The 90147-nt window shown below is 71.6% G+C and carries 75 protein-coding genes and 2 pseudogenes; 52 read left to right on the forward strand and 25 right to left on the reverse strand.

What is annotated here, in order from left to right:
• Both IEY93_RS38140 and IEY93_RS14805 read right to left on the reverse strand, forming a co-directional pair.
• Window positions 1-573: alpha-amylase family glycosyl hydrolase (locus tag IEY93_RS38140; protein WP_268241555.1), on the reverse strand; the 573-nt coding region annotated here is incomplete at its 3' end.
• A 307-nt stretch (window positions 574-880) separates the two neighbouring features.
• Window positions 881-2713: an asparagine synthetase B family protein gene (locus tag IEY93_RS14805; protein ID WP_229691138.1), complete on the reverse strand. Its 1833-nt coding sequence runs from the start codon at window positions 2711-2713 to the stop codon at window positions 881-883.
• Window positions 2714-2807: 94 nt separating this feature from the next.
• On the opposite strand from IEY93_RS14805, the gene IEY93_RS14810 reads away from it, so the two are divergent.
• Window positions 2808-4958: a glycosyltransferase family protein gene (locus IEY93_RS14810; RefSeq protein ID WP_189163636.1), complete on the forward strand. Its 2151-nt coding sequence runs from the start codon at window positions 2808-2810 to the stop codon at window positions 4956-4958.
• 179 nt (window positions 4959-5137) lie between these two features.
• Here the strand turns inward: IEY93_RS14810 and IEY93_RS14815 are convergent, their stop codons facing one another.
• The 3 genes from IEY93_RS14815 to IEY93_RS14825 all read right to left on the reverse strand — a co-directional run bounded on the left by IEY93_RS14815 (window position 5138) and on the right by IEY93_RS14825 (window position 6906).
• On the reverse strand, window positions 5138-5443 hold the full coding sequence (locus tag IEY93_RS14815) for a helix-turn-helix domain-containing protein (RefSeq protein WP_189163637.1): 306 nt from the start codon (window positions 5441-5443) through the stop codon (window positions 5138-5140).
• A gap of 71 nt (window positions 5444-5514) precedes the next feature.
• The gene (locus IEY93_RS14820; RefSeq protein ID WP_189163638.1) at window positions 5515-6147 is read right to left on the reverse strand and encodes a Uma2 family endonuclease; all 633 of its coding nucleotides are present in this window, start codon (window positions 6145-6147) and stop codon (window positions 5515-5517) included.
• A gap of 255 nt (window positions 6148-6402) precedes the next feature.
• A complete protein-coding gene (locus IEY93_RS14825; protein ID WP_189163639.1) occupies window positions 6403-6906 on the reverse strand; it encodes an ATP-binding protein in 504 nt (167 codons plus the stop codon).
• A gap of 199 nt (window positions 6907-7105) precedes the next feature.
• On the opposite strand from IEY93_RS14825, the gene IEY93_RS14830 reads away from it, so the two are divergent.
• Window positions 7106-7966, forward strand: a complete 861-nt coding sequence (locus IEY93_RS14830) for a helix-turn-helix domain-containing protein (protein ID WP_229691139.1) — start codon at window positions 7106-7108, stop codon at window positions 7964-7966.
• Between the two features lie 24 nt (window positions 7967-7990).
• Window positions 7991-8263, forward strand: a complete 273-nt coding sequence (locus IEY93_RS14835) for a DUF397 domain-containing protein (protein WP_189163641.1) — start codon at window positions 7991-7993, stop codon at window positions 8261-8263.
• A gap of 171 nt (window positions 8264-8434) precedes the next feature.
• Here IEY93_RS14835 and IEY93_RS14840 read toward each other — a convergent pair whose 3' ends face one another.
• Window positions 8435-12166 carry a S8 family serine peptidase gene (locus IEY93_RS14840; protein ID WP_203968500.1) on the reverse strand — a complete coding sequence of 1244 codons (3732 nt, stop codon included), beginning with the start codon at window positions 12164-12166 and terminating at the stop codon, window positions 8435-8437.
• A 153-nt stretch (window positions 12167-12319) separates the two neighbouring features.
• Window positions 12320-13087 (reverse strand): hypothetical protein, encoded by a 768-nt coding sequence (locus IEY93_RS14845; RefSeq protein ID WP_189163642.1) that lies wholly within the window; start codon window positions 13085-13087, stop codon window positions 12320-12322.
• A gap of 198 nt (window positions 13088-13285) precedes the next feature.
• On the opposite strand from IEY93_RS14845, the gene IEY93_RS14850 reads away from it, so the two are divergent.
• Both IEY93_RS14850 and IEY93_RS14855 read left to right on the forward strand, forming a co-directional pair.
• Entirely contained in the window at window positions 13286-13606 is a 321-nt protein-coding gene (locus IEY93_RS14850) for an ArsR/SmtB family transcription factor (protein WP_189163643.1), read from the forward strand.
• Window positions 13603-14127 carry an SRPBCC domain-containing protein gene (locus IEY93_RS14855; RefSeq protein WP_189163644.1) on the forward strand — a complete coding sequence of 175 codons (525 nt, stop codon included), beginning with the start codon at window positions 13603-13605 and terminating at the stop codon, window positions 14125-14127. Before IEY93_RS14850 ends, IEY93_RS14855 begins: the two co-directional genes overlap by 4 nt.
• Window positions 14128-14303: 176 nt before the next feature.
• On the opposite strand, the gene IEY93_RS14860 is transcribed toward IEY93_RS14855, so the two are convergent.
• A complete protein-coding gene (locus tag IEY93_RS14860; protein ID WP_229691156.1) occupies window positions 14304-17747 on the reverse strand; it encodes a glycosyl hydrolase 115 family protein in 3444 nt (1147 codons plus the stop codon).
• Between the two features lie 501 nt (window positions 17748-18248).
• Between IEY93_RS14860 and IEY93_RS14865 the strand changes: the two genes are divergently transcribed.
• The 6 genes from IEY93_RS14865 (at window position 18249) to IEY93_RS14890 (ending at window position 27748) form a co-directional block, all read left to right on the forward strand.
• A complete protein-coding gene (locus IEY93_RS14865) occupies window positions 18249-19130 on the forward strand; it encodes a DALR anticodon-binding domain-containing protein (protein ID WP_229691140.1) in 882 nt (293 codons plus the stop codon).
• A gap of 128 nt (window positions 19131-19258) precedes the next feature.
• The gene (lysA, locus tag IEY93_RS14870) at window positions 19259-20641 is read left to right on the forward strand and encodes a diaminopimelate decarboxylase (protein ID WP_189163647.1); all 1383 of its coding nucleotides are present in this window, start codon (window positions 19259-19261) and stop codon (window positions 20639-20641) included.
• Window positions 20638-22050: a homoserine dehydrogenase gene (locus tag IEY93_RS14875; RefSeq protein ID WP_268241556.1), complete on the forward strand. Its 1413-nt coding sequence runs from the start codon at window positions 20638-20640 to the stop codon at window positions 22048-22050. Before lysA ends, IEY93_RS14875 begins: the two co-directional genes overlap by 4 nt.
• Before the next feature lie 336 nt (window positions 22051-22386).
• Window positions 22387-23607, forward strand: a complete 1221-nt coding sequence (locus IEY93_RS14880) for a family 2 glycosyl transferase (RefSeq protein WP_189163648.1) — start codon at window positions 22387-22389, stop codon at window positions 23605-23607.
• Between the two features lie 155 nt (window positions 23608-23762).
• Complete coding sequence (locus tag IEY93_RS14885) at window positions 23763-25607, forward strand: glycosyltransferase family 2 protein (protein ID WP_229691141.1); 1845 nt, start codon at window positions 23763-23765, stop codon at window positions 25605-25607.
• A gap of 530 nt (window positions 25608-26137) precedes the next feature.
• The gene (locus tag IEY93_RS14890; RefSeq protein WP_229691142.1) at window positions 26138-27748 is read left to right on the forward strand and encodes a glycosyltransferase; all 1611 of its coding nucleotides are present in this window, start codon (window positions 26138-26140) and stop codon (window positions 27746-27748) included.
• 70 nt (window positions 27749-27818) lie between these two features.
• On the opposite strand, the gene IEY93_RS14895 is transcribed toward IEY93_RS14890, so the two are convergent.
• Complete coding sequence (locus IEY93_RS14895) at window positions 27819-28985, reverse strand: TetR/AcrR family transcriptional regulator (protein WP_189163649.1); 1167 nt, start codon at window positions 28983-28985, stop codon at window positions 27819-27821.
• Window positions 28986-29124: 139 nt separating this feature from the next.
• Window positions 29125-30342, reverse strand: a complete 1218-nt coding sequence (locus IEY93_RS14900) for a class I SAM-dependent methyltransferase (RefSeq protein ID WP_189163650.1) — start codon at window positions 30340-30342, stop codon at window positions 29125-29127.
• Between the two features lie 295 nt (window positions 30343-30637).
• On the opposite strand from IEY93_RS14900, the gene thrC reads away from it, so the two are divergent.
• The 11 genes from thrC (at window position 30638) to IEY93_RS14955 (ending at window position 44690) form a co-directional block, all read left to right on the forward strand.
• Entirely contained in the window at window positions 30638-31696 is a 1059-nt protein-coding gene (gene thrC / locus IEY93_RS14905) for a threonine synthase (RefSeq protein ID WP_189163651.1), read from the forward strand.
• Window positions 31697-32063: 367 nt separating this feature from the next.
• Window positions 32064-33002: a homoserine kinase gene (gene thrB, locus IEY93_RS14910; RefSeq protein ID WP_189163652.1), complete on the forward strand. Its 939-nt coding sequence runs from the start codon at window positions 32064-32066 to the stop codon at window positions 33000-33002.
• A gap of 451 nt (window positions 33003-33453) precedes the next feature.
• Complete coding sequence (gene rho / locus IEY93_RS14915; protein ID WP_189163653.1) at window positions 33454-35460, forward strand: transcription termination factor Rho; 2007 nt, start codon at window positions 33454-33456, stop codon at window positions 35458-35460.
• A 495-nt stretch (window positions 35461-35955) separates the two neighbouring features.
• Window positions 35956-37248: a sensor histidine kinase gene (locus IEY93_RS14920; RefSeq protein WP_189163654.1), complete on the forward strand. Its 1293-nt coding sequence runs from the start codon at window positions 35956-35958 to the stop codon at window positions 37246-37248.
• A gap of 92 nt (window positions 37249-37340) precedes the next feature.
• Window positions 37341-37988 carry a response regulator transcription factor gene (locus tag IEY93_RS14925; protein WP_189163655.1) on the forward strand — a complete coding sequence of 216 codons (648 nt, stop codon included), beginning with the start codon at window positions 37341-37343 and terminating at the stop codon, window positions 37986-37988.
• A gap of 208 nt (window positions 37989-38196) precedes the next feature.
• Entirely contained in the window at window positions 38197-38415 is a 219-nt protein-coding gene (rpmE, locus tag IEY93_RS14930) for a 50S ribosomal protein L31 (RefSeq protein WP_189163656.1), read from the forward strand.
• Between the two features lie 114 nt (window positions 38416-38529).
• Window positions 38530-39582, forward strand: a complete 1053-nt coding sequence (gene prfA / locus IEY93_RS14935; RefSeq protein ID WP_203968502.1) for a peptide chain release factor 1 — start codon at window positions 38530-38532, stop codon at window positions 39580-39582.
• Window positions 39583-39660: 78 nt separating this feature from the next.
• The gene (gene prmC, locus IEY93_RS14940) at window positions 39661-40515 is read left to right on the forward strand and encodes a peptide chain release factor N(5)-glutamine methyltransferase (protein ID WP_189163658.1); all 855 of its coding nucleotides are present in this window, start codon (window positions 39661-39663) and stop codon (window positions 40513-40515) included.
• A 56-nt stretch (window positions 40516-40571) separates the two neighbouring features.
• A complete protein-coding gene (locus tag IEY93_RS39750) occupies window positions 40572-41684 on the forward strand; it encodes an L-threonylcarbamoyladenylate synthase (protein ID WP_372444492.1) in 1113 nt (370 codons plus the stop codon).
• A gap of 304 nt (window positions 41685-41988) precedes the next feature.
• The gene (locus IEY93_RS14950; RefSeq protein WP_189163659.1) at window positions 41989-44295 is read left to right on the forward strand and encodes a hypothetical protein; all 2307 of its coding nucleotides are present in this window, start codon (window positions 41989-41991) and stop codon (window positions 44293-44295) included.
• A 14-nt stretch (window positions 44296-44309) separates the two neighbouring features.
• A complete protein-coding gene (locus tag IEY93_RS14955) occupies window positions 44310-44690 on the forward strand; it encodes a hypothetical protein (RefSeq protein WP_189163660.1) in 381 nt (126 codons plus the stop codon).
• A 120-nt stretch (window positions 44691-44810) separates the two neighbouring features.
• On the opposite strand, the gene IEY93_RS14960 is transcribed toward IEY93_RS14955, so the two are convergent.
• A complete protein-coding gene (locus tag IEY93_RS14960; RefSeq protein ID WP_189163661.1) occupies window positions 44811-45116 on the reverse strand; it encodes a hypothetical protein in 306 nt (101 codons plus the stop codon).
• A 381-nt stretch (window positions 45117-45497) separates the two neighbouring features.
• On the opposite strand from IEY93_RS14960, the gene glyA reads away from it, so the two are divergent.
• The 12 genes from glyA (at window position 45498) to IEY93_RS15020 (ending at window position 56379) form a co-directional block, all read left to right on the forward strand.
• Window positions 45498-46724: a serine hydroxymethyltransferase gene (gene glyA / locus IEY93_RS14965; RefSeq protein ID WP_189163758.1), complete on the forward strand. Its 1227-nt coding sequence runs from the start codon at window positions 45498-45500 to the stop codon at window positions 46722-46724.
• 60 nt (window positions 46725-46784) lie between these two features.
• Window positions 46785-48068 carry a glycosyltransferase family 4 protein gene (locus IEY93_RS14970; protein WP_189163662.1) on the forward strand — a complete coding sequence of 428 codons (1284 nt, stop codon included), beginning with the start codon at window positions 46785-46787 and terminating at the stop codon, window positions 48066-48068.
• Window positions 48069-48234: 166 nt separating this feature from the next.
• Window positions 48235-48690: a Cg1360 family ATP-synthase-associated protein gene (locus IEY93_RS14975; RefSeq protein WP_229691143.1), complete on the forward strand. Its 456-nt coding sequence runs from the start codon at window positions 48235-48237 to the stop codon at window positions 48688-48690.
• A gap of 289 nt (window positions 48691-48979) precedes the next feature.
• The gene (gene atpB, locus IEY93_RS14980; RefSeq protein ID WP_189163663.1) at window positions 48980-49771 is read left to right on the forward strand and encodes a F0F1 ATP synthase subunit A; all 792 of its coding nucleotides are present in this window, start codon (window positions 48980-48982) and stop codon (window positions 49769-49771) included.
• A 91-nt stretch (window positions 49772-49862) separates the two neighbouring features.
• Window positions 49863-50093, forward strand: a complete 231-nt coding sequence (atpE, locus tag IEY93_RS14985) for an ATP synthase F0 subunit C (protein ID WP_189163664.1) — start codon at window positions 49863-49865, stop codon at window positions 50091-50093.
• A gap of 32 nt (window positions 50094-50125) precedes the next feature.
• Window positions 50126-50665 carry a F0F1 ATP synthase subunit B gene (locus IEY93_RS14990; protein WP_189163665.1) on the forward strand — a complete coding sequence of 180 codons (540 nt, stop codon included), beginning with the start codon at window positions 50126-50128 and terminating at the stop codon, window positions 50663-50665.
• Entirely contained in the window at window positions 50665-51474 is an 810-nt protein-coding gene (locus IEY93_RS14995; protein WP_189163666.1) for a F0F1 ATP synthase subunit delta, read from the forward strand. The genes IEY93_RS14990 and IEY93_RS14995 overlap by 1 nt, the downstream gene beginning before the upstream one ends.
• Window positions 51475-51514: 40 nt before the next feature.
• Window positions 51515-53164: a F0F1 ATP synthase subunit alpha gene (gene atpA / locus IEY93_RS15000; RefSeq protein ID WP_189163667.1), complete on the forward strand. Its 1650-nt coding sequence runs from the start codon at window positions 51515-51517 to the stop codon at window positions 53162-53164.
• Window positions 53165-53167: 3 nt separating this feature from the next.
• A complete protein-coding gene (locus IEY93_RS15005; protein ID WP_189163668.1) occupies window positions 53168-54070 on the forward strand; it encodes a F0F1 ATP synthase subunit gamma in 903 nt (300 codons plus the stop codon).
• A 9-nt stretch (window positions 54071-54079) separates the two neighbouring features.
• Entirely contained in the window at window positions 54080-55507 is a 1428-nt protein-coding gene (gene atpD, locus IEY93_RS15010; protein ID WP_189163669.1) for a F0F1 ATP synthase subunit beta, read from the forward strand.
• A 52-nt stretch (window positions 55508-55559) separates the two neighbouring features.
• Window positions 55560-55961, forward strand: a complete 402-nt coding sequence (locus IEY93_RS15015; RefSeq protein ID WP_189163670.1) for a F0F1 ATP synthase subunit epsilon — start codon at window positions 55560-55562, stop codon at window positions 55959-55961.
• A gap of 31 nt (window positions 55962-55992) precedes the next feature.
• Window positions 55993-56379, forward strand: coding sequence for a DUF2550 domain-containing protein (locus tag IEY93_RS15020; protein ID WP_189163671.1), 387 nt, complete (start codon window positions 55993-55995; stop codon window positions 56377-56379).
• A gap of 60 nt (window positions 56380-56439) precedes the next feature.
• On the opposite strand, the gene IEY93_RS15025 is transcribed toward IEY93_RS15020, so the two are convergent.
• Window positions 56440-57030 (reverse strand): cob(I)yrinic acid a,c-diamide adenosyltransferase, encoded by a 591-nt coding sequence (locus tag IEY93_RS15025; RefSeq protein WP_189163672.1) that lies wholly within the window; start codon window positions 57028-57030, stop codon window positions 56440-56442.
• Window positions 57031-57284: 254 nt separating this feature from the next.
• Between IEY93_RS15025 and IEY93_RS15030 the strand changes: the two genes are divergently transcribed.
• On the forward strand, window positions 57285-57602 hold the full coding sequence (locus IEY93_RS15030; protein WP_229691144.1) for an STAS domain-containing protein: 318 nt from the start codon (window positions 57285-57287) through the stop codon (window positions 57600-57602).
• 131 nt (window positions 57603-57733) lie between these two features.
• Here the strand turns inward: IEY93_RS15030 and IEY93_RS15035 are convergent, their stop codons facing one another.
• From IEY93_RS15035 to nucS, 4 genes are all read right to left on the reverse strand, one after another.
• A complete protein-coding gene (locus IEY93_RS15035; protein WP_229691145.1) occupies window positions 57734-58342 on the reverse strand; it encodes a TetR/AcrR family transcriptional regulator in 609 nt (202 codons plus the stop codon).
• A 79-nt stretch (window positions 58343-58421) separates the two neighbouring features.
• Window positions 58422-59918 (reverse strand): aldehyde dehydrogenase family protein, encoded by a 1497-nt coding sequence (locus IEY93_RS15040; RefSeq protein WP_189163673.1) that lies wholly within the window; start codon window positions 59916-59918, stop codon window positions 58422-58424.
• A 312-nt stretch (window positions 59919-60230) separates the two neighbouring features.
• Window positions 60231-61481, reverse strand: a complete 1251-nt coding sequence (locus IEY93_RS15045; protein ID WP_189163674.1) for a glycosyltransferase family 4 protein — start codon at window positions 61479-61481, stop codon at window positions 60231-60233.
• A 503-nt stretch (window positions 61482-61984) separates the two neighbouring features.
• Window positions 61985-62644, reverse strand: coding sequence for an endonuclease NucS (gene nucS / locus IEY93_RS15050; RefSeq protein ID WP_189163675.1), 660 nt, complete (start codon window positions 62642-62644; stop codon window positions 61985-61987).
• Between the two features lie 66 nt (window positions 62645-62710).
• Here nucS and IEY93_RS15055 point away from each other — a divergent pair, with 66 nt between their 5' ends.
• Genes IEY93_RS15055 through IEY93_RS15070 form a run of 4 tightly spaced genes read left to right on the forward strand, consistent with a single transcriptional unit; the run spans window position 62711 to window position 66260 of the window.
• Window positions 62711-64321, forward strand: coding sequence for a 3-hydroxyacyl-CoA dehydrogenase family protein (locus IEY93_RS15055; RefSeq protein WP_229691146.1), 1611 nt, complete (start codon window positions 62711-62713; stop codon window positions 64319-64321).
• A 36-nt stretch (window positions 64322-64357) separates the two neighbouring features.
• Entirely contained in the window at window positions 64358-64693 is a 336-nt protein-coding gene (locus IEY93_RS15060; protein ID WP_189163676.1) for an Rv1322 family protein, read from the forward strand.
• 46 nt (window positions 64694-64739) lie between these two features.
• A complete protein-coding gene (locus IEY93_RS15065; protein ID WP_189163677.1) occupies window positions 64740-65444 on the forward strand; it encodes an alpha/beta hydrolase in 705 nt (234 codons plus the stop codon).
• A gap of 54 nt (window positions 65445-65498) precedes the next feature.
• Window positions 65499-66260 (forward strand): SDR family NAD(P)-dependent oxidoreductase, encoded by a 762-nt coding sequence (locus IEY93_RS15070; protein WP_189163678.1) that lies wholly within the window; start codon window positions 65499-65501, stop codon window positions 66258-66260.
• Window positions 66261-66300: 40 nt separating this feature from the next.
• Here the strand turns inward: IEY93_RS15070 and IEY93_RS15075 are convergent, their stop codons facing one another.
• The 3 genes from IEY93_RS15075 to mce all read right to left on the reverse strand — a co-directional run bounded on the left by IEY93_RS15075 (window position 66301) and on the right by mce (window position 69979).
• Window positions 66301-67620, reverse strand: coding sequence for an AI-2E family transporter (locus IEY93_RS15075; protein ID WP_203968504.1), 1320 nt, complete (start codon window positions 67618-67620; stop codon window positions 66301-66303).
• 360 nt (window positions 67621-67980) lie between these two features.
• Window positions 67981-69276, reverse strand: a complete 1296-nt coding sequence (locus IEY93_RS15080) for a DivIVA domain-containing protein (protein WP_189163679.1) — start codon at window positions 69274-69276, stop codon at window positions 67981-67983.
• Between the two features lie 274 nt (window positions 69277-69550).
• Entirely contained in the window at window positions 69551-69979 is a 429-nt protein-coding gene (gene mce / locus IEY93_RS15085; RefSeq protein WP_189163680.1) for a methylmalonyl-CoA epimerase, read from the reverse strand.
• A 196-nt stretch (window positions 69980-70175) separates the two neighbouring features.
• Between mce and IEY93_RS15090 the strand changes: the two genes are divergently transcribed.
• The gene (locus IEY93_RS15090; protein ID WP_189163764.1) at window positions 70176-71363 is read left to right on the forward strand and encodes an acetyl-CoA C-acetyltransferase; all 1188 of its coding nucleotides are present in this window, start codon (window positions 70176-70178) and stop codon (window positions 71361-71363) included.
• A 65-nt stretch (window positions 71364-71428) separates the two neighbouring features.
• Here IEY93_RS15090 and IEY93_RS15095 read toward each other — a convergent pair whose 3' ends face one another.
• The gene (locus IEY93_RS15095) at window positions 71429-71656 is read right to left on the reverse strand and encodes a hypothetical protein (protein WP_189163681.1); all 228 of its coding nucleotides are present in this window, start codon (window positions 71654-71656) and stop codon (window positions 71429-71431) included.
• A gap of 225 nt (window positions 71657-71881) precedes the next feature.
• Between IEY93_RS15095 and IEY93_RS15100 the strand changes: the two genes are divergently transcribed.
• Both IEY93_RS15100 and IEY93_RS15105 read left to right on the forward strand, forming a co-directional pair.
• A complete protein-coding gene (locus tag IEY93_RS15100; RefSeq protein WP_189163682.1) occupies window positions 71882-73063 on the forward strand; it encodes a sensor histidine kinase in 1182 nt (393 codons plus the stop codon).
• Complete coding sequence (locus IEY93_RS15105; RefSeq protein ID WP_189163683.1) at window positions 73060-73743, forward strand: response regulator transcription factor; 684 nt, start codon at window positions 73060-73062, stop codon at window positions 73741-73743. Before IEY93_RS15100 ends, IEY93_RS15105 begins: the two co-directional genes overlap by 4 nt.
• A gap of 14 nt (window positions 73744-73757) precedes the next feature.
• On the opposite strand, the gene IEY93_RS15110 is transcribed toward IEY93_RS15105, so the two are convergent.
• Both IEY93_RS15110 and IEY93_RS15115 read right to left on the reverse strand, forming a co-directional pair.
• The gene (locus IEY93_RS15110) at window positions 73758-74447 is read right to left on the reverse strand and encodes a DUF4230 domain-containing protein (protein ID WP_189163684.1); all 690 of its coding nucleotides are present in this window, start codon (window positions 74445-74447) and stop codon (window positions 73758-73760) included.
• Window positions 74448-74478: 31 nt separating this feature from the next.
• Window positions 74479-75975: a hypothetical protein gene (locus IEY93_RS15115; RefSeq protein ID WP_189163685.1), complete on the reverse strand. Its 1497-nt coding sequence runs from the start codon at window positions 75973-75975 to the stop codon at window positions 74479-74481.
• A 349-nt stretch (window positions 75976-76324) separates the two neighbouring features.
• On the opposite strand from IEY93_RS15115, the pseudogene IEY93_RS15120 reads away from it, so the two are divergent.
• A pseudogene (locus IEY93_RS15120) lies at window positions 76325-76828 on the forward strand (MarR family winged helix-turn-helix transcriptional regulator); the annotation flags it as partial.
• 217 nt (window positions 76829-77045) lie between these two features.
• Here IEY93_RS15120 and IEY93_RS15125 read toward each other — a convergent pair.
• A complete protein-coding gene (locus IEY93_RS15125; protein ID WP_203968505.1) occupies window positions 77046-78776 on the reverse strand; it encodes a S8 family serine peptidase in 1731 nt (576 codons plus the stop codon).
• 170 nt (window positions 78777-78946) lie between these two features.
• Between IEY93_RS15125 and IEY93_RS15130 the strand changes: the two genes are divergently transcribed.
• Complete coding sequence (locus IEY93_RS15130) at window positions 78947-79906, forward strand: tetratricopeptide repeat protein (RefSeq protein WP_189163687.1); 960 nt, start codon at window positions 78947-78949, stop codon at window positions 79904-79906.
• A gap of 375 nt (window positions 79907-80281) precedes the next feature.
• Window positions 80282-81691 (forward strand): NAD-dependent malic enzyme, encoded by a 1410-nt coding sequence (locus IEY93_RS15135; protein ID WP_189163688.1) that lies wholly within the window; start codon window positions 80282-80284, stop codon window positions 81689-81691.
• A gap of 66 nt (window positions 81692-81757) precedes the next feature.
• Here IEY93_RS15135 and IEY93_RS15140 read toward each other — a convergent pair whose 3' ends face one another.
• On the reverse strand, window positions 81758-82507 hold the full coding sequence (locus tag IEY93_RS15140) for a hypothetical protein (protein ID WP_189163689.1): 750 nt from the start codon (window positions 82505-82507) through the stop codon (window positions 81758-81760).
• Between the two features lie 177 nt (window positions 82508-82684).
• On the opposite strand from IEY93_RS15140, the gene IEY93_RS15145 reads away from it, so the two are divergent.
• A complete protein-coding gene (locus IEY93_RS15145; RefSeq protein WP_189163690.1) occupies window positions 82685-83263 on the forward strand; it encodes a YqgE/AlgH family protein in 579 nt (192 codons plus the stop codon).
• Here the strand turns inward: IEY93_RS15145 and IEY93_RS15150 are convergent.
• A complete protein-coding gene (locus IEY93_RS15150) occupies window positions 83206-83868 on the reverse strand; it encodes a TetR/AcrR family transcriptional regulator (RefSeq protein WP_189163691.1) in 663 nt (220 codons plus the stop codon). The two genes, IEY93_RS15145 and IEY93_RS15150, sit on opposite strands and share 58 nt — an antisense overlap.
• A gap of 138 nt (window positions 83869-84006) precedes the next feature.
• Between IEY93_RS15150 and IEY93_RS15155 the strand changes: the two genes are divergently transcribed.
• The 6 genes and pseudogenes from IEY93_RS15155 to IEY93_RS38145 form a co-directional block, all read left to right on the forward strand.
• Window positions 84007-85578, forward strand: coding sequence for a DHA2 family efflux MFS transporter permease subunit (locus tag IEY93_RS15155; RefSeq protein WP_189163692.1), 1572 nt, complete (start codon window positions 84007-84009; stop codon window positions 85576-85578).
• Between the two features lie 121 nt (window positions 85579-85699).
• Complete coding sequence (locus IEY93_RS15160; RefSeq protein WP_189163693.1) at window positions 85700-85948, forward strand: DUF3039 domain-containing protein; 249 nt, start codon at window positions 85700-85702, stop codon at window positions 85946-85948.
• Between the two features lie 557 nt (window positions 85949-86505).
• Window positions 86506-87255 carry a zinc metalloprotease gene (locus IEY93_RS15165; protein ID WP_229691147.1) on the forward strand — a complete coding sequence of 250 codons (750 nt, stop codon included), beginning with the start codon at window positions 86506-86508 and terminating at the stop codon, window positions 87253-87255.
• A gap of 153 nt (window positions 87256-87408) precedes the next feature.
• Window positions 87409-88665 carry an SGNH/GDSL hydrolase family protein gene (locus IEY93_RS15170; RefSeq protein WP_203968506.1) on the forward strand — a complete coding sequence of 419 codons (1257 nt, stop codon included), beginning with the start codon at window positions 87409-87411 and terminating at the stop codon, window positions 88663-88665.
• A 136-nt stretch (window positions 88666-88801) separates the two neighbouring features.
• On the forward strand, window positions 88802-89482 hold the full coding sequence (locus tag IEY93_RS15175) for a hypothetical protein (RefSeq protein ID WP_189163696.1): 681 nt from the start codon (window positions 88802-88804) through the stop codon (window positions 89480-89482).
• A gap of 228 nt (window positions 89483-89710) precedes the next feature.
• Window positions 89711-90147 (forward strand): annotated as a pseudogene (locus IEY93_RS38145) (DEAD/DEAH box helicase); the annotation flags it as partial.

Below are 90147 nucleotides of genomic sequence, written 5' to 3' on the forward strand. Positions count from 1 at the left end.
GTTCTCGTAGTTCAGGTCCGGCTGGTGATGGAAGAACCGGTGCCAGTAGTACTGGCCGCGCACCGGGTCGTAGGTCCAGTTGGACTCCTCGGCGCCGACGAAGATGATCGGCGCGTCCGCGTAGCGCGTGGGGTCGTCGGACCAGACGTAGAAGTCGCCGTAGGGGCCGGTCGGGTCGTGCCGGGACGCCTGGAACCACGGGTGCTTGTCGCTGGTGTGGTTCATCACCAGGTCGGTGATGATCCGGATGCCCCGCTTGTGCGCCTCCTCGATCAGCTCCACGAAGTCGGCCAGGTCGCCGAACTCCCGGAGGATCTTCATGTAGTCGGCGATGTCGTACCCGCCGTCTTTGAGGGGCGACTCGTACAGCGGCAGTAGCCAAAGACAGTCGACGCCGAGCCACTGCAGGTAGTCGAGCTTCTCGATCAGACCGCGCAGGTCGCCGGTGCCGTCACCGTTGGAATCGCGGAAGCCGCGGACCAGCACCTCGTAGAAGACCGCCCGCTTGTACCACCGGGGGTCGGATGAGATGAAGTCCTCGGAAACCGATTCCGGGCAGGGTGAAGCGCTCATAGGTATCGCTCGCATCAAGGGAAGTAGGGCAATACGAACAAAGGGGGGTCGACGCCGACGGTGCCGTCATCCCCCGGCTCCCGCCCGACGCCGTCACCGAAGGGGTGGCTCGGTGTTCAGCGTGTTTCGGCGCTGTTTCGCGGAAGACTAGCAGGCGGTTAGGGTCCGCTGGAGACGATCAGTGAACGTCACACAGCGTGCTAACCACGTAATCGGCCGCACTCTCCGCAATGTACGCGTATTCCACCCGGCATCGCGGGTGTCTCCGCTGGTGGCACGCGGTTTTCGCCGGACTTGGTGAATCGGTTCACAATGTCCCGGCCCAGGGAGGTGTGATGTCGTTCAGTTTATCGGCGTAGTCGGTCAGCCAGGAACCGAAAAGCACCAATCCGCGCAGCCAGAACCGGGAGTTCCACGTCCCGAATCCGGTCAGCGCGTCCGGACCCGCGGCGACCACGTCGAGCATCCGCTCCGACAGCAGGCCCGGCACCGTCGCGGTCTTCACCAGCATGCGGTGGTTCCACTCCCGCGCGGCCGGCCCGTTCGAGCGCAACGGCACCCGCCGGTGCGGCAGCGCGCCGTTGGTGGACGGCAGCGCCGCGACACGCGGGTCGGCCGCGCGCAGGATCTCCCGGTAGAACCGCCCGCCCTCCTTGCGGTCCACCGGCACCGACAGCGCGGCGTCGAAGAACTCCGGGTGCAGGAAGGGGAAGACCGGGGTGGCCTCCGGGCCGACCAGGTTCACCGGGGAACGGGCGATGCCGCGCGCCGTACGGGTGTGCAGCACGCTGAGCGGCAGCTCCGAACGGTGGCCGCGCAGCATGGACGTCGCCTGGGTGAAGGCCGTCTCCACCCGGTCGTCCACGAAGGCGAGCGCCCGCTCCGACAGCACGGGCAGGTGCGGCTCGCCGGTCGCCAGCGCGGCCAGCAGCGCGGCCCGCCGATCGGTGGTGGTCCCCGCGCCCACGGCGTCCGCGGTGATCAGGAAGTTCTTCATCAGCGGGCCGCCCGCCAGCCCGTCCACCACGGCGCGGCCCGCCCCGTGCACCTCCCGCGCGAAGGGGGAGTACCACGCGTGGTGGCTGGTCAGGTACTCCAGCCTGCGGGCCGCCCAGCGCGCCTCCTCGGGATAGGCCGCCGCGTCTTGGCCGACGATGCGGTGCGGGATGCCGAGCGCGCGGGTGATGTACCGGGCGAAGTCGATGTCGTTGTCCAGCCCGTCGTCCGGGCTGGTCGTCCAGGACACCACGTCCATCTTGCGGGCCACCGCCACCGAGGCGAGCAGCCGCGAGTCGTACCCGCCGCTCACCGGCACCAGCAGCGGCCGGTCGTCGTACGGCTTGAGCGCCTCGTGCAGCAGCGCCACCATGTCCCGCCCGGTGACGCCCCGGTCGAACGGCTCCTCGCGCACCCAGCGCGGGGCCCGCCGGTCCACCGAGATCCGCCGGGTGGCGCGGGACCACACCAGCGCCGTCGAGCCGGGCAGCCGCTTGACCTGCCGGTAGGGGGTGTCCTCCAGCAGCGGATAGGTCAGCTTGAGTATCGCCGCCCAGGCGTCCCAGTTGACCTCGTACGGAGACCGGGCCAGCGCCAGCAGCGGCTCGATGTTCCCCGCGAAGTAGACCGCCTCGCCCTCCGGGCCGGTCTCGCTCAGGTAGTAGACGTCGATCAGCCCGAAGGCCCCGGTGTGCAGGCTCACCGCGGCCGGCTCGTCGATCAGGCCGGGCGCCTCGCAGGTCTCGGCCACCGCCCACCACGGCATGGCCCCCGCGGGCCGTGCCTCCGCCCACGCGAACCGCGCCTCGGCACCGGCCGGCCGGCCCTCGCCCTCGCTTCCGGGGGAGGAATCGGCGATTGCGGGCGGATTCTGACCGTCGGCCGGGGACCAGAACCCCGGGGAGGCGGCGTACGGAGCCAGCGGGGCCGAGCTCAGCAGCGCCGCGCCCGGCGCCCGGTACGCCTCGCGCACCTGCGGCCCCGCGCCGGCGAGCGCCGCCAGCCGCGCCGGATCGTAGGCTCCGATGGCACCGCAGACGTACGGCCGCGCGGCGTACCGCGGCCATGTTCCGTCGCGCACCCGACGTCCCCCCTCGACGATCTCGACGTCCTTGCCGGCACGTACGCGGTCGCCCGCCAGCACGTACGTGCCGAGTGTACGGACTTGTGGCGGTTCGAGAGGGCGGAGCGCGGTCTGCGACTATTCTTGGCTCGACCTCTGGGGACACGGTGATGGCATGAATGAAGAGTTGGAGAGCACCCGTCGGGCCCTCGAAGCGGCCGTGGCGGCGGCTTCGGGTGCGGCCGAGCTCACCCGTCTGCTGGCCGACTACCAGGAGCGGCTCGCCAGGGCCGCCGCCTCAGAGGCCGAGGCACTGACCCGCCTGCGCGAGGCCGAGGCGAAGCTCAAGACCACCGAGAGGCAGGTCACCCAGCTCGCCAAGAACCTCGCCGAACAGCGCTACCAGACCGAGGCCGCCCAGTGGCGGCTGGAGTCGGTGCAGGCCAGCCGGTGGTCCAAGCTCGGGGACGCCATCCACACCAAGAACCCCGGCCAGGTCGCCCGCACCCTGCGCGCCCCGATCAGCAAGCGCCCCGCCCCCAAGCGGTCCGACTTCAAGCCCGCCCCGCCGGCCGTCGAGGCGCCGCCGGTCCAGCCGGTCACGCCCCAGACGGCCGGGCCCGAGGTCTCCACCGCCATGGCCGAGGGCTTCGTCGTGCCCAAGGGCCCGCTGACCCGGCCGTACCTCACCGTCGCCGCCATCGTCGACCGGCAGTCGGAGGCCCTGTTCCGCTACGAGTGGCGGCAGGTCACCAACTTCGGCCCGGACAACTGGCAGGCCATGCTCGACCAGCACCGGCCCCACCTGCTGTTCGTCGAGTCGGTCCGCCCCGGGCCACGCCAGGGCAACGGCGGCCGGTGGCTGGAGGAACTGGCCGGCAACGCGCGCGGCCTGCGCGACCTGGTCGAGGAGTGCTCCCGCCGCGGCATCCGCACCGTCTTCTGGCACTCCGGCGGCCCGCTCTCCGCCGCCGTCCCGATGGCCTCCTACTTCGACCACGTCCTGGCCACCTCCGAGGCCAGGGCCCGTGAATGGCGGGCCGCGCTACGCCACGACCGCGTCGGCATCCTGCCGCACGCCGTGCAGCCGCGCGTCCACAACCGGATCCGCGCCGCCGGCGACCGGCACGGCGTGGGCCTGCTCGGCACCGCCCTGCAGGGCGACCTGCCCGCCGACGCCGGCTGGCGGCCGCTGATCACCGACGCGGCGACGTACGACGACCTGCTGACCACCTACCGCGAGGTCGAGATGGTGCTCGCCGGGCCGGACGCCGACGCGCGCACCGTCGAGGAGATCTCCGCCTGCGGCACGCCGATCATGCAGCTCACCGGCCCCGTCGACCAGGCGTCGCTGCCCCGGACGATGCAGGCCGTCCGCGACAACCTCGCCGCGGACGCCGAGTGCGCCGCCGAGGCCCACCTGGCCTGGCGGTCCACCGCATCGGTGACTCCGCTCCTGGACCCGCTCCTGGACACCGTGGGGCTGCCCTCGGTACGCAACGCCGGCACGATCACCGCCATCGCCGCCGTCACCGGCCCGGCCGAACTGGACCACCTGCTCGCCCAGCTCGCCGGGCAGTCCCGGCTCCCCGGCCAGCTCGTCATCGTCGCCGACGGCCTGGACGCGGCCGTCGTGGCCAAGGCCGCCCGCGACCGCCTGGCCGAAGTCCGCTCCAAGACCCCCGGAACCCTGCCCGCCGACCACCCGGCCCCCGGCACCATGACCGGCGGCCATCAGGCGCCCGAAACCAGGGCCGGCGGCCACGACCCGGCACCCGGCACTGTGGCGGACGGCCCGGCGGCGCCCGTCGCCGGCTCACCGTTCTTCGAGGACCTGATCGTTCGCCAGGCCGGGACCCCCCTGACCCGCGGCGCGGCCCTCGACCGCGCGCTGCGCCTGGCCGACGGCGACCTGGTCGCCGTCCTCGACCCCCGCGACCTGTACGGCGAGCACTACCTGGCCGACCTGGCCCGGTACTTCACCGCCGTGGACGCCGAGATCGTCGGCAAGGCGTCGTTCTACGCCCACATCACCGACACCGGCGCCACCGTGCTGCGCCAGCCGGGCGCCGACCACCGCTTCCTCCCCGAGGTCGCCGGCGGCACCCTGCTCGCCCGCCGCCCGGCTCTGGTGGAGCTCGGCATCGCGGACGTCTCAGAAGAGTGGGACGAGGTCCTGATGCGCCAGTGCCGCACCGACGGCGTCCGCGTCTACTCGGCCGACCGCTACTCCTACGTCTGCCGCCGCCCCGCCACCGAAGGCCGCCTCCTAGCCTCCGCCCACTTCGAAGGCTACGTCCACCCAACCCCCCTGGCCCTCATCTGAAGGGCCTCGCCTCCGCGCCCCGGGGGCGCTCCGGCTCGGACTGTATCCCCCAGGGGGCTTCCGCCCCCTTCGACCCCCGAAACCTCGGCAAGTCGTCCTTCAAGCGGTGAACTGGGACAGCCAGGCCGGCTCCGCCGCCGGTGAGTTGGCCTGGTTCTGGGATGACAGCCAAATACGGCTCAGGCAGCGTGCGCCTCGAACGCCACCGACCCCACGTCATGGCCGGCAGTGAGCCGCACGTCGGCGTTCAGTGCCGCTGCCAGGCGTCTCAGTAGCGCGATCGTCGGGGGCGTCCCACCCTCTTCGATGCACTCGATCGCGTCCTGGCTCATGCCTGCCCGCTGGGCCAACTGCTCCGTGCTGAGGCCCAGTTCAGTACGCCGGTCGTACAAGGCCTTGCCGAAGGCAAGTGCCTCACGGATCGCAACCCGTTCAGGATCTTCGGCCAGAGCCTCAGGACGCCCCCAGCGGGCGTGGTGACCCATCAGACCGGTCCTCCCCGCGTCTCAAGACCGCTGGCCTTAGGTGATCGAATCATCTCGCAGCGTAGTGGAAGTCAGAACGCGAGTTCAGCCCAGTCGATGACCATGGGGATGGGATTGGTGACTCTGGGAGCCTCGCCGAACTCGGACTCGTCCTTCATGAAGGTGCCGATGTGCTTGTAGAGCATCGCCGCTCGGTCCAGCCGGTAGCGCTCGATGATGGAGACGCCGGTCCGATCCAAGCGGACGATCCAATAATGCGGGATGCCGGCCTTGGCGTACTCGCCCAGCTTGTCGGTCGTGTCCTGCGTCTCGGACCCGGGGGACACGATCTCGACCACCAGCAGGGTGTTCTCGGCACGCAAGCGCTCACCCCGTTCCCGATCAAGACACCGGTAGAGGGCGATGTCGGGCCGCCGGTTCAGCAACGGCAGATCACGGAGGCGCAGGTCCACGTCGGTGTTCACGGTCAGGCATTCGTGCCCCGCGCCCATCGCCGCCTTCGCGTGACGTTCCAGCAGGTTCGCCAGCCTTCTGGCAGCCGTCTGATGGTCGGGTGTCGGTGCCGCGCAGTAGACCACGTAGCCGTCGACGATCTCGATGGCTCTGGCGATCTCTTCAGGGAGTGCGTCGTATTCCTCGCCGGTGACCCGCGCCGGTTGCGGGCGGATCGTGAGAAGCCAGCTCTCGTCTGGCAGGGCTGTCATCCGGCGTCTCCTCGTCACTGTCCGCACTTACGCTCCAAGCCTACGGGCCGGCGCCGAGGCCGCTGCGGTATGCGACCACTTCGGCGGCGTCGAATGTGCCGCGGCTGCTGTAGAGAAGCCACGGTGGCAGAGGGGATGTCCGGTGCTGGCGAACCGGCGCCGGGCACGGTGTGCCAGCGGAGGCCGGTGGCTCTGTGATGGTTCCGGTGCTGGTGATGCCGGTGGAGTCGCTCGCGGTCGCGCGCAGCGCTGATCTCAGCGGTCGTTGCTCTCATGATCGTTTGCAGTCGGCATGACGCCTTCTGGTGCAGGCCTGGAACGAGGGATGGAAATCTGGGCTGCGACTGTGGTCCTGGGCGGCCCGTCGGTCAGGGGCCATCGGGCCCAGATGGTCTTGCCTGGTCCGGTGGAGTGGGGGACGACGCCGAAGTCGTGGGCGAGGGCGGCGATGATCGGCAGCCCTCGGCCGTGTACCGCTTCCGTATTTGTAGGCAGCTGACGCGGCCGTCCCTCGCCGTGGTCGGTGACCCGTACGCAGAGATCTTCCGCCGCACCCCACAAGGACAGCCGGATCGGCGGGGCGCCGTGCCTGATCGCGTTGCTCAGCAGTTCTGCGACCACAAGGACGACATCGTCCGCGAGGTCGTCGAGTCCCCATGTGGTCAGCACCTCCTTCACCTGTTCCCGAGCTCCGCTCACTGCCGCCGGATCGTGCGCCACATCCCAACAGGCGGTACGAATACCGGACTTATCGCTCATGAAGTCTCCTTCAAGGGGGGGCGGGACGCGGACTGCCGCGCCGTGGCCAAGCGGATCGTGACGATCCGAATGCGGATCGTAATGACAGCTGTCAGGATGGCAGCATCGCGCGGACAGAAAAGCTTGGCAAGCCAAGCCAGACAGTTTGTCAAAACTAGTTGGTGACCCAACTGGGACGACCATGTATAGGAGGCGAAAGGTGCGCAACTCCAGTCCGCTTGCACAGCGCCGCAGGCTCGCGCAAGAGTTGCGTCGGCTACGAAGTGGTCATGGCATCAGCCTGGAGGAGGTCGCCCGGGAGTTGGAGTGCGACTCCTCTTGGTTGAGCCGTGTCGAAAGAGCTGAACGTGGCATCAGGCCCAAAGACGTCAAAAGCCTGCTCGACCTGTACCGGGTCACGGACAGTGCCCAGCGGGAGGAACTGCTCGAACTGTCTCGGCGGGCCGGCACCCGAGACTGGTGGCATCGTTTCCGCAAGGGGCTGAAACCGAAGTTCGAGGTCTATCTGGGCCTTGAAGCGGAAGCCTCGACGATCAGGAGTTACCAGACGCAGGTGGTGCCCGGGATACTGCAGACTCCCGATTACGCTCAGGCGGTGATCGCGGCCACCGACGTGGACGGAGTGGTCGACACCGAGCAGACGATCAAAGTTCGGCAGACGCGGCAGGAGATGCTCACCAAAGAGGGGCGTTCCGTCCAGCTCTTCGTGGTGCTGGACGAGGCCGTGCTCCTGCGCCAGGTCGGCAGCGAGCGTACGATGCGCGGCCAGCTTCGGCATCTGCTGGAGATGGCGCGGCTCCCGAACGTGGTCGTACAGGTGCTGCCGTTCGCGGCGGGAGCGCATGCGGCGATGGCTGGAGCATTCGACCTGCTGGAGTTCCCCGAGTCCGCAGAGTTGGGGGTGGCCTATGTCGAGCAAGCAACAAGTGGCCTTGTCCTCCAGTCTGAACGTGAGGTTCGCCGATATACCCTCATGTGGGGAAACATAGCGGGCAGGGCCTTGAGTCCACAGGACTCGGCGGACCTGATCGAGTCCTTGTCCTGTACGCAGACCTCGTGACCGGTCCCGGAGAGGAGGCGTGGGATGCCCCCGACATCGGACTCCCGTGCTGGGAGAAAGTCCACCTTCAGCACCGAGAACGGCAATTGTGTCGTAGTCGCCATGCAGCACGATCACGTGCTCGTATGGGATTCCAAGGACCCCGGCGGTCCGGCGTTACGCTTCACGCCGGGCGAATACGTGGCCTTCTGGCGGGGGGTGCTCAATCGCGAGTTCGATCCGCCTGCCGACTGGCTCGATGGGGCTCCTTCCCATGACGCCTCCGGCCGCGATGGTGAGCATCAACCCCTGCGCTGATCTAGGTGGGACGACGGAGAAACGCCGGGAGAGAGCAGCGTCTTGCGTACGGCGGGGCGAGCGTCGGCCCAAGGTTCACCAGTTGCTGAACAGCCGGTTGAACCGAAGGGCGCGAGCGACTGTGGTCAAGGGGGTGGCCGGCGCCGGCGAACCGGCGCCGGCCACAGTGGGTCAGCGGAGGCCGGTGGCTCGGGTGATGGTTTGGGTGATGGTGTTGCCGGCCGAGTCGGCCGCGGTCGCTCTCAGGGAGAGGAACGAGGCCTTCTTCGGGGCGGACAGGCGGTAGCGGCCGTCGTGGTCGCAGGTGGACCGGTGCCAGGTCTTGCCGTCGTCGTAGGACAGCTCCAGCGTGATCGGGCCGATGCGGCCCGCCCCGGCGGCGCGGGGTAGCGACGTGGCCGAGACGGTCAGGGTGGCGTTGCGTGCCGCCTTGCCCGCGTCGTCGGTCGCGATCCGGTAGTCGAGCTGGATCAGCGGGAGGACCGCCTGGGCGTCCTGCTCGGGCTCCTGTGAGGTGAACGTCCAGTCGGTGCGGGTGGTGGAGGAGTACGGGCTGAACGCCGCCTCCCGGGCGGTCTCCACGACCAGGCGGTAGGGCAGCCGGCCCGCGCCGGGGGCCGTCGCCCCGACGTTGGTGCCGGTGCTCTGTGCCAGCATCGTCTCGCCCTGGTAGAGGGTGGTGGTCTGGTGGGTGAGCTGGTAGTCCATCGACATGCCGACGTGGTCGGCGCCGCCGTGGCCGGGGACGTCCAGGCTCAGCCAGCTCCCGCTACGCGTCGGGAGCTTGAAGTTGTCGTTCAGGTGGGGGCGCTCGATCGGCTTGAACCACTCCTGTGACTGGGTGCTGCCGGGCCGGTAGGTCATGCGCGGCTCGATCTCGTAGATCAGCCCGTCCACGTAGGCCTCCTGCCCCCACGTGTTCTCGCCGATGGTGGAGACCCAGTCGACGCGCCGCCCGTTCACCGGTTCGCGCATGGTGAGGCCGATGCCCCAGTTGGAGTAGGCAGGCCAGTCGAAGCGGTACTCGCCGCCGCCCCGCGCGGGGTCCGGGCTGGCGAAGGTGACGTCCACGCGGGCGAGGTTCTTCGGGCCGCCCTGGACGACCAGGTCGGACGGGATCTTGTTGTGCCAGGTCCGCATGAGGTCGTAGACGTACGGGCTGACCGGCTGCGACTCGACGGTGAGCGTGCTCCGGCCGCCGCGCACCCGCTGGATGAGCTTCTCGCCCTCGTCGGTGCTGAGCAGCGCGACGTCGAGCGGAGCGGGGGTGGACCAGTCGATCCGGTAGGAGCGGAACCGCCGCCCCGGCTCGTCGTTCTGGACCAGCAGCAGTTTCGCGCCGGCCTGCGCCGCCGCGATCGCCTGGTCCACGTCGCTCACCGTGCCGTTGCGGCGGACGACGACGGCCTTGCCGCGCGCGTCGAGCCCGGCGTAGTCGGTGCTCGCGCCGTCGCCGGCGAAGACGGCGGGCAGCTTGTAGCGGCCCGCGGGCAGCGGGGTGATCCCGTCCTGCCGCAGCACGTCGGTGAAGTCGGTGTTGCCCGTGGAGACGCTCAGCTCGGGGAGTTCCTTGCGCCAGCGCGCGGCGAGGTAGAAGTCGCCGTGGGTGACCTTGTCCGTCGTGGGCTCGGCCCAGAGGCTGTCGTAGCTGGTCTGGACCTCCATGTAGTCGCGCCAGGACCGGCCGCCCATCGAGCGGAAGTACTCCAGGCGCTGGTAGGTCACCTCGGACTTCTGCGGGGTCGTCATGTCCACCCGGCGGAGCTTCGCCGGGTCAAGGGTGACCGTGGTGTCGCGGTCCATGGTGACCTCGGGGTCGCCGAGCAGTGCCATGCCCTGCGAGTTCGGGCCGTGTACGCCTTCCACCATGCGCCAGGACAGCACCGAGTACACGTCGCGGGGCAGGTATCCCGCACCGGTGCCGGAGTCGTCGATGAGCCAGAACTCGGGGAAGTCCTCGCCGGACCTGAGGACCTGGACGACACCGTGCGCCGGCCTGCCCTGCGCGTCCTTGAGGACCACGGTCAGCTTGTGCGCCACGTCACCCAGCGACACGGCGGTGTGCGCCGCGGCGTTCCCGTCCGGGCCGGTCGCCACGATCTGCCCGCTGTAGCGGCCCTGACCGTTCACCCGGGACCCGTCGATCGTGACGGTGACCTCGGCGGTGCCGTGCGCGGGCACGTCGATCCGGCCGGCCGACAGCCGGAACGTGCCTTCGGGGGCGTCCGGCGCCTCGACGGCCAGGGTGAGGGTGACCGGGGAGCCGGTGGTGTTGGTGTAGGTCACCGGGCGCTGGACGGCGCCGCCCGCCTCGACCTGCCCGGCGGAGGCGGTCGCCGTGGCGAAGACGCCCGCGCGCGCGGCGGCGGCCACGTCGAGTCTGCCGCTGCCGCCCTGGAAGGCGTCGTACGACGGGGTGCGCAGGGAGGTGCTGGTCAGCAGGTCCTTGAGCCGGTCACCGGTCAGTTCCGGGTGGGCGGCGGCCAGCAGGGCCGCCGCGCCCGCCACGTGCGGGGTGGCCATGGAGGTGCCGCTGAGCGTCTGGTACGCGCCCTCGCCCTCGGGGGCGTACTGCGAGCGCGCCGCGAGGACGTCCACGCCGGGCGCGGTGATCTCGGGCTTGAGGGCGCCGTCGCCGACCCGCGGGCCCTGGCTGGAGAAGTACGCCAGCGAGTCGGTGGAGTCGACCGCGCCCACGGTGAGCGCCGCGTCCGCCGCTCCGGGGCCGCTGATGCTGTTGGGGGCGCCGGTGTTGCCCGCGGCGACGACGAAGAGCGCGCCGGTCTGGGCGCTGAGGCGGTCCACCGCCGCGCTCAGCGGGTCGCTGCCGTCGGACGGTACGCCCGAGCCGAGGCTCATGTTGATCACCTTGGCGTGCTGGTCGACCGCGGCCCATTCCATGCCGGCGAGCACCCAGGAGTCCATCCCGCTGCCGCCGTCGGACAGCACCTTGCCGATGTGCAGTTCGGCGCCGGGCGCCACGCCCTTCTCCCGGCCCGCCGAGGCGGCGCCGGTGCCGGCGATGGTGGAGGCGACGTGGGTGCCGTGCCCGTTGCGGTCGGTCACGTCCTGCTCGGGCACGAAGCTGCGGGTGGCGGCGATGCGGCCGGCCAGGTCCGGGTGCTCGGTGTCCGCGCCGGTGTCCAGCACGGCGACGTCCACGCCCTGCCCGGTGTCGCCGCCCGCCCACACCTCGGGGGCGCCGATCTGGGCGGTGGTGTCGGCGAGGTCGGCCCGCACGGTGCCGTCCAGCCAGATGCGCGCGATGCCGCCGCCGAACGCGGGTGCCGCGCCGGCGCCGGACCGGCCGGTGGGGGCGGGGGCGCCGGCGGTGACGGCGTTCCAGAAGTCGGCAGGCCGGGCGCGGTCCTGGGAGATCGCGGCGCCCTGGACGCTCGGCAGGTCGCGTACGCGGGTGGTGCCCGGCGGCGGGCCGCTCGGGCGCAGTCCGGAGGCCTTGTCGGTGTAGGAGACGATCAGCGGCAGCCGGTCGCGGCGCGTGTCGTCGTACCCGTCGGCGACCAGGTCGCTGATGTCGAACAGCCGCCGGTCCAGGATGCCCTTGGCCACGTAGGGGAGGACGGACTCGGGGTAGACGTACAGGTCGCCGCCCGCCTCCATGATGCGTGCCTGGGCGGGCGCGCCGCCGGGGCCGTGGACGGCGACCGTGCCGCCGGTCCGTCCCGAGCCGGTGGTCTGGCGGGTGGTGACGACGTCCCCGGTGATCAGCGTGACCGAGTGGGTGCCCGGCGGCACGCCGACCGGCGTGGCCTGGGCCTGACCGGAAGAAGCGGAGGCGGGGGAACGCGGGGTGTCCGGCGAAGCGGTGGCCGGGCTCGCCAGGGCGAGGACCACGGCGCCGGCGATCACCGGCACGCTCCAGCGGGTAGGTGCTTGTCTCAAGGGAGTCCCTGCAATTGATCAACAGTGCAGGGGTAATTGTTGCTTCAAGTGGCGCAACGCAACATATGTGATTAATGCCGGGTTTATCTCGTTTTGGCGTCTCGTCTCACCTGAAGGCATCCCTCTCAGAAGGGGGAACGAGGTGTCGGCCGATCACTCGGAAGGCAGGAGGTAGCGCCAGGAGAGGGCGTAGGTGCGGGCGTGACGGTCCCGATGCAGAGGCCAGGCGCCGCCCTGGCCCGAGGTGGGCCGGATGAGACGGACCGCAGCGTCGGCCTGGGCGCCGGAGAGGTCCTCGGTCACGATGGGCCCGGTGGCCGTGGCCGGGGGCTCCGGGACGGAGGCGGGCCAGGGGCGTCCCTCCTGACCGGGCCGGACCTGGGCGATCAGGCGCACGCGGTGGGCGGTGTACGGCGTGCCGGCGCGGGTGGCGCGGTCGGCGAGGGCGGTCATCGCGTCGAGCGCGTGGTACAGGGGACTGGGGTAGGCGTGCTCCGACCGGGTCTCCTGGAGGGCGTACGCGGTGACCGATCGCATGGCGCCGCCGGTGGAGCGGACGCTGAGCACGGTGGTGGTGGCGTCGAAGACGCGCGGGCCGGCGGTGGGGGAGGGTGTCGCGGGCCCGTCGGCCAGGTCGCGGCGCAGGGTGCCTACCAGGGTCGTCACCTCGGCTCGGGGCAGGGTGAGCCGGCGCGCCGCGTCGGCCACCACCAGCCCGTCCTCGTAGACCGCCAGGCGCGGTGGCCTGATCCCCTTGCGCGACGTGGCGGCCAGCCCGCCGTACGACTCCCACTGCGCCACCAGACGGGTGGGAGGCGGGGTGCCGTCCGTGGTGGCGGTGCCCTCGGCGCTGCCGCCCAGGCAGCCCGCGAGGGCCATGACCAGCGACGCGATGGTCAGCGTGTGGGGCGGACGTCTCATCGTGACTCCTCCTTCACTGCTCCGGCCCGGCGGATGGCACAGGGGACCGACCTCCCAGGTGAATGTTCTCGCGCCGGACGCGGAGGCGGGTGCCGACGCGCCGTCGCCGTGACCGGACATCCCCCGTGCCCCGCCGTCCAACCGGAACGCGGATGCCGTCCGTTGACATGTGACCAATGGGTCACATAAGTTGAAGTCGTGACGGACGACGACCGCGTGTTCAAGGCGCTCGCCGACCCGACCCGTCGCTTCCTGCTCGACCTGCTCTTCGCGCGTGACGGCCGCACGCTCACCGAGCTGGAGTCCGAGCTGGAGATGACCCGCTTCGGCGTGATGAAGCACCTGAAGGTGCTCGAAGAGGCAGGGCTCGTCGTCACGCGGCGGTCGGGCCGGGAGAAGCTCCACTTCCTCAACCCGGTGCCGATCCGGTTGATCCACGACCGGTGGATCGACAAGTACACCGAGCGTCAGGTGACGGCGCTCGTGGACCTCAAGGCAGAGTTGGAGAGCGAATCATGACCGTTGCGCAGCTGGCCACCACGGTGACCACCCAGGTCTACCGCGTCTATATCAAGGCGACTCCCGAGCGCATCTGGGACGCGATCACCAAGCCCGAATGGACCGCCCGGTACGGCTACACCGGTCTGGCCGACTATGACCTGCGCCCGGGCGGCGCGTACAAGGTCCGGCCCACCGACCAGTTCAGGGCGGAGGCCGCCGCCAAGGGGCACGAACTGCCGGACGTGGTCATCGAGGGCGAGGTGCTGGAGGCCGACCCGCCGCGCAAGCTCGTCACGACCTTCCACATGCTCATGGACCCGCAGATCGCCGCCGAAGGCACCACCGTGATCACTCACGAGATCAAGGAGCTTCCGGACGGGGTCTGCTCCCTGACCCTCACCCATGAGCTGGAGGGTGCGCCCACGCTCGCCCTGATCGTGGGCGGCCGGCTGGAGGACCAGGGCGCGGGCGGGGGCCACGCCTGGGTGCTCAGCGACCTCAAGACCCTCCTGGAGACCGGCAAGACCTTCGCGGAGTAACGGCCCGGAGCGCCGGGCCGCCCCGATCGCTCCCGGAGAGCCGACTTGCCGCCGTGGGTCCCGTACCGGTACGGGACCCACGGCGGGCGGTGCCGGAACTTCCGTGCACGGCCCGTGGTCGCTGAGGAGCGAACACCGGCCGGCCCTGATCACGTGCACCCCTCAGGCGCGCCCGGTCATGGACTGGAGCAGGTGAGGGCCGGGGTGGCCTGGGTGCCGTTGGCGGTGAAGCCGAAGTCGGTGCTGCCGCCGGCCGCGATGGAGCCGTTGTAGCTCTCGTTGCCGACGATCACCTGGGCGCCGGAGCCGGAACGGACGCCGTTCCACAGGCTCGTGACGCTCTGCGAGCCCGGCCATGTCCAGCGGACCGTCCAGCCGCTCACCGGCGCGCCGGTGGAGCGGACGGTGACCGACGCCTGGAAGCCGCCGCTCCATGAGTTGGTCACCTGCATCGTCGCCGCGCACACTCCGTTCGGTGTCGGTGTCGGTGTCGGTGTCGGTGTCGGCGTGGGCGTGGGCGTGGGCGTCGGCGTCGGCGTCGGTGTCGGCGTGGGCGTGGGCGTCGGGGTGGGCGTGGGTGTGGGTGTCGGAGTGGGAGTGGAGTCGGACACGAAGTGGCTCTCCGGGGGGCCGAGATAGCTCTCGGCCAGGCCACCGGTGTTGACCACCAGCTTCTGCACCACCACGGTGGGGTCGACCATCCAGAACTTCACCGTGTGCACGCCGGGCGTGGACACCGTGAAGGTGGTGGACGTCCGGTTCACCGCGTCCGCGGTGTTGAGCGACCAGCCCGCGTTCATGGCGATGTCGTCCGAGCCGGTGGCCGTGGTGATGTTCACCGTCTTCGGCGCCTGGTCGTCGATGGACACCGCGTACCGCACGCCGCTGCCGGGCAGGACGTTGTTCCTCGGCGACAGGTAGGCCCAGACCGTGTACGTGCCCGTCGAGGTGGTGTTGATCCGGTACTCCAGCCGCGGGGCGCTCCCGCCCGGTGTCTGGCTCGCCGACGTGGGCGGCCAGGGGGTCATGCCGGAGCCGGTGCGGCCGATGCCGGGGATGCGCAGCCACGAGACGGCGCCGGTGCCGGCGGCCGCGGTGTGGTGGTCGGCCTCCATCGACACGTAGCCGTTGGCCTCCACGAATCCGCGCAGCGGGGACGGCAGGCCGGTCGGGTTCTGCACCGGAGCCTGGACGGTGACGGTGCGGCCGGCCCCGGTGACGGTGATCGGCACCTGGGTCGTGCCCTGGGGTGCCCGCGACCAGTCGACGCGGACGGTGGCGCGTACCTGCTTGGCCACCGTGCCGCTGGACGGGGTCACCGTCATCCAGGGCACCGACGGGCTGATCTGGTAGGTGAACGAGGTCGCGCCCCGGTTGAAGAGCTCGATGTACTGCGCCGGTTGGGTCTGGTACGGGCTGAAGGCCGGCAGCACCGCCTGGGCGGTGGAGTTCGGCCACCAACTGGACGACCCGGAGATGGCGACCCCCATCTGGGCGGCGCTCGGCACGGTGACGCGTTGCACCGGCGGGTAGATCTGGTCGGGCGCCGGTGGCTCCTGCCAGCTCGCGTCAGCGTACCGAGCACTGTCGCCGTAGCCGAACTTGGTCTGGGTCTGCCAGCCCCGCCACTTACCGCCGGCGAGGGTGTTGTTGTAGTAGTTCGACATCGCCACGTCGTCGGCCAGCCGTGCCTCGGCCGCCGCGGCCTGGTCGTTGGCGGCCGCCCGTCCCTGCGACGCGTAGCGCCGGCTGAGGAACTCCGCCTGCCGCAGGGCGTACAGGTTCGCGGTCGCCTTCACCGGATACAGCACGAGCTGGTAGTAGGCGTCCTGGTCGGCGGCGGGAAGGGTGGCCCGGACCTGTTCGGCCCGCGTCGCCAGTTGCTGCCACTCGGTGGTGACCCCTTCGAGTTCGGCGTAGTTGTCGAGGCTGAAGGGGCTGCTGGTGTTGTCGGTGCTGATCGCCCCATTGGCGGCGCGGGTGAACTTGCGGTTGGTCGACTCGGGCTTGCGGCGCGACTGGAGCACGCTGTAGGTGTGTAGTACCTCGGCGACCGCGGGCGCGGCCGTGGTGCCGAAGTTCTGCTCCGCGTACCGCCGCGTCCATTCGTCGATGCCGTCCGCCGTGATCGCGTCCGGGTTCCAGGCGTAGTCGAGGAAGAACTGCGTCGGCGCCTCCTCGTTCTTCAGGTCGCCGACGTTGACCACCCACAGCCGGTCCACGCCGTAGCGGTAGGCGGTGCTCAGCTGCTCCCAGGTGTTGGCCAGATTGACGGTGTCGGCCCACTTGTAGTTGCGGCTCGCGCCCACGTAGTCGAAGTGGTAGTACATGCCGTAGCCGCCGCTGCGCGGGGGCAGCGCCCGGTCCGGCAGCTTGCGCATGTTGCCCCAGTTGTCGTCGGCGAACACGACGGTGACGTCGTCCGGCGCCCGCAGACCCTGGTCCCAGTAGCGCTGGACCTCCTTGTACAGCGTCCACACCTGCGGGATCTGGGTGATCGGCTTGCCACCCTCCTCGGTGAGGATCTGCCGCTGCGCGGAGATGATCTGTTGCATCAACTGGACGCCGTCGCCGTCGGGCAGGCTGGTGTCCCCGTTGCCGCGCATACCCAGGGTGACCACGCCCTCGAAGTCCTGCTGCCGCATGCGCCGGATGCCGTCGCGCCAGTACGCTCGGACGGCGGCGCCGTTGCGGACGTAGCTCCACTCGCCCGTGCCGCCGTAGGCGGTCGTGTGCCTGTTCCACTCCTCGATGCCGCGCATCATCGGCGCCTCGTGCGAGGTGCCCATCACCACGCCGTATCGCTTGGCGGTGGCATGGTTGTCCGGGTCGTCCTCGGCGAAGGCGCGGCCCCACACCGCCGGCCACAGGTAGTTGGCCTTGAGCCGCAGCATGACCTCGAAGACCTTCGCGTAGTACGCGGAGGTCAGGCCCCCGGGGTAACCGGAGGCCTTGCCGGGCCCGAACTGGTTGCGGGCCCAGGTGCCGGTCGCGGGGTTCTCGTCGTTGATGAAGAAGCCGCGGTACTTCACCGCCGGAGTGCCCTGGGTGTGCGCGCCGGGCCGGACGTACACGGCGCTGTGCCGGCGGGCGGGGACGTCGTCCCACCAGTACCAGGGGGAGACGCCGATCCGGCGGGACACGTCGTATATCCCATAGATGGTCCCGCGCTGGTCGCTGCCGGCGATCACCAGCGCCCTGCCGATTCCCGGCGCGGGGTTGTCGACCACCTGCTGCAGAGAGGTCTCCCATTTGCCGCGGATGCCGGTGACATCCAGCTTGCCGGTGGAGACCAGCCCGTCGATGAGCGCGCTGTGGCCGATGGTGCCGATCAGTACGGCGTCGCCGGACGACGGGACGGTACCGGAGACGGCCGGCTGGACGCCGGTGACCCGCTGGACGTCGTCGCGGAAGTCGTTGACGGTCCGGGTGACGCCCGGGAAGTCATCGCCGCCTACCACCAGCGGGGCCGCCCGGCCTGCCGCGGCGAGGGTGAACCCGCCGTCGACCGGTTCGAACGAGATGTACTCCCCGGCATCGGCTGCGGAAGCCGGCCGGACGGGTAGGGCGACAGCGGCCGGCGGTGCCGCGACCGAGAGGAGCGCGATGACCAGGACCACGGATCGCAAGCGCGTCACCGCGTGCCATGGGCGGCGGCCGGGCGGTCGGCCGCCGCTGCGCATGTGAGCGCTAACAACAGCAGGCATGTGAACGCTCCTCAGGGCGCACCGTCTTGCTGGGACGTCGCATCGACCTCTCCTGGGGTGGGGCGGGCGGGCGTCCAGAAGTTATCCGCGGCCATCGCGCCTCACAATATTTTTCCGGCCTCGGTCCTTTCCGCCGCCACGACCAGGCGAATCGCTTCTCCACAAGCGATCCCACCCTGAAATTTTCAGTTCTCTCACGACCCAAAGTGCGAAAAACGATGATCCGGCCGTTGTTCTCGTTCCGCGCGGGCCCGGCCGATCGCGAGTCTCCGAAAGAAGGGGGGTTCTCGGTCATCGAGATCAACTCCGCGCCGCACGTGGAGCACGAGGTCCCGGCGTGGCCCACGCCTCGGTCTGAAGGTGATGCGAGCGCCGTAGCCTGAGGCCTGACGACCACTCGGGCAGGAGGTGACGGTGAAGGCGTTGCGGGACGTTCTCGGGGCGCCGCCGGTGCCCGATGGGTCGTGGGAGCGCGAGGCGGTGTACGTGTCGCCGGCGGCGCTGCGGCTCGGGCGGCTGAAGGGACGAGAGGGCGCGCCGGTCCTGGAGGTGGCCGAGGGGCTGGCGGCGCGGGTGCGTGCCGTCCCGGGCGTGCGGGCGGTGCGCGTACGGCCGCCCGGCTTCCTGGTGATCGAGGTGGCCGTCCCCGGTGAGATCGTCCGGGAGATCCTCGCCGAGACCGCCGTCGGCCCGCGGCCCGCCCTGCCTTCCGAGCGGGTGGCGATCGGTCCGGACGACGCCGGACCGGCCGTCCGGGGGAGCTCCGTGTGGGCGGACGCGCCGCGGACGTGGGGTAATCCCGGGTTCGTGGTGCGGTACGCCTATGTGCGGGCCGGGTGGGTCCAGCGGTGGGCGCGCGATCTCGGTATGACCGCGGTCTCCGGGGATGGGAGCGGCGCGCGGGCGACCAGGGTGTCGAGGGATCAGTGGGGCGACCCGGGAGGGCCGGGGGAAGGCGGGGGGTTCCGGCCCGAGTTGCTCGGCGACCCGCGTGACCGAGCCGTGCTGCGGGTGCTGGCCGAGCTGCCGAGCAGGCGGGCGGAGCGGGACCCCGCGCGGGGGCGGCGACCGGGAGGCGGCCGCGAAGAGCCGGGGCGGGGCGCCGGCTGGGTGGCGTACCTGGAGCGGCTGGCCGAGACGTACCACGACGCCTTCGAGCACGCACCGGCCCTGCCGAAAGGGGGCGAGGAGCCCACCGCCACTCATGTCGCCCGCCTGTGGATGGCACAGGCGGTGCGGAAGGTCCTAGGGGAGGGCTTGACGGGACTCGGGGTGGCCCCTCCCGCGAAAATCTGACCAAATGCGGCGAATGTCGGGAAGTGGTACGCCGCGCCGGGGTCCTGTGGAGAATATCTTCCTTATCGCCGTCTCGCCAGGTGGGCACAGGGCGCGGGCGGATCACAGGGTCGGATAGCCTCGTTCGGGTGAGTCGATTCGCCCATCCCGCCGGTGACCGGCACGCCGAAGTGCTGCCCGAGGAGCGCCCTCCTCACGCGCCCACCGACCTCAACACGCTCCTTCCCACCATCTGGCCGCGAACGTCCGGCCGGGTGGACGGCGCCGTCACCATCGCCGGCGTGGACGTTCGCGACCTGGCCCGCGAGTACGGCACGCCGCTGTACGTCGTGGACGAGGACGACTTCCGCTCGCGGTGCCGCGACTACAAGGCGGCCTTCCAGGGCGACGAGGTCTACTACGCGGGCAAGGCGTTCCTGTGCAAGGAGGTCGCCCGCTGGGTCGACCAGGAGGGCCTGGGGCTGGACGTCTGCAGCGGCGGCGAGCTGGCCGTGGCGCTCAGCGTCGGTTTCCCGCCCGAGCGCATCGCCCTGCACGGCAACAACAAGTCCTACGCCGAGCTCGAGCGGGCGATGCGCGCCGGGGTGGGGCACATCGTGGTCGACTCCTTCGAGGAGATCGCCCGGGTCGGCTACCTCGCCGAGCGGCTCGGCGTGCGGCCCAAGATCCAGATCCGGGTCACCACCGGCGTCGAGGCGCACACCCACGAGTTCATCGCCACCGCCCACGACGACCAGAAGTTCGGCCTGTCGCTGAACAGCGGGGCCGCGGCCGAGGCCGTGCGCCGGGTGCTGGCGCTGCCGCAGCTGGAGCTGGTCGGCCTGCACTCCCACATCGGCTCGCAGATCTTCGACACCGCCGGCTTCGAGGTGGCCGCCCGGCGGCTCGCCGTGCTGCTGACCCAGATCAAGGAGGAGCACGGCATCGTGCTCCCCGAGCTCGACCTCGGCGGCGGGTACGGCATCGCGTACGTGGACGGCGACGACGCGCCCGACATCAAGGTCATCGCCGACAGCCTCCGCATGATCGTCAGCCGGGTCTGCGAGGACGCCGGCCTGCCCGTCCCCCGGCTGACCGTCGAGCCCGGCCGCGCCATCGCCGGGCCGGGCGGCGTGACGATCTACGAGGTCGGCACGGTCAAGGACGTCGAAGGGCTGCGGTCCTACGTCAGCGTCGACGGCGGCATGAGCGACAACCTGCGCACGGCGCTGTACGGCGCGGAGTACACCTGCGTGCTGGCCTCGCGGTCCAGCGACGCGCGGCCCGCGCTGTCGCGCGTGGTCGGCAAGCACTGCGAGAGCGGCGACATCGTCGTGCGCGACGTGTGGCTGCCGGAGGACCTCACCGCGGGCGACCTGCTCGCCGTGCCCGCGACCGGGGCGTACTGCCGGTCGCTCGCGCACAACTACAACTACCTTCTCAAGCCCGCGGTGGTGGCGGTCAAGAACGGCGCGGCACGGGTGATCATGCACAGGGAGACCGAGGAAGACCTGCTGAGGGGGCAAGTATGAATCCGGTCGGGCCCGAAGGGCAGCGGGAGCCGCACGCCGCGGCCGGTGGCGGCGAAGCGCAGGAGGGCGAGGGCAGGCGGGGCAGGCACGAGCGGCCCGGCGAGGCGCCGGCGTCCGCGCCGCTGAAGGTCGCCCTGCTCGGCTGCGGCGTCGTCGGCTCCCAGGTCGTGCGGCTGATGCACGAGCAGGCGGACGACCTCGCCGCCCGGGTCGGCGCCCCGCTGCGGCTCGCCGGGGTCGCCGTCCGGCGCCCGGGGCGCAAACGCGACGGAGACGTCGACCCCGCCCTGATCACCACCGACGCCGAGGCCCTGGTCACCCGGGACGACATCGACATCGTCATCGAGGTGATCGGCGGCATCGAGCCGGCCCGCTCGCTCATGCTGGCCGCCATGGCCGGCGGCAAGTCCGTCGTCACGGCCAACAAGGCCCTGCTCGCCGAGGACGGCGCCACCGTCCACGGCGCCGCCAAGGCGGGCGGCGTCGACCTGTACTACGAGGCCAGCGTGGCCGGGGCCATCCCGCTGCTGCGCCCGCTGCGCGAGTCGCTGGCCGGCGACCGGGTGCACCGCGTGCTCGGCATCGTCAACGGCACCACCAACTACATCCTCGACAAGATGGACTCCACCGGAGCCTCGTTCACCGACGCGCTGGAGGAGGCCCAGGCGCTCGGGTACGCCGAGGCCGACCCGACGGCCGACGTCGAGGGCTTCGACGCCGCCGCCAAGGCCGCCATCCTCGCCGAGCTGGCCTTCCACAGCCGGGTGACCGCCGCGGACGTCCACCGCCAGGGCATCACCGAGATCACCGCGACCGACGTGGCCAGCGCGAAGGCCATGGGGTACGTCATCAAACTGCTGGCGATCTGCGCCCGCTCCGAGGACGGCCGCTCGGTCGGCGTCCGCGTGCACCCCGCGATGATCCCGCGCAGCCACCCGCTGGCCGGGGTCCGCGAGGCGTACAACGCGGTCTTCGTCGAGGCCGAGTCCGCCGGGCAGCTCATGTTCTACGGCAAGGGCGCGGGCGGGGCCCCGACGGCCTCGGCGGTGCTCGGCGACCTGGTCGCCGTCGCGCGCAACCGCCTCGCCGGCACCCGCGGCCCCCAGGCGTCCACCTACGCCGACCTGGCCGTCCACCCGATGGGCGAGACGGTCACCCGCTACCACGTCTCGCTGGACGTCGCCGACAAGCCGGGCGTGCTCGCCACCGTCGCCGAGATGTTCGCCAAGCATGACGTCTCCATCCAGACCGTGCGCCAGGAGGGCCATGGGGACGACGCCCAGCTCGTCCTGGTCTCGCACCGGGCGAGCGACGCCGCGCTCTCCGCAACCATCGAGGGGCTGCGCGAGCTCGACATCGTCAGAGGCGTGACGAGCGTGATGCGCGTCGAGGGCGACGACATCCGCTGACCTCGCCGGGCCCCTTTCGCGACGTCCGCCCGCGCTCGCGGACCCCGGGACGACCCGGCCTGGCCTTCCGGGGCCGGCCGGGTGTCCGTCCCCGGCCGCGCCATGTCGAGGCGAGCCCCGGCCCGGCAGACCGAGGAGCGTCCGGAGCGGGCAAGCCTGGCGCCCGGCCTGAGCTTCGGAGGCCAGGGGGTCCGAGCCGCGATGGCTGAGGCGGGTCCGTCCGGCCCTGCGCCGCCGGGGTGCCTCAGCCTGGTGTCCCGCGGTACGTTCCGCTCTCGTGAGTCACGAAGTGTTCCCCGCGCCACCCCGGCGGGGCCGGTGATGAAAGGTGAGGCGTTGGCAGAGGGCGACCCGACACCGCTCGGCTACGTGCGCACTCCGTCGGCCGGCGCGGCCGAGCTGTCCTTCCAGGACGGCCGGCCGCTGCCGGCCGGGCAGGAGGCACGGCTCCCGCTCACCGCGGCCGACATCGTGCCCCTGCGCGGGTACGCCGGGCTGCGCGTCCGCTGGCCGGCCGGCCCCGAGGGCGTGCTGGAGACGATCCTCGCCCTGGCCGCGGCCGGGGTGCCCGTTCACGGCGGCGACGCCCCGGGCTGGCTCCAGGACGCCGATCCCGGCCTCGCCCGGCTGCTCGCCTCCTGGGAGCCCGGTCCTGGCGACCCGTCCGTGCGCTCGGTGAGCGACCTGCGCAGGGAGGAGCACAGCGTACGGCTGCGCCGCCACGCCTTCCGCCGCGCCACGGCCACTGCGCCGGTCCTTACCGGGAACGGCGGAGCCCTCGGCGCCGGCACGACCGCGGGCTCCGCGCTGAGGGACACCGGAGCCGGAGGACTCGGCGCCACGGCGAGCGGTGCCGCCCCGACGCCCAAGGTGAGCGTCGTGATGTCCAGCAGGCGCCCCACTCTGCTCGGGTCGGCGCTCGCCCAGATCGCCCGCCAGCGCCACGTCGAGGTGGAGGTCCTGCTCGGCCTGCACGGTGTCCCCGCCGCCCACCCGGACGTGCGCCGCGCCGTCGAGGCGTTCCCGCTGCCGCTCACCGTGGTCGAGGCGGACGCCGCCACGCCGTTCGGCCGGGTCCTGCACGACGTGGCGGCCCGGGCGAGCGGCGACGACATCGCCAAATGGGACGACGACGACTGGTACTCCCCCGAGCACCTCGCCGATCTGCTGATGGCCCGCGCCTACAGCGGGGCCGACATCGTGGGCACCGCCGCGGAGTTCTTCTACCTGGAGCCGCTGAACACGACGGTCCGCCGCACCGACTACACCAGCGAGGTCTGGTCCGACCACGTGGCCGGCGGTACGATCCTGCTCGCTCGGGAGACATACCAGCACATCGGCGGCTTCGAGGGGGTGGAGCGGGGGGTGGACGCCCAGCTCCTCAAGACCGCCCACACCGCCGGAGCCCGCATCTACCGCACCCACGGCCTCGGCTACGTCCTGCGCCGCACGCTCGCCGCCGGTCACACCTGGCAACTGCCCCTGGCGCACTTCCTGCGCGTCTCGGCGAACCAATGGCGAGGTTTCCGGCCGAGTCGCATTCTGGAGACCGCGTGATCCAGCACACCCCACCCCACGGCTCCCCGCCGCCGGACCCCGCCACGCCCGGCCCTACGGGCTCCGGCTCCGCGACGTCCGGGACCGTGCCTGCCTCTGCGGAGGCCGCGCTGTCGACCATGTCCGCGGGGCGTGCAGAAGGCGAGGAAGATCCGTTGCGTTCCACGGGCGGTGGCGGGGTGGCGCGTCCAGGAGCGGCGCGGGTGCGCGGCAACGACCACACCGTGCTCGACCCGCCCGCCCTCGGCGCGTGGACGCCCAGGCTGCGGGTGAGCATCGTCGTGCCGGCCTACAACGGTCAGGACAAGCTCGACCTGGTCCTCGCCGGGCTGGCCGCCCAGACCTACCCCGCCGGCCTGACCGAGGTCATCGTGGTGGACAACGGCAGCGTCCCGCCGCTGCGGCTGCCCGAGATCCGCCCGCCCGCCACCCGCCTGATCGTCTGTGACACGCCGGGGCGGGCGGACGCCCGCAACGCCGGCCTGGCCGCCGCCACCGGCGACGTCGTCCACTGGCTGGACTCCGACGTCGTCCCCGACCGGCACGAGGTCGAGGCGCACATGCGGTGGCACCACCTGGCCCCATACCTGGTCGTGACCAGCTACCTGCGGTTCACCACCGCCCCGCTGCCCACGCCCGGGGCCGTCGCCGCCACCGGCGACCTGGCGGCGATCTTCGAGCCGGCCGAGCCGCACGAGTGGCTGGTCGACCTCGTCCAACGGAGCAACGGGCTCACCGACGCGCCGAGCCGCGCCTTCAGCCTGCACGTCGGCGGAGCCACCTCGGTCGGCCGCCGGCTGTTCGATGAGGCCGGCCCGATGGACGATGAGCTGGTCCTCGGGCAGGACACCGAGATGGGGTACCGCCTGGCGCAGGCCGGCGCGGTGTTCGTCCCCGAGCCGCTCGCCCGCGGCTACCACCTCGGCCCGTCCATGCGGATGCGCGACAAGCAGCCGATCGACCGGGTCAGCCACGCGCTCATCGGCGACCGCATCCCGCAGTACCGCTGGCTCCGCACCCACCCCGCCCGGCAGTGGAAGGTCCCCTACCTGGAGGTCGTGATCGAGGCCGCCGGGTACGAGGACACCCGCGCCACCGTCGACGCCGTCCTGGCCGGCACGCTTCCGGACCTGTCGGTGCTGCTCACCGGCCCGTGGGACACCCTCGTGCCCGAACGGCGCGCCCCGCTCACCGATCCCTTCCTGGACCTCGTGCTGATCCGGGGACACTACGCGCACGAGAGCCGCGTCCGCTTCGCCGCGCCCTCGGCGCCCGCCGCCGAGCGGGTGGCGCCGTTCCGGCTGCGCCTCCCCGCCGGATGGGTGCCGGGGGAGGACACCCTGGCCGCACTGCTCGACCTGGCGGTCGAAGGCGGGCACGGGCTGGTGGGGGTCCTGCTCGATGAGACGCCCGAGGGCTTGGTCGCCGCCCGCCTGGAGCGCCGGGCGGCGTTCGCCCGCGCCGCTCTCCTGCTCGAAGGGGAACGGCAGGCGGACCTTGTGGACGACCTTGTGGACGAGGTCTACGGCGCGCTCTGGACGGACGGCGAGACGCTCGGCTTCGTGCCCGCGGCTCAGGCGGTCCCCGTGAAGGGACGGCGAACGGCCTACCGTGCCCGGGTCGAGACCGAGGCCGAGCTCGCCAAGCTGACCAAGGAGGTCGAGCGGCTGCGCGGCCAGGTCGGCAAGTGGCGCGAGGAGGCGGGACGCTGGCGCAAGAGCGCTGTCGACCTGCGGCGGGAGGTCGGCGAGCTGCGCCGCGAGGCCGGCGGCCTGCGGCGGGAGCTGACCCGGCTCAAGGCCGGACGCCTGCGCACCATGATCAAGCGGATCTCCGTCCGGCGCACCGCGCCCGCTCCCAGCGAGCCGCTGACCGCCGCGCCGCAGGCCGCTTCCGGTGATCCGGCGAGCTCCACGCCACCGGGTCCGGCCGGCCACGCGGCCAGTGCCGTCCCGCCGAGCGGCGAGCCTCCGGCCGGCACCACGACCGGTCCCCGGTAGAACCGGCGGCGTCCCAGGGCCGTCCCTGCCTCGGCCGGCCGGTGCCGTGGTGCGCCCGCCGGCCGGTGGCGGCGGAGCATGCGCCGACGGGGAGGCGGGTGCGGAGGGACGCGATGGGCGCGCTCACGGAATCGGTGCGGGCCCGAAGGCGGCGGTCTCGGGCCCGGTGTCGTACGGTCTCAGGTCCGGTGCGTGGTGGTCGCCCTGCGGCTCCGTGTCCGGTGTGGTGCGGAGCGGTATCAGGGTCCGGTGTGGCGGTCGGGTGGTGCGGTTCCCGGGCCGCGCGACGCGGGGCGTGGCGGCTTTCGTATGGCTCGGGCCGGGACCATCGGTTGTGGTCGGTGATCTGGGCGCGGACCGGGCGCCGGTCGATCGGGTAAAGGCCCATGTCAGGATCAGGGCGCCAGGAGATCTCCGGCACCGGGGGAAGATCGGCAGGTGGTGGCGGCCGGAGGCTCTCATGAAGCTCACAGTTTCCTTGAGTAGAGTCGGCTCCGGCGGCGAACGGAACCGACGAAGGAGCGATCATCTTGACCGCCTCCCCAGGGATGATTCCGGAGGCCGAAGGCCCGGCGCGCGACCGCGACGAGGGCCGGGCCGCTGTCGGCCGGCCGGTGATCCGCCACAACGACTACTCGCCGCTCACCCCGCCCCCGCTCGGCCAGTGGGTCCCCTCCCTGCCCGTGAGCGTGGTCATCCCCGCGTACGGCGGGCAGCATCGGCTCGACCTGGCCCTCGCGGCCCTGGCCGCGCAGACCTACCCCGCGGGCCTGATGGAGGTCATCGTCGTCGACGACGGCAGTGAGCCGCCGCTGCGCCTCCCCGAGATCCGCCCCGCCGACACCCGCCTGGTCCCGGCCGGGCCCGGTGGCTGGGGCATCGCGCACGCCCTCAACACCGGCGTGCGCCAGGCCACCGGAGAGGTCGTCCAACGCCTGGACTCCGACATGGTGGTCTGCCGGGAGCACATCGAGGCGCTCATGCGGTGGCACCATCTCACCGACTACGTCGTCACCATCGGCGGCAAGGTCTTCCTCGAAGAGCCCGAGCGCACCGCCGAGCAGGTGTACGCCGCCGTGCGTGACGACGGCCTCGACGGCCTCTTCGACATGACGGGCGCGGTGCCGAGCTCGACCGACGAGACGATCCGGCGGCTGGACGGGCTCCGCACGAGCAAGAACCCCTACCACGTCTGCACCGGCCCGACCGTCTCCTTCCGCCGCGAGCTCTTCGAACGGGTCGGCGGCCTCGACCCCGCGGTGGTCAGGGGCGAGGACACCGAGTTCGCCTACCGGATGGCGATGACCGGCGCGGTGTTCGTGCCCGACGCGCAGGCGAGGGCCGTCCACCTCGGGCTTCCCGCGCAGCGGCGCGACACCGGCACCGCCGTCCGTGTCGTGGCGCCGTACCTCGCCCACCGCATCCCGCTGCGCCGCGATCTGCGCAAGGAGAACGGCCGGCGCTGGCTGGTGCCGTACGTCGAGGTGGTCCTGGACGCGGCCGGCCACGACGAGCCGCAGGTGCGCGAGGCGGTGGCCGCGGCGCTCGGTGGCAGCCTGCCCGACGTCCGGGTGACGCTCGCCGGGCCGTGGGACCGGCTGGCGCCGGGGCGTCGCCGCGTCCTGGACGACCCCGACTTCGAGCTGCGGCTGATCCAGGAGCAGTTCCGGCACGACGATGGTGTGCTGCTCGCCTCGGCGCCGGTTCCCGATCCGGCTCCGGTGCCCTTCCGCTACACCGGCCCGGTGGACGTGCCGCTGCACCGCCGTTCGCTGGAAGTGATGATCAGGATGCTCAACGAGACACGCGCCGGGCTGCTCGTGGTCGAGTTCCCCGACGGCCGTAGGGCCCGCCTCGAACGCACCGACGCCGTCAACCGCGCCCGCCTGCTCGCCGCGCCCGGCGAAGCCCTCGACCAGGTGATCGAACGCACCCACGGCGTGCGGCGCGCTCCCGCCGCCAAGTTCTGGCCCGCCGCCTCATCCCGTTCCCGCGCTCCGGAGCCGTCATCGGCCGGCGCGAACGAGCCCGAGCCGGAGCCCCGTGCCGCAGGCGGTGGCCGCGCGACTTCGGTGCCCAAGCCCCGCCTGGCGTCCGAGAAGCTCGTCCGGCGCCTGCGCACCGCCCTCCGCGGACGCTGAAGGGTTTTCGGCTGGCGGTTCGTGGAGCTGTGACCGGGGCTTGGTCGGGCCGGGGCGGGGGCCCGAGGTGCTACGGCGAGGAGGTGGTGCGGCTCCTGCCGTGGTCGATGATCGGGGCGACGGCGGCCGCGTGACAGGCGCCGCGCCCGTCCGCTCGTGCGCGGACGCGTCCGTCCGCGACGCGGACGGCGGTCTCGGTCGTGTCGCCGACGGCGGGCACGCCGGCCGCCGCCGCGAGGGCACCCGTTTCGTCGAGGACCACCCGCAGGCCGGGCCACGCCGTGGCCGGAAATGCCCGGCACAGGCAGGTGCGCAGCTCGGCGATGGTCAGCCGGGCCAGCGGGCCCAGCTCGCCGGGGTCCGCGGTGACCAGGACGGCGGTGACCATGGCGCCGGGCGGCGCCGCCCGCACGGCCTCCTCGACCGCCTCCAGCCGGTGCAGCCCGACGATCGCCACCACGCCGTCCTCGGTGAGCGGCGCGGGCTCGCGGCGGATGACGTCGTGGGCGGGCGGCGGCGTCCACGGCTCGTCGGTGAGGCGCGCCTGCGGAGTGTAGTGGAGGTACAAGGGCCCCCACTGGTCGTCCAGGTCGAGGCCGGCGAGCCGCTCGCACACTCTGACCACGTCGAAGGGCTCGACGAAGCCGGGCGCCGCGGTGGCGAGCTGGGTGGCGCCGTGCAGGGTGGTGAGCACGGACTCCGCCAGCCGCACCTGACGCCCGGCCGGTGTCCGCAGTCCTTCCAGGGCGAGCCCGAGCAAGATCGCATTGAGCTTCATCAACTGGGCGAACGGACGGCGGGTGTGCTCGTCGGCATGGATCTCCGACATCAGATCCATGCCGAGCCGGTCCATGGCGGGCGGCTCGGCGCCGGCCAGCGGGAGCCGGGCCAGCCAGGCACGCGCGAAGGCGCCGAGCGCCTCCCTGACATCGGGCCGGGCGCCGGAGCGGTTGCCGGGCTGAGCGTGTCGCAGGTGCGCCGGCCGCTCGCCGTCCTGGCCGGCGGCAGCGAAGGACGGGTCGGGGACGTGTTCGGACAGGTCGGCGAGGACGGCGAAGTAGAGGGCACGCTTGCCCGGAAAGTTGGAGTAGACGGCGCCCCGGGTGAGCTCGGCTCGCTCGGCGATCATGTCGATCTTCGCGTCGCGGAAGCCGCGCTCGGCGAACTCGTCCCTGGCCGCGGCGAGCACCTTGGCCCGGTTGCGCTCCTGTGCCTGCGCCCTGGTCAGCCGCCCCATCTCGCTCCCCGTTCCGCGCCGCCGTCCGTGCGGTGCCAACATACCGACGGCGTCCCTGCGATCAGGCCCTCTGGACGGACGCCCAGAACGCCCTTCGTGTCCTGCGTCCAGCCGGGGGGCGACCGGTGCCGCGCCGGGATCAGCGTTCGCCGCTGCCCGGAAGAGAGGGGTGGCTGCCGGGGAGAGGAGAGGTGGAGCCGCCGACCGCGGCCGGGCCTGTCACCGCGATGGCGTGCCGCGCGGGGGCCGCCGGCGCCGCCTGCCGGGCCGCGGAGTAGCGCACCCGGCGGTAGGCCGTGATCAGCCGCCAGGCGCGGGAGCGGCGCAGCCGCGCGATCAGCTCGCGATACTCCGCGAGGCGGCCCTCCAGGTGCCGTACCCGTTGCCCGAGGTGCCTGGTCTGGGCGCGCAGCTCCGCGTTGCGTCCGCGCAGGTCCTGTCCCGTACGGGCGAGGGCGGACTCCCGGGCGGCCAGTTCCTCGCACAGCGCGCGCAACTCGGCGATCTCCCCGTGTAACAGGCGCTCCCGCTGGAGGAACGCCGTCTCGGCCCGGCTGAGCGCGAACCCCGGCGTGCCGCGCGCCTCGTCGCGCCGGATCGCCACCCCGGCGAGGTGATGGCGCAAGACGGTCAGTTCACGGATCTCGAAGAGAGGCTCCACCAGGTGGCGCAGGCTGCCGTGGTAGAAGACCCGCCGCCGGTCGGCGTCGTCCACCCCGGCGTCAGCCGGCCCGGCCTCGTCCGCCTCGTCCGTCCCGTCCGTGCCGGACGCCAGGTCCGCCGGATCCGTCGCCCGGACATCGGCTTCGACATCGGCCCGGTCGGTCGCGCCGGGCTGCGGGCCCGCCATGCCGGGCGGCGGCTCCAACGCGCGAAGCGGCGATTCGTCCTCGCCTGCGGCATGGGCGATGCGCAGGATCTCCTCGTTCACGCCGTACGGCACGGTGAAGACCAGCGTCGCGCCGGGCCGCAGCGTCCGGTGCAGCGCTTCGAGCACCCGTACCGGGTCGCCGACCCGGTCGAGGATCTCGCCGGCCACGGCGGCGTCGAACGCGCCGTCGGGGACGCAGTCCAGATCATGGGCGTCGCCGGTCGTGAACGACAACCGGCCGGCGACGTCGGCGGGCAGCCGGCCCGCTCTGCGGCGCGCCTCGGCGATGGCCCCCGCCGTGCGATCGACGCCGGTGACCAGGTCGCCGCGCTCGGCGAGCATCAGGGACAGCCCGCCTTCCGCGCAGCCGAGGTCGAGGACGACGACCGGGCGCCCCGGCCGGCTCGCGGGCAGGTGATCGAGGAGCCAGTGCAGGCGGTCACGGTCGCGGTCGCTCGCTTCCCGGATCCTGCTCGCGGCGGTCACGGCGACGTTTCCTTCCGGGCATGTGGATGTTGCCCCAATTGTGCGGCAAGAGAGGTTAAAGAGACAGTGTGCTTTTCCTGTTCTTCCGGTTCTCGTCTTGGCAGGTTCGCGGACCGTACAGGGCGTGTCCGGTCGATCATTGACCGCGAGGGGTGGAAAAGACGTCCACCCTGTGGACAAAAGACGCGCGGAGCCACGGCCCACCCGTAGACTCATTGCCTGATACCGCTGGTAGCGGAACCAATGGTTACGCGTCGTGCCCGCTCGTGCCGGGCCGGGCGCGGGAGGAGTGACAATGCTCAGGGCTTGGCGTGGCCTGATCGAGGAATACCGCGACCGGCTTCCCGTGACCACGACGACGCCCGTGGTCACCCTGCTCGAAGGCGGCACGCCGCTCATCCCGGCCAAGCGCGTCTCCGCGCTGACCGGGTGCGAGGTGTATCTCAAGGTCGAGGGTCTCAACCCCACTGGAAGTTTCAAAGACCGTGGCATGACGGTGGCCATCAGCAAGGCGCTCGAAGAAGGCGCCAAAGCGGTCATCTGCGCATCCACCGGCAACACCAGTGCGTCGGCCGCGGCCTATGCCGTCCGGGCGGGCATCACCTGCGCGGTGCTGGTGCCCCGAGGCAAGATCGCCATGGGCAAGCTCGCCCAGGCACTCGTGCACGGCGCCCGGCTGCTCCAGGTGGACGGCTCGTTCGACGACTGCCTCGAGATGACGCGCAAGCTCGCGGAGAACTACCCGATCGCCCTGGTCAACTCGGTGAATCCGCATCGGCTCCAGGGGCAGAAGACCGCCGCGTTCGAGATCGTCGACGTGCTCGGCGACGCACCCGACGTCCACTGCATCCCGGTGGGCAACGCCGGCAACATCTCGGCCTACTGGATGGGCTACCGCGAGTACGCCGCCGACGGCATCGCCACCCGCCTCCCGCGCATGCTCGGGTTCCAGGCCAGCGGGTCGGCGCCCATCGTCGACGGCGCCCCGGTGACCCACCCGCAGACGATCGCCACGGCGATCCGCATCGGCAACCCGGCCTCGTGGAAGCTGGCCGAGTCCGCGCGCGACGAGTCCTCGGGCGTCATCCAGGCCGTCACCGACCGGCAGATCGCCGCCGCGTACAAGCTGCTCGCCCAGGAGGAGGGCGTCTTCGTCGAGCTGGCCTCGGCGGCGAGCGTCGCCGGGCTGCTGCGGGCGTACGAGCAGGGCCTGGTCCGGCCGGGGGAGCGCGTGGTGTGCACCGTCACCGGCAACGGTCTCAAAGATCCCGACTGGGCGATCTCGGGCGCGCCGGCCCCGGTGACCGTCCCGGCCGACGCGTTCGCGGCCGCCGCCGCGCTCGAACTGGCCTAGGCGTCCCGGACTCGCGCGCCGATCGGTTCCTCGTCCCCGTCCGAGCCGCTTTCGAAGGGCTCCGGCCCCGCATTCCGGCCGGCGGGGACGAGTGTCAGGCGGGGCAGGATCACGCACATTGCCGGACGCGACCGCGCCTGCGGGGCCGGTCGCGGAGAACGACGCCGGGCGGCGCATCGTCCCAGCGTGAGGTGACCTCCCTCCCTCGCAGCCGTTCCGGCGGGACGCGGGCTCCCTCGGTGCGGAAGGCGGCGGGTGTGCGGGCGGGGTCGCCCCACGGCGAGACACACGGCGGCGACCCTGCGACGCGCCGCCTTCGCCCTGACCGTATGATCGGCCGAGATCGGCCAGACTCTCGAGGAACCGCATGTCACCGAGCAGAACAGTCGTGGTCCGCGTGCCCGCCACCAGCGCCAATCTCGGGCCGGGGTTCGACTCACTGGGGCTCGCCCTCAGCCTGTACGACGAGGTCGAGGTCGGCCTCGTCTCCGACGACGGGCCGGACGCCGGGCAGGGCTCAGGCGTCGAGGTGCACGTCGAAGGCGAGGGCGCCGGTGAGCTCGACACCGGTGAGGGGCATCTCATCGTCCGCGCGATCCGCGCCACGCTCGATCTGGCGGGAGCGCCGCAGCCGCGCCACCTGCGGCTGCGCTGCCGCAACCGCATCCCGCACGCGCGCGGCCTCGGCTCCTCCTCGGCGGCCATCTGCGCCGGCATCCTCGCGGCCCGGGCACTCGCCGCCCCCTGGCTGTCGGACGACGAGGTGTTCGCGCTGGCCACGCGCATGGAAGGGCATCCGGACAACGTCGCCCCCTGCCTGTCCGGCGGGCTGACCATCGCGTGGAGCGACAGGTCCGGGACACCGCATAAGCTGGAGTTGAGTCCGCATGGCGGCGTCCAGCCTGTGGTGTGCGTGCCGAGAACCCGGCTCTCCACCGAGGAGGCGCGCGGGCTCCTGCCGAAGGACGTGCCGCACGCCGACGCTGCGGCCAACGCCGGACGCGCGGCTCTGCTCATCGCGGCGCTCACCCAGCGGCCCGAGAGCGGGCTGTTGCTCGCCGCCACCGAAGACCGTCTGCACCAGACCTACCGCGCGCCTGCGATGCCGGCGACGGCTGATCTGGTAGAACGGCTGCGCGTGGCAGGGGTTCCCGCCGTCGTTTCAGGAGCCGGTCCAACGGTTCTGGTGTTCGGCACGGCGGATACCCATGATTTGATCGCGTCAGAAGTGGGTAGTGACTGGCACATCCAGCGATTGGACGTCGACCGGTCCGGCGCGAGCGTTGAATCTCCCGAGACACGCTGACGAATCTTCGACCTTCAGGGAATAGCTGTGTGCGCTGGTGATGTTAGGCTGATAGCCGCACCAGATGCCCCCGTTGCGGGTGCGTGCTTGTCAGCCATACATCGCTGCATCGCGCCTTGTGTCGCAAGACGCAGGCCGCACAGCGGGCTTCCCGAATTCATCGCCTCCGGTTGGTCCACATCCGGTTGGTGCGTCGAGAAGCGGCGTAATCGGGGACATGCGCGTTCGACTGACATCGACATCTGGTCGGCGGTAACCAGCCGGGGGGCGACCCCCGGGCCCCCAACGGCTCACGAATCTCCACGGTGACGGCCACGTGCCGGTTCGACGCACCGGTTTGCCGACACCTTAGGAATTCGTCCAGCCCGACCCGGTCTGTCCCGCCGGGTCGCACCACCGGGACGCCTGGCTGATCGTGGCCGACGCCCGACCCCTGGGAAGGACCTTTTAGTTGAGCGACACCACCGAACTCCTCTCCGACGCCACCGGCGCAGCGGCGCCGGCCGCCGGCGACACCCCCACCCGCGCCGCGGCCAGGCCGCGTCGTCGCTCCGGCACCGGCCTCGCGGCCATGGTGCTGCCCGAGCTGCAGGCTCTCGCGTCGAGCCTCGGCATCAGCGGGACCGGACGGATGCGCAAGAGCCAGCTGATCGCGGCCATCCAGGAGAAGCAGGGCGTATCCGCCGACGGTGCCTCCACCGCCGCCCCGGCCGAGCCCGCCGTGGCCGCCGCGCCCGCGCCGGCCGCCGCCGAGCCCGTGGTCGAGCGCCCCGCCCGTACCCGCCGGGAACGTTCCCGCCCGGTGCAGGCCGAGGCCGTCACCGAGGCCCGTGAGGAGCGCGCTCCCGCCGAGCAGGCGCAGCCCGCCGAGCAGGCTCCGGCCGCCGCGGCCGCCGCGTCCGCACCCGCCGAGGCCCCGCAGGCCGAGGGGCGCGCCGAGCGTGGCGAGTCCCGCCGTGAGCGTGGCGAGCGCCGTCGCGGCGACCGTCGCGAGCGTGGCGACAACCGCCCCGACAACCGCAACGACAACAGCCGCCCCGAGCAGCGCGCCGCCGACGCGGGCGACGCTCCGGGCCGCCGTGAGCAGACGCGCGATCAGGGCCGTGACCAGGGTCGCGACCAGGGCCGTGAGCAGACGCGTGACCAGGGTCGCGACCAGAGCCGTGACCAGGGCCGTGAGCAGACGCGTGACCAGGGCCGTGACCAGGGTCGCGACCTTCAGGGCGACGATGACCGCCGCGGTCGCCGTGGCCGGTTCCGGGAGCGCAACCGTCGCGGGCGTGACCGCTTCGACAGCAACGAGCCCGTGATCGGCGACGACGACGTCCTGATCCCGATCGCCGGCATCCTCGACATCCTCGACAACTACGCGTTCGTCCGCACCAGCGGCTACCTGCCGGGCGCCAACGACGTGTACGTCTCGCTCGCGCAGATCCGCCGCAACGGCCTGCGCAAGGGCGACGTCATCACCGGAGCGGTGCGCCAGCCCCGCGAAGGGGAGCGCCGCGAGAAGTTCAACGCCCTCGTACGGCTCGACACCGTCAACGGCATGGACCCCGAGCAGTCGCGCAACCGTCCGGAGTTCTCCAAGCTCACCCCGCTCTACCCGCAGGAGCGGCTGCGCCTGGAGACCGACCCCAACATCCTGACCACGCGCATCATCGACCTGGTCGCTCCCATCGGCAAGGGCCAGCGCGGTCTCATCGTCTCCCCGCCGAAGGCCGGTAAGACGATGGTGCTCCAGGCGATCGCCAACGCGATCACCCGGAACAACCCCGAGTGCCACCTGATGGTCGTCCTGGTCGACGAGCGTCCCGAAGAGGTCACCGACATGCAGCGGTCGGTGAAGGGCGAGGTCATCCACTCGACCTTCGACCGTCCCGCCGAGGACCACACCACCGTCGCCGAGCTCGCCATCGAGCGTGCCAAGCGCCTGGTGGAGCTGGGCCACGACGTGGTCGTCCTGCTCGACTCCATCACCCGCCTCGGCCGCGCCTACAACCTGGCCGCCCCGGCGTCCGGGCGCATCCTGTCCGGTGGTGTCGACTCGACCGCGCTCTACCCGCCGAAGCGGTTCTTCGGCGCCGCCCGCAACATCGAGAACGGCGGCTCGCTGACGATCCTCGCCACGGCGCTGGTCGAGACCGGCTCCAAGATGGACGAGGTCATCTTCGAGGAGTTCAAGGGCACCGGCAACGCCGAGCTGAAGCTCAACCGCTCCCTGGCCGACAAGCGGATCTTCCCCGCGGTGGACGTCGACGCGTCCGGCACCCGCAAGGAAGAGATCCTGATGTCCCGGGACGAGCTGCAGATCGTCTGGAAGCTCCGCCGGGTGCTCCACGCCCTCGACATGCAGCAGGCGCTCGAGCTGCTGCTGGAGAAGATGCGCGAGACGCAGTCCAACGCCGAGTTCCTGCTGCAGGTGCAGAAGACCACGGTCAGCTCCGACCGCGACTGACGCGACCACCGGCCCGGCCCGTCGCCGCGCCCGTCCGCGCCGATTCCTTCCCCTCGGCCGGCGGGCCCGCCGCCCGGCCGGGTCGCACGCGGCGCCGCCTCACCGCCGCCCCGGGCTTTTCCACCCGCGGGCGGCGGTCGCGTTTCCCAGACCGCCGGTCCAGCGGCCTCCGACGGGCCGTGCTCGGCGAACCTGCCTTGGCGGGAAGCGCCGTTCGCCGCTGCGGCGATCCGCCGGACCCGCTCGCGGGATCTGACGGACCGCTGAGGCGGTCGGGTGCTCCTACCCGTGGGATCCGGCGGACGACCGCGAGCTCTGGCCGGCCTGTCCCGTGGCGATCCCCTGAAGCTTTCCGCCGGGTGAGGGTGGAGCCGGCCTTACCTCATGAGGGGTGCCGACTCCATGGCGCGCGGCGGCCCGGTTTTGGCAGGCTCTTTCCCGTAGGCGCCGCCCGGCCGACGGACGGCGACGGCTCCGCAGGGGAGGGGGCGTGGCATGGCCGGGGAGGCGGTGACGGGGCGTCCGCCGCTGCGTTCCAGGGTGCCGCTGGGCCCTCGCGGGCCGCTAGGCCTGCTCCTCGATCCGCTGACCTGGCGGGCGGCGCCCTATCTCCTGCTCAGCATGTTCTGGGGCGTGGCCTGGTTCGTCATCCTGATCACCGGTCTGACCGTCTCACTGTCGCTCGTGGTCATCTGGGTGGGCCTGCCGCTGCTCGTGTTCACCATGGCCGTCTGGCGGGTGGGAGCCATGCTGGAACGCCGCCTGCTCCGCCTGGCCTTCGGCATCACCATCCCCGATCCGTACCGGCCGCGGCCTGAACGAGGCGTTCTCCGCCACCTGGGCTGGGTCCTCGGCGATCCGGCCACCTACAAGGATCTCGGCTACCTCTTCCTGCTCCTGCCCCTCGGCCTGATGGAGTTCCTCGCGTCGTTGCTGCTGTGGCTCTGCTCCGCCGACCTGCTCGCCCAGCCGTTCCTGGTGATGGCCGGTGTGCACACCCAGATCACCGACCGCCTGGTGATCAGCACCGTGCCCGCGGCGTTGCCCTGGGCCCTGTGCGGGCTGCTGCTGTTCGTCATCACGCTCTACGTGGTACGCGGCATGGCCTGGGTGCACGGCATGCTGGCCGCGGCACTCCTCGGGCCGGACGACCAGGCGCAGGTGCGGCACCTGCGGGCCAGCCGGGCGCGGGGCGTGGACGCCGCCGAGGCCGAACGCCGCAAGATCGAGCGAGACCTGCACGACGGCGCGCAGCAGAGGCTGCTCGCCGTCGCCCTCGACCTCGGCCGGGCGCAGGCGAAGTTCGACTCCGACCCCGAGGAGGCGCGAGATCTGCTCGCCCAGGCGCACGCGGGAGCAAAGGCGGCGATCGCCGAGTTGCGCGATCTCGCGCGCGGCATCTACCCGGCGATCCTCACCGACCGCGGCCTGGACGCCGCCCTGTCGGCGCTGGCCGCTCGCGCCCCGGTCCGCGTCGATGTCACCGTGGACATCGCCGTCCGTCCGCCCGCGGCCGTGGAGAGCATCGCGTACTTCATCGTCGCCGAGTCACTGGCCAACATCGCCAAGCACGCGGTGGCCACCGAGGCGTCGGTCCGCGTGGGCAGGCAGGGAGAACGCGTCGTGGTGGAGATCGGCGACAACGGGGTGGGCGGCGCCTGGCCCAGACCGGGCGGCGGCCTCGCCGGGCTGGGCGACCGCGCGGCGACCATCGACGGCACCCTGAGCATCGACAGCCCCCAAGGCGGCCCCACGATCATCCGTGCCGAACTGCCCTGCGAGTGGTGACCTTTCGTGATCACAAGATCGTCACCATGCGGGTGAGCGTGTGATGCGGTAGGGGAGAGGGTGGCGTGCGGGGCGGCGGAGGGAGTGCCGGGATGCGGGTGGTGATCGCGGAGGATTCCGTACTGCTGCGGGAAGGTCTGGTCCGGCTGCTGGGCGACGGCGGCATCGAGACCGTGGCGGCGGTGGGCGACGGTCCCGGGCTCGTCGAGGCCGTCCGCGTCCACCGGCCCGACCTCGCCGTGGTCGATGTGCGCATGCCGCCGAGCCACACCGACGAAGGGCTCCGCGCGGCGCTGGAGGCTCGTTCCCTGATGCCCGGCCTGGCCGTGCTGGTGCTGTCCCAGTACGTCGAGGAGCGGTACGCCACCGAGCTGATCGGACGAGGCGCCGCCGCGGTGGGTTACCTGCTCAAAGAACGGGTGGCCGACGTGGGGGAGTTCCTGGCCGCCGTCCGCAGGGTGGCCGCCGGTGGCACGGTGATCGACCCGGAGGTCGTGACCCAGTTGCTCGGCCGCCGCATCGGGCACGAGCCGCTGGACTCCCTGACTCCCCGGGAGTCGGAGGTGCTCGCGCTGATGGCCGAAGGCCGGTCCAACAACGCGATCGCCGGCCGGCTCGGCGTCAGCGAGGGGGCCGTGGAGAAGCACATCTCCGGCATATTCGGGAAACTCGGCCTCGACCCCGCTCCTGACGACCACCGCCGGGTCCTCGCCGTCCTCGCCTACCTCCGCCGCACCTGACCACCTCGTCCACCCGCTCTCCAGAGACGGCCGCGCGAGGGGAACGGGCGCCGGGGAGGCGGGTGGGAATGGGTGATGGACCGGCGGGGTTACAGGATCTGGCACACTGGTAGCCGACCGAACGGCGGTTCCGGTTCCCGCCCCGGCCGCGTGTCATCCGACCGCGAGCGACGAAGGCGACCCGGCGACCGCACCAGAGAGGAAAGCGATGAAGCCCGACATTCACCCCGAGTACGGCGTCACCCAGGTGACCTGCAGCTGTGGCAGCAGCTTCACGACCCGCAGCACCGCGAAGAACGGCGTGATCCACGCCGACGTGTGCTCCGCCTGCCACCCCTTCTACACGGGCAAGCAGAAGATCCTCGACACCGGTGGCCGGGTGGCCCGCTTCGAGAAGCGTTTCGGCAAGAAGCCCGCGAGCAAGTAGCTCCGCGCCTGACGCCGGCTCGGCACGCCCCCGCTCATGCGGGGGTGTGCCCGGGTCGGCGTTCTTGGTGATGGACCGACTTCTCGCCGGTTGTTGAAGGAAGAAGGACGCACGGTGAATCTCGACGAGTTGCTCAACGAGTACGCGGAGCTTGAGCAGAAGCTCGCAGATCCCGCTGTGCACGCGGACCAGAACCAGGCGCGCACCCTGGGCAGGCGCTACGCCCAGCTCACCCCGGTCGTGACGACCTACCGCGAGCTGGAAGGCGTCCGCGCCGACCTCGAGGCGGCCAAGGAGCTCGCCACCGAGGACCCCGCGTTCGCCGAGGAGGCCGGGCAGCTCGAGGCGCGCATCGCGCCACTGGAAGAGCGGCTCCGCCATCTGCTGATCCCCCGCGATCCCAGTGATGACAAGGACATCATCATGGAGATCAAGGCCGGGGAGGGCGGCGAGGAGTCCGCGCTGTTCGCCGGTGACCTGCTGCGCATGTACCTCCGGTACGCCGAGCGCGTCGGCTGGAAGACCGAGATCATCGACGCGCAGCACTCCGACCTCGGCGGCTACAAGGACGTCACGGTCGCGGTGAAGGGCAAGGGCGCCGACGGCGTCTGGTCGCGCCTGAAGTACGAGGGCGGCGTCCACCGCGTGCAGCGCGTCCCGGTCACCGAGTCGCAGGGCCGCATCCACACCTCCGCGGCCGGTGTGCTGGTGTACCCCGAGGCCGAGGAGGTCGACGTCCAGATCGACCCCAACGACCTGCGCATCGACGTGTTCCGCAGCTCCGGCCCCGGCGGGCAGAGCGTCAACACCACCGACTCGGCGGTCCGGATCACCCATGTCCCGACCGGCGTGGTGGTCTCCTGCCAGAACGAGAAGAGCCAGCTGCAGAACAAGGAGTCGGCGCTGCGCATCCTGCGCGCGCGACTGCTGAGCATCGCGCAGGAGGAGGCCGACGCCGCCGCCTCGGCGGAACGCAAGTCGCAGGTGCGCACGGTCGACCGGTCCGAGCGCGTCCGCACCTACAACTATCCGGAGAACCGCATCTCCGACCACCGAGTAGGGTTCAAGGCCTATAACCTCGACCAGGTGCTGGACGGCGACCTGTCCGCGGTCATCCAGGCCCTCACCGACGCCGAGATGGCCGAGAAACTCGCCGCGCACTCCTGACCGACCAGGAGCGCGCCCGCACCACACGGAGCCCGAAGTCCACGACCACGCCCGACGACGCACCTCACGAAAATTTCCATGACGCTGCTGATGGACGAGATAGCCCTCGCCACCGCCCGGCTCGCCGAGGCGGGGGTGCCGTCACCGCGCACGGACGCCGAAGAGATCGCGGCGTTCGTCCACGGCGTGCGGCGCGGCCAGCTCCACACGGTGCCCGATTCGGAGTTCGACGCCCTGTTCTGGGAGGGCATCGCCCGTCGCGAGGCACGTGAGCCGCTCCAGCACATCACCGGGCGCGCCTACTTCCGCTACCTGTCACTCGAAGTCGGCCCCGGGGTGTTCGTCCCGCGCCCGGAGACCGAGGTCGTGGCGGGCTGGGCCATCGACCGGCTGCGTGAGATGGACGTCGCCTCACCGCTCGTGGTCGACCTCGGCACCGGTTCGGGCGCCATCGCCCTGTCGATCGCCCAGGAGGTCGCGCTCGCGCAGGTTCACGCGGTCGAGGTCGACCCGGTGGCCTACGGCTGGGCCAAGCGCAACATCGTCGAGCACGGGCAGGGCCGGGTGTCCCTGCACCCCGAGGACCTCGCCGACTGCCTGCCCGAGCTGAACGGCCAGGTGGATCTGGTGATCTCCAACCCGCCCTACATCCCGCCGGGGGCGGTGCCGCGCGACCCCGAGGTGCGCGACTACGACCCCTCCCGCGCCCTGTACGGCTCGGGCGAGGACGGTCTCGACGAGGTCCGCGCCGTCGAGCGGACCGCCCGCCGGCTGCTGCGCCCGGGCGGGCTGGTCGCGGTCGAGCACGCCGACCAGCAGGGGTCGGCCGTCTACCTGGAGTTCTCCGAGGAGCGCGGCTGGCGGGACGCCCGAAGCCACGCCGATCTGGCGGAACGTGACCGGTTCATCACGGCACGCTACGGCCAGGAGTGAGACTACCGGGGGATCCTGGTCCGGGCGTGCCCGCCCACGTGGAAGGATGACGAGTCGTGAGTCGACGTTATGACTGTTCCAAGTCCGAGCAGCGCGCCGAGGGGATCGCCGAGGCCGCGTCCGCGATCAGATCGGGCCAGCTCGTGGTCATCCCGACGGACACGGTCTACGGCATCGGGGCCGACGCTTTCACGCCCTCGGCCGTCAACGCCCTGCTCGACGCCAAGGGCCGCGGCAGGGACATGCCCGTCCCCGTGCTGGTCGGCACCGTACGGGCCGCGACCGCCCTCATCGATGACCTCGGCACCTTCGGGCAGGACCTGATCGACAACTTCTGGCCCGGTCCGCTGACCCTCATCTGCCGGGCGGGCCGCTCGCTGAACTGGGATCTCGGCGACACCAAGGGCACGGTCGCGATCCGCATGCCACTGCACGCGGTCGCGCTCGAACTGCTCAAGGAGACCGGGCCGATGGCCGTGAGCAGCGCGAACCGCTCCGGTGCGCCGCCCGCGACCACGGCGGCCGATGCCGAGGAGCAGCTCGGCGAGTCGGTCGCGGTCTACCTCGACGGCGGCGCCTGCGCGGACGACGTCCCCTCCACGATCGTCGATCTGACCACCGCGGTGCCCCGGGTGCTGCGCCGGGGGGCCATCCCGGTCGAGAAACTGCGCACCGTGATCGGGTACGTCGCGACCGACGCCGAACCCGATACCGATGTGTCCGAGCACAAGGGCGCGCAGGAGGCGCTCGCCGAGGCGGCCGGTGCGGAGAAGCCCTCCGCCGAAGCGGCCACGGCGGAGCCGGAGCCGTCCGGTCCGACCGCCGCCGCCGCGACGGAGGCCGCCGCCGAGATCGGCAAGCCCGGTACGGCCGACAACGCCGCCAAGAGCGACGACGCCGCCAAGAGCGACGACGCCGCCAAGAGCGACGACGCCGCCAAGAGCGACGACGCCGCGAAGGCCGACGGCGCGGACCGGGCTGACCTCGGGCCGGACAAGGCCGATGAGGCCGGGGAGACCAAGGCACCTGCTAAGGCGGACAAGACGTCGGACACGGTGGCGGAGGAGGAGCCGCAGTTGCCCGGCAAGGCCGAGCCGGTGGGCGAGGCAAGGCCGGCGGACAAGGCCGGGCCCGCGGACAAGCCGGGAACCGACGGCGGCGCTCGATAGCAGGGGCCGGCTCACCGGGGCATTCCCTGGCGACGCCGACTGCGGATCACGGCCGTACCGGGCCGGGCCGGGGTGCGGCCTGTGCCTGGTGGCGGCCGTGGGTCCCGCTCCACCGCCTGGATCGGGCTTCCCTGACTCATGCCGTATGGCTATCGTGCCGTCGATGGCACCGGTGCGTCAGTAGCGTGAGGTGCCTCTGTGCTCTTGAGCGACGAGCTGTGGCGAGGGAGCATGGCTGCGAGCGAACGCGAGCCCTCTTGGATGCGCACCAGGGGAGCGGCGGTCACGACCACGGGAGACGCTCATGGGCAAGCTGGAAGGAATGGACCCGAAGCTGGTCCGTGAGTTGCTGGCCGAAGTGGGTCGCGCCGGCAAGCAGATGCGCGGCGCCGAGGCACGCGTCGCCCAGTTGACCGGCGCCGCCGGGCTGTCGGTCCCCGTGACCTACCGGCCCGCGCAGGTCGCGGACGCCGCCGAGACCCTGGTCCGGGACGTCGGCACCCGGCTCGCACTGCTGGAGAAGAAGGAGAAGCAGAAGGAGCCGGCGACCGGTCCCAAGAGCATGGACAAGACCGCGCCCGACAAGCAGGACTCCACGCCCCAGCACGACAAGTCCGACAAGGACGGCACCGCCAAGGGCGACAAGAACGACAAGGGTGACTCGCCGAAGGGGAACGCCGACAAGGACGAGTCCCCCAAGAACGACAAGAGCGACACTCCAAAGGGCGACAAGAACGACAAGGGCGAGAAGCATGACGCCCCCAAGGCCGACAAGGACGACTCGCCCAAGAACGACAAGGATCACAAGAACGACGCCTCGCAGGGCGACAAGGGCGAGAAGGACCACGCGTCGAAGGACAAGGGCGGCAAGGACGACGCGCCGAAGGGCGACAAGGGCGACAAGACGCACAAGGTCGAGTCCCATCTCGACAAGTGGGAGTCCCAGGACCACCCGCCCCCCAAGACGGACAAGCCTGACGGGCACGAGGCTCCGCGAGCCGAGCGGCCGGACGGCCACGAGGCGCCGAAGGCCGAGAAGCCCGACAAGCCGGACGCTCCGCATGGCGACAAGCCGGACGCTCCGCAGGGGGATAAGCCGGATAAGCCCGATAAGCCCGACAGGCATCCGGCGCCCAAGCATGATGCCCCCGATCCCGCTCCCAAGGCGGAGAAGCCCGACGCGGCACCCCGAGGGGAGCCTGGGCCCCAGAGCGGCGAGCCGCAGTACGTTTCTCCGCTCGGGGAGGACCCACAGTCGGCCCCGCACGGCCGGCTGGACATGCCGGATCAGCAGCCGGACGTGCAACCCCAGGATCAGCGGCCGGACACGCAGGACCCGCCGTCGCAGGGTCCGGATCAGCAAGTTCCTGATCAGCCGTCCGATCCCCAGGGGCAGCAGCCGCAGGGGCCCGACCAGCAGAGCGATCCGCGGGGTCCGGATCAGCAGCAGGTTCCTGAGCAGCGGTCCGATCCGCAGGGGCAGCAGCCGCAGGCACCTGATCAGCAGGCCGATCCGCAGGGGCAGGACCAGTGGCGGTCGCCTGATCAGGAGCGTACGGACGTGCAGGAGGGGCGGCCGCAGGCGCCCGACCAGCAGGTCGACCAGCAGGGTCAGGATCAGCGGCCTGATGGGCAGGATCCGCGGTCGCAGGGTCCGGATCAGCAGCAGGTTCCTGAGCAGCGGTCCGACCCGCAGGGGCAGCAGCCGCAGGCGTCCGATCAGCAGGCCGATCCGCAGGGACAGGGGCCCGAGCAGCGGTCTGATTCGCAGGGGCAGCAGGCGCCTGATCAGCGGCTCGACACTCCCAAGGCGGACAACTCACACGACATCGACACCTCGCAGGAGCGCACGCGGGTGATCGATGTCGACGGGGTCCGGGTGGTCGAGGTGACCATGAAGCCACCGAGCACCCAGCACCTGCAGTGGCTGATGCAGCACATGGACAAGATCCAGCCCATGGAGCAGCCGGTGGTGGTGCCGCACGGTGCCGAGGGGGGGCACCCCAAGCCGGACGGCCCGGTCGGCTACATCCAGCCGGGCGACCCGTCCGGATCGGCACACCCGTCGGCTCCGCAGGCCCCTGATTCGCCCGGCGCGGCAGCCGATCCCGGCGCCGCCGCCTCCACCGGGGCCGGCACCTCCTCGTCCTCCGGCTCCGGCGCAGGGCCCAACGGCGCCGCCGGGCCCACCGGCGCCGTTGGGCCCACCGGGGGCGACGCGTCTGGAGATCCTGGCGGGTCGTCCGCAGGTGGCTCCCCCCCATCCGGCGGGCCGGATTCCGGATGGCCGCGCGACCCCGCCGCCGATCCCCGTGGTTGGCCCGGTGAGCAGGCGCTGCAGGCCCCCCAGGGCGACGTACAGGAGGTCGGGCCGGTCCACACGGGTCTGTACTCCCACGGGGGCGGTGACGCCGGGCACGACCGTTTCAGCGGCGATGGCGGGCACCTGATGTCCGGAGCGGAGCCCCGCATCTTCGACGCGCACCACGGCCCCGGCGGTGGCGCGCACTCCGACCCCGCCGGTGGGCGAGATTCGTCCGCCGATGGCGTGCCGGACCGCACGTCCGGCCCGTCACCCCAGGCCGGTTCCGCCTCGCCGTCCGGTTCGTGAAGGAGCCTTCCGAGATGTACGCCGACCCCCCGGCTCCGAAGCCGCTCCAGCCCGGCGAGACGCCGCCGGCGTCATCGGCCGACCCGTTCAGCCCGGACGGTCAGGCCACGAGCTGGCGGTTCAACCCCGAGTACCAGAAGCTGGTCGACCTGTGGCAGCAGGTGCTACCGCTGCTCGAATCGCTCACCACGTCCGTGGACAAGCCGCTGCAGATGGCGCGGAGCCGGGACGTCTGGGACGCGCCGGTGGCGGAGCGCTACGTGCAGGACATGGGCGAGTGGCGCAACCGGCTCGGGATGTACCGGCAGGCCGTGCTGACGGCCATCAGCGACCAGGCCGCCGACACTCCCCGGTGGATCCCGGTGGCCGCCGGCGCCCCGCACGCCTACAGCTGACCGCTGCCGGCCGCTTCCGAACCTTCAGAGGGCACCACCGCGGGCCGCTCGTCACCTCACGGCGGTCCCGGCTCCGTCGGTCGCGCGTGGCCTGATGATCTTCGCGGCGCCGCCGGGCGGTCAGTCGTGTGCGGGGTGGGCGTTCTGGCCGGTCAGGCCGGGGGCGTCCTGCTGGGCGAAGGTGATCACGATGTCCCTGCCGTTGGCGTAACTGACCACGGGCCGCTGGAGCAGGTCGCCCACCCTGCGGGCGACCGCCTGGAACAGGTCCACCATCTCGGGAGTCTCGGCGGTCACCCGGAACCGCCCCTTCTCCAGGAGCATCTGTGCGACGAGCGGAGTGAAGTTCGCCTCGCCGCGCGTCCGCTCCTCCGCTGTGAGAGGGGTACGCCGCAGAGCGGGCTGCGTGCCGAGAGGGTGGGCCATCGCTGATCTCCTTGTGGTCGCCGTCCGCCCAGCATGCCACGCGCGCCGCACTGCGGAAGCGAGCCCTGTCGCATGTCGGGAAATCGCCATGACGACGTGAGCGCACCGGCTCTCCGCGGGATGGGACCAGCGGGCAGGTAGGGCGGGCGGGGCCGGGCTTAGAGTGAGGAGATCGGTGTACCTGCCACATGCCGTCCGTTCCGCGGAAGGAAAGGTGGTGAGCCGGCCATGCGGGGATCCCGGCGCGACCACGAACAGCCGGAGCGGCCGCGCGGCTTCGATCGGCGAGCGGTCACCGGGGAGCCCGGTTCCGCCGGTGACCCTCCGGGCGACCCGCGTGCCCCGAGGCCCTGCGATGACTTCTACGGGCCCGACTTCGGGATGTTGCGGCGGGAGGATCCCGAGGTCGCGCAGGTGCTGCTCGACGAGGTGGAACGCCTGCGCGGCGGCCTGCAGCTCGTCGCGAGCGAGAACCTCGCCTCGCCCGCGGTGATCGCGGCGCTCGGTTCCACGCTCACCAACAAGTACGCCGAGGGCTACCCCGGCAGGCGGTACTACGGCGGCTGCGAGGTCGTGGACCGCGCCGAGCGGCTGGCGATCGACCGGGCCGAAGCGCTGTTCGGCGCCGATCACGTCAACGTGCAGCCGCATTCGGGCGCCTCGGCCAACCTCGCCGCGTACGCGGCGCTGCTGCGGCCGGGGGACACGGTGCTGGCGATGGCGCTGGCGCACGGGGGTCACCTGACGCACGGCTCCCCGGTCAACTTCTCCGGGCGCTGGTTCGATGTCGTGGCGTACGGGGTGCGGCGGGACACCGAGACCATCGACTACGACGAGGTGCGCGACCTGGCCCTGCGGCACCGGCCCAAGATGATCATCTGCGGGGCGGCGGCGTACCCGCGGCTGATCGACCACGCCGTGTTCCGCTGCGTCGCCGACGAGGTGGGCGCGTGGCTGCTGGTGGACGCCGCGCACACGATCGGGCTGGTCGCCGGGGGTGCGGTCCCCTCACCGGTGCCGTACGCCGACGTGGTCACCTTCACCACCCACAAGACGCTGCGCGGCCCGCGCGGTGGAGGCATCTTGTGCACCGGCGAGCTGGCGGCGCGCATCGACCGGGCCGTTTTCCCGTTCACGCAGTCCGGCCCGCTGATGCACGCGGTCGCGGCGAAGGCCGTCGCGTTCGGCGAGGCGTCACGGCCGGAGTTCCGTGCGTACGCCGAGCAGGTGGTGGTGAACTCCCGGGCGCTGACCGGCGCGCTGGCCGCCCAGGGCATGCGCCCGGTGTCCGGCGGGACCGACACCCACCTGGCGCTCATCGATCTGCGCGGGCTCGGGGTGACGGGCGCGCAGGCCGAGCGGCGCTGCGCGGAGGCCGGCATCATCCTCAACCGCAACGCCATTCCCTACGATCCGGAGCCGCCGACGACGACCTCGGGCATCCGGGTCGGCACCCCGTGCGTGACCACCCAGGGCATGGGTGTGGACGAGATGGAGGAGATCGCGTCGCTGGTGGCGCGGGCCGTGTGCCGTACTGGTGCGATAACGTCGGTGGCCGAGCGGGTGACTCGCCTCACACGCGGTCATCCGGCGTATCCACGTGGTTAATGTGCAGTACTGTGCAATTTTTCGGTCACATTTGACCGAACAATCCGGGAAACTGGGGTCGTGCGCGAATACCTCCTCATGGCGTCGGTGGCGGCGGTGGTCACCTATCTCCTGGTCCCCCTGGTCAGGGTCTTCGCCCTCCGCATCGGGGCCGCGCCGGAGATCCGCGAGAGAGACGTGCACACCGTGCGCACCCCGCGGCTCGGTGGGCTGGCGATGTACGCCGGCATGCTCGCGGGGCTCTTCGTGGCCAGCAGGCTGGACCACATCGGGCCCAAGCTCGCCGACCCCCGCATGGGCGACGGCCACACGGTGATCGCCCTGGCCCTGGCGGGCGGCATCATCGTGCTCGTCGGCTTCCTGGACGACTGGTGGGGGATGGACGCCTTCGTCAAGCTGGGCGGCCAGATCGCGGCGGCCGGGCTGCTGGTGGTGTTCAAGCTGACCCTGCTGTGGATCCCGCTGCCCAACGGCGGGACGGTCAGCCTGGACAACACGCTGACCACGATCATCACCATTCTCGTCGTCGTCGTGGCGATCAACGCCGTGAACTTCGTGGACGGCCTGGACGGCCTGGCGGCGGGCATCGTCTGCATCGCCGCCATGGCGACCTTCGCCTGGACGGTCGCGCTGACCGACAGCCTCGACCAGGGCCGGCTGAGCGTCACGGCCGCGATCACCGCGATCCTGATCGGGATGTGCCTGGGCTTCCTGCCGCACAACTTCCATCCCGCGAAGATCTTCATGGGCGACACCGGCGCCATGCTGATCGGCCTGGTGCTGGCGACCTCGGTGGTCACGGTGACCGGCACCGTGGACTACAACGGGGCGGCCGGCGACATCAACCGCTTCCCGGTCGTCCTGCCCATCCTGCTCCCGCTGGCGGTGATGGTGCTCCCGCTGGCGGACCTGATCATGGCGGTCGTGCGGCGCACCTCCTACGGCAAGTCGCCGTTCGCGCCCGACCGCGGCCACCTGCACCACCGGCTGCTGCAGATCGGCCACTCGCATCGCCGCACCGTCCTGATCATGTACGCGTGGACGTTCCTGTTCGCCGCGACCGTGGTCGGCCTGTCGGTCGGCGGCGTGCCGCTGATCGTCTTCCCGGTGGTCGTGCTGCTGGCCCTCGCGGTGCTGGTCATGATGAGCCTGCCGATGTGGCGCTCGGGCCGCGGGACACGCGGCTCCGGCGGTGCGGGCGGCCACGCCGTCCCCCGGGGGCCCGTGGGCGGCGGCGGTACGGGTGCTGCGGCGGCCACGCCGGCGACCGCCGAGGCCGCGGGGGAGCAGGGCGTCGCCGGTTCGGCCCCGGCCTCGCGCGCCGCCGCCGGCACGGGCGGCTGACCCGCGGGGCGCCGACCAGGCGTGGCCGCACCGGCTCGCCGCCGGTCGTTCATCCGCACGAAATAGCAGGTAAAGGCAGCACTCCCGGAGCTTGTGATATCTTTCACTAGCAGTGGCCCCGGCAAGGGCCGGGCAACGTTCGCCTTGTAAGGTAGCAATCGCTCGCTTGACAACTGATGCTCTGGAGCAGCCGATGCAGGACAACGATCTCCGAATACTGAGAGCGGCCGCGATCCCGACCGCCCTGCTCGGCCTGATCGCTGTCGTCGCCGCCGCGCTCATCGCCGGCTCCAAGGGAGCGCTCGGCGCCGGCATCGGCGCCCTGGTCGTCGGCGTCTTCTTCACCATCGGCATGGTCGCCGTGGCCTACGCGGCGCGCATCTCGCCGACGATCATGATGGCCGCCGCCATGGGCACCTACCTCGTCAAGATCCTCCTGCTCGCGGTGCTGCTCGAACGCTTCTCGGACGCCACCGTCTGGGACTCCCAGTCGTTCAGCCTGACCGTCATCGCCTGCACGATCTGCTGGACGATCGGCGAAGCGCGCGGTTTCCTGCGCCTTCGCATGCTCTACGTCGATCCCGAGGTCAAAGTTCCCGGCCACGTCGAGGAGAAGAGGTGAGCCGTCATGCTCCGCCCGGCCGCTTCCCTTACACTCTCATCGGCAGACGAGGTGCGACCGGTCGCCGTCCGGCTCGGGGGACGAAGATCTCCGAAGGCTGGCACGATATGACTAGTCACAGCCGCGCCTGCTATTGTCGCGTGCGCGGTAAACAAGGTTGGGGAACTTCTGTCGGAGCCATCGAGCCCTGGCCTCCTCGCCCTCTTTCGACTTCTCATCCGGCCCGCCCGTCCGTGGCGAGGCCATTGGATGGCCACTTGACCGATCAACACGACGAAGGGAACGACGAGTGAGCGCCACGCTGACGCCTCTCGCCTCCGATGAGTTCCAGGCTCCGGGGCTCGGCATTTTCGACTGGCCGCCGCTCGTCCAGGGGCAGGAGTGGTTCAACAAGCCCGCTCTGCTCGCTCTGGTCGGCACGCTACTGGTCATGGTCCTCGTCTACGCCGCCTTCTCCCGGCCCAAGCTCGTGCCGCGCGGCTTCCAGAACGTCGGCGAGCTCGCCTACCAGTTCGTCCGTGAGCAGATCGCCCGGCCGAACCTCGGCAAGGACAGCGACCGCTGGATGCCGCTGCTGTTCAGCATGTTCCTGTTCGTGCTGGTCATGAACCTCTTCGGGTCGATCATCTTCATCCAGTTCCCGGTGATGTCGCACATCGGTTACCCGGCGATCCTGGCGATCTTCGTGTGGCTGCTGGTGATGTACCTGGGCATCAAGCACCAGGGCCCCATCGGCTTCTTCAAGAACGTGATGTTCCCTCCGGGCCTGCCGGGCTGGATCTATGTGCTGATGGCCCCGATCGAGTTCATCTCGACCTTCTTCCTGCGCCACATCACCCACGCGGTCCGGCTCTTCGCCACCATGATGGCCGGCCACCTGATCATCGCGCTGTTCTCCGAGGTCGGCTGGCACTTCCTGTTCGTGACGCTGACCCCGCTCGGTGCGCCGCTCGGCGTCCTCGGCGTCGCGATGACCATCGTGCTGACCGCCTTCGAGCTGTTCATCCAGGCGCTGCAGGCCTACGTCTTCGCGCTGCTGGCCGCGATGTACATCAACGACGCGATGCACCCCGCGCACTGAGCCCCAGCCGGCGGCGCCCCGCAGGTTTTCGCCCCGCCCGACAACTCCAGTGGTCCGAGTCCACTGGCCCGATAGAAAAGGAAACCTAAGCATGTCTGGTGTTCTCGCCGAAGTGACCGGCAACCTCGGTTCCATCGGTTACGGCCTCGCCGCGATCGGCCCCGGCATCGGCATCGGCATCATCTTCGGCCAGGGCGTGCAGGCCATCGCCCGTCAGCCGGAGGCCTACGGCCTGATCCGGCAGAACATGCTCCTTGGCTTCGTTTTCGCCGAGGCGCTCGCGCTGATCGGTATCGCGCTCGCGTTCGCCTTCCAGGCGTGACGTTCGACCGGCTCTGAAGGAGGGCGGCAATCATGTACGCACTAGCGGCAGAGGAAGCGGCGAACCCGCTCCTTCCCCACCCGGCCGAGCTGGTCATCGGTGGCCTGTCGTTCCTGGTCGTTCTGTTCTTCGTCGGCCGCCTCCTTGTGCCCCGCATCCAGAAGACCCTGGAGATGCGGACCGAGGCCATCGAGGGCGGTCTCAAGAAGGCGGAGGAGGCCCAGGCAGAAGCCCAGCGCACGCTGGAGGACTACCGGGCCAAGCTCGCCGAGGCCCGGCACGAGGCCGCCCGCATGCGCGAGGAGGCCCGCGAGCAGGCCGCGCAGATCAAGGCCGAGCTGCGCGAGGAGGCCCAGGCCGAGGCCCGGCGCCTCATCGAGGCGGCGCACGCCCAGATCGAGGCCGACCGCCAGCAGGCGTTCACGCAGCTGCGCGCCGAGCTCGGCCGGCTGTCCATCGAGCTGGCGAGCCGCATCGTCGGCGAGTCGCTCGAGGACCAGGCCCGGCAGACCGGCGTCGTCGACCGCTTCCTCGACGAGCTGGAGTCCGCCGGCGAGGCGGCGGTGCGCTGATGAGGGGCCTGAGCCGCAGCTCGTTCGCCGAGGTGGAGGAGCGCTTCAACGCGGCGGCCGGCGCGGCCGACCTCGGCCGGCTGGCCGACGACCTGGACGCCGTCGCCGTCCTGCTCGACAACGAGCACGGGCTGCGCCGCAACCTCGCCGACCCGGCCCGCCCGGCCGAGCAGAAGGCGGACGTCGTGCGCATCCTGCTGACCGGCAAGGTCGGCGAAGCCGCTCTGGAGACGGTCGTCGCGGCCGTCTCCGTCAAGTGGTCGAGGCCGGCCGACCTGGCCGACGCGCTGGAAAGGCTCAGCGTCGTCGCCTCGGCGGCCGAGGCCGAGTCGGCCGGCAGGCTCGACGACGTGGAGGACGAGCTCTTCCGCTTCGGCCGCATCGTCGAGGCCAACCCCTCGCTGCGCATGGCGGTCGTCGACCCCGCCGTCCCCGCGGACGCCAAGCGGGGGCTGCTCGACGACCTGCTGCGCGACAGGGTGGCGGCCACGTCGCTGCGCCTGATCACGCAGCTCGCGCTGTACCCGCGAGGGCGTAGTTTGGAACGTGGGCTGGAGGAGTACGGCCGGCTCGTGGCGGAGCAGCGGCAGCAGCTCGTCGCCGTGGTGCGCAGCGCGGTTCCGCTGAGCGAGGAGCAGAGACAGCGCCTCGCCGCCTGGTTGCGCGCCACCTACGGGCGCGATGTCCACCTCAACACCGAGGTGGACCCGCGAGTGCTCGGTGGGTTCTCGGTCCGGCTCGGCGACGAGCTGATCGACACCACCATCGCAGGACGTATTGAAGAAGTCCGCCGCCGGTTGGCCGGCTAGGAGTGTCAGGGCGGCCGATGATTAGGGAGACTGAAGAGAGATGGCGGAGCTGACGATCCGGCCGGACGAGATCCGGGACGCGCTTGAGCGCTTCGTCCAGGCGTACGAGCCGGAAGGCGCGGCGCGCGAGGAGATCGGGACCGTTGTCGACGCCGGCGACGGAATCGCCCACATCTCCGGCCTTCCCTCGGCGATGGCGAACGAACTGCTTGAGTTCGAGGACGGTACGCGCGGCCTGGCACTGAACCTGGACGTCCGGGAGATCGGTGCGGTCGTCCTGGGCGAGTTCAGCGGCATCGAGGAGGGCCAGTCGGTCCGGCGCACGGGCGAGGTCCTGTCGGTGCCGGTCGGCGACGGGTTCCTCGGCCGCGTGGTGGACCCGCTGGGCAACCCGCTCGACGGCAAGGGCGCGATCGAGGCCGAGGGGCGTCGTGCCCTCGAGCTGCAGGCGCCGTCCGTCGTCCAGCGGCAGCCGGTGAAGGAGCCGCTGCAGACCGGCCTCAAGGCGATCGACGCCATGACGCCGATCGGCCGCGGCCAGCGCCAGCTGATCATCGGCGACCGCGGCACCGGCAAGACCGCGATCGCCGTGGACACGATCCTCAACCAGCGCGAGAACTGGGCCACCGGCGACCCGACCAAGCAGGTCCGCTGCGTCTACGTCGCCGTCGGCCAGAAGGGCTCGACGATCGCGCAGGTGCGGGCCCGCCTGGAGGAGGCGGGCGCGATGGAGTACACCACCATCGTCGCCGCCCCGGCCTCCGACCCGGCCGGTTACAAGTACCTCTCCCCGTACACCGGTTCCGCCATCGGGCAGCACTGGATGTACCAGGGCAAGCACGTGCTCATCGTGTTCGACGACCTGACCAAGCAGGCCGACGCCTACCGCGCCGTCTCCCTGCTGCTGCGCCGTCCGCCGGGCCGCGAGGCGTTCCCCGGCGACGTCTTCTACTTGCACTCCCGGCTGCTCGAGCGCTGCGCCAAGCTCTCGGACGACCTGGGCGCGGGCTCGATGACCGGCCTGCCGATCATCGAGACCAAGGGCAACGACGTCTCGGCCTTCATCCCGACCAACGTGATCTCCATCACCGACGGTCAGTGCTTCCTGGAGACCGACCTGTTCAACGCCGGCGTCCGCCCGGCGATCAACGTCGGTGTCTCGGTGTCCCGAGTCGGTGGCTCCGCGCAGATCAAGGCGATGCGCAAGGTCGCCGGCACGCTGCGTCTGTCGCTGTCGCAGTACCGCGACCTGGAGGCCTTCGCGGCCTTCGCCTCCGACCTCGACGCGGCCTCCCGCGCCCAGCTCGAGCGCGGCGCCCGCCTGGTCGAGCTGCTCAAGCAGCCGCAGTACACCCCCTTCGCGGTCGAGAGGGAGGTCGTCTCGGTCTGGGCCGGCACCAGCGGCGAGCTGGACGACGTCCCGCTCGAGGACATCCGCCGCTTCGAGTCGGAGTTCCTGGAGACCCTCGCCACCTCCTACAAGGGCGTCCTCGACGCCATCCGGGAGACCAAGGAGCTCGGCGACGACACGGTCACGACCCTGAAGGACGCGATCACCGAGTTCAAGAAGGGCTTCCAGACCTCCTCGGGCGAGCTGCTCGTCAAGGACGAGCCGGTCGAGGCCCTGGGCGCCGACGAGGTCGGCCAGGAGAAGATCGTGAAGCACGTCCGTCCGGTTGAGAAGAAGTAGTCCATGGGTGCCCAGCTAAGACTGCTGCGGCGGCGGATCAGGTCGGTCAAGTCCACCGCCAAGATCACCCGTGCCCAGGAGCTCATCGCCTCCTCGCGCATCATCAAGGCGCAGCAGCGCATGGAGGCGGCGGTGCCCTACGAGCGCGAGATCACTCGCGCCGTGTCGGCCGTCCTGAGCAACAGCGCGGACATCGACCACCCGCTGACCGTCGCCAAGGAGCAGCCGGCCAGCGCCGGTGTGCTGATCGTGACCAGTGACCGCGGCTTCGCCGGAGGCTTCAACGCCAACGTCCTGCGCGAGGCCGAGGCGCTGGCCGGGCACCTGCGCGCCCGCAACGTACAGATCAAGCCGTACGTCGTCGGGCGCAAGGGCATCACCTGGCACCGCTTCCGCAGCCGGCCGATGAGCGGCGAGTGGGCGGGGTTCTCCGACAGCCCCTCCTACGCGCACGCCAAGGAGATCGCCGAAGCGCTGGTCGCGGCCTTCGAGGACGACAACGGGATCGACGAGATCCACATCGTCTACACCGGGTTCGTTTCGATGCTGACCCAGGATGTGCGGGTCACCCGCGTCCTGCCGCTCGAGGTCGAGGAGACCACCGAGCAGCCGGCGGAGGGCCCGCTGCCGTACTACGAGTTCGAGCCGACCGCGGGCGAGGTGCTCAACCAGCTCCTGCCCCGCTACATCGAGTCGCGCATCTTCAACGCGCTGCTCCAGTCGGCCGCCTCGGAGCACGCCTCGCGCCGCCGGGCGATGAAGTCGGCGACCGACAACGCCAACGAGCTCATCCGCGTGTTCACCCAGCAGATGAACCAGGCTCGCCAGGCCGAGATCACCCAGGAAATCAGCGAGATCGTCGGCGGAGCGAACGCGCTCGCCGACGCCTCTGCGGGGAAAGAGTGAGAAACCACAATGACTGTTGAGACCGTCGCGACCGCCGTAGGTCGTGTGGCCCGCGTCACGGGTCCCGTCGTCGACGTGGAGTTCCCCGTCGAGGCCATGCCGGACATCTACAACGCGCTGACCGTCGAGGTGAACCTCGGTGACCAGAGCAGGACGCTGACCATGGAGGTCGCCCAGCACCTGGGCGACAACCTGGTCCGCGCCATCTCCATGCAGCCCACCGACGGCCTGGTGCGCGGCGCCGCCGTCACCGACACCGGTGACCCGATCACCGTGCCGGTCGGCGACGTCGTCAAGGGCCACGTGTGGAACGCCCTCGGCGAGCCGCTCGACACCGACAAGGCGTCGCTGCAGGTGTCCGAGCGCTGGGGCATCCACCGCCCGTCCCCGGCCTTCGACCAGCTCGAGTCGCGCACCGAGATGCTGCCCACCGGCATCAAGGTCATCGACCTGCTCACCCCGTACGTCAAGGGTGGCAAGATCGGCCTGTTCGGCGGCGCCGGCGTCGGCAAGACCGTCCTCATCCAGGAGATGATCCGCCGCGTCGCGCTGAAGTTCTCCGGCACCTCGGTGTTCGCCGGTGTCGGCGAGCGCACCCGTGAGGGCAACGACCTGTGGCTGGAGATGGACGAGGCGGACGTCCTCAAGGACACCGCCCTGGTGTTCGGCCAGATGGACGAGCCGCCGGGCACCCGCCTGCGCGTCGCCCTGTCCGCGCTGACCATGGCGGAGTACTTCCGCGACGTGCAGAAGCAGGACGTTCTGCTGTTCATCGACAACATCTTCCGGTTCACCCAGGCCGGTTCCGAGGTGTCGACCCTGCTCGGCCGCATGCCCTCCGCCGTGGGTTACCAGCCGACGCTGGCCGACGAGATGGGCGTGCTGCAGGAGCGCATCACCTCCACGCGTGGTCACTCGATCACCTCCATGCAGGCGATCTACGTCCCCGCGGACGACATCACCGACCCGGCCCCGCACAACGCGTTCGCCCACCTGGACGCGCAGACCGTTCTCTCCCGGCCGATCTCGGAGAAGGGCATCTACCCCGCGGTGGACCCGCTCGACTCCACCTCCCGCATCCTCGACCCGCAGGTCGTCGGCGAGGAGCACTACCGGGTCGCCCAGGAGACCAAGCGGATCCTGCAGAAGTACAAGGAACTGCAGGACATCATCGCGATCCTCGGTATCGACGAGCTCTCCGAAGAGGACAAGGTCACCGTCCAGCGGGCCCGTCGCATCGAGCGCTTCCTGTCCCACCCGATGTACGCCGCCGAGGCGTTCACCGGGCAGCCGGGAGAGTTCGTGCCGGTGGACGAGACCATCCACTCCTTCAAGGGTCTGTGCGAGGGCGAGTACGACCACCTGCCCGAGCAGGCGTTCTTCATGGTCGGCGGCATCGACCAGGCCATCGCCAAGGCCAAGGAACTGGCCCGCTGACGACTGGATGCCGGCACGGCGGCGCCGTGCCGGCATTCGAGGAAGGTGTGTGATGGCAAAGCTCCGCATCGGAGTGGTATCGCCGGAACGTGAGATCTGGGCCGGCGAGGCCGACATGGTGATTGCCAAGACCGTGGACGGCGAGATCGGTATCATGCCGAATCATGCGCCCGTGCTCGGCGTCCTCGTCGAGGGCGGCGTTCTGCGCATCCGGCGCGGCGACGGTGACGACATCGTGGCCGCGGTGCACGGCGGGTTCATCTCGGTGGCCAACAACGACGTGTCGGTGCTCGCCGAGACGGCCGAGCTCGGCTCCGAGGTGGACGTGGCGGCGGCACGCGACGCGCTCCAGCGCGCGCTCGCCTCCGTCGAGGCCGACAACGAGAACGCCGAGGCTCAGATCGAGGCGAAGCGAGCTCGGGCCCGGCTGCGTGCGGCCGGCGAAGAGGTCTGATAGATACACCGACATGAACGTGGGGGCGGCTATGGCGGCGCTTGACATCGTGGTGAGCGTCGTGGTGGTCGCCGCCCTGCTCGTACTCCGCGGGATCCTGCTCGCACGATCCCGGGGCAATGTCGTATGCAGCCTGAGGACGGGCGACCGTGCCTGGCGCAGCGGGGTGGCCCGCTACGCCGGCGGGGAGCTCCACTGGATCCCCTTCCTGGGTCTGCGACTGAGGCCGCGCCACGCTATCGCGAGGCGCGGCCTCACTGTTTCCACCCGCCGCCCGCTCGCCGGTGGCGAGGGCCCCGCGGGTTACTGGACGGTCGACTGCGCCGGCGTCTCCCTGGCCATGAGCGAGGACGCCCTCACCGGCTTCCTCGCCTGGGTGGAGTCCGCCCCGCCCAGCGCCCACCTCGACGCCGCGTAATACTGTGCTTCCTTGCCTCGCTTCGCTCGGCGGCTCGTGTCGCCCTTGAGGCGGTTACGGCTAGCGGGTGGCGCCGGGTTTCCAGAGGAGTTCGCCGCCGGTGGCGGTGATGCGGCACAGGATGAACATCAGGTCGCTGAGGCGGTTGAGGTAGGTCGCGGTCAGCGGGTTCACGTCGTCGTGGGCCTCCAGGGCCGACCATGCCGTGCGCTCGGCTCGCCGCACCACGGTGCGGGCGACGTGCATCAGCGCCGTGCCGGGGGAGCCGCCGGGCAGGATGAAACTGCGCAGAGGCTTGAGCTCGGCGTTGAAGCGGTCGCACTGCTCCTCCAGCCATGCGATGTACGACGGCTCGACGCGCAGCGGGGGGAACTCCGGGTCCGGGGTGACCGGCGTGCACAGGTCGGCGCCCACGTCGAACAGCTCGTTCTGCACCCGGGCCAGCACCTCGGCGACCTCGCCGGGCAGGTCGCCCATGGCCATCGCGACACCGATGGCCGCGTTGGCCTCCTCCACGTCGGCGTAGGCGGCGAGCCGGGGGTCGGTCTTGCTGGTGCGGCTCATGTCGCCGAGGCTCGTGGTGCCGTCGTCCCCGGTGCGGGTGTAGATCTTCGAGAGGACGACCGGCTTGTCATTGTCAGCTCGCGTCATGCCGCCAGCGTAACGACCCCTGCCACGCCGAAGGCGAGGTGGCGGCGGCGTCCGTGTGCCTCGTCCGGCCCAGGGGTGCGGCCTGACCCTCCGGTACCTCTTTCATGGGCTGTGCGGCCTTCTCAGCGGCTTCTGGAGGGGCTGCTGGGGCTGAGGGGGCTCTGGACACCGCCGGCTGGGAGGCATGGGCCGCGCGGAAGCGGGCAGGGAGACGATGCGGCCTCAAGGCGGGTCGCCGGACATGAGGAGGCGGCATGCGAGGCCGGATGGGTCCGGGATGCCAGGAGGTCCGCGTCGGGTCCCGGCTCGACGTGGGCACCGTCGCGACGCTGCGGCCGTGCCTGCACGAGGCGGTCGAGAGCGGCGAGGGTGACGTGATCGTCGATCTCTCCGATCTGGAGATGATCGACTCCGCCGGTCTGGGAGTCCTCGTCGGCACGCATCGCCGCGCGCTACGCGCGGGACGCCGCCTCGTGCTACGGGGGGTGCCACCGCGGGTCATGCGGTTGCTCGCCATCACCCGGTTGCACCGGGTGCTCCGGGTCGAGCAGCCTGTGGCCGCCGTGGCCTGATCGCGTCGCCGGCGCGCCGGGGGAGCGCCGCAGGTGGCGTGGGATATGAGGGAGGCGCTCGCCGCCGACCTCCGTGTCATCGAGGGCGGGCGCCCGCGGGCCGCCCGCCCTCCGGCCGGACGCGGCGGCGCTCAGGCGCCGAAGCAGCGGCGGAGGATGTGCAGAGCCGTCTCGATGAGGTGGTCCAGGGGCGGCCGGTCGTCGGCCAGCACCCACTCGATCAGCAGCTCCTGCAGCGCCCCGACCACCGCGAGCGCGAGCAGGTGCGTCCGGCCCGGCAGCCCGTTGGGCAGTTCGCCCATGGTCTGTTCGATGATCTCGGTGAAGCTGTTGACGGCGCGCTGCCGCTCCATCGTGAGGATGTCGCCCGCCCGCCGCACTTCCAGGTGCAGGATGCGGGCACGCCGGATGTCCCGGGTGACGAAGGTGATGTAGGCGGTGATGCCCGCGCAGAGCCGGCTGTCGGGATCGGGGCCGGCCTCGCCGATCGCCTTGCTGACCGTGATGACCGTCTCCTCGACGCAGCGCTCGTAGACCGCCCGCATGAGCTCTTCGCGTCCGGTGAAACATTCATAGAACGCGCGGTTGGAGATGCGCGCCGAGGCGCACAGCCGCTCGATCGTGGTCGCGCCGAATCCCACGCCGGAGAACAGCGTGTACGCGGCGGTCACCAGCCGTTCCCTGCGATCGGCTAATCGCTGCTCCGCCGTCATTCCGCGGTAGTCGCGTCCGCTGGCCACTGCTCACCTCGCGTCCTGCTGGCCCCGTAGGAACCCATCATTATGGACGCAAGATCGTTTTTCGGGAAGTATAGGACAGCTACCTTCTGCGTCGGCCGTGCACGAAAGTGATCAGTTTCACAAGGCGTGCCATCTCGGCGGGAGTCCTCCGGAAGGTGGTGATGTGCATGCCGGGCAGCGGGAAACGCTGGCGGCTGACGGCCTTCGGACGGGCGAACTCGCGCAGCCCGTCCGCGCCGTGGATCCGCCCGAATCCCGAGTCGCCGATCCCGCCGAACGGCAACGCCGGCACGCCCGCGAACGAGATGATCGAGTTGATCGCCGTCATGCCGCTGAGCATGGCCCGGGCGAGCTCCATGGCGCGCCGGGGATTCCCGGAGAAGATCGTGCCGCCCAGGCCGTAGGACACCGCGTTGGCCCGCTCCAGCGCCTCCTCCGCGTCGGCCACCTTGCGTACGGTGAGGGTCGGCCCGAAGGTCTCCTCCCGCACCGCGCTGGAGTCCTCCGGCACGTCGGTGAGCACCACCGGGTCCACGTACGGCGGCCGGACGGCGTCCGCGCCGCCCACCACGGCCCGGCCGCCCTTGGCGAGGGCGTCGTCCAGGTGCCGGCGGATCACCTCCGTCTGGGCGGGCATGGTGATCGGCCCGTAGTCCTCGCCGCTGCGCACCGCCGCGGCCCGCTCGGTGAGCTCACGCATGAACGCGTCGTAGACGGGCTCCACGACGTACACCCGCTCGACGCCGACGCAGGTCTGCCCGGCGTTGGACATGGCCCCCCACAACGCGGCGTCCGCGGCGGCGGCGACGTCGGCATCGGCGTCCACGATGAGCGCGTCCTTGCCGCCGCACTCGGCGACCAGCGGTGTGAGGTTGGCCGCGCACGCCGCCATGACCCGCTTGGCGGTGGCCGTCGAACCGGTGAACGCGATCTTGCCGACGCCCGGGTCGGCCGCCAGCGCGGCGCCGGTCTCGCCGAGACCGGTGACCACCTGGAAGACCTCCCGCTCCGGGACGCTCTCCCGGAACAGCTCGGCCAGCAGCACGCCGACGCCCGGGGTGAGCTCGCTCGGCTTGAACACCACGGCGTTGCCCGCGGCGAGCGCGTAGGAGATGGACCCCATCGGGGTGAACACCGGGTAGTTCCACGGCCCGATCACTCCGACGACGCCCAGCGGGAGGTACTCCAGCGTGGCGGCGAGGTTGGCGCCGAGCAGCCCGGGGGAGACGCGGCGGGGGCCGAGCACCTTGCGGGCGTGGCGCGCCGCCCAGTCGAGGTGGGTGATGGTGAGCACGGTCTCCAGGGTGGCGTCGCCGATCGGCTTGCCGGTCTCCTCGCGCACCAGGCCGGCGATGCGGGGGAGCTCCCGGACCAGGACGGCCTTGTAGTCCAGCAGCCGCCGCCTGCGCCCTTCGAAGCCGAGGCCGGCCCACCAGCGCGCCGCCTCGCCCGCCCGTTCGACGGTGCGGTGGACGGCCGCCGCGTCGTGGCGGGGGTGGGTGCCCACGACCGCCCCGGTGGCGGGATTGAGGGAGTCGAAGGTCCGCTGCTCGGTCGCCTCGGTCGCCGTCGTCATCCGCGTCTCCTCCTCGCGGCCGCAGCCGCCGTACTCGCGCCTGGACCGTCCCCGTCCGGCCCGGGCCGGACGGCCGGGCGGAGCGGCGGTGCGGTGCTTCGCCGGTCTCGGGACACAAGGCGCGCCCCGCCCCTCCCCGGGGTCCGCACGCCGTGACCGCGAGCCTGGAGTCACCTTAGCCCTGAGGTCACGGCCGAAACCATCGACGCGGAATATTGTTCGGCTTTCGTGTCCCGGACGTGCTCGGCCAGGCCTCGTCAGGTGGAGAAGGGCGTACTCCTGTGTGGAGCAGGGGCGAGCGCGCCCGCCGGGTCAGGCCGTGGTGCCGAGCGAGCACGCGGGCAGCGGCCCGCCCTCCTCCAGCTCGGCGAGCAGGGCCCGCCACCGTGCGCCGATCACCTCGACGTCATAGTCCGCGGCGGTGCGCAGCGCGTTGGCGCCCATCCTGTGGCGCAACTCCTCGTCCTCGATGACCCGGCAGATGCCGGCGGCGAGCGACGCGGCCTTCTTGGAGCGCACGAGCAGTCCGTCGTGCTCATGGGTGATGATCTCCCTCGGCCCGTGCGGGCAGTCGAAGCTCACCACCGGCACGCCCTTGCTCATGGCCTCCAGAATGGTCATGCCGAAGCCCTCGTAGCGGGAGCTCACGGCGTAGATCGACGACTTGGACAGCTCGACGCCGATCTCCGGGGTGCTGCCCATCAGGAAGATCTTCTCCGACAGCCCCGCCTCCTCGATGCGCTGCCGCAGTCGCTCCTCGCGCTCGGGGGTGCCGCCGCCGTAGATGCGCAGCACCCAGTCGGGGTGCGCTCGTGCGACCGTCTTCCAGGCGTTGACCAGCCGGTCGAAGCCCTTGGCCCACACCACCCGGCCGATGGCGACGACGACCTTCTCCTCCAGGGAGGACACGTCGCCTGCCAGGTCGGGGATCGCGTTGGGGATGCGCAGCAGGCGCTGCGGCGGACGCGCCTTGAGTGTCTTGGTGTAGTCCTTCAGGTCGGCCTCGGTGAGCGTCACGAACGCGTCGAACCTGCCGTAGCGGCGCTTGATCTGTGCCTGGAGCTCCGGGCCGTGCGACTCCAGGGTGACGTGCTCCTGGCCGATGGTGAGCACCTCGGGCGGGGCGAACAGGCCCATGACGATGTTGAAGACCGGGCGCGTCCCGATGACCGCCCCGCCGCGCAGCGAGCGCAGGTAGCGGATGAGCCGCAGGTCGGTCAGCAGGCTCAGGTTCAGGTACGCCTTCTCCTCCTGCGACACCAGCCGGCTCGGGCGGCGCGCGAGGAATTCGGCGAACCGGCCGCGGGGCGCCATCCGGTCGTCCAGGAACCGCACCCGCACCCCGGGCGGCAGGGGGAAGAAGGGCTCCTCGTTGGTGCGCGTCAGGCTGACGATCTCCACCTCATGGTCGCGGGCGAGGTAGGCGGCCAGGTTCAGCACCGTACGGATCGTGCCGCCCATCCCGTACGCGTGCAGGAGCAGGATGTGCACCTGCCGGGCGTTCCTGGGCGGGGCCTTGCGTGCCCGCCTCCGGTTGGCGAGTTCGAGCGATTTCAGCGCCATCCGTGCGATGAGCCTGCGCCCCGTGGCTAACACCTCGAATGCCCCCTTCGATGCCGGCGGACATGCCATGCCCCCCGTAGGTCGTCGTATCGGCATATGCCTGGCCACCTGGCGGGCACCCGTCACCTCTGGGGGAGATGACCAGATTCCTCCGCCGCAGGTAAGAGCTCGATAAGCCGCCTCGCGGCACGCCCGTCCCTGTCCGGCCCCCGTTCGTAGGTTCTAGACGCTCACTGACCGGTGGTTCGTTGCAGGAATTTCCCAGAAATTCATTAAGTAGTCAGGTGATAGCGGAGTGCGCGGCGATATGGCCGAGTTATGGCAGATAAGGGGAATGGATCGGCGAATGCCGGGTTGGTGGGCTCGCGGGCGGGTTGTGGCGGTGCTGAGCGTCAGCGGGACGGCCGGTCACCCGGACGCTGGAGCGCCGCACCGGCTCGCCTGGTCCGGGCGGAGGGCAGGCCGAACAGAACAGCCGGCCGGTCAACGGGACGGGAGCCTGCTCAGAAGAGGGTGTCGGTGCGCTCGATGCCGCGCAGCGCGTCGTAGTCGAGCGTCACGCACTCGATGCCCCGGTCGCCGGCGAGCACCCGGGCCTGCGGCCTGATCTCCTGGGCGGCGAACACGCCCTTCACCGGTGCCAGCAGGCTGTCGCGGTTGAGCAGCTCCAGATAGCGCGTGAGCTGCTCGACCCCGTCGATCTCCCCGCGCCGCTTGATCTCGATGGCGACCGTACCGCCGAGGTGGTCGCGGCACAGGATGTCCACCGGCCCGATCGCGGTCGGGTACTCCCTGCGGATCAGCGTCCAGCCGGTGCCCAGGGTGGTGATGTTGTCGGCCAGCAGCTCCTGCAGGTGCGCCTCGACGCCGTCCTTCTGCAGGCCGGGGTCGATGCCCAGCTCGTGCGAGGAGTCGTGCAGGATCTCCTCGATGGTCAGGATGAGCTGCTCGCCGGTCTTACCGTGGGTGACCGTCCAGCGGCCCTCCTCCTCGCGCACCTTGCAGGGAGGATTCATCCAGTTGAGCGGCTTGAACGCCCGGTCATCTGCATGGATTGACACCGAACCGTCCGCTTTGAGCAAGATCAGCCGGGGTGCCATCGGGAGGTGCGCCGTGAGGCGTCCCACGTAATCCACGCTGCAACGCGCGATGACCAGCCGCATGTCGGCCAACCCTACCGTCCGCCGCGGACGCCGGGGCGCGGTTCGCGCGGCGTCCGCGGGACGGCCATGCCCGGACGCCGGTGGGAGCGGTTCGCCGGCTGGGGATCACGGGCGCGCCGCCGGGTGGCCGGTGCGGGCCGGGTCGCCGCGTTCTGGGAGACTTGCCGCCAGGACGGCAGGACGGCGAGGGCGGAGGACATGATGGCGCGCACGTTCCAGACCGTCGGCGTCGTGGGCCTCGGCACCATGGGCGCCGGCATCGCCGAGGTGTTCGCGCGGGCGGGGCTGCGGGTGATCGGGGTCGAGGTGGACGGCCGGGCGCTCGATCGTGGGCGGGCGACCCTGCACCGGTCCGTCGAGCGGGCGCTGAGCCGGGGCCGGCTCAGCGAGGAGGAACGCGACGGCGTCCTCGCGCGGCTCTCCTTCGCCGGCTCGCTTGAGGACCTGCGGGACGCCGACCTGGTGGTCGAGGCCATCCCCGAGGTCATGGAGTACAAGCGCGCCCTGTTCGCCGACCTCGACCGCGTCTGCCGGCCCGAGGTGGTGCTGGCGACCAACACCTCCTCGCTGCCCGTCACCGCGATCGCGGCCACCACCTCCCGTCCCGGCCGGGTCGTCGGCATGCACTTCTTCAACCCGGCGCCGGTCATGCGGCTCGTCGAGGTCGTGCGCACGGTGGTCACCGAGGACGGCCTGGCCGAGGAGGTCGCGGGCCTGGCCCGGCGCGTCGGCAAGACGCCGGTCGTCGTGGGCGACCGGGCGGGGTTCGTGGTCAACCGGCTGCTGCTCGGCTACCTCAACCACGCGGCGACGCTGCTGGAACGCCGGGTCGCGGCCATGGAGGACATCGACACGGCCATGAAGGCCGGTGCCGGCCTGCCGATGGGCCCGTTCGCCCTGCTCGACCTGATCGGGCTGGACGTCTCGCGCGAGGTGTGCGAGGTGCTGTTCGAGGAGAGCCGCGACCGCGTGTACGCCCCCGCTCCCATCCTGCGCGAGCTGGTGGCCGCCGGGCTGCTCGGGCGCAAGAGCGGCCGGGGCTTCCACGACTACGACGCCGTCCCGGCGCCCCCGGCGGCCGAGCCCGGCGGCAAGCTCACCGTGGGGTCGGTCCACGTGCTCGGTGCGGGGGCCGAGGACCTCACGGCGCGGCTGTCGGCGGCGGGCTTCAAGTGGGGCGAGGCGGACGAGGCCGACGTGGTGATCGCGTTGTCCGCCGGTCCGCTGGCCGAGCGGGCCCGGCTGCTGCCGCATCCCGAACGCCTTGCCGGGCTCCATCTGATCGGCGACCGGCTCGCGGAGGTGGTCTCCACGGTGCTGACCGCCCCCGAGGTGGCGCGCGCCGTCGCGGGCCTGGCCAGGCTGGTCGGGCGCACCCCTGTCGCGTGCGCCGACCGCGCCGGGCGGGTGGTGGACGCGCTGCTGTACCCCTACCTCAACGACGCGGTGCGCATGTACGACTCGGGCTACGCCTCGATGGAGGACATCGACACCGCGATGCGGCTCGGCTGCGGCTATCCCGCCGGGCCGTTCGAGACGCTGGACGCCATCGGCCTGCGCGTCGTGCGCGACGGCCTGCTGGAGCTGTACGCCGAGTACCGCGAGCCGTTCTTCGCGCCCGCCCCGCTGCTCGACCGCCTGGTGACGGCCGGTGTGACGAGCATCCGGGATCGGTGACGGAAGAACACCCGCGATATCGACGTTCGTGCCGATATGAGCCCCCGCCGTGCCCGCCGTGCCGACCCGCGAGCCGACCCCCGTGGTGGCAAGGGCCGTGGCCGTGACGCCCCGCGTCCGCTGGAGGACGCCCTGCGCGGCATGGAGCGGGTGGAGGAGGGGCCCGACGGCGAGTGGAAGGTGCGCAACGTTTCCGGGGCCGCCTCCGGGAAGGTGTACCGCTGCCCCGGTTGCGACCAGGAGATCCCTTCGGGGCTGCCGCACGTGGTGAGCTGGCCCAACTGGGTGGGCGGTGAGGGGGAGCGCCGTCACTGGCACACCGCCTGCTGGCGCAAGCGCTGGGATCGCGGTCCCGGCCGCTTCCGCTACTGAGCCCCGACTTTCACTGAAACCTTCCGAGCTTTCCAGGGAGTCCGCATTGGAGATTCGCGCGTCCACGGTGCTGCCCGCCGTGCGGGAGGACATCGAGCTGCACACGGCCGATGGCCTCACGCTGGTGGGCGAGCTGGCGTTGCCCGCCGAGGGGAGGCCGGTGGCCACGCTCATCTGCCTCCACCCGCTGCCCACGGCGGAGGGCATGATGGACAGCCACGTGCTGCGCAAGGCGTCCTACCGGCTGCCGGCCCTGGCCGGCGTCGCCGTGCTGCGCTTCAACACCCGCGGCACCGCCTCGGCGCGCGGCCGGTCGGAGGGGAAGTTCGAGGAGGGCGAGGGCGAGCGGTTCGACGTGGCGGCGGCGCTGGAGTACGCCGAGTTCCACGATCTGCCGAATCCCTGGCTGCTCGGCTGGTCGTTCGGCACCGAGCTGGCGCTGAAGTGGGGGCACGATCCGCTGGTCCACGGTGCGATCCTGCTGTCGCCCCCGCTCAAGCGGGCCCAGGACGCCGATCTGGCCGCCTGGGCGGAGTTCGGGCGGCCGCTGGTGGCGCTGGTGCCGGAGTTCGACGACTACCTGCGTCCGGAGGAGGCGCGGCGGCGGTTCGCGGCGGTTCCGCAGGCCGAGGTGGTGGCCGTGGACGGCGCCAAGCACCTGTGGGTCGGTGAGCCGTACGTGCGCATCGTGCTGAACGAGATCGTCAGGCGGGTCAATCCGGCGGCCCATCCGCTTCCCACGGAGGTGTGACGGCGGGCCCGGCACCCCGTAGAATCTTGTTCGGTTTCGACTGAGGAGGGTGCCGTGCAGGCGTTCGATCTATCCGGGCGGAACGCGTTCGTCACCGGCGCGTCGCGGGGCATCGGCCGGGCCATCGCCCTGGCCTACGCCGAGGCGGGCGCCGACGTGGCGCTGGTCGCGCGCACGCCTGAGACGCTGGCGGAGGTCGCCAAGGAGGTCGAGGCGTTCGGTCGCCGGGCCTTGGTCGTCCCGTGCGACATGACCGACCGCGAGGCGGCGGCCGCGGCGGTGGCGCGGGCGATCGAGGGGCTCGGGCATCTGGACATCGTGGTCAACAACGCCGGTGGCTCGAACTTCATCGTGCCGTTCAAGGATCTGCGGCTGTCCGGCTGGGACAAGATCATCAAGCTGAACCTGGACTCGGCCATGGCCGTGTGCCACGCGGTGGCGCCGCACCTGCTCGAACGCGGGAGCGGGTCGGTGATCAACGTCGCGTCGGTCGCCGCCCTGGGCGCCCCCTTCATGGCCCCGTACGCCGCGGCCAAGGCGGGCGTGGTCGCGCTCACCAAGACCCTGGCGATCGAATGGGCCGGCAGCGGCGTTCGGGTGAACGCCCTGTGCCCCGGCTGGACGGCCACCGACCTCAACCGCAACCTGTGGGAGGACGAGAACGCCGGTCCGGCCATGGTGGCGAACGTTCCCATGGCCCGCTGGGGGACTCCCGGCGAGATGGCCGCCCCGGCGGTCTTCCTGGCCGGGACGGCCTCGTCGTACCTGACCGGGCAGGTGCTCTACGTCGACGGCGGCCTCACCGCCGCTCACTGATCGCGCCGCGCCGGTCGCGTTCGCCCTCCGTCGGGCCCGGCTAGAGCTGGGCCTGACGGGGCAGGACGACCTCGCGGATGATCAGTGCCACCGCGGCGGCCACCGGGATGGCCAGCAGTGCTCCCACGGCGCCGAGCAGCGCGCCGCCGAACAGGGCGGCGATCACCGACACCGCCGGGGCCACGTCCACCGACCGGCTCATCACCCGCGGGTAGATGACGTAGTTCTCCACCTGCTGGTACACCACGAAGAAGATCACGCAGGCGATACCGAGCGGCCCCGACTGCAGGAAGCCCACCGCCGACACGATCACGGCGCCGACCGTCGCGCCCACCAGCGGGATCAGGTCGGTCACGGCGACGACCAGGGCGAGCGCCAGCGCGTACGGGGCACCCGCGAAGGTCAGGAACAGCCACGACAGCGCGCCCGCGATCACCGAGATCAGCACGTTGCCGGCCACGTATCCGCCGATGCCGTCCAGGATCTGGTCGCCGATCGCGCCGGTGCGCCGCCGGCGGCTGGCCGGCACCAGCAGCAGCAGGTACTCCTTGATGGTGGGCAGCGACCCGAGGAAATAGAGCGTCAGCACGAGCAGGGTGAAGCCCGAGAAGAACGCGTCGAGGACGACCGCGCCCGCGCCGACGATGCCCCCGGCCACCGTCGCGCCGAGTCCGCCGCTGGTGATGTAGGTCTGCAGGTTGGCGAGGATCTGGTAGTCCTCGTCCAGTTGCTTGATGGTCGGGTTGGACAGCAACTCCTGCATGTACCCCGGGACGGCGCCGACGAAGTCGGTCAGCTGCTGGCTGACCGGCGGGATGATCGCCAGGCCGAAGAGCGCGAACATCACGATCACCCCGAGGAACACCAGGGAGATCGCCCAGCGCCGGTGCAGGCCGCGCCGTTGCAGCGCCTCCACGACGGGGTTGAGCCCCACCGCCAGGAAGCCGGCCACCACGATCAGCACGATCACGTTGCGCGCACTGATCAGCGCCTGGGCCAGCCCCCAGGCGGTCAGCACGCCGAGCGCCGCGGTGAGCCCCCACAGGAACGGCCCTCTGGTCAGCGGCTTGCCCGGCACGCCGAACGGCGCGTCCTCGCCGGGCTCGGCCTCGCTATCGGCCTCCGGCTCGGCCGCGCGGCCGGCGGGGACGGCGCGGCGTGCCGTCCCCGCGCCCGCCCAAAGATCTCCGGTCCGCGGATCCGCGGCCGGTCGCGGGGACGGCGCGGGCCCGCGCGGGGCGGGAGCCGTCGCGGGGAGGATGTCGGTCACCTCGGCCGCGCCGGCGCGTGCGTCGCGCGCGAGCCTGGCCTTCCCGGGCACATCGGGCGCGGGGACCGCGTCCGGAGGAAGGTCGCGCACGTTCTGCTCCTGAGGGGTCGAAGGGGTTGACGGGCGCGGTCACCCCGCGAACGGGTCGCGCGCGGGGGAAGGCGGTGGCCCGAGTGGCGGGCGCGGGCCGCCGGCAAGCGCCGGAAAGGGGCGGACAACGAAGGAGAGCCTAGCGACCAGGTGATCGCCAGGCTCTCCGGTAGCCGTCATGCCGTGCAGTCGCCTCGCGGCGTGGCCGCCCCGCGTCGCCCCGTGCGGCGCGGCCTGTGCCCTGTTACCCGGCCTCGCCCACTCCGGCGGCCGGACGGCGCCGTGGAGTCGTATGCCGCCGCTCGGCGGGTGCCTCCTGGGCCGTGCCGGCCGGCCTCGGCGTGCGAGGCGGGCGGGTCGTCACTCCTGCCACCACTCCGAGTCGTCGTCGGCGGGGGCGGCCGTGGCACGCTGCGGCGCCGGGGCGGGAGAGGGCTTCTCGCTGACCGAAGGCGTGGCCGCGAGCGCGGGCTTCGGCGCCGGGGCGGGGACCGCCGGCGGCTCGTCCATGCTCGGCAGCGGGGCCCCACCGAGCAGCTGACGGAGCTGCGCGAGGTGGCTGGTGATGCTGTCGCGCTGGCGGGTCAGCTCGTCCACCTGGCGCTGGGCGACGCTGCGGTTGCGCTCGGCCTCGGACTTGGCCTCCGAGACGATCGACTCGGCGCTGGACTTGGCCTCGGCGACGAGCTGGTCGGCGTTCTTGCGGGCGTTGGCCAGCAGCTGCTTGGCGTGGGTGTCGGCCTCGCGGCGGGTCTGCTCGGCCTGCTGGGTGGCCTTGGTGGCGCGCTGCTCGGCGGTCGCGGCGCGCTGCTCGGCCTCGGCGACCAGCTTCTGCGTCGCGGCCTGGGCGGTGGCGTGGCGCTCGGACTCCTGGCGCTCGGCCTCCTCGCGGCGGGCGGCGAGCTGGATCTCGAACTCGGCCTCGTCCTGGGCGCGCTTGGCCTCGGACTCCTCCAGGACACGCTGCGCCTGGGCGCGCATCTCGTCGGCCTGGCGCTTGGCGGTGGTGAGGATCTCGTCGCGCTCACGCTTGGTCGAGGCGCGGAGCTGAGCCACCTCGCGCTCGGTGGTCGTGCGCAGCTTGGCGATCTCGCGCTCGGCGTCGGCGCGCTTCTCGGCGACCTCGTGGTCGGCGGTGGCGCGGAGCTTGGCGACCTCGCGCTCGGTGGTCGAGGTCAGCTCGTCGGACTCGCGGCGGGCGGTCGAGCGGATCTCCTCGGCCTCGCGCTCGGCGGTGGTGCGCATCTCGTCGGCCTCGCGGGTGGCCAGAGCGCGCTTCTCGGCCGCCTCGTGCTCGGCCGCGGCCCGGACGTCCGCCGCATCGACCTTCGCCGCGGCCTTGATCTCGTTCGCCTCGGCCCGTGCGGCCTGGACGAGCTCGGTGGCCTGTTCCTCCGCCAGACGCAGCAACTGCTCGATGCGGGCGCCGAGACCGGAGTAGGTCGGGCGCTCCTGCTCCTGCAGCTGACGCTGGGAGTCGGAGAGCTCGCGCTGCAACGCGGAGAGTTGCTCGCGGGCCTGTCGCAGATCGGTGTCGAGCTGCTTGAGGTGGTCGTGGACCTGGTGCCGGTCGTAGCCACGGAGAACCACGTCGAATTCCCGCGTGGGGGCGTCTTCAAAGAAATTGTTCAGCTGGGCGTCGATGTCGGACTGCATGAGGCTCGATCCTGGGTTGTCGAGACGGCTACACGGGCCGGACGGGGGGCGGACATCCGGGGGCACGGACCCGAGCCCCCGCCGGGCGCGTCCGGGCACTTCCTCGCAGGGGCGCGCGATCGCTCGCCCCTGGGATGCTCGTGCCCGGCTGCCCGGCCATGGCGGGTCCACGTACCGGATGGTAGGCCAGCGTACTCCGGTGCTGCCGAATTGGAGGTCCCGTCCGACTTTCTGCGCGACTTGTTACGAATAAGCCATTGTTAAGTTTCGTCAGCTAGGACGGACGAGGAGGGGACTCGACCAGCTCTGTCAAGACTCCTCCCACGTCTTTCGGATGAAGAAACGCGATTGAGGTGCCCATTGCGCCATGCCGCGGGTGAAGGTCCACCAAGCGGACGCCCTTGGCGCCGATGGCCTCCATGGCCTTGGTGACGTCGCTCACACCGTAGGCGACGTGGTGGATGCCCTCACCGCGCTTGGCCAGGAACTTGCCCACGGGCGAGCCGGCGCTCAGCGGTTCCAGAAGCTGGATGTAGGAGCCGCCCCCCTCGCCGTCCGCCACATGCAGCATGGCCTCTTTCACACCTTGCTCCTCGTTGACCTCGCGGCTGACCACGGTCACGCCGAAGGTCGACTCGTAGAACGCGATCTTCTCGTCGAGATTCTCGCAGGCGATGCCCACGTGGTCGATTCTCAACAGCATTGCGTGTCCTCCGCCTTCGCCCGGCCGTGCGGGCCGGACTGCTCGTGAGGCTCGGACGGAGACGCGCCGCGGCGTTCCGGCGAGACCTCGGTGGGGTCGTGCTGTGCGTCGTAGGTATGGTGGCAAAGTCGCCGAAGACCCCATCATGGAGGCCCTGGTGTCCCGTTCGCCCGCCGTCCCGTCCGCCTCGTCCACCATGTCGCGATCGGTCATCGTCGCGGGCGCCCGCACTCCCATCGGCCGCCTGCTCGGCGCGCTGTCGGGGCTGTCCGCCGTCGAGCTCGGCGGCCTGGCGATCAAGGCCGCGCTGGAGCGCGCCGGGGTGGGTCCCGAGCAGGTCCAGTACGTGATCATGGGCCAGGTGCTGCAGGCGGGGCAGGGGCAGATCCCGTCCCGGCAGGCCGCGGTGAAGGCCGGCGTCCCGATGAGCGTGCCGTCGCTGACGATCAACAAGGTGTGCCTGTCGGGCCTGGACGCCATCGCGCTGGCCGACCAGCTCATCAGGGCCGGGGAGTTCGACATCGTGGTCGCGGGCGGCATGGAGTCGATGACCAACGCCCCCCATCTGCTGCCCGGGCTGCGCAAGGGCGTGAAGTACGGCGGAGCCGACATCATCGACGCGATGGCGTTCGACGGGCTCACAGACGTATTCGATCAGGTATCGATGGGCGAGTCCACCGAACGGCACAACACCCGCCTCGGCATCGCCCGCGAGGAGCAGGACGCCTTCTCCGCCCGTTCCCACCAGCTCGCCGCGGCGGCCGCCAAGGACGGCAGGTTCGACGACGAGATCGTCCCGGTGACCCTGCCTCAGCGCAAGGGCGACCCCGTGGTGGTCACCGCCGACGAGGGCGTACGGCCGGACACCACCGTGGAGACGCTGGCGCGGCTGCGGCCGGCGTTCGCCAAGGACGGGACGATCACGGCGGGCTCCTCCTCCCAGATCTCCGACGGCGCCTGCGCCGTGGTGGTGATGTCCAAGGCCAAGGCCGAAGAGCTCGGCCTCACCTGGCTCGCCGAGATCGGCGCCCACGGCAACGTCGCCGGCCCGGACAACTCCCTGCACTCCCAGCCGGCCAACGCCATCCGTCACGCCCTGGGCAAGCAGGGGCTTTCGGTGGACGACCTCGACCTCGTCGAGATCAACGAGGCGTTCGCGGCGGTCGTGCTCCAGTCGGCCAAGGAGCTCGGCCTGCCCGAGGACAAGGTCAACGTGAACGGCGGCGGCATCGCGATCGGCCACCCGATCGGCGCCTCGGGCGCGCGCGTCGTTCTGGCCCTCGCGCACGAGCTGCGCCGTCGCGGCGGCGGCACGGGCGCGGCGGCCCTGTGCGGCGGCGGCGGGCAGGGCGACGCGCTGATCCTCACCGTGCCCGCCTCCTAGGCGCCGCGGGCACACGAGCCCTCAGGCGGCTCGCGCCACGCCCCGATCGGGTACGTCCGTGCCGGTCAGTGGGGACGGGACGCGGCCGCGATGATCAGGATGATCCCCAGCGCGGCCACCGACAGGTTCGCGTACAGCTCGTACCCGGCGAGGAAGCCCACCCGGGGGATGACCACCCGGTTGACGACGTTCAGCACGACACCGGCGATGGGCTGGACGGCGAGGTGGTCGATGGCTCCGCTGATGCCCATGGCCGCCAGGAGGAACCCGGCGAACTGGATGTTCTTCCGCATGTCCTGAACGCTAGAGAGCCGCCCCCCGCGGCCGGATCGGCCGTCCGCACCGCGCGCCCCGACCGCCGTACCGGTCCGCCGTGCCCGGCACCGGCCGAAGTACCGGTCCCGCCCGCCCTGCGGCCCTACCGAAGTATCCGCCGGTACCCGCGCGGCCCGACTTCGGTATCGCCGTCTCCGCCGCGCTGGGCGGGGCCGGCGGGGCCGCCGTAGGCTCGGCGCAGGATGAACGGACCCGTCACCGCCTCCCCTCCCCGGCGCCCCGTGCGCGACCGCGTCGTGGATGTGGCCATCTTCGTGCTCGTCATCGCCTTCGGCCTGCTGACGGCGATCGAGCGGGGCAAGGAGCCCCTGCCCGAGCCGTCGTGGCTGCTCCAGCTCGACCAGGCCATCGGCGTGCTGAGTTGCGCCGCGCTGCTGCTGCGCCGCCGCCGGCCGGTGGAGCTCGCCGTGGTGCTGGTCGTGGTCTCGGCCTGGTCGGAGTTCGTGGCGGGCGCGTTGCTGGTGGCGCTGTTCACGGTCGCCGTGCACCGGCCGCCGCGCGTCTCGGGGGCCGTCTTCGCGCTCAGCGTCGTGTCCGCGCTGGCCTATGTGCTGCTGCGGCCCGAGCCGGCGGTGCCGCCGCTGATGATGTTCCTGTTCGGCCTGGCCATCCAGGGCGCGGCGGTGGGCTGGGGACTGTTCGTCCACCACCGGCGGCATCTGGTGCTGTCGCTGCGCGACCGTGCGGCGCGGGCCGAGACCGAGGCCCACCTGCGTGCCCTCCAGGCCCAGCACCAGGCGCGCGAGGCGATCGCCCGCGAGATCCACGACGTCCTCGGCCACCGCCTGTCCCTGCTGAGCGTGCACGCGGGCGCGCTGGAGTACCACCCCGGCGCCTCGCCGGAGGACATCAGCCGGGCGGCGAAGGTCATCCGCGAGAGCGCCCACCAGGCGTTGCAGGACCTGCGCGAGGTCATCGGCGTCCTGCGCGCCCCGGTGGGCGAGCTGCCCGGCTCCGGCCTGGCCGACCTGCGCACCCTGGTCGCCGAGTCGCGGCTGGCGGGCATGCGGGTCGAGCTCGCCGAGGAGCTCGCCGGGCCCGCTCCCGGCGAGGCGGGTCACACCGCCTACCGGATCGTGCAGGAGGGCCTGACCAACGCCCGTAAGCACGCCCCCCGGTCGGCGGTGCGCGTCCGGCTGTCCGGCGCCCCGGGCCGCGGCCTGGAGGTGGAGATCCGCAACCCGCTCCCCGCCCGCGCCGCGGCCGCGCCTCCCGCGCGTGCGGGGGATGCCCGCGCCGTCACCGGCGGGCAGGGGCTCGCCGGGCTGGCCGAACGGGTCTCGCTCGCGGGCGGCGGTCTTGAGCACGGCCCCACCGGCGAAGGTGACTGGCGGCTGGCGGCCCGGTTACCGTGGCCCCCATGACCTCGGCGCGTGCAGGGACCGTCCGCGTGCTCATCGTCGACGACGACCCGCTGGTGCGCGCCGGCCTGGCGATGATGCTGGGCGGAGCCGCCGACATCAGCGTGGTCGGCGAGGCCGGCGACGGCGCGCAGGTGCAGGCCCTGGTGGAGCGGCTCGCGCCCGAGGTGGTCCTGATGGACATCCGCATGCCGGTGATGGACGGTCTGGCCGCCACCGAGGCGCTGCGGTCCCGGCCCGGTGCTCCCGAGGTCATTGTGCTGACCACCTTCGACGCCGACGAGCACGTGCTCGGCGCCCTGCGCGCCGGAGCCGCGGGCTTCCTGCTCAAGGACACCCCGCCCGGCGAGATCGTGGCCGCCGTCCGGCAGGTCGCGATCGGGCATCCGGTGCTGTCACCGGCGGTGACCCGCCGCCTGATGGCCAGGGTCGCCGAGTCGGGCCGCGACCGGCGGCGTGACCGGGCCAGGGAGCGTCTGGCACTGCTCAACGACCGCGAGCGCCAGGTCGCCCTCGCGGTCGGCCAGGGCAGGTCGAACGCCGAGATCGCCGCGACCCTCTACCTGGGCGTGCCCACCGTCAAGACCCACGTGTCCAGTGCCCTCACCAAGCTGGGCCTGAACAACCGCGTCCAGATCGCGCTGCTGGTCCACGACGCGGGGCTGCTGGACGATGAGGAGTGACGGCCACGGGCGGGTCAGGGGTCGGCGGTGTAGACGATGGTGACCTTGGTGAAGCCGAGGGCCTTCAGCATGCCCTCCAGCATCAGCTTGGTGTTCTGGTCGGCGCGGGCCCGCAGGTCGCTCGCGCGGGCGGCCTCGGCGATCTTCTGCTCGGCCAGGACGTAGAGCTCCTGCTGGTTCTGCGGCGAACTGGACAGCATGTCCTGCACCCGGTCGAGCAGCCCGCGCTGCTGGGCGAAGACGTAGGACCGCTTGTTGTCGAGGTTGGGCTTCTCCAGTTGCGCGTGCGGGATGCGCACGGTGACCTCGGTGCGGTCGGGGGAGACCGTGATCGCGTCCTTGGCCAGGCGGGAGAAGTCGACGTAGGCGTCCACGCCGCCCGCGCCGACGAACAGCGTGCGCGAGCCCTTGACGGCGTCCGGCAGGAAGGGCGCGTCCTTCTCCAGGTCCACGATGACCTGGAAGTCGCCCGTGGCGGCCTCGAACCGGCTCATGTTCTGGATCGACAGCAGCAGCGCGGGCTGGCTGCGGTCGATGGTGCGGTCCGCGAGCGGGTTGAGGTACGACCAGGCCAGCTTGGCGCCCACCAGGAGGAGCACCAGCACGGTGAGCACCCCTGCCAGGTAGCGCCAGCCGCGGCGGGACCGGCGAGACCCCGGCTGCGCGGCCGTCGGCGTCTGGGGGGGAGACGTCTGGCGGTTCACGGCGGTTCTCCTTCCCGTCCGCGACCGTTTCTCACCTTTGCGAGGTCAGGGCATGCTCCGGCCGCGACGGCATGCCCGGAGCGGACATGGTCGGATAGGGCGGGCCGGGGACGGGCGAGCCGGCGGGGTACCCGGCGCCGTCGGTGGGCATCGCCCGCGCGGCCTGCCACCGGCCCCCGGTCCGCTCGCCGCCGCTGCGGAACCGCTGACGGCCCGGGTGGGCGTCGGAGAAACCGCTGACCGTGGCTCGGCCGGTGGCCGCGGACCGGTCGCCGGGGACGGCGGCCGGACCGGTCGCCCCGCCGCCGAAGTGCGACGCCTTCAGCCGGCAGGTGGCGAAGTCGGCGTAGAACATGCGCAGCCAGTCGCGCCGCTGGCTCTCGGTGAGCGCCGAGAACCACCCGGCCGCGGCCTGGTGACCGCGCAACGGCCCGCTCGGCAGCGGCTCGCCGCGCAGCCAGGCCGTCACGATGGCGCGGTAGCCGCCGGCCGTGACGTCCGGGCACCGCCCGGCCAGCCGCTCCACGAACTCCGCGGCGGCCCGCCCGGCGTACCCCGGGGTGAGGTCGTCGACGTGGATGACCACCGTCCCCGCCGGCACCGGCCGGGCGTCGTCGCGCGGGCGCTGCTCGACCCGGGAGAACGCGGCGGGCGTGCCGGTCAGGCGGGCGGCGATCGTGGTGAACGCGGCCCCCAGCTCGGTCAGCCCGCTCTGCACGCCGGGATGGACGCACACGGTGATCGGCCACTCCTGGCAGATGTAGACCATGGGCTCGGTGGCGGCGACGGCCCGCGGCTCGCCCAGCACGCGCGCCATGCCCGTGCCGGCGGCGAGCACCGCCGCCAGCGCCGCGCCCAGCGCCAGCGCACGGCGGGTCACGACGGCCGTCCAGGTGAGCAGCAGCGCGGTGGTGAGACCGAGCAGCCACAGCGACTGGTCGGTGAAGGCCGCCCGGCCGAGCCCTTCGAACGGGCCGTACGGCTCGGGCGTCACGGGCGCGAGCCTGACCGCCCACCCCGCCCCCGAGGTCAGCGACGCGAACAGCCCGTAGCTGCCGATGCCCGCGATGAGCGGGGTGCCCCGCCAGGGCGCGGCCCAGCCGGTGATCCACCCGATCACCGCGTAGAGCGCGAGCCCCGCCGCGCCCACGGCGAGCCCGGGAGGCGACAGATGCCCCGCCTGCTCGGTCAGCGCGGCCTTGACCGCGAGGATGGTGACGGTCGCGCCGAACGCGCCGACGACGACCACCAGGACCGCCATCGGGGCGCGCAGGACCTGCCAAGCGCCCAGCGTGCGCCCGGCCAGCGCCCGGCGTTTGCGCACGGCCACCCATGCGGCGAACGCCGCGGCGACCGGTCCGGTCAGCCGCAGCGAGCCGATGACCGCGACGACGATGTTCTCCCATCCGGAAACGCCCGGAACCAGGACGCTCCACGCGGCGAGCAGACCGAGCGCCAGCAGCATCCCCATCGCCGCCAGCGCGCTGTGCTTCAGCTCTTCGCGCGCAACGCCCCTCTGCTCAAGCACGGCCCCGCGTGGACCGGAGCCCCGGCCACGTCCCCCGTGCCTTCGCACACATGCTCTTCATTTGCCAAACCCCCGTGCCTGGATGAGCGGCGCGTCTCGGCATCGGTGCCGGCCCCTCGGCACCCGGCGCCCGACCCAGGCCCCCGTCGCGCCGTACGCGCGGGATCGCGTCCCACGTCGGACGGCACGGCTTTCCCCTTGCTTTTGGTCGGGCTTTGCCGCGCCTCACCTCTTGACATGCCAACCATAACGGAGCGTGATGTTTGGCGTCCCGGTTCTTGGGTACTCCGTGGAAACCCGGTGACCCTGCGTCAGTGCCGCCGACACGCGCTAGCGTAGCGTTGTGTCCATCGGTGTACCGAAGCCGCTTAACCTGCCGTTCGACCCCATCGAGCGCGCCGCTGATACCTGGCGCGCCCGCTTCGGGCCGTCCTCCGCCATGGCAGCCGTCACATCGATCATGAGAGCGCACCAGATCCTCCTCGGGCAACTGGACACGCTGCTGAGGCCGCACGACTTGACCTTCGCCCGCTACGAGGCGCTGGTGCTGCTCACCTTCAGCCGCACCGGCGCGCTGTCGCTGTCGCGCATCGGCGAGCGGCTCATGGTGCACCCGACGAGCGTGACCAACACCATCGACCGTCTCGAGCGCGCCGGGCTGGTGCGTCGCATGCGCAACCCCAAGGACGGGCGCGGCGTGCTCGCCGAGATCACCGACAAGGGGCGCGAGGTGGTCGGGCGCGCGACGGCCGACCTGATGGACGCCGACTTCTGCATGACGATGTACGGCGAGGGCGATCTCACCGAGATGTTCTCCCTGCTGCGCACCATGCGCGTGGCCGCCGGCGACTTCGCGGCGCGCGAGGAGGGCGACCTGCCCGTCCCGCGGGCCGCAGGCGCCCGGCGGGGCGAGAACGGCGTTCCGCGCGGGAACGCGGAAGGGCCCGTCCCGGAGGACGGGCCCGTAGAGACTCGCTGACCGGCCCGGCGCGGGTCACGTCCTGGACGTGCGCCGCGCCGGGGGCGGCCTGGCGTCCTCCGCCGGCCGGCGGAGGACGGATCAGGCGCGGCTACCGGCCGATGGCGCGCAGGGCGTCCACGATGCCCTTGCCGTAGAAGCCGTTGGAGCCGGTGGTCCCCTCGCACAGGTGCGTGTCGGTGACCGTGGTGCCGGCCGGCAGGTGGCGGGTGTAGGTGTAGGCGGGCGGGTTCGGGCAGGCCGTCTTGGTGGCGGTGCCCTTCAGGACGGTCTCGACGATCGCGGGCGGCAGCGTCTTGCCGCCGTGGCGGAGGTCGCGCACGCCGTACCTGCTGACGATCAGCGCGGCGACGCCGGTGGCGCGCGGCGAGGCCATCGAGGTGCCCTGCAGGTACTGGTAGTACGCGCAGGTCGTCCCGGCGCAGTCCTTGACCACGTAGTTCACCGTCGGGTCGCCGTTCTCGTCGATCTCGCCGTTGGCGATGGCGAGCGACTTGGGATAGGCCGACAGCGTGGCCTTGGTGATGTCACGGGTGTTGTCCGGCGTGTCGTACACGTCGCCGCCGGGGGAGGCCACGTCGACATGCCCGTTGCCGTAGCTGGAGTAGTACGCCTTGCGCTTGCTGATGCCGGTCGAGGACACGGCGACCACGTGCTCGCCCTCGGTCGGCATGGAGACGCAGCTCGGCGGAATGGTGCGGCTGCGGGGAGCCTCACCCGGCACGTCGGCGAAGTCAGGGCTGCTGGTGTCGACGTACGTCTTGGTGTAGTCGGTCGCCTGGTTGCCGGCCGCCGCGATCAGGGTCACCCCGTGCCGATGGGCGTAGTCGAGGGCGCGCTGGGTGGCCTTGATGATCGTGGACTGCTCGATCCGGTCCTCGGGGGAGTCGGCCGGGTTGTCGACGCAGTTGAACAGCCAGGGGTCGATGTAGTAGCTCATGTTGACCACGTCGACACCGATGTCACCGGCGTAGGTCAGCGCGTCCACGGTCGGCTGCAGGAAGAAGTAGCCGGAGTCCTGGCCGGCGCGCAGGTTGACCAGCGTCACCTTCGGGGCCACGCCCGCGATGCCGAGCTTGTTGACCGGCGAGGCGATCGAGGAGGCCACGTGCGTGCCGTGCCCGTCCTCGTCCACGTCGGCCGGGTCGTTGCAGGACTGGTCGGGCTCGTCCTCACACGGGCCGTCGACGACATCGCCGTTGGCGTCGTAGGGGACGTCCACGGTGAAGTTGCGGCTCAGCCGCTTGTTGAAGTTCGGGGCGATGTCGGGGTGCGAGCCGTCGATGCCGGTGTCGAGCACGCCGACGAGCACACCGGGGTCGCCCGGCTCGTACTTGTGCGCCTCCTCGGCGCGGATCTGCTTCATGTCCCACTGCAGATCGGCGAGCGGCTCGGCCTTCGGGGACGGGCCGTGCTTGCCTTGCTTGCCGATGCCGCGCTCGCGGCCCTCGCGCTCGACCGCCCGGGTGTCCCTGGCGGTACGGCCGGTCAGTGCGGCGCGCGCCGTGGTCTTCGGCACGCTGCCGATCACCCGGTCGCGGGCGACGCCCTCGATCCCCGGGGCGGCCGCGACGGCGGAGGCGAACCCCGCGGCGGCGGACGTGACCGTGGCCACTCCGACGGCCTCGTTCGACCGGACCACCGTGCCGCCCGCCGCCTCGATGGCCTTCTGGGCGTCGGCGGCCGCGACGCCCTCCTTGTACAGGACGACGTACTGGGTCGTCGCCGCGGTGTCGGCAGCCGTTCGGGCGGCCTGCGCCGGGAACGCCACTGTCGCGGCGATCACGGCGGCCGCGGCGGTAACGACGAAGACGCGTCTCACACCCACCTCCAAGTGAGCTGAATTCATGCCGAAAGACATCGTTCGCGATAACTGTGCTTTATGACAGATCCGTGAGAATTTGCGATGAAGGCGTGACATAGCGGAGCCCTGTCCTCCGGACCGCCAGCCCGGCGACCATGAGTACGCGCGGGATGCGGCAGGATTGGACTATGAGCCCAGCGGACTTCACTCGACCGGCATCATTGCAGGGGGCCATCGACCTCGGCGCGCGAAAGCAGGCGCTCGAGGCCCAGGCCCGTCGTGAGACGGCGGCGAAGCAGGCCGCCGCGGGCGGCGGAGCCACGGCGCCGGCCGCCGGTGTGATCATCGATGTCACCGACGAGACCTTCGCCACCGAGGTGATCGAGCGCTCCATGCGCACGCCGGTGATCCTCGACCTGTGGGCCACCTGGTGCGAGCCGTGCAAGCAGCTCAGCCCCATCCTGGAGAAGCTGGCCGCCGAGGCGGCCGGCCGGTGGGTGCTCGCCAAGGTCGACGTCGACGGAAGCCCGCAGATCAGCGGTGCGCTGCAGGTGCAGAGCATCCCGACCGTGCTGGCCGTCTTCCAGGGCCAGGCCGTGACCGGGTTCCAGGGCGCGCTCCCCGAGGCGCAGGTGCGCCAGTGGCTCGACCAGCTCATGCAGGCGCTCGCGCAGTACCTTCCCCCCGTCCCCGAGGGGGCGCCGGACGACCAGGGCGCCGCGCCGCAGCCGCAGGCCGACCCCGATCTGCTGGCCGCCGAGAAGGCCATCGAGGACGGCGACCTGGACGCCGCCGCGGCGGCCTACGAGCGGTTGCTCGCCCGCTCCCCGGCCGACGAGGACGCCAAGATCGGCCTGGCCGGGGTGGGACTGGTGCGCCGCACGCAGGACCTGGACGCCGGCGACGTCCTGCGCCGGGCCGCCGCGGACCCGGCGGACGTCGAGGTGCAGACGCAGGCCGCCGACATCGAGATGCTGAGCGGCAGGGTGGACGAGGCCTTCGCGCGGCTGATCGAGACCATCCGCCGCGCCTCCGGCGACCAGCGCGACCGCGCCCGCCGCCACCTGCTCGGCCTGTTCGACACCCTCCCCGCCGGCGACCCCTCGGTGGCCAAGGCCCGCCGCGGCCTCGCCAGCGTCCTCTTCTAGCGCCGCCCCGCCACGCCGGTCTTGCAGAACGGCGCCCTGAGAAGAAGCGAGCGAGCGCGAGACGAGCGCTCGCGAACAACGACGAAGGGCGCCACGAGCACGCCGAGCGGAGCGAGGCCATTAGCACTGCTCGTGGCGCGGCGGTGCTCGGAGGAGGAGGGAGGGTGAGGAACGAGCCCGTACGACGACGAGGAGCGCCGCCTCAAAGGCGCCACGAGCCGCCGAGCGGAGCGAGGCCATTAGACGCAGCACGTCGGGATAAGGCCCTGGTGTCTGGCACGATGGATACTCCCAAGGGGGAGCAGGCGAGCCGGATGCGCCACAGCGAGCACCCGTGCGAGCGCGACCACCACACCCGCAAAGGAGCGGATAGACGTGGCCACCGTGCCGAGCGTGTCGTACTCGATAACCGTCCGTCTTGAGGTGCCCGCGGGGGGCAAGGCCGTCAGCCTGCTCACCCACGCGGTGGAGAACGCCGGGGGCGTGGTGACCGCGCTCGACGTGACCAACGCCGGTCACGAGAAGCTGCGCATCGACGTCACCTGTGCCGCCAGGGACACCGACCACGCGCAGACCATCGTGGACAGCCTCGACGCCGTGGAGGGCGTCGTCATCCACAAGGTCAGCGACCGTACGTTCCTCATGCACCTCGGCGGCAAGATCGAGATGCAGTCGAAGGTGCCGCTGCGCAACCGTGACGAGCTGTCGATGGCGTACACGCCGGGGGTGGCCCGGGTGTCGCTGGCCATCGCCCGCAACCCGGAGGACGCCCGCCGCCTGACCATCAAGCGGAACACGGTCGCGGTGGTGACCGACGGTTCGGCGGTGCTCGGGCTCGGGAACATCGGGCCGGCCGCGGCGCTGCCGGTGATGGAGGGCAAGGCGGCGCTGTTCAAGCGGTTCGCCGGCATCGACGCCTGGCCGATCTGCCTGGACACCCAGGACGTCGACAAGATCGTCGAGGTGGTGCAGGCGATCGCCCCGGGCTTCGGCGGCATCAACCTGGAGGACATCTCGGCGCCGCGTTGCTTCGAGATCGAGCGCCGGCTGCGCGAGCTGCTGGACATCCCGGTGTTCCATGATGACCAGCACGGCACGGCCATCTGCGTGCTGGCCGCGCTCACCAACGCGCTGCGGGTCGTGGGCAAGTCGCTGCCCGAGGTCAAGATCACGATGGCCGGCGCGGGGGCGGCGGGCACGGCGGTGCTGCGCCTGCTGCTCGCGGCCGGGGCGCGCAACGTCGTGGTGTGCGACTACCTGGGCGCGGTGCACAAGGGCCGGTCCGACCTGGACGCCTCGCTGATGTGGATCGCGGAGAACACCAACGCCGACGGGTACAGCGGTGACCTGCGCGGCGCGGTCAAGGGCGCGGACGTGTTCATCGGCGTGTCGGCGCCCGGCATCCTGACCGGTGACGACATCGCGACGATGGCCGACAAGGCCGTGGTGTTCGCCCTGGCGAACCCCGAGCCGGAGGTCTCGCCGGACGACGCCCGGGAGCACGCGGCGGTGGTGGCCACCGGCCGGTCGGACTACCCGAACCAGATCAACAACGTGCTGGCGTTCCCGGGTGTCTTCCGCGGCCTGCTGGACGCGCAGTCGCGCACGGTCACCGAGTCCATGCTGCTGGCGGCGGCCAACGCCCTGGCCAACGTGGTCGCCGTCGAGGAGCTCGGCCCGAACTACATCGTCCCGAGCGTGTTCCACCCCGATGTCGCGACCGCGGTCGCGGCGGCGGTGCGCGACTCGGCGGGCGGCCGGGCGCGCGGCTTCACCGAGGCCTGACCGGCGCGGTCGTTCTCGTCCCGCACTCCTGGCCATGACGGGCCGGGAGAGCGGGGAACGAGGACGTCAGCCGAGCGGGGTGGGGTGACGGCGCGGGCCATAGATGGGGCGGGGGCGCATCAGCGGCCCGGCGGGGACGCGGCGCGGCCAGATCACCGCGACCCCCCACAGCATGCCGCCGAACAGGACGAGCGCGACGGCGGTCGCCATCTTGCCGTACAGGTCGGCGGACGGGCCGGTGTAGGGGAGCCGGTCGACGCCATGCCGGTGCAGCAGCGGGTTGTACCGGTGGGCGCGCAGCGGGTTGTCGCGCCGCTCCGCGTGGCTCTCCCCGCGGCTCTCGTCGTCGCTCGAACCGTCGCTCTCGGTGTAGACGCTCTCGCGGTAGACGCCGTACTCGCGCGGCCCGGACTCCCCGGACGGCTCCGACCGCCCGGCGCCGGTCTCGCAGCCGGAGTAGATGCGGTAGGTGGTGGTGCCCTGGCCGTGGATGGCGACGGCGACGCGCTCGCTGCGGCCGGGTTCGAGATAGACGGGGACGGCGCGCTGCACGCCGGGCCACAGCACGCCGTTGCGGATCAGTGTGCCGCCCCGGTGGACGGAGTATTCGGTGACGTCGCGACCGCGCGGGGCGGTCATGATGACGTCGGCTCGGCCGGACGGGCACTCGACCCGCGAGACGCGCACCTCGATGCGCCCGCCCGCCGGGTCGCTCGCGTCGCGGCCCGTGAGGCCGGCGGCGTACGAGGCCCCGGCGGCGGGGACCCCGGCGGCCGCCCCCGCCGTGAGGAGAGCCAGCAGCATGAGGCGGTTCATCTGGGCCCTTCCTTTCCCGCATGGCGCGGAGTCGCCGAACCGATGTGATCCTCCAGGCCTCGATCCTACATACCGACAGTGCCCGATCGGCAGCATGGAGTAACATATGGCGAGGTGACAGCCACATGAGGGCAGGGGCGGGCGCACATTCGCCACCTGACACGTCATGATGGATGCATGGCGGAGGCGATCTACGTCGGCGGGCTGCTCGTGGCGACGCCACTGCTTGACGACCCGAACTTCCGGCGCGGTGTCGTGCTGATCCTGGAGCACGACGAAGACGGTGGCACGCTGGGCGTCATGCTGAACCGTCCGAGTGAGATCAGCGTGACCCAGGTGCTCCCTTCGTGGGACTCCCTGGTGTCGGGTCCTCCGGTGCTCTTCGAGGGAGGGCCGGTGCAGACCGACAGCGCGCTCGCTCTGGCGTCGGTGCCGAGCGGTCAGGAGCCGCTCGGCTGGCGGCGGCTCCACGCGGCCGGTTCGGCGGTGTCGAAGCTCGGCACGGTGGACCTCGACGCGCCCCCCGAGATCCTGGCCGGCGAGATCACGCAGATGCGCATCTTCGCCGGGTACGCCGGTTGGACGGCGGGTCAGCTCGAGAACGAGATCCGCGAGGGCTCCTGGTACGTCGTGGAGGCCGAGCCGGGCGACACCTTCGACTCGCGGCCGGCGAACCTCTGGCGGTCGGTGCTGCGGCGTCAGCCCGGCGAGCTGGCGTTCGTGGCGACCTGCCCGGACGATCCCAAGCTGAACTGATCCCAGCCGGGGCGCAGCGCCGCCTCGGCGAGGCATAGCGCGTTCTCCACGCTCGTGACCAGGTCGTCGAGGTAGGCCTCGCCGTCGACGGAGCATTCCATGCCCACGCGGACCGCGGACGTGACGAACGCGACGAGCAGGCGAGGGCGCGGGTCGGTGCCCGGGTCGGTGCCCTGGCGCCGGGCGATCTCGGCGGTGAGCCGCTTCTCGATCTCGATCATCCGGGCGATGCTGGTGCACAGCAGGCCGGGGTTGGCCTCGATGACCCGGCGGTGCCGCACGAAGCGTTCGGCGGACTCGGCGGTGTCGGCCTCCATCGAGTGGACATAGGCGCGGAAGGCGTGCGCGAGGGCGGTGAACGGCGGCTCGTCCGGCGGCCGCGCGGCCAGGGCGCCGGTGACGCGCTCGGCGTAGTCGACGGTGAAGTCGAGGGCGAGGTCTTCCTTGCTGCCGAAGTAGCGGAAGAACGTGCGCGGTGAGATCTCGACGGCGGCGGCGATCTGGTCGACCGTGGTGGCCTCGTACCCCTGGTCCAGGAACAGCCGTGTGCCGGCGTCGATGAGGGCCTGCCGGGTCTGGTGCTTCTTGCGTTCGCGCAGACCCATGTCCGTTACCTCCTTGTCACCTTCGCTTCACATTATGCCATAAGTCATGATCTGTCGTATAAAACCGTTTGTCAGATGTCACGCTCTGCCATAAATTACGGGAAGTCGACTCATCTTTCGAAACGGGGGAGTTCTTCCATGGCTCAAGCGCTGGCCGCGCCGGCGGACGCGCCGGCCCGACGCGGCCACGGGCATCCGTGGCTCACACTGCTCGCGGTCGCGCTCGGCGTGATCATGGTGATGCTCGACGGAACGGTCGTGGCCATCGCCAACCCGGTCATCGGCCGGGATCTCGGGGCCTCGCTCTCCGACCTGCAGTGGATCACCAGTGGCTACCTGCTCGCCCTGGCCGTCTTCCTGATCACCGCGGGCAAGCTGGGTGACCTGTTCGGGCACAAGCGGGTCTTCCTGGTGGGCATCGCCGGTTTCGCCGTCACCTCGCTCGCCATCGGCCTGACCTCCTCCATCGGCGTGCTGATCGCTCTGCGGGTGCTGCAGGGCCTGTTCGGCGCGCTGCTCCAGCCCGCCGCGCTCGCGCTGCTGCGCGCCGCCTTCCCCGCCGAGCGGCTGAACATGGCGATCGGCATCTGGGGCGCCGCGATCGGCGTGTCCAGCGCCGCGGGCCCGATCGTCGGCGGCCTGCTGGTGGAGAACGTGAGCTGGCAGTCGGTCTTCTTCATCAACGTCCCGGTCGGCGTGGTGGCGCTGCTGGTCGGCCTGTGGGTCGTCAAGGAGAGCAGGTCCGAGTCGCTGTCCAAGGTGGACGCGCCGGGCGTGGTGCTGCTGTCGGGTGCGATGTTCTGCCTGGTCTGGGCGATCATCAAGGCCCCCGAGTACGGCTGGGGCGACGCCAGGACGATCGCGTTCTTCGCGGGGGCCATCGTGCTGGCCGCGGCCTTCGTCTTCTGGCAGACCCGCGCGGCCGAGCCGCTGCTGCCGCTCAGCCTGTTCCGCAACGCGTCGGTCGCGATCGGCACCGTCCTGATGGTGCTGATGGCCTTCTCCATGTTCGGCGCGATGTTCTTCCTCACGTTCTACTTCCAGGGCGTCCACGGGCTGTCGCCGCTGGAGTCGGGCCTGCGGATGCTGCCCATGAGCGCCGGCATGATCGTCGCCTCACCGCTGGCCGGCGCGGCGCTGAGCAGGTTCGGGCCCAAGATCCCGATCGCGGCCGGCATGGCGATCACCGCGGTCTCGATGTTCCTGCTCTCCCGCCTTGGACTCACGGCCGGCTACGCCGACACCGCGATCCCGTTCGTGCTGCTCGCGTTCGGTCTGTCCCCGGTCATGGTCGGCGCGACCGAGGTCATCGTCGGCAACTCCCCCGAGGAGCACAGCGGCGTCGCGGGCGGCATGCAGCAGTCGGCCATGCAGGTGGGCGGCTCGCTGGGCACCGCCGTGCTGGGCGCGCTGATCACCGCCAAGGTGGCCGACGTGCTGCCCGGCCACCTGGCCGCCGTGCACATCCCGGCCACGCCGGCGCAGGTGGAGGCGATGAAGAACGCCGTCGCGCTCGGCGTCGCCCCGGTGCCGCCGGGCAGTCCGCAGGCCGTCGCCGACGCGCTGACCCAGGCCGCCCACTCCTCGTTCCTGGACGGCATGCACTTCGGCTTCACCGTGAGCGTCGCGGTCGCCGTGCTGGCCGCGATCCTCGCCCTGTTCGTCAAGGCCGGCCGCAAGACGCAGGACGCCGCGATCCACCTGGCGTGAGCCGTCCCCGTCCGCCACGGCGGACGCCCCGCGTTCCCGCCCGGGCTTCGATCACCGGGCCCGGGCCGGACGCGGGGTTCGCCCGTCCGAGGGGCCCTTGGCGCACGTAGACTCGGATGTCGTGAGCACGAAGATCCTTCCCGAGAGCGAAGTCCGGCCGAACCTCTCGCACGGTGACGAGGGTGACCACGAGCGCTTCTCGCACTACGCCGACAAGAACAAGATCACCGAGAGCATGGTGACCGGCACCCCGATCAGGGCCCTGTGCGGCAAGATCTGGGTGCCCAGCCGCGACCCGAAGAAGTACCCGGTGTGCCCCGAGTGCAAAGAGATATACGAGGGCCTGCCGAAGGGCGAGCCGGCCGAGTGACCGCCGCGCCACGGCCACGCCGGGCGTAACGAGGTCAAGCCGCACAGCTCGTGGCGCGACGAAGGGCGCCGCCCCGAAGGCGCCACGAGCCCGCCGGGCGGAGCGAGGCCAAGAAGCGCTGCTCGTGGCGCGGCGGTGTCCTGAGGAGGAGTGAGCGAGTGCGAGGGACGAGCGCTCGTGAACGACGACGAGGGGCGCCGCCTCAAGGGCGCCACGAGCCCGCCGAGCGGAGTGAGGCCAAGAAGCACAGCGGAATGCGGAGCGTTATCCGCTGACCGAGTGTTGTTACCGGCCGATCGGGGCCGCGAGGGCTAGCGTCAGCACTCTGACCTGAGCAAACGGGGGAGTGCATGGTGCGGCGCACGGTGGCCGTGTCTTTGGCGTGCCTTTTCGCGATCGTGGGCCTGCCCGGCCCCGTGCGCGCGAAGGCCGCGCGCGGGTGCGGCCAGGCCGCCGGCCCGTCGTGGTCGGCGAGCCGAGGACCTGAGCCGCACGGGAGCAGTGGTGAGACGGCCGGGCCGCCGCGGATGGCGGGCCGGGGCCCCGAGCCGCGGGCGATGAACGGCCAGGAGGCCGCCCGCATGCTCGCCGAGATGCGCCGGCGGCTGCAGGCGCTGCCCCCCGGTGCGCGCGCGAGCACCGTGACCGTGCCGCTGTGGGTGCACGTGATCACCGATGGCCAGGCGGGGGCGCCCGCCGCCGCGGTGACCACCCAGGTGGAGACGCTGAACGCCGCCTACGGGGGGCGTCTGGGCGGGGTGGACACCGGGGTGCGGTTCGTGCTGAAGGGGGTGACCCGCACCGAGAACCGGGTGTGGTTCCACCAGCCGCTCGCCAACGAGGGCGAGATGAAGCAGCGGCTGCGCAAGGGCGGTCCCGAGACGCTGAACCTCTACGTCGCGCAGTTCGGCGAGCTCGTGCTCGGCTACGCGACCTACCCGCACTGGTACCAGACCCATCCGGCCATGGACGGGGTGGTGGTCGACTGGCGCAGCCTGCCGGGCGGCGCGCTGCGCGACTTCGGCAAGGGGTACACGGCGGTACACGAGATCGGTCACTGGCTCGGCCTGCTGCACACCTTCGAGAACGGCTGCGCCGCGCCGGGCGACTCGGTGGACGACACCCCGCCCGAGGAGACCCCGACCCAAGGGTGCCCGGACCGCAAGGACACCTGTACCGAGCCCGGCGACGACCCGGTGCACAATTTCATGGACTACGCCCACGACAGCTGCATGTCGGAGTTCACCGCGGGCCAGGCCGCCCGCATGCGCGACATGCTGGCCGCCTACCGCAGCTCGCCCGCCTGAACCGTCCCCGCCGGGTCGTGTGACCCAGGGTGGGCCTTTCACGGGACGGCCGGTCGGCGTACGGCGCCGCCGGGCGGAGCCGCGTGGCCGATCATCCGCACCTGCCGTGCCGGAACGGTCTTCGACCCGATGGGCGCACCGGACAATATCGCCATGTCCACATTTGCCCACAGAGCCGCCGTGACGCCCGCGATGGACGGGCACTGGGTCAGCACCTGGGGGGCGATGCCGCAGCTCACCGAGCCGGACAACATGCCACCGGCCCCGTTCGCCGAGGACGGCCTGGTGTTCGCCGACAGCACCCTGCGGCAGACCGTCCGCACCAGCATCGGCGGGCGGCAGACGCGGCTGCGCTTCTCCAACGCCTTCGGTGGCACGGCGCTGCCCATCACCCGGATCGCGGTCGCGCTGCCGGTCGGCGGGCGGGCCGGCGTCGGCGGCATCAGGCCCGCCACCTCCCGGCCGGTGACCTTCCACGGCAGGCCCGGCGTCGTCATCCCGGCCGGGGCGCTGGCCGTTTCCGACCCGCTGGACTTCGAGCTCGGCCCACGGTCCAACGTCACGGTGACGGTGCACCTGGCCGAAGGGCAGGCGGGCGACGCCGTCACCTCCCACCCCGGTTCCCGGACCACCTCGTACCTGGTGCGCGGCGACCACGTGGACGACGCGGACCTGCCGGGGGCGGCGCGCACCGACCACTGGTATCTCCTCAGCGGGCTGGAGGTGTGGGCCGGGCACACCACCGCGGCGGCGGTGATCGTGGGCGACTCGCTCACCGACGGCCGGGGCTCCACTGTCAACGGCAACGACCGCTGGCCGGACCGGCTCGCCGACCGCCTGCACGCCCGGCCCGGCGGCGGCGAGGTGGCGATCGTGAACCAGGCCGCGGGCGGCAACCGGGTGCTCGACGACGGTCTCGGCCCGAACGCCCTGTCCCGGCTCGACCGCGACGTCTTCGCGCAGAGCGGCGTGAGGTGGCAGGTCGTCTTCGAGGGCGTCAACGACATCGGCACCGCCGCGGCGAGCGAGGCCGCGCAGCGGAAGGTCGCGGGCGACCTGATCGCCGCCTACGACCAGATGATCCTGCGCGCCCACGCCCAGGGCATCCGGATCTACGGCGCGACGCTGACCCCGATCGGCGGCAACGAGTCCTACGACGACCCGGGAGGGCACCGCGAGGCGGCCCGGCAGGCGGTCAACCGGTGGATCCGTACCAGCGGCCGGTTCGACGCCGTCATCGACTTCGACGAGGCCGCCCGCGACCCGGCCGACCCACGGCGGCTCATGCCCGCCTATGACGTCGGTGACCACCTGCACCTCACCCCGGCCGGCTACCGGGCCCTGGCCGACGCCGTCCCCCTCGACCTGTTCCGCGACGCCCCGCTCCCCTGGGGCTTCGCCTTCGGCTGACCCCGGCTCCGCGCCCGCCGGGTGCCGAAAGTGACCGCGCTTTCGCCTTCGGTGGCCGACTTGGCGACCATTCATCGGTTTTCCGTTGACGCGGGGGGCGTACCGGTGCGGATACTCGGTGCACGGAGGAGGTGGCGTGGACGAGCACCGCACCGGGCGGCGGCCGTACGGTGACCCCGTGTGGCCACCGCCGGAGGAGGAAGGGCTGCCGCCGTCGGCGCGGCTGTACGGCGCCCCCGCGACGCCTTCGGGGGTCAGGGTGCCCTTCTGGGTCCGGCGGACGGCGCTGTTCGCCGCCGCCGTGGCCGTGGGGGCGGCGCTGGTGGCGGGAGTGGTCGCCTTCGTGGCGGGCCGGCTGAACCAGCCCGCGGTCCCGGTCGTGGTCCAGGACGGCATCGCCGGGGTGAGCTACACGGCGCCGCCGGGGTGGCGGCTCGGAACGGTCCCGCCGGTCACGGGGTTCACCTCGGCGGTGACCCTGGGCGAGTCGGCGGTCGTGATGGCCCGGCCCGGTGACGGCGTGCCCACGGGCGGGCCGCGCGCCGCCGCGCTCCAGTTGGCCGACGTGTACGGGCGGCTGCTGCTGCACGGCGACACCGTGGGGGTGGTGGACGACCGGGCGGTCGAGGCGAACGGGTGGACCGGCCACTCCCGGGCGCTGCGCGCGACCTACAGCGACGTGGTGAACCAGCCGTCCTATCTCCGGGTGACCTTGCTCACCAAAGACGGCGAGAGCGTGGTCATGCTGGGCCTCGCCCAGCCGGACACGCCCGAGCGCCGGGCCGAGATGGACGCCGTTCTGGCAGGCGTTCGCTGATGCCCGGTGACCTGCGAGGAAGGGAGCGGGTGCCGCCGCGGCGGGTGCCGCGGGACGGCGGGCATGCGCGGGGGAGGGCGCGCGCCGGCGGTGTCCCCGCTATCGTGGCTTCACTGTGAGGGAGCCAAACGAGCGCGACGAGATCGACTTTGGGGGCGCGGGCCGAGCCGGGGTCCGCGGAGACCGTCTGGCAAGGAGGGCGGCGTGAGCTCCTTTGCCGCGTCCCATCTGTCACCTTCCTATCCCGACCGCGCCGCATGGGGCACCGCCCCCAAGCTACGCGCCTGGCAGCAGGAGGCCTTCGACCTCTACTTCCGGCGCGAGCCGCGCGACTTCCTGACCGTCGCGACGCCCGGCGCCGGCAAGACGACCTACGCGCTGCGCATCGCCAGTGAGCTGCTCAGCCGGGGCATCGTGCGGGCGGTCACCATCGTCTGTCCCACCGAGCACCTCAAGCGCCAGTGGGCCGACGCCGCGGGCCGGGTCGGCATCGCGGTCGACCCCGAGTTCAAGAACAGCCAGGGCGTCACCTCGCGCGACTACACCGGCGTCGCGCTGACCTACGCCCAGGTGTCGATGCACCCCGCGCTGCACCGCGCCCGCACCGAGGCCCGCAGGACTCTGGTGATCTTCGATGAGATCCACCACGCCGGTGACGCCAAGTC

This window comes from Sphaerisporangium melleum (genome assembly GCF_014646695.1).
Classification (GTDB): Bacteria; Actinomycetota; Actinomycetes; order Streptosporangiales; family Streptosporangiaceae; genus Sphaerisporangium; species Sphaerisporangium melleum.

What these genes read in the sequence shown, in the direction of transcription:
- atpA (WP_189163667.1), top strand. Translation starts at nt 51,515, where the DNA reads ATGGCGGAGCTGACGATCCGGCCGGACGAGATCCGGGACGCGCTTGAG.
- IEY93_RS14835 (WP_189163641.1), top strand. Translation starts at nt 7,991, where the DNA reads ATGCCCCCGACATCGGACTCCCGTGCTGGGAGAAAGTCCACCTTCAGC.
- IEY93_RS14950 (WP_189163659.1), top strand. Translation starts at nt 41,989, where the DNA reads ATGGGCAAGCTGGAAGGAATGGACCCGAAGCTGGTCCGTGAGTTGCTG.
- IEY93_RS14920 (WP_189163654.1), top strand. Translation starts at nt 35,956, where the DNA reads ATGGCCGGGGAGGCGGTGACGGGGCGTCCGCCGCTGCGTTCCAGGGTG.
- IEY93_RS15170 (WP_203968506.1), top strand. Translation starts at nt 87,409, where the DNA reads ATGTCCACATTTGCCCACAGAGCCGCCGTGACGCCCGCGATGGACGGG.
- IEY93_RS15155 (WP_189163692.1), top strand. Translation starts at nt 84,007, where the DNA reads ATGGCTCAAGCGCTGGCCGCGCCGGCGGACGCGCCGGCCCGACGCGGC.
- IEY93_RS15060 (WP_189163676.1), top strand. Translation starts at nt 64,358, where the DNA reads ATGAGCCCCCGCCGTGCCCGCCGTGCCGACCCGCGAGCCGACCCCCGT.
- IEY93_RS15045 (WP_189163674.1), bottom strand. Translation starts at nt 61,481, where the DNA reads ATGGCGCTGAAATCGCTCGAACTCGCCAACCGGAGGCGGGCACGCAAG.
- IEY93_RS15130 (WP_189163687.1), top strand. Translation starts at nt 78,947, where the DNA reads ATGAGCCCAGCGGACTTCACTCGACCGGCATCATTGCAGGGGGCCATC.
- IEY93_RS15005 (WP_189163668.1), top strand. Translation starts at nt 53,168, where the DNA reads ATGGGTGCCCAGCTAAGACTGCTGCGGCGGCGGATCAGGTCGGTCAAG.
- IEY93_RS14895 (WP_189163649.1), bottom strand. Translation starts at nt 28,985, where the DNA reads ATGGGGCGGCTGACCAGGGCGCAGGCACAGGAGCGCAACCGGGCCAAG.
- IEY93_RS14855 (WP_189163644.1), top strand. Translation starts at nt 13,603, where the DNA reads ATGACCGTTGCGCAGCTGGCCACCACGGTGACCACCCAGGTCTACCGC.
- IEY93_RS15165 (WP_229691147.1), top strand. Translation starts at nt 86,506, where the DNA reads ATGAACGGCCAGGAGGCCGCCCGCATGCTCGCCGAGATGCGCCGGCGG.
- IEY93_RS15105 (WP_189163683.1), top strand. Translation starts at nt 73,060, where the DNA reads ATGACCTCGGCGCGTGCAGGGACCGTCCGCGTGCTCATCGTCGACGAC.
- IEY93_RS14875 (WP_268241556.1), top strand. Translation starts at nt 20,638, where the DNA reads ATGAATCCGGTCGGGCCCGAAGGGCAGCGGGAGCCGCACGCCGCGGCC.
- IEY93_RS14815 (WP_189163637.1), bottom strand. Translation starts at nt 5,443, where the DNA reads ATGGGTCACCACGCCCGCTGGGGGCGTCCTGAGGCTCTGGCCGAAGAT.
- IEY93_RS14825 (WP_189163639.1), bottom strand. Translation starts at nt 6,906, where the DNA reads ATGAGCGATAAGTCCGGTATTCGTACCGCCTGTTGGGATGTGGCGCAC.
- thrC (WP_189163651.1), top strand. Translation starts at nt 30,638, where the DNA reads ATGCTCAGGGCTTGGCGTGGCCTGATCGAGGAATACCGCGACCGGCTT.
- mce (WP_189163680.1), bottom strand. Translation starts at nt 69,979, where the DNA reads ATGCTGTTGAGAATCGACCACGTGGGCATCGCCTGCGAGAATCTCGAC.
- IEY93_RS14995 (WP_189163666.1), top strand. Translation starts at nt 50,665, where the DNA reads ATGAGGGGCCTGAGCCGCAGCTCGTTCGCCGAGGTGGAGGAGCGCTTC.
- atpD (WP_189163669.1), top strand. Translation starts at nt 54,080, where the DNA reads ATGACTGTTGAGACCGTCGCGACCGCCGTAGGTCGTGTGGCCCGCGTC.
- IEY93_RS14955 (WP_189163660.1), top strand. Translation starts at nt 44,310, where the DNA reads ATGTACGCCGACCCCCCGGCTCCGAAGCCGCTCCAGCCCGGCGAGACG.
- IEY93_RS15040 (WP_189163673.1), bottom strand. Translation starts at nt 59,918, where the DNA reads ATGACGACGGCGACCGAGGCGACCGAGCAGCGGACCTTCGACTCCCTC.
- nucS (WP_189163675.1), bottom strand. Translation starts at nt 62,644, where the DNA reads ATGCGGCTGGTCATCGCGCGTTGCAGCGTGGATTACGTGGGACGCCTC.
- IEY93_RS14810 (WP_189163636.1), top strand. Translation starts at nt 2,808, where the DNA reads ATGAATGAAGAGTTGGAGAGCACCCGTCGGGCCCTCGAAGCGGCCGTG.
- IEY93_RS15025 (WP_189163672.1), bottom strand. Translation starts at nt 57,030, where the DNA reads ATGACGCGAGCTGACAATGACAAGCCGGTCGTCCTCTCGAAGATCTAC.
- thrB (WP_189163652.1), top strand. Translation starts at nt 32,064, where the DNA reads ATGTCACCGAGCAGAACAGTCGTGGTCCGCGTGCCCGCCACCAGCGCC.
- glyA (WP_189163758.1), top strand. Translation starts at nt 45,498, where the DNA reads ATGTTGCGGCGGGAGGATCCCGAGGTCGCGCAGGTGCTGCTCGACGAG.
- IEY93_RS15055 (WP_229691146.1), top strand. Translation starts at nt 62,711, where the DNA reads ATGCCCGGACGCCGGTGGGAGCGGTTCGCCGGCTGGGGATCACGGGCG.
- IEY93_RS14990 (WP_189163665.1), top strand. Translation starts at nt 50,126, where the DNA reads ATGTACGCACTAGCGGCAGAGGAAGCGGCGAACCCGCTCCTTCCCCAC.
- IEY93_RS15095 (WP_189163681.1), bottom strand. Translation starts at nt 71,656, where the DNA reads ATGCGGAAGAACATCCAGTTCGCCGGGTTCCTCCTGGCGGCCATGGGC.
- IEY93_RS14820 (WP_189163638.1), bottom strand. Translation starts at nt 6,147, where the DNA reads ATGACAGCCCTGCCAGACGAGAGCTGGCTTCTCACGATCCGCCCGCAA.
- IEY93_RS15145 (WP_189163690.1), top strand. Translation starts at nt 82,685, where the DNA reads ATGGCGGAGGCGATCTACGTCGGCGGGCTGCTCGTGGCGACGCCACTG.
- IEY93_RS15150 (WP_189163691.1), bottom strand. Translation starts at nt 83,868, where the DNA reads ATGGGTCTGCGCGAACGCAAGAAGCACCAGACCCGGCAGGCCCTCATC.
- IEY93_RS15100 (WP_189163682.1), top strand. Translation starts at nt 71,882, where the DNA reads ATGAACGGACCCGTCACCGCCTCCCCTCCCCGGCGCCCCGTGCGCGAC.
- IEY93_RS15080 (WP_189163679.1), bottom strand. Translation starts at nt 69,276, where the DNA reads ATGCAGTCCGACATCGACGCCCAGCTGAACAATTTCTTTGAAGACGCC.
- IEY93_RS15020 (WP_189163671.1), top strand. Translation starts at nt 55,993, where the DNA reads ATGGCGGCGCTTGACATCGTGGTGAGCGTCGTGGTGGTCGCCGCCCTG.
- IEY93_RS14960 (WP_189163661.1), bottom strand. Translation starts at nt 45,116, where the DNA reads ATGGCCCACCCTCTCGGCACGCAGCCCGCTCTGCGGCGTACCCCTCTC.
- rpmE (WP_189163656.1), top strand. Translation starts at nt 38,197, where the DNA reads ATGAAGCCCGACATTCACCCCGAGTACGGCGTCACCCAGGTGACCTGC.
- IEY93_RS14845 (WP_189163642.1), bottom strand. Translation starts at nt 13,087, where the DNA reads ATGAGACGTCCGCCCCACACGCTGACCATCGCGTCGCTGGTCATGGCC.
- IEY93_RS15140 (WP_189163689.1), bottom strand. Translation starts at nt 82,507, where the DNA reads ATGAACCGCCTCATGCTGCTGGCTCTCCTCACGGCGGGGGCGGCCGCC.
- IEY93_RS15030 (WP_229691144.1), top strand. Translation starts at nt 57,285, where the DNA reads ATGCGAGGCCGGATGGGTCCGGGATGCCAGGAGGTCCGCGTCGGGTCC.
- atpE (WP_189163664.1), top strand. Translation starts at nt 49,863, where the DNA reads ATGTCTGGTGTTCTCGCCGAAGTGACCGGCAACCTCGGTTCCATCGGT.
- IEY93_RS15015 (WP_189163670.1), top strand. Translation starts at nt 55,560, where the DNA reads ATGGCAAAGCTCCGCATCGGAGTGGTATCGCCGGAACGTGAGATCTGG.
- IEY93_RS15090 (WP_189163764.1), top strand. Translation starts at nt 70,176, where the DNA reads ATGTCGCGATCGGTCATCGTCGCGGGCGCCCGCACTCCCATCGGCCGC.
- IEY93_RS14925 (WP_189163655.1), top strand. Translation starts at nt 37,341, where the DNA reads ATGCGGGTGGTGATCGCGGAGGATTCCGTACTGCTGCGGGAAGGTCTG.
- prmC (WP_189163658.1), top strand. Translation starts at nt 39,661, where the DNA reads ATGACGCTGCTGATGGACGAGATAGCCCTCGCCACCGCCCGGCTCGCC.